The organism is Nocardioides sp. LHD-245 (assembly GCF_030929495.1).
Classification (GTDB): domain Bacteria; phylum Actinomycetota; class Actinomycetes; order Propionibacteriales; family Nocardioidaceae; genus Nocardioides.
Genome location: NZ_JAVFWN010000005.1, coordinates 1 through 115,343, shown reverse-complemented (window position 1 = coordinate 115,343; position 115,343 = coordinate 1). Strand labels below are relative to the sequence as shown.

The following is a 115,343-nucleotide window of genomic DNA, read 5'->3' as shown; positions in this document are numbered from 1 at the left end:
CCCCTCATCGCTTGACCTTGATCCGGACCTGGGCCGACGTGGAGGAGGCGGCCTCCGGCGAGCCGGCGTACCGGGCGGTGATCCGGTATCTGCCGGGCTTGAGCCTCTTCCCGATCCGCACCCTCGCCGCGCCGTCGACCACGGTGCCGACGCCGACCAGGCGGATCCTCTTCTGCTTCTTCTTCAGGCTCTTGCCCTTGCGCTGCGCCCAGATCGTCACGGTGCCGTCGGGGGTGGCGCCGGTGGCGGCGACCTGGACGGTCAGCTTGATCCGCCTCTTTCTGGCCTTCTTCGCGGACCACTTCTTCTTGGCGGTCACGAGGGTCGTCGAGGTGCGCCAGGTGTAGGCCCACACCTCCTCGCCGGTGCTCGGGTGGCGGACGTTGACGAAGGCGGTGCCGGTGCCGGTGTCGGCGGTCCAGACCATGGCGTCGGGATGGGTGATCGTCAGCAGGGAGGTGGTGCCGGCGGGGGTGCCGTCGCTGATCCACAGGCTCTCGCTCACCGGGTCGGGAACGAAGACCTTGAACAGCACCCGGTCGCCGGCCGCGCGGAGATTACTGGCGAATGCCTCCGCCCCTCCGACGGTCAGCCGCTTGACCAGCCGGGTGCCGGCGGCGGTGCCCGATGTCGTGAACAGGCCGGAGGTCGTGGCACTGTCGGCGGCCTCGAAGTAGAGGCGGCCGCCCACCCAGACCAGGTCGTGGGGCTGGCCGTTACCTGGCCCCGGGAGCAGGTCCTGGATCAGGTGGGTGCCGGCCTCGGTCCCGTCGGTGGTCCAGAGTTCGGTCCCGGTGTCGGGGTGCCTGGCGCTGAAGTAGACCCGTCCGCCGTGCACCGCCAGATCGCGCGGCTCGCCGCCGACGGCGCCACCGGGATAGATGTCCTTGACCTGGCTGGAGACCAGGCCGGTGCCGGGCCAGCGGTAGAGCTCGGGGTTGTCGCCGGCCGAGGCGGCGCGGAACAGGACGGCGTCGCCGAGGGCGACGAAGTCGCCGGCCGCCGAGTCGCCGGAGGGGTTGATGTCCCCGATCCGATGGGTGCCGGCCGGCGTGCCGTCACTGATCCAGGGCTCCCTGCCGCCGACGGCACTGAGCGCGGTGAACGCCACCCGGGATCCGACCGCGGTGACGTTGAGGGGGTTGGCGTGCGCGCCGGCGGGGTTGATCTCCTCGACCACCTGGGTGCCGGCCTCGGTGCCGTCGCTGATCCACAGCTCTCGGCCGCTCCCGGTGGTGTCGGCGTTGAAGAAGAGCCGGTCGCCGGCTGCCACGGGTTTGAAGATGCCGCTGCCGTCCGGTCCGGGCTCGAGGTCCTCGACCAACCGGGTGCCGGTGGCCGTGCCGTCGGTGACCCACAGTTCCGTGCCGGTCGCGGGCAGCTGGGCGGTGAAGAACACCCAGGACCCGACCCGGACGAGGTTGTTGGCGTTCGAGCTGGTGGCTCCGGGCACGATGTCGACGAGCAGCCGGGTCCCGGCCGTCGTACCGTCGCTGACCCAGGGCTCGATCCCGTAGCCGGGCGTGTGCTGTGCATAGACGAACAGGCCGCCCAGCACCACGCCCCGGTTGACGGTCGAGGATCCCGTCCCGGAAACGGTGTCGCGCACCAGCCACGGGCTCGGGCCGAACGGCTGCGGGTCCGCGGTCGCGGGTGGCGCGCTGAGGACGGAGGTGGCGGCGAACGCGAGCAGGAGCCCGAGGGTCGCGAAGTGCCGGGTACGCATGCTCGGACGCTAGGTCGCGGCGCGCGCCGAGGTCGCCGGCTCCGGACAACCTGGGACGAATGTGGGACGGACCCGGTTCAGCCGGTGAACCGGTGGGCCAGGCGCCCCAGCGCCTGCTCGATCCGCCGGTAGTACGACGAGCGCGACACCGGCAGGGCACGGATCGCGGACTGCGGGCTGCCGTCGGTGGCGAGGTAGGTGAGCTCGAGGGTCGAGCGCAGCAGCTGGTCCTCGGCGCCGTCCCCGAACTCGGCCGTGATGGCGGCGAGGATCTGGGACCGCAGACCCTCCACCCGATGACGGGCGGCCCCTCCGGGAGCCAGTGCGTTGTCGGCCAGGGCCACCGGGTCGTGGAAGTGGCGCAGGGCGTGCCGTAGAGCGGTCCGGACGTCGACGAGGGGAGGGACGGAGAGGTCCGGGAGACCGATGTCGCGGTACACGGTCCGCCAGGTGTCGCCGGCCATCCCGGCCTCTCCGTGGTCGGTGACGTAGCAACGCCGGATATGACGTCCGACGGTGACGGCCAACTCTGGTCGTTCGAGATAGCCCATCGCGGCGAGCCAGGAGCCGGCCGTCGGGGTGTCGGCGCTGTCGGAGGTGCAGGCGTAGGAGTAGCGGGGGTTGTGGTGCGCCATCCGCTGGATGCACCACGCGTAGCCGGCGGCGAGGATGGGCGAGATCTCGTCGGTCGCGGCGCCGACATCGGCCACGTCCCGGACGAGGAAGGCGTCCTCGTCCGGGTGGGCCGCACGCGCGACCCGGAACCACGGGCCCAGCACCGGATCCTCCTCGATCCAGGCGGGGTGGGTGAACAGGGTCGCGGCGATGCCCCAGCCGGCCAGTGCGCCCGTCTCGTCCCGGGTGACGACCACGTGGCCGGGCGCGTCGTGGAACCAGCGCCGCAGGAGCGCGAGGTAGGCGTCGTCGTACCCGGAGTGGGTGGCGACCTCGATGAAGTCGTCGGGACGACCGGTCGTCACCTGGTAGCGGCGTCCCATCTGGTGCGAGCCGAGGCCGTAGCGGAGCACGGGGTCACGGACCAGGCGGTTCATCTCCACGATCGACGCGGGCTCGCCGGCGACGGCTCGTCGTACGTGGTGGTCGGCCAGTCGCCGGCGGATCTCCGCGTCCTGGTCGGGGCCGGAGGCGGCGAGTCCGGACTGAACGACGTGACGCACGCTGTCGTGGATCCGCAGCCGGCTGCCGACCGGTGAGACGAACGAGAGCCCGCGGAGCCAGGCCTCGGCGTCCGCGGTGTCGATCCCGGGTGCGCCTGCGGCGAGGGTGCGGCCGTCGAACTCGCCCGCGATGGCAGCGACCGTGAGGGCGGTGAGGTGGTCGGCCGACAGCGATCCACCGACGACATGGGTCTGGAGGATGGTGGCGAGGTCCGGGTCGCCGGCCAGCGCCGCGCTCGACAGTCCGGTGGCGACCGCGTCGGCGGCGAGGGTGACGGCGAGGGGAAGTCCGGCGGACCACGCGACGAGGGCGGTGCGATCGGCCGGGTCGGTGACGCCCCGGGCGAGCGCCAGGGCCTCGGCCTCGTCGGCCGTGAACGGCAGCAGGGGCAGGCTCAGCGCCCGGGCGTCCCAGCCGGGGCGGTGCCAGGCCTGCTCGGGTGTCTCCCGCGAGGCGATCACCAGCCGGTTGCCCGGAGCCGTGCGCTGCCCGACCCGCAGGCGCAGCTGCAACCACAGCGCGACGAGCTCGTCACAGCCGTCGACCAGGAGCAGCTGGGCCGGGGTGCTCCCCGCCGCGACGCTGCCCAGGGCATCGAGCTCGACGATGCCGCCGGCGAGCTCCGCACCCATCCAGCGGTGGACCTCGTAGCCCGCCTCCGCTCCCAGGACGGCGATCTCGTCGAGCAGGGCGGACTTGCCGATGCCACCCGGACCATGGACCAGCAAGGTGGTGTGCGCCGAGTCGCTCGCCAGAAACCGGCGGCAGCGCCCGGTCTCGGCACGCCGCCCGACGAAGCCGCGGTGCGGGGGAGTGCTCCGCATGAGGCGATCCTAGTGTCCGGAGGAGGTGCCCTCCGGCCGTGGCTCAGCGCCGGGTGACCACCACCGCCTTCGAGACGTCCGGCGCCACGGAGGCGCGCTTCGAGCCGACGAACCGCACCTCGACCCGGTGCGCGCCCACGGCGAGCTTGCCGCCGCGGATCGTCATCCGGTAGCTGCCGTCGCGAGCCACCTTCACGCTCTTCACCACCCGACCGTCGACCAGCAGCTGCACGCGCCGCCCGGCCGGCGAGGGCCCGTTCTTGAGCGCGTGCACCGTGCCGCGGACCACCAGGTGCTGTGCCCTGCGGACCCGGGTGCGATCGGCCTTGATCGTGGTGCGCACCCCGTGACGTCGTGCGACGAGCACGGTCTCGGGCGACGTGGCGGCCGCGTGGACCGAGCCGGTGGGCTGGAAGCGGACCGCGAGCCGGTGCCTGCCCAGGGCCAGGCCCTTGAGCTTGACCCGGGCGACGCCCTGGCTGTCCAGGACCAGCGGGGTGCCCGCGGGGCGTCCGTCCAGGTAGAGCTGCACCTGGCCCTGCGGCGTGCCGGCCCCGGCCGCGGTCACGGCGGACATCAGCCGCACCGCGCCGTGCCGCCAGGTCACCCGGGCGCTGGCCTCCAGGCCGACCTGGGTGCCGATCGCGTCGACGTACTGGGTCACGGGGGCGCTGGTGGACGGGTCGAAGACGGTGTCACCGGCATAGCTGACGGTCAGCTCGCGAGCCCCGGCCGCCGTCGGCGCGGGGATCGTCACCTGAGCCGTGCCGTCGGCGTCGAGGGTGACGGGTGGGCCCACCGTGCGTCCGTCGGCCCGTAGCTGCACCACGCCTCCGGGCACCACGTCGGCCCCGCTGTCGGAGCGCACGCGGATCGTGCCCGTGGTGTCCTGCCCGACCCGGCCGGCAGGGCTGGCGAGGGTGAGGGACGTGCGGCTGGCGGTTCCGGTGATGGTGGTGCGCGCGACCGCGCTGCGGGCACCGCTGACGGTGCCGTCGCCCTCGTAGACCGCCTCGAGCGCGTGGGAGCCGCGCGCCAGCCGCAACCGGGTGCGGGCCGTGCCGTCGGCGCCGAGGGTGACCGGATCCCCCACCACGATGCCGTTGTCCTGCAGGACCACCTGTCCGGTGGGCTCCGTCGGGGAGCCCGGGGCGGCGGCACTGACGTCGACGATCGTGTCGGTGCCGGCGTCGGTGTCCGGGTTGAGCAGGCTCAGCTCGAGATGCGTGTCGCCGATGGCGCTGCGCGTCTCGCTGACCGCCGAGGTCGACACCGAGCGGTGCTCGAGGGAGTCGAACCGGTACTGCGTGGCGACGTCGGTGACGCCGACGTAGAGGTGGTAGGGACCGACCCGGTCGAGGATCTCCGGATCCGTGACGTCGTCCTCGGTGACGGTGTACGTCGGCTGGCGGGCGTGGTCGATCGCCTCCGGCGGCTCGGAGCCGCGCTGCCGGTACCACTGGTAGCGCAGCGTCACGGACTCGTCGTCACCCTCGGGGCGCAGCCACCAGGCGGTGTCGGTGACCGCCTGGAGCACGTCGTCGACCGCCGGTGCCGTTCCCGGTGCCGTGGTGTTCTCGATCTGCGGACGCCGCGTGGGATCCAGGACGCTGGGCGGGCCGGCCGAGCAGGCCTTCCAGTCCCAGGTGTTGTAGACCGAGAGCACCGTGTCGGGCTGGTTCGCGGCCGGGTCGCTCGAGTACGGCACCGTCAGCGTCGAGAACGCGTCGGTCTCCCACGGGTTGAAGGCCCCGGCGCCGCTGTGGAACCTCCAGGCCGCCTGCAGCTGCAGTGCCTGGGAGGCGACCGTCGCCCTGGCGTAACGGTGCGGCGGCACCGTCCAGGTCACGTCCTGGCTGACGCTGTGGCTGCTCGACCAGGTCTTGCCCCACGCCTGCGAGGTCGTCACCTTCACCTCGCCCTTGGTGATGAAGGCGTCGTACGCCGCGGTCACCTCCACGCCCAGCGAGTGGGTGTAGGACGTGCCGAACGAGTTCGTGCCGCTGCTGCCCAAGGTGGTGGTCATCGGGCTGTCGCCGCCGTTGTAGACGACCCGGGCCGCGCCGTCGTCACCGCCGGTCGGCGTGCCGCCGTCCGGCGGGTCCTCGCCGTCGCCGTCGCCGTCGTCCTCCCCGGCACCGGTCTCGGACGGTCCGGGGGCGCAGCCGTTGGTGATGGTGGTCGGCGTCACCTGCTCGTTCAGCGCGAGCTGGTCGATCCGGCTCCAGTCGGAGACCGTGTGGCCGGCCTCGTCGTGCAACTGTCCGGCGCAGGTGGCGCGGGTGGTGTCCGCGGCGCACTCCGCCAGGGCGTGCTGGAGGGCGGACGCGAGGAGGATGGCGGTGACCGGTGCCTGATCGGCCGGGATGCGGTGCATGGGCGGCATCCCGTTCGACTCGTCGTAGAGGTTCCAGTGGGCGTTGACCTCGTCGAGCTGCCCGTTGTCCCCGGTGTTCGCGCCGCCGGTCGGTGGGTGGCCGCAGGTGAAGAGGCGGCCGCTGTACGGGTTGGCGCCCAGCTTGTAGAGCCCGCCCGAGCCTTCCGCGCCCCAGCACATGTCGGCGACGTCGCCCTCGCCGGCGCTGCGGAGGTAGAACTTGGTGCTCGTGCGCTGCGTGCTCTCCCAGGTGGTGTCGTTGCTCCGCCACCAGGGGTTCCACGCCCCGGGCCGGGTGTCCAGGACGCCACCGTCGCCGACCGGCTCGACGTACCAGCGCTGGTTCGGGGTGTCGCCGCAGTTCTCGAGCTCCGCGCCCGGCCCGTTGAGGCTGGCGTCGCCGATGTACGCCTTGGCCTCCATGCACTGCGGTGTGCTGCCCTCCTGGCCGGCCGTGCTGTGCTGACGGATCCGGAAGGTGCCCTCCCAGGACCGTCCGCCCGTGTCCGTGGGCTTCGCCGTGACGCGGAGCAGGTCCCAGGACGCGCTGTCCTCGCTGGGCCGGTTGTCCTCGCCCGTGTCGGTGTAGCCGGAGCGGAAGTACAGGCACTCCCAGTCCTCGACGCAGTTCTCCGTCGCGCCGTCGTCCGCCTGCGCGGGCGCGGCGAGGGCGACGAGGGTGACGGGGAGGACGGGGACGAGCAGCGCGAGGGCGGACAGGGCGGCAGGCAGCCGGCGCGGCCAGGACAGGGACAGCCGAGACATGCGTGACTCCGATCGGGAGGCTGGAGGCAGGAGGGAGCAGGGGCGGGCCGGCGAGATGTGCTCGAACCGATCCGTCGCGGAGAGATCTGTGGCAGGTTAAGACCAGATGACTGGCGCCGACCGGTCATGGCAGACACCCGCCACACCCCGAGGCGCTCCGGACGAGCTCGGTGAGGACCGATGGGATCGATGGGTACGCCGCAGCCGCTGGACCACGCTCTCGCCCTGCTCCTCCGCAGCCGCCCGGTGACCACCAAGGACGCGGCCGAGTCGTTGGGCCTGTCGCTCGACGAGACCCGGGAGTGCCTCGCCCGGCTGGTCGACGCGCAGCACCTGGTCTGGGAGGACGACGTGCTCGGCTACCAGTCCCCGGAGCGGCGGGCGATCTCGGCAGTCGGTGACCACCTCGCCTCCGTGCGCGACGGACTGCGCGACGTGGAGGCCGTGCTCGCGGGACTGCCGCGCCTCGTGGAGAGCTGGAGCGCCGGCGCCTCGGGCAGCGAGGACCACGTCATCGAGATCCTGCGCGGGCCCGTGCCGATCGGCGAGGTGTGGACCCGGCAGCTGACCTGGCGGCCGCCCACCCGGGTCAGCATGTTCATGCCGGAGGTGCTCGGCGCCGCCGACGTGGGCCAGGACATCGACGCCGCGGCGGAGTACCTGCGCGAGACCGGGCTCGACCTGCGCGCCGTGGTCGGGTCCGCCGCCGCCGACGGCGCCGACCCGGCCGAGCTGTACGCCGGCGTGGCGCCCGGCACCCAGCTCCGGGTGCACCCGCTGGTGCCGAGCTGGATGATGGTCACCGACGAGACCCTGGTCGTCCCCGCGCAGTGGGGTCGCGCCGACCTCGTCGACCTGGTGATGATCGCCTACCCGCCGCTGAGCCGGGCGATGACCGACTTCTTCGACCTGATCTGGGAGCAGGCGGTGCCGGTGGCGGGCTGGGGCTGGCCGTCCGGCCGGCCCGAGTGGGACCCACTGCTGCGGCTGCTCCAGCGCGGGATCACCGTGGAGGCGGCCGGCCGGGCGCTCGGGCTGTCGCCACGGACCGCGCAGCGCCGGATCCGGAGCGCGATGAGGCACTACGGCGTGGAGAGCCAGTTCGCGCTCGGTGCGGCCTGGATGCGCCACACCGCTGTCGACTGATCGACCTGATCAGTCCACCGGCGTCGCGATGTGCACGAGCGCGTCGCCCGGGTCAGCCCTGATCACGATGCCCGACCTGCCGTCCGGCCGGCCCGAGGGGGACCTGTTGCTGCGGATGCTCCAGTGCGGCAGCGCCGGGATCGGTCAGAGACGTCGACACACCACATCGACCGAGGAGGACCATCATGATCCGAGCCATCGCCCTCGCCGTTCGGGGCTACACCTGTCGCGCGTGCGGCGCCGAGGTGATGTACCACGAGAAGTACCGCAAGTGCCCCGTGTGCGGCATCAAGTGGGGCTGATCCCGGACCCGGCAGGAGCAGCCGTCATCGCTCCTGCCGGAAGGATCGGTTCGACAGCGGTGCCCCTCGATGGATGAGAGGATCTGCCGCGTGGACATGCCGCTGCCCTTCAAGGTCGCGCTCAGCGGAGGGCCGTACGCGTTCGTGTCGTACGCCCATGGCGACGCAGTGCGGGTCTACCCGCTCCTCGCCCAGCTCCACCGGGAGGGCTACGAGCTCTGGTACGACGAGGGCATCGAGCCGACCGAGGCCTGGGCCGAGTCCATCCCGCGGCGGATCGACGGATCCAACCTCTTCATCGTCTTCGGCTCGACCGTCGCCTACAGCCGCCGAGGCGTGCGGATGGAGGTCGACTGGGCGTTCAAGCACGGCGCCGAGATCCTGGTCATGCAGCTCGACGACGAGATCGCCCTGGGACTCGACTTCCTGAGCGGCGACGAGCAGAAGATCCTGATGCCCCTGAGGGCGCGGGAGGACGTGTTCGTCGAGCTGAGGGATGCGCTGGCGCGCCACGGCATCACCCCCACTCCCGGCCGGACGACCGCTCCTGCCGACCTACCGCCCGCCGCGAGGCCGAGGACGGGCATGCCACGGCGGCAGCGGCCGCGGCCCCACCAGTCGGTGACCGACACCTTCGCCGACCGGGTCCCCGAGAGCGAGGCGCTGCGGACGTCCGTCGAGCACCAGCTCGCCCGCCTGCGGGGCGCGGTCGAGATCGCCGACGGCGTCTTCCCGAACGTGCTGGTGTTCTACGGCCAGGGCGGTCGCGGCAAGACCGGGATGTCGAAGCGGATGGAGCAGTGGGTCACCGGGCGGCTGCCCGAGACCTGCGAGTGGGGCGGATGGCCGCACCCCGGCGTCGTGCCGGTGCGCTGGGACTTCCACGACTCCGAGGGCGTGTTCCCCGTCCGCGACCTGCTGCTCTCGCTACGCCGGTCGCTCACGTCGGTCGGGCACCGCTGGCTCGCGCTCGATCTCGCCCTCGCGGCGTACTTCGAGGCCGTCCGGGGGAGCGACGGCGACCTCGGCCTGTCCGGCGTGGTGGCCGACGACATGCTGCTGTCGCTCCAGACCGTCGCCGGCCAACTCGGCATGGGCATCCCGAGCACACTGAGCGCCACCAGCGTCCGCCGCGTCGTCAACGAGATCGACGTGGCCGGCCGGTCGCTGCCGATGTTCGAGGAGTACGACGGCCTCGGCGAGCTGTTCGACGCGATCGGCCACATCCCGCAGGGATCGCAGGCGCCGGACGTCGTCGCGGACCTGCTCTACCTCCTCACCCAGGAGATCTTCTACCTCCCGGCCTCCCGCCGGCCGGCGCTGGTCGTCTTCGTCGACCCCTTCGAGAAGATCGAGCGGCACGGCAACCACGCGCTGGAGGCGACGATCGCGTCCTTCGTCGCCCAGCTGCCGTACGCGCTGTTCGTCGTCACCGGTCGCAACCGGCTCAGCTGGGCCGACGCCCGTCGCACCGAGCTCGGCCACGCGGGAGCGGCCTCCTGGCCGGGGCTGGCGGAGGGCGCGACCGAGGATCCCCGCCAGCACCTGCTCGGCAAGCTCAGCGACGAGGACGTCCGGCGGATCTACGACCAGTCCCGGTCCGGCGCCGGATGGGACCTCCCCGACGACGTCGTCTCCGAGCTCGTCGCGCGCGCGGACGGTCTGCCGCTCCACATCGACGCGGTGCTCGCGCTGCTGCACAACCTGGAACGAGCCGTACCCGCGCGGACCTACACCGTCGCCGACCTGGGCGGTGAGCTGCCGCAGGTCGTCGTCCAGCTCCTGGAGGTGCTGTCCCCGGAGGAGGCCGACGCGTTCCGTGCGGCCTGCGTCCTCCCCTCCTTCGACCTCGACCTGGTGACGGCGGTCGCCGGGGTCAGCGGTGGCGCGGCCGAGCGCGCCATCCGGTACGCCCTCGTCGAGGAGAACGACGAGGGCTCGATCTATCCCTTCCGGGTCCACGACGAGATCCGGCGACTCGTCCAGCTCGACCGCAAGTCCGTCGGCTACTGGTCCGACAACGACTGGCGTGAGGCCGCCGAGCGCGGCATGGCCGAGGCGGTGCGCCGGGTCGAGGACGGGCACGAGCAGGGATCCGACGCCGCGCAGATCGAGGGGACCGCGCTCGCGCTGCGGCTCGGCTACGAGTGGGACATCTACACGCCCGGGCTGGCCAAGATCGTGAACGACGGCCCGTCCATCGCGGCGCTGGCCCGGCTCGTTCCGTCGCCCGGCCCGGAGGCCGCGACCGACATCGCGGCCCTCCTCGCGTTCGTGCACGCGTGCGCCCTGCCCTTCTCCGATGCTCCCGACGCGCTGGTGGCCATCCGGCCCGCCCACCCGGAGATCGGCGCCCACGTCGACCTGTTCACCGTCTACCGGCTGCGCAGCCTGTCGCGGTTCGACGAGGCCCACAGGCTGATGACCGCGACCGTCGAGAGATACCCGGACTTCGCGGCGAAGCACCACCACCAGTACGCCGTCACCCTCCGATCGTCCCGACGCTTCCACGAGGCCCTCGCCTATGAGGCCGAGCACCGGCCCGACATCCTCGACCGTTTCCGGACTGTCATCGACCGGCTCCACGGCCTCACCCCGGGCAACGAAGCCGACCTCGCGTACGTCGCCCGGCAGTCCTCGCGACGGTTCCGGCTGGAACTGATGGTCACCAACCTGAGGGACCGGGCGCGGGTCGAAGGTGTGGAGCGGGACGAGGTCGTCGAGCTCCTCCAGCGCGCCGTCGACACCGGTCATCGCACGGCTCACCTCGACTGCCTGACGGTGCTCGGGTATCTGGCCCTCAAGCGTGACGACGAGTTCGGCGCCCTCCTCGGTCGCGTCCGCACCCTCATGGCGAGTTACGGCAGTACCGGTCCGGCCGTCGCCCACCTGCTGGCGCTGCGGGGTCTCTACACCCAGGACCCGGACGACGCCCGTCGCGCCTTCGACGCCGTCGCGAAGAAGAAGCGGGGCTCGGCCTGGATCCCGACGGAGATGTGGCTGGAGGAGATCGGCAGTCCGCTGCCGCCGGTCGACACCCAGTGGCTGATCGCGCCGGACCAGGTCCGCGCCAACTGGCGTGCCGTCGCCGACGGCATCATCGCCCGAGCGCCCGAGTAGCGCTCGCCGCGTCCGACAGCGGTGGCCCGTCCTCCGGACCGGACGCGGTGAGGTGGAACGGATCGCCGTTGGGATGGATCCAGGGGCGGTCACGGGACGGGATGAGGTCGTGGACCAGCGAGAGCGGCCACACCGCGGCCCTTCCGTCCGCGATCGCCTCCCTCACCGGCGCGATGTTGGCGAGAGGCTGCTTGGCCGCCATCAGGACCGCGTAGTCCTCCGGCTTGCCGCGCAGATGCCGGACCAGTGCGAGGTAGCCGGAGAGGTAGGAGACGTCCTTGAGGTGGGCCCCGGGCGCCCGCAGGTCGGCGAAGCCTCTCTTCGCGCGCAGCGCGATGTCGACGGCGAGGGGCGGGCTCGTGTGCGCGAGCAGCGTCTCGACGACCTCCGCGAACGGACCGTCCATCGCCGTACGGGCGGCGAGCACCCGGAGGGCGTAGGTGCGCAGGCTGGTCAGGTCGAGGACGCCGAGCCGCGCCTCGTTGAGGACGGCCAGGCCCTCCTCCGTGGGCTCGGCGACGCCCAGCGGCGTGGCGAGCAGGAGCAGTGGCTGCGCGCAGGAGTTCTCGAACCGGAGCACGTGGGTACCCACCTCGTGGGCGAGCAGGCGCTCGAGCTCCGAGGTGGTGAAGATCGCGCTCGCGGAGAACCGGATCCGCCGCCGTGGCGAGTTCACGGCGACGCGAGCGTGCATGCTGTCCGACTCCACGACCGACCAGGCGGCCAACCCGACCCCGTCCAGGACGCCGCGGAACCGCCGGACGGCCTCGCCTGCGGGGACCACCTCCTCGTCGCGGATCTCCACCGGGATCGCGAGCACCGCGTCGGCGACGCGGAGGAGTTCGCCGCCGGGGTCTGCGAACCGGTTCCGGGTGTCCTCGGCGATGACCTCGGGATCGTGGGAACGGACGGCTCTCGCCGCGCCGATGGTCGTGGCGACGTGGTCGGCGACCAGCCGGCCCCAGGGACCGCCGACCTCGCTCGCCATCGTGGAGGCGCGGGCCCCCACGGCTGCGGCCGCCGCCGGGTCTCCGGCCTCGGGGTAGATCAGGTCAGGGGTCACGATCCGCCCCGCGCGTAGCGCCGTGAGGACCTCCGCGCGCGCCTCGGGGAGATTCCTCGGCGTCGCGTGGTGGGTGACGGCCGACGCGGAGCCGAGCTCACGGAGGACTCCCGCGACCTCGTTCAGGCGCTGGACCTCGTCCTCGGGCGACCCGACGTCCCCTCCCATGGGCACCTCCTGTCTCTGGGCCCGGATCTCCGGTCGCGGCCACGTCCTGTTCGGTCGCTGTCCCTGACCGATCCCGGGAGGGCCTCCGTGACGGGAGGCAGGCCGGGCCCGCTGCTCCCCTGGCCGGCGTGCGGTGCCGCCGGTCAGGTGCCGTCGTCCGCGTGCCGCTCGATGAATCGGGTGAGCCGCTTCTTCCAGTCTTGCTCGTCGGTGCCGACCCGGGCCCGCTCGGCCAGTCGGAGCGCCGCGGGGACCAGCCCGAGGTCTCCGATGCGCCCCTCGTGCAGCTCCAGCTGGTCGATGAGGCGCCGGCGGAGTCCGCTGTCGGTCAGATTGAGCTCGGTGAGCGCTGCCAGGGCGGTCGCCAGGTCCATGTCGAAGAGGGTGGGCAGGAGGCGCCGCGCCACGCCCACGTCGTCGCTCGTGTTGGCGATCTCGACGACGGCCTCGAGGAAGTCACGGCGCGGGGGACGCTCGATGTAGAGATCGGCGAGGCGGGCGAACGCGAGTCGCTGGACACCCTGCTCGGGGGACCCGAGGAGGGCGAGGGCGACGTCCTCGGTCGCCGACCGGCGCAGCGCCAGGGCGACGATCGCCTGTTTGCGCGGTCCCTTCTCCTCCGTCTCGTCGAGGGCGAGCTCGGTCGCCCATTCCAGATGGTGGGCCGGGAGCGACTCCGGAGCGTGGAACAGGGTGCGGAGGAACCGGCGGCGGTTCTGAGTCTCGAGCAGCTGGAGCGCCAGCGTGAAGGTGTTCGCGAGCTGCCGACGGAGCACCTCGCCGAACCCGTTCGCCGGGAACGGGACGATCGTGACCTGATGGTCGCGCTCGACTGTGGCGAGGGTCTCCAGCAGCTGCTGGTCGCCGGGACCCGCGGCGCCCTCCCCGTCACTCCGCACCGCCTGGGAGAGCTCCAGGTAGCGGTGGTACGTCGAGTCGAGGCAGAGCATCACGAACGGCTTGCCGCTGGTGACCACCTCGCGGAACTCGGTCGTCCAGGTGATCGAGCCGAGCGCCCGCACGATGACGAAGACGCACAGCTCCGAGCTCTGCACCGAGGCCCGGGAGTTCTCCGCCCAGGTCGCTGTCGCGGTGTTGACGTAGAGGATGTCGCCCGAGAGGTAGTGCAGCGGTGTGCCGCCGAACTCGGACACGACCCGCACGAACTCGTCGCGCACCTCAGCGGTGTCGCCCGCCCCGCACAGCAGGATGTCGAGCATCGGGTCCCCCCATCAGCCGGATCCGTGGATCGGCGCCCATTCTTGCAGCCGCCGGGTGCGGCGGCCCTGGCTTTCCCCATCGGCCCCCGGGGACGGCCGCGCCGAACCGGGATCGGTTCACCGGTCGGTCGGACACCCGGTCCGGCGGACCGAGAGGAGCCTGCTGTGCGCCCGTTCCCGATCATCCCGATCATCCCGTCCCTCCTGGCCCGGGTCGCCGCATGGCTCCGTCCCGCGGCGACCCACCGCGAGTCGCGGCCGACGCCTCGCGCCCCAGCACCTGTCGTCGTACCTGCTCCACGCAGCCGTCCCGCACCTCGATCGCTGGCCGTCATCCGGTCGGCTCGCCTGAGGACGACCGACGGCGACCGGCTCTTCACGGTGCTGGCGACCTGCCGTGCGGGCCGCCGCCGGTTCGTGCTGACGAGCAGCGGCGACTGCTCTCAGAGCTCCCGGGCGGCGCTCGGCCTCGACGCCTTCGAGCGGCTGCTCGCCGACGCCGAGCGGTACGACGAGCGGGTGGTCCTCCTCGTTCGTGATGCCCGGCTGCTGGCCGCGCTCCGCGAGTCTGCCGCGGCCTTCCCGCGGATCGACCTCGTGGCGAGCCCGGGCGTCGACCCCCTGGGGCGCCTCGACGCGGCGGCCCGTGAACGGCTGCACGCACAGGCGGCGCCGGCCGCGGCCGCTCCCGTCTCGACGCGGCCCGTATCCCCGTTGCGGGTGGGCACCGATGCCTCGAAGTCGCGGCGCCGAGGGGTCGGCCTGGGGGTCGCGACCGAGCGCGGCGAGGTCACGGCGCGCTTCGTCGGGCAGACCACCGACATCCTCCACGGCGAGCTGCAGGCGATCGGGCTCGCGCTCGACAGCTACCCGGGGCGGCCGTTGCTGATCGAGTCGGACTCACTGAACGCCGTGCGCTATCTGACGGAGCGCTCTCGGCCCTCAAACCCGTCCACGCCGCGGCCGTCGCCACGATCCTGGCGCGCCTGCGGGCGACGTCGTCGCGGGTCGTGTGGGTCCGCGGGCACAACGGCCATGTCCTCAACGAGGCCGCCGACCGCGCCTCCCGGGCCGCGCGGCGCCAGCACGAGTTCGGCCTCGGGCCCGACTGGCTGGACAGGCTGATCGCCGGCATCGCGGCGGACTGCTTCGCGGCAGCCGCGTGACCGGCCCGCCCCAGCAGGAGGAGATCGGCGGTCGGTGCGTGCCATGGACCGGACCCGCGGTGGCGGGTACGACGAGGCAGGATGGCCCGCATGACTGACGCACCCGCCGAGCTGGTCCACCTCGACGTCGCCGACGGCATCGCGACGATCACCCTCGACTCGCCCCGCAACCGCAACGCGCTCTCGCGCCAGCTGGTCACCGAGCTGGTCGGCCACCTCGCGACGGCGGACGCGGCGGACGACGTGCGGGTCGTGGTGCTGAGGTCGTCGGGCCGGGTGTTCTGCTCCGGTGCCGACCTCTCGGAGGCCTCGACGGTCCCGATGCAGGAGGGCGCGCGGGCCATCGTGGCTCTCCAGCGCCAGATCGTCGCGCTCACCAAGCCGGTGGTGACGGTCGTCGAGGGAGCCGCCCGCGCGGGTGGCATCGGCATCGTGGCCGCCTCCGATGTGGTCGTGGTCGCCGCCGACGCGACCTTCGCGCTCACCGAGGTCAAGCTCGGGCTGACCCCCGCGGTCATCTCGTTGACGGTGTTCCCGCGGCTCACCCCGCGCGGCCTCGCCTGGACCGCGCTCGGCGGCGAGGTGTTCACCGGCGCCGAGGCCGCCGACTTCGGCCTGGCCACCTTCGCCGTCCCCGCGGACGAGCTGCAGACGAAGGTCGACGACGTCGTCGGCAAGCTCGCCACCGGCGCCGCCCAGGGCCTGCGCGAGACCAAGGGCCTCCTCGCCGCCGACCTGCTCGCCCGGATCGACGCTCAGGGCGAGGAGCTGGTCGAGCTCAGCGCCCGGCTGTTCGGCTCCGACGAGGCCCGTGAGGCGATGACCGCCTTCCTCACCCGCACGAAGGGCTGACCTGGCGGCTCACCTACCGATTTCGTCGTCCGGACGGCGGGTTCGCGACAGTTCCGGTAGTTGCGCGGAACCGGGGTGGAGCAGGGGCCGTCCCACGGTCGAGAGGTTTGCGTCGGACCCATCCGGAGCATGAGCCTCGGGGGAGGTAGGGACATGGTCGAGAAGAAGATCGCCGGGCTGGCACTCGCCGGCCTCGCCGCGGCAGCCCTGGTGCTGCCCTCAGGACCGGCCGCGCGGGCCGCCGACGCCGGGGAGGGCGCCGCCGACGAGGCCTGCCTCCTGCGCGCCACGACAGGAGAGCTGCACTGCTACCCCAGCGCCGACGCGCTGCTCGAGGCGGTGACCGGCGTCCCCACCGACGGGCTGACGACCGCCGACCTCAGCGAGCGGTCGACGCTCAGGTCGATCGAGACGGGCCTGGTCCGACAGGATCGCGCCGCGGCCTCGCGCGCCGCGCGGGCCGCCCGGACCGGCCTCGACGAGCCGGTTGCCGCGGCCCCCGCCCCGGCGCCGCTCGCGTCGGTCGTGACCGCGATCTTCTACGACGGCACCTACGGCACCGGTGCCGCGTTGGTGATGGAGGCGGCGAGCGGGTGCGACGACGACCTGGACGTCGAGTGGGCCTGGCCGACGCTGACCTCCAGCTGGCGCAACCGGATCCGCTCGGGCACCGGCTACGCCCGTTGCGACTTCAAGGTCTGGAACAACGCGTCCTACGGCGGCGCGTCGTACGGCTATGTCGCGAGCTCCGGCCACTTCGGTGCCCTCGACGCGGCGGCCAACTCGGTGAAGATGCGCTGAGCCGCTGAGCTGCTGCGCCGGCGGGCGGCGCGCGACGGCGCCCACCTGGGAGACACACCTAGCCCGACCCGGCCGTGCCCCCGGGGTGCACATCGATGGTGCGCAGCGCGACGAAGCCCAGCGGCGCCGGGGCGCTCGGGTCGCCACAGTCCGGCAGCGCGGTGTCCGCCGGCAGATCGAGGGTCGTGGCGTCGCCGGTGGAGAAGGTCACCCGGACCCGAGGCGGGCCGTCCCCGCACCAGGTGGCCCAGGTGAGCTCGAGGAGCGCGTCCTGGCCGGGGTGCAGCCGGACCCGCGGCGTGCCGGGGGCGAGCGTGGTGGTCAGGGCCTCGACGCCGGCGCCGATGTCGATCCGGGTGCCCGGGCCGATCGGGCACCGGGCGTCGCCGCCGGTGCCGCCGCCGAGCGTCAGGACCAGGGTGGGCCCGGCCTCGCCGAGGCCGGTGCTGACGCCCGCGGAGCGCAGCGTCACGCCCGCGCAGCTCGGAGTCGGCGCGGCCGGCTGGGGCGTCGAGTCGCCGCCGCGCAGCATCGTGCCCACGACGCCCGCGCCGGCGACGACGCAGACGGCGGCGGCGACGCCGGCCACCCGGCGCTGCCGGTGACGGCGCTGGGCGCCGGCGACCCGGGCGGCCAGGTCGGGGACGTGGGGGACGGGGATGTCGCCCTCCCGGACGAACGCGCGCAGCTGCTTCTCGAGGTCACTCATGGGCCGACCTCCCCCCGGTCCGGCCGGCGGCGTCGCTGTCGTCGGGGATCACCGGATCGCCGTCGTCGACCCCCATCAGCCGCCGCAATGTCGTCATGCCGCGGCTGGCCTGGCTCTTGACCGTGCCGGGCCGGCAGGCGAGGACCTCGGCGATCTCCTTCTCGGAGCAGTCCTCGTAGTAGCGCAGCACGAGGACTGCGCGCTGCCGGGGCGGCAGCTGCTGCAGCGCCGCCCAGAGGTCGGAGGTCCAGGCCGGCTCCGCATCGCTGGTGGCACGGTCCTCGGGCTCGGCGAGCAGGACGTCGCGCCGGTCGCGCTTGCTGCGGCTCCACCACAGCCGGGTCATCGTGCGCCGTGCGTACGCGTCCTGGTGCTCGACGTCGCGGACATGGCGCCACCGCCGGCCGAGGCGCAGGAACGTCTCCTGGGCGAGGTCGGCGGCCGTGTGCGGGTCGCCTCCGGTCAGCAACATGCCGTAGCGCAGGAGGCCGTTCTGCTTCGCCGCGACGAAATCGGCGAAATCGGCATCCACGCGCCGCTCACCTCCTCACGCGACTCCCGAGACGTCGTATCCATGACTACCCAAGGCGGTTCGTACCCCCGAGGGTTGCATCACCGTCGTGATTCGTGGGTCACAGGGTCGCGACGAGGCGGGCCGCGTCGGCGGTGGCGCCCCGGATCAGGCCCAGGCCACCGGCGTCCCCGACGACGTGTACGTCGACGCCGGGCAGCGCCGCGACCAGGCGGTCGCGCACCGCGGAGTCGGCGACCACCTCGCCCGCGAGCACGACGGCGTCCGCCGGCAGGATCCGTAGCCGGCCGTGGGCGGGCACCCAGTGCACTCCCGTCTCGGTGATCGCGGTGACCGTGGCCCCGACGTGCACGGTGACGCCGAGGCGGTCGAGACGGTCCATGTGCTCGCCGCGGCGCTTGGCTCCGAATTCCGGCGCGATCTCGGCGCCGGAGTGCAGCAGCGCGACCAGCGCCCCGGAGGCGGCGAGCATCTCGCACCACTCGACGGCGGCCAGCCGCGCACCGACCACGACGACCCGGCGCCCCGGGGGCGGCCGGTCGGGGTCGATGCCGGCGACGACGTGCGGCAGCGCCGCGCCGGGCAGCTCCGGGACCTCGAGCCGCCCGCCGGTGGCGACCACCACCAGCTCCGGGGAGAGCGCCCGGACCTGCTCCGGGTCGGCCGCGGTGCCCGGCCGGACGTCGACTCCCGCGTCCTGCACCCGGGCCAGCAGCCAGTCGAGATAGCTCCGGTTCTCGGGGTGGACCGCGCAGGCGGCGCCGAGCGCGCCGCCGAGCCGGGGTGAGCGCTCCAGGAGGACCACGTCGAGGCCGGCCTCGGCGGCCCGCCAGGCGGTCTCCAGCCCCGCCGGCCCGCCGCCGGCGACGACCATCCGTCGGGGTGCCGCCGGCGCGGACCGCGCCAGCGCGAGCTCGTGGCCGGTGAGCGGGTTCACGGCACACTCGGTGGCCAGCCTCTCCTCGAGGGTGTCGATGCAGTTCTCGCACGAGATGCACCGGCGTACCAGCGCCGGTCCGCCGAGCGCGCCGGCGAGCTTGCGGGGCAGGTCCGGGTCGGCGAGCAGCGGCCGGCCGAGCGCGACGAAGTCCGCCCGACCGTCGGCGAGGACCTGCTCGGCCAGCGCCGGGTCGTGCAGCCGCCCGACCGCGATGACCGGGACGTCGACCACCTCGCGCACCGCCGCAGCGCCGCCGACGTTGAGCCCGTCGCCGTCATCGGCGGCGTTGACCATGCCGGTGACCAGCCGGTCGATCACCCCGCCGCTGACGTGGAAGGCGGCGACGCCGGCCTCGACGAGCAGCGGCGCCATGGTGGCGGTGTCGTGCACCGGGCGTCCGGCGGCGACCCGCTCGTAGCCCGAGATCCGCAGCGTGACCGGGAAGTCCGCGCCCACCTCGGCGCGGATCGCGGCGAGTGCCTCGAGCACCACCCGGATCCGCCCCTCGACGGACGTGCCGCGGTACCGGTCGCCACGCCGGTTGCGCTGCGGTGCGAGGAAGGAGCCGAGGAACATGTAGCCGTGCGCGGCGTGCAGCTCGATCCCGTCGTACCCCGCCTCCCGGACCCGCGCCGCCGCGGCCCGGAACTGGTCGATGATCGACGCGATCTGCTCCTTCGTGGCCTGCGCGGAGGGCCGTCCGGTGAGGTACGACGGGATCACGGACGGCCCGAGCGAGGTGACGCCGAACAGTTCCGGGCCGAGTCCGTCCGGGCCCGCGTGGACGAGCTGCGGCTGGATCCGGGCGCCGTGTGCGTGCACCGCCTCGACCAGGCGTCGGTGCGCCGGGATCGTGGCGTCCACGCCGATCTGCAGGCCGCCCGGAGTCTCCGGGTGTCGCGGGTCGATGCCGGTCGCGCCGACGGTGACGAGTCCGACGCCTCCGGCCGCGCGGGTCGCGAAGTGCGCCACGGTGCGGTCGGAGGGATGGCCGTCGGGGGTGCCGTACATCGTCTCCATCGGGGACATGACGATCCGGTTGCGCAGGTCCATCGAGCCAATCCGCCCCGGGGCCAGCAGATGCGGAAACATGGAACATGTTCTACCCGGGATCGGGGGTCCGCGTCAGTAGGTCGCGCTGCCCCGGGGGGTGCCGTCGGCGGTGAGCGCGACCGTGCCGGTCGGAGGTGGACCGACGGTGACCGGGGTCATGGTGACCGCGAGGTCGGGGGGCGCGGCGCCGGCGTAGGCGAACCGGCAGTCCATCGTGAACCCGGCCGGGAGCATGAAGCCGCTGCCCGCCCCGATCTGCGGGTCGCCGGGATTGGGGCCCCAGCAGGTCCAGCCGGCGCCGCTCACCCCGCCCGCCGGGACGTAGGTGTCGGAGTCCACGGTCACGGCCGCGGTCAGCGGGTAGCTCCCGGGACCGGTGGCGCTCACCGGCGCGGTCAGCCGCCAGTCGCCGCCGCCGAGGTCGGCGACGGAGAGCGCGCCGAGTGCGGGGCAGGCGTAGTAGGCGCCGAGGTCCCCGCTGAAGCGCTGCTGGGCGTCGGCGGCGAGGACGTAGCCGCTGCGCGGCTTCCCGGTCACCTCCCAGGCGCCCTGCCTCCCGTCGCCCTGGGTGAGGACGTACTCGACGCCCGGGGTCGGCGGCATCGCGAGCGAGCCGAAGCTGCCACAGCCGCTGATCGCGGTGGCGCTCGGCGCCGTCGGGCGTACGGCGACGGGCGGTGCCGCGCGGGTCGCGCCGAGCTTCCCGGGGCCGGTCGCCGCGGTGCCCGGCCGCGGACCGGGAGCGGCCGTCGCCGTGGCGCCGGTCGTTTGACCGGTGGGCTCCAGCGGATCGACCGCCGGCGTCGTGCCGTCGCTCGCTCCATCGGTGGCGGGGTCCGTGGCGGTGGGGTCCGGGCTCGCGCCGGTGCTCGACGGCAGGTCCGGCCGGCCGGTGGCCGCATCCGTCGCCGGGTGGTCGGCGGCCGGGCCGTCGGCGTCGTCAGCGCCCGCGACGACCCACCAGGTCACGGCGACCAGGACCAGCACGAGTGCCGCCGCGGCCAGGGCGACGAGGGTGATGCCACCCGCACCGGCACCGGCACCGGTCATCGTCGCGCCGCGACCGGTGAGCAGCCGCAGCACCCGCGCGGGACCGGACGGTGGGCGCGGGCCCGTCGCGCCGCGGCCCGCCCCGCCGCCGGCCGCCGCGGCCCGGGCAGCGGCGGCTCCTGCCGCACCCGCACCGGCGGCGGACGCCGTCGTGCCGCCCGACTCACCGGATCCGCCGGGGCCGCTTCCTCCGGCGGCGCCGACCAGGTCGAGCAGGCCGGCCCCGGCCCCACCCACCAGCAGGACGGGCAGGACCATCCCGGCGAGCTTCCGGTTCACATGCTGCAGGTCGGCGGCAGCCGCCGAGCAGGCGGCACAGGTCGTCAGATGGGCCTCGAGCCGGGCTCCGGCCCGCGGGCTGAGGCTGCCTCGGACATGGCTGCCGAGCCGCTGACGGACCCACGCACACGGCTTGGTGCCGGCGGCCGTCGGCAGGTGGTGCTCAAGGTAGGCGACCTTGAGTCCCTCGCGGGCGCGGTAGGCCAGCGACGACACCGCGGCCGGCGACATGCTGAGCATGGCCGCGACCTCGGGTACCTGGTGGCCCTCGACCTCGAGGTGCCACAGCACCCGCTGCCAGCGGTCGGGCAGGCTCCCGAGTGCCGCGACGGCAACGCCTTCGTCGAGCTCCTGGACCTGCTCCTCCACCGACTCCGTGGGGCTCTCCAGGAGCCACGGCTCGTCGGAGACCGGCGCCTCGCGGCCGGCGCGACGCATCAGGTCGCGGTGCCGGTTGCGGATCGTCGCGAACAGGTAGCCGCGGAAGTTGGTCACCGGTCCCTCGCCCGCGCGGATCCGCGCGAGCACCCGCGCGAACGCGTCGGCCACCAGGTCCTCGGCGGCCGACGGGCCCGCGAGGATCACGGCCAGCCGGCGCGCGGAGGCCACGTTGTCGGCGTACAACGCCTCCAGCGCGGCGGCATCGCCGGCGTGGGCGCGGCGCAGCAGGGCGTTCTCGTCGGGCAGGTCGGTCGGCATCTTCCGGCAGTCGATCTGTTGGTGAAGGGGTGCTAGGAGGCTACCGCTGGACGGCGCCCGGAGGAGACGGGACGCCGATGTGCGAAATCTCCTGAGAAACCGCGTCATGAGCGCGACCGGCCGTGCGTCTTGCTTCCCCGACTGCCGCGGCGAACCGGGGGGAACGCGCGCACCGCACCGACGACAGGGCACACCGATGGCGCATTCCCCCGGCGCGACCAGCACCCCCTCCCGTCCGTTCGCGACCCTTCGGCGCGAGCGTCTCCTCGAGCTCCTGGACCGCGCTGCGCCGGTGACGGTCCTGCAGGCGCCGTCCGGCTTCGGCAAGTCCACGGTGGTGCGGCAGTGGCTGCGCTCCGGCACCGCGCCCGCGTTCCGGTGGGTGTCGGTCGGCGCCGTCACCGGGGACCCCGCCGCCCTGCGGGCACTGCCCGACGCGCCGGTGGTGGTCCTCGACGGGTACGAGCGCCTCGGCGCGGCCACCGAGGCCGTCGACGCGCTGGTCCGCGAGCACGTCCTCACCCGGCCCGGGGCCCGGGTGATCGTCACGACCCGGGCCACGACCGGACTCCTCCGGGCGGGCGAGCCGCCCGGCGCGGCGACGGTGATCGACGCGGGCGACCTCGCGTTCACCGCGGAGGAGACCGTGCGCTTCCTCACCCAGGACGGCTCTGACGCCCTCCGGGTCGCCGCTGTCGACGTGCACGCCGACACCGACGGATTCCCCCTGGCCGTGCGTGCGGCCAGCCTGGCCCCGGCGCTCGCGACGCGGCGTGGCCAACAGGCCCGGGGCATCGGCGGCTGGTGGACGATCGTCGCCCAGGACCTGGCCGCCCAGCTCGACGGACCCGCGGCCTGGCGCTTCGTGCAGGACACCTGCGCGGCGCCGTACCTCGACGCCGGGCTCGCGGGCACGCTGAGCGGCCGGTCGCCGGCAGAGGTGGCGGACCTGTTCACCGGGCTCGCCGCCGACGGCAACGGACGTTGGGAGAACGATGCCGCGGGGCGCCGGGTCTTCCGGATCGTCGACTCGCTGCGCGCCGCCGCCCGCGGCGCGCTGCTCGCGACCGACACCGACCGGCACCGCTGGGGCACCGGCGTCACCGCGACCTGGCTGCACGGCCGCGGCGACCACCTGACGGGCCTCGCGCTGGCGGTGGCCGCCGGCCGGCACGAGCTCGCGGGACGGATCGTGTGCGCCGCGCTCTCGGCGGTCCCCGAGACGGAGGTGACCCGGCGCCTCGACGACCAGCTGAGCCGGATCCCGCGGGCCGCGGTCGTCCAGAACCCGCGGCTCGCGCTCGCCCGCGGGCTGGTGCTGAGCGGCAACCCGACGACCCGGCAGGCCGCGCAGGAGTACTTCGCACGGGTCGTCGACCACCCCGCGGAGCCGCCGGGCGGGCCGGACCCGGGGCCGCGGGCGAAGGGACGGGAGAGCCCGTTCTTCCACCAGGTCGCCCGGTCGGTCGCCCTGCGCCACCTCGGCCGGTACGTCGACGCCGGGGCCGCCGCCCGCGCCGCACTCGAGATTCTCGATGCGCCCGACGCCGGCGTGGCGCTCGCCGCGGCGCACGCCGAGCCCCTCGCCGACGTGCGGGCGGGTGCGTGGCGCCATCTGGCCTTCTCGCTCCTCCAGGTCGGCGATCTGGACCGGGCCCACCTCCTCGCCGGGCGGGCCCTGGCGCTCGCGCGGCAACCGTGGTCGCACGCCGACACGACGGCGTACGCCGTCGGCCTCGCGGCGATCGACGGCCGGTCGCGGACCGCGGCCCGCCTGCTGGGGCCGGGGATCGAGCAGGGAGCGGCGGCCACGCACGGCCTGGCGGCGGTCGGTCGGGGCCTGCTGCGGCTGGACCGCTTCGAGTTCGCGGACGCGCTGGCCGAGCATGACGGGGCGTCGTACGACGGCATCGGGGAGCTGTGGCCCTTCCTGGCCTGGACCCGGTTGCAGGCCCTGCACGGCCTCGGGGACGTCGGAGCCGAGCTGGAGCGGATCTCCGCGGCGCTCCGCTCCCGCCCGGCGCCGCCCGGTGTCGGCGAGAACCTCGGGACGGCCGCGCTGCACGGCCTCGTGGCCGCCGTGCTCATCGCGCAGGGCCGGGCCCGCGATGCCGAGCCGCTGCTGCACGGGACGACCCGCTGGACCGCCCAGCTGGCGCCGGCCCGACTGCTCGCCCGGCTCGCCGCCGGCGATCCGGCGGGTGCACTCGACCTGGTGCCCCGCCTCCAGGTCCAGGCGGGACACACCGTCCGGTCCCGCGCCGCCGTCGCCACCCTCGGCGCCGCGGCGGCGCTGCGCGCGGGCTGCCGGGACGCGGCCGGGGCGCTGCTCGACCAGGCCGCGGCCCGGTACGCCGAGCACGGGGCCCGGGCGCACCTGCTGCACGTGCCGGCCGACGACCTCGCGGCGCTGCGGGAGCACGCGCTGCGTCACGACGACGCCGCCGCGGCGTACCTCGACGCCGACGTCGTCGCCGCGGTCCGCGGTCGCGCGGGCGCCCTCGACCCCGGCTCCGACGCGGCGCCGCTCACCGGCCAGGAGATCGCGGTCCTGCGCGCCTCCCTCGACCATCCGCGGCGCAGCCAGGTCGCGGCGGCGCTGCACCTGTCGCCGGAGACGGTGAAGTCCCACATGCGCAGCATCTACCGCAAGTGGGGCGTGAACTCGCGGGAGGCGGCCATCGAGCGCGGGATCCAGCTCTGCGTCCTCGGCGGACCCACGCCCTAGGGCCTAGAACATGTTCTAGTTCGTCGCCTAGGGTGCAGTCGTGGACTTCGCGATGGTGACCGCCTACCACCCGACCGACCAGCTCGTCGCCCTGGCGCGCGGCGCGGAGCAGGCAGGGTTCGCGGCGCTCAGCCTCGCCGACCACGTCGTCGACCTGGAGTCCATCGCGACGCCGTACCCCTACACCCGCGACGGCGGGCGGCGCTGGAAGCCCGAGGTCGACTGGCCGGACCCGTGGGTCACCATCGGCGCGCTCTCGCAGGTGACCACCGAGCTGCGGTTCTTCACCTCGATCTACGTCGCCGCGATGCGCAACCCGTTCGTGGTCGCGAAGGCGATCGGCACGGCGGCAGCGCTGTCCGGTGGCCGGGTCGCGCTCGGCGTGGGCGTCGGCTGGTGCCGTGAGGAGTTCGAGCTCCTCGAGGAGGACTTCGCCACGCGCGGCCGGCGCACCGACGAGGGGCTGGACCTGATGCGCGAGCTGTGGCGACCCGGCTGGACCGAGTTCGCGGGCGAGTTCTACAGCTGCGAGCGGCTGGTCATGCTGCCCGAGCCGCCCGGACCGATCCCGGTGTGGGTCGGCGGGCTGTCGGACGTGGCGTTCCGACGGGCCGCCCGCAACGACGGTTGGATCGGCGACATGGCGAGCGTCGACGAGGCGATCGCGATCGTCGAGCGGCTGCGCGGCCTGCGGCGGGAGGCAGGCCGCGATCCCGACGAGCCGTTCGCCGTCGTACCGGCGCTGACGGACGCGGTCGTGCCCGAGGACTTCGCCCGTGCCTCGCGCGGCGGCGTGACGATGTGCATGACGATGCCGTGGATGTACTACTACCCGCAGGACGCGCCGCTGGAGCAGAAGCTCGACGGCATCGCCCGGTTCGGCGCCGACATCATCGCGCCGACCCGGGCCCTGCTCGGCTGAGCGTGGATCCGGGCTGAGAGGCGGCTCAGCCCTCGAGGTACGCCGTCAGCATCGTCACGATCGCGCGGTGGGCGCGATCGAGGTCGATGTCCGCCCCGAGCAGCCGCTCGTTGCGCATGCTGCGCAGCATCGCGGGCAGCACCTCGGACATCGCGACGGAGCGCTCCTCGTCGAGCTCCGCGCCGTCGATGCCCTCGAAGAAGCGGACGAACGCGCGTGCCGTCATCTCGTCGAGCGTGCGGATCGAGGCCGCCGTGCGGGGATGGGTCTCCTCCAGCACGTCCAGCGGCCGGGGCAGCGCCCAGCGCATGGTCTCGATGGTGACCGCCTGCGGCGAGTCGAGCAGCGCGCGGTAGAGGTCGGCGACCTCGGCCACCCGCCCCGCGACCGTCGTACTCGTCGGCTCGGCCCACAGGCCCGGCGCGGCGACGACGACCTGGTCGACGACGGTCGACCAGAACCCGTCGGAGTCGCCGAAGAGGTTCTGCACCGAGCCCCAGCTGAGCCCGGCCTCCTTCGCGACCATGTTGATCGACACCGTCTCGGGACGACCGGTGCCGAGCATCTCGATCGCGGTGGACAGGAGTCTCTCGCGCGCGGCGACGCCGCGGCGATTCGGCTTGCGGGGCGGGGTCGCCCTGGGTGTCATGTTCATCGTGCTACCCCCCTTGGACACGCGATGCGTCAGACCATCTCGACAACAGTAGTGCCTTTGGTGGGCGTTCGCCGTCCCCTCCGGCCAAGAGATCCCGCCAGTAGGTGGCGCCTGCTGCGCGCCGCGATACGCGCGCGCTGGCGGCGTTGGCGTCGCTCGATGGGCGGACAAGCACGACTTCGCTCCGCCGTCGTGCCATCACCCGCGTCTCACGGCGCTCGCGACGCCGCCCCCTACTGGCGGAATATCTACGGACTGTCGGCGCCTGTAGAGTTGGTGGCTTGCCGCCATCGGCGCGGCGATCGAGAACGAGTGCGGACGGCAGGGGTCACGAGCGGTGGCAGACGAGCTGGTGGAGCGCGAGGTCACGGCAGAGCAGAGGTTCGTCGACCGGGTCTATCAGCAGCTGGAGCAGGCCGGGAAGGCCGCCCAGCAGCTGGCGAGGGAAGGCCACTCCCGGGCGCACCTCGGTCACGAGGGCGGCCTCGTTGAGCGCGACGCGATGGTGTTCCAGGCGGCCAAGCGGATCGCGCAGCTCGACGCCGCCCACGAGGGCCTGGTGTTCGGCCGACTCGACCTCGATGCCGCGATCGACGCCGCCCCGCGGTACGTCGGACGGCTCGGCCTGCGCGACGACGCCCACGAGTCGCTGCTGATCGACTGGCGCGCGCCGGCCGCCGCGGTGTTCTACCAGGCCACGGCGGCCGACCCGCACGGCGTACTCCGCCGCCGGGTGCTGCGCAGCGCCGGCCGCAGTGTGGTCGGCGTCGAGGACGAGCTGCTCGACGCGGCGGGCCTGGACGCGGCCGAGGCCGCGGGTCGCTCGCTGCCGATCGTCGGTGAGGGCGCGCTGATGGCCCAGCTCTCCCGGGCCCGGGACCGGTCGATGCACTCCATCGTCGCGACCATCCAGGCCGAACAGGACAAGGCGATCCGGGCACCCTCCCGGGGTGTCGTCACCATCTCCGGCGGCCCCGGCACGGGCAAGACGGTCGTCGCGCTGCACCGGGCGGCCTATCTCCTCTACACCGACCGCCAGCGCTACGAGCGCGGCGGCGTCCTCGTCGTCGGCCCGTCCGGCGTGTTCATGCGCTACATCGAGCGGGTGCTGCCGTCGCTCGGCGAGACCGCGGTCGCGCTGCGCAGCCTCGGCGAGGTCGTCGACGAGGTCCGTGCCACCCGGCACGACGAGCCGGCCGTCGCCGACATCAAGGGCTCGGCTCGGATGGCCGAGCTGATGCGGCGCACGGCGCGCCAGCAGGCGCCCGGCAGCCCGCGCGAGTACCGCGTCTTCTGGCGCGACGACCGGCTGGTCCTCGACCGCGGCAAGCTCGGTCAGATCCGCCGGCAGCTGATGTCGCAGGGCCTGCGCAACAAGCAGCTCCCGCGGGTCTCCCACGCCCTCCTCGACGCGCTGTGGCGCCAGGTCCGCGGCGAGCGCGGCCGCGAGCAGGGGCGCGAGAGGTTCAACGACGAGATCCTGTCGCGCGACGACTTCCTCGACTTCGCGCTGTCCTGGTGGCCGCCGCTCGACGCCGCCACCGTGCTGTGCTGGCTGCGGGAGCCGGAGTTCCTGGCGCGGGTCGGCGAAGGACTGCTGACCGGCGAGGAGCAGCGGCTGCTGGCCAAGACCTGGGCGCACCTCGACCCCACCCGGGCGATCAGCCCGCAGATCGCCATCGAGGACGTGCCGCTGCTCGACGAGCTCCGCTACGCCCTCGGCGACCTCCCTCAGAAGGCCGACGACGAGCGGGACGACCCGATGGCGCTGATCGAGGGCGCGGTCGACATCCAGGAGCTGATCACCGCCGCGGACCGCGAGTTCGCGCCGTCCGGCCGGCCCTGGCGTCCGCCGGTCTCCAGCATCGAGGACGACGGCTACGCCCACGTCCTCATCGACGAGGCGCAGGACCTCACGCCCATGCAGTGGCGGATGGTCGGCCGCCGCGGTCGCACCGCCTCCTGGACCATCGTCGGCGATCCCGCCCAGTCGTCGTGGCCGGTGCCGGCCGAGTCCGACGCCGCGCGGGCCGCCGCCCTCGAGCGCAAGCAGGTGCACTCCTTCCACCTGTCGACCAACTACCGCAACTCCGCCGAGATCTACGCCCACGCCGCCGCCTACGCCGCGCGGGTGGGTCTCGACGCCGACCTGCCCGACGCCGTCCGCCGCACCGGCGAGGAGCCGGTCGTCGTCGACCTCCCGGCGGGCGCGGGCGCCGCCGAGCTCGAGGCCGCGACCCGGGCCGCCGTCCTCGAGGTCGCGGGCCGCGTCTCCGGGACGGTGGGCATCGTCGTACCCGTCGCGCGGCGCTCGGAGGTGAACGCGTGGCTCGCCTCCTGGCCCGAGCTCGCGGACGACGCCGCCGGTGCGCGGGCCGCGATCGACTCGTCTGTCACGCCGTCGGGCGAGGACCGGATCGTGGTGCTGACCGGCCTCGACACCAAGGGCCTGGAGTTCGACGGCATCGTGGTCGTCCGGCCGCAGGAGATCGAGGACGAGTCCGCCACCGGCCGGGCCACGCTCTACGTCGTCCTCACCCGGGCCACGCAGCTGCTCACCACCGTCGGCTGACGCCCCGGGCCGCGACGGCTCAGCGACAGCGATCCGATCACGTGGGTTGATCGGATCGCTGTCGACCACGCATTGTGCACGCTGCCAACGCCTCCGGCCGAAGTTGTGCGCCTCGCCCGAGAGCGTGAACCGCCCGCGCTGCCACCGTGGAGGCCTACCCGGCGACCGCCGTCGCCACGTCCGAGGAGGCATCCGATGGCCACGTACGCAACCCGAGGGGCAGACGGCACGACTGTCCGGTGGCGGGACACGAAGCGCTACCTGTGGGTTCTCGGACTCGTCGTCCCGTTGACGCCGATCGTCGGGATCGCGCTGTTCGAGGCGACCGGCAGCGCGCTCTTCTTCTGGCTGACACCGGTCGTGTTCTTCGGGCTCATCCCGCTCATCGACCTCGTCGCCGGGTACGACGACACCAACCCGCCGGACGACGTCATCGACGCGCTGGAGAACGACAGGTACTACCGCTGGGTGACCTATCTCTACCTGCCGGTCCAGTACGGCGGCTTCGTGGCGGCGATCTGGTACCTCGCCACCACTGACATGGCCGTGCTGGCCAAGGTCGGGCTCGCGGTCTCGGTGGGTGTCGTCGGCGGCGTCGCGATCAACACCGCGCACGAGCTGGGGCACAAGCGCGAGTCGGTCGAGCGCTGGGCGTCCAAGATCGCGCTGGCGCAGACCTTCTACGGCCACTTCTACATCGAGCACAACCGCGGTCACCACGTCCGCGTCGCGACCCCCGAGGACCCGGCCAGCGCGCGGATGGGCGAGAGCGTCTACCGCTTCTGGCCGCGGACCGTGGCCGGCTCGCTCAAGAGCTCGTGGGAGCTCGAGGCCAAGCGCTACCAGCGCAAGGGCACGCACCCGTTCCACCTCGGCAACGACGTGCTCAACGCCTGGCTGATGACCGTCGCGCTGTGGGGTGGGCTGATGCTCTGGCTCGGCCTTGCCTACGACGTCAACCCGCTGAGCCTGCTGCCGTACCTCCTCCTCCAGGCGGTCGTCGGCTTCTCCCTGCTCGAGGTCGTCAACTACATGGAGCACTACGGCATGGTGCGCCAGAAGGTCGGCACCCCCGGCAAGATGCGCTACGAGCGGGTCACGCCGGCGCACTCGTGGAACTCCAACAACATCGCCACCAACGTGCTGCTCTACCACCTGCAGCGACACAGCGACCACCACGCAAACCCGACCCGCCGCTACCAGACGCTGCGCGACTTCGAGGACGCTCCGGTGCTGCCGACCGGCTACACCGGCATGATCGTGGTCGCCATGTTCCCGCCGGCCTTCCGGGCGGTCATGGACAAGCGCGTGGTCGCCCACTACGACGGCGATCTGCGGCTCGCCAACCTGCACCCCGCCAAGCGGGAGAAGCTGCTGAGGAGGTACCCGGTGCCTGCCGAGCTCCTCGCCGCCGAGGCCGCGGTGGAGGCCGCGGTCGAGGCCGACACCAGCGCCCACGAGCTCACGGGTGAGGTGCTCGCCGCCCAGTGCCCCGGCTGCCAGTACACCTACGAGGTCGCCGAGGGCAACGAGCTCGAGGGATTCGCCGCCGGTACGGCGTGGCAGGACATCCCCGACGACTGGTGCTGTCCCGACTGCGGCGTACGGGAGAAGGTCGACTTCAAGGCCGTCGAGCCTCGCCGCCACATCAGTCAGGTCGGAGCGTGAGTGCGATGCACATCGTGGCCGACCTCAGGAAGTGTGCGGGCCTCGGGATGTGCGAGTCGATGGCCAACGACTACTTCGAGGTGGACGAGGACGAGGAGCTGGTCAGCGTCCTCGTCGAGAACCCGCCGGAGGCCGACCGGGCCCACGTGTACGCCGCCGTCCAGGCCTGTCCCGTGCTCGCCCTGACGCTCGAGGGCTGAGCGACCCGGACCACGGGCGCAACGTCATTCGTTCTGTGGGCTCCAACCCACGGGACGAATGACGCTACGCCGATCACCGGCTTTCACGGCCGGTGGAACAGGTCGTGGTGGCGCAGCGCGACGGCCAGCTGCGGGCTGATCCGGGCGATGGGGTGGCCGAGCATCTCCTCGGCCTGGCCGAGCCGGTAGCGGATCGTGTTGCGGTGGACGACGAGCGCGCGGGCGGCCTCCTCGGCACTCCCACCGCTGTCGAGGTACGCCGTGAGGGTCTCCCGGATCCGCTGGGTGCTCTCGTCCTCGCCGACGAGCGGGCCGAGCTGGCGGGCGACGAAGCGGTCGACCTCGGCGGAGCAGCCGAGCAGGACGGGCAGCTCGACGTCGGTGTAGAGCGCGAGCCAGGCCGAGGTGTCGGGGGTGGCGACCCGGAGCGCGCCCTGGGCCTCGCGGTGCGAGGCGACGAAGCCGGCGATGCCGGGGGTGGCCGAGCCGACGCCGACGACCACGCTCTCGTGGGCGAGCGAGCCGGGGGTGTCGGCGAGGGCGGCGAGGGCGGACAGGTCCGGGGCGTCGCGGGTGCCGAGCCACATCCACAGCTGGCGGCCGCCGGGCTTGACCACGAGCGGGCTGGCCGCGCCGATCCGGCGGGCGAGCTCGGTGGCGAGCTGCTCGAGGGTGCCGGCGCGCTCGGCGTCCGCGACGGAGAGGACGACGGCCGTGTGGTGCACCGAGATCGGGTAGCCACCCAGCGCGGACGACGCCTCGCGCGCCTCGCTCAGCTCGCCGGCCAGGATCGAGCGGGCCGCCTCGTAGCGCTGGGCCGCCGCACCGGCCAGGACCCGCGAGCGCGCCGCCTGGTAGGTGGCGACCGACTCGGTGATCGACTGGTCGAGCCAGACCCCGGCCCGGTTCCAGAAGTACATGAGCAGGTCGGCCCGGTCGAAGTCGGCTGGCGGCAGCGCCTTGATCAGCTCGCTGACGTAGTCCCACACCTCCTGCTGGGCGACCCGGTAGAACCGGATGAGCATCTCGAGCGGCAGCTGCCGGTCGGCCAGCTCGACCGAGAGCCGGCGCGCGGCGTCGACGAGGTGGAAGTGCTGCTCGGGCTGCGCGAAGTCGCCGAGAAACGCGATCCAGTGCTCGCGAACGGTGATCCGGACCTGCTCGGGCAGTCCCTCGACCGCGCCGACCTCGGGGATCTCGGTGAAGATCGCGTTGGTCACCCGGTCGACCCAGACCTCGACCTCGTCGGGCTGGGCCTGCTCGGCGACATAGGCCAGGAGCCAGGGCGCCAGGTTCGACGGGATCGACGCGCTGCTCACGTCCCCACCCTAAGGGCGCGTCTCCTCACCCTAGAGCTCCGGCTCGTAGGTGGCGGTCTTTGTGCACAGGGACAAAGCCGTCGTTCTTCTTTGGACCGCCACCACGAGAGCGTGACCGCCGTCACCGAGTGAGATGGCGATCAACAGACGGGCCCGGCACAGGGGCTCCGTCGTCTCTCATCGGGGGCTGTCGTCGTGCGCACTGAGGACTTCGAGTACGACGTCGTGGTCGTCGGCTCCGGCTTCGGCGGCTCGGTCGCCGCCCTGCGCCTCGCGGAGAAGGGCTACCGGGTCTGCGTGCTGGAGGCCGGCCGGCGCTTCGAGGACCATGAGTTCGCGAAGACCTCCTGGGACGTGCGGAGATTCCTGTTCGCCCCGCGCCTGGGCTGCTTCGGCATCCAGCGGATCCGGCTGCTGCGCGACGTCGTCGTGCTCGCCGGTGCGGGCGTCGGCGGCGGCTCGCTCGTCTATGCCAACACGCTCTACCAGCCCAAGTCCGACGCCTTCTACAACGACTCGCAGTGGGCGCACATCACGGACTGGAAGGCCGAGCTGGCGCCGTACTACGACCAGGCCAGCCGGATGCTCGGCGTGGTCCAGAACCCGACCGTCACCCCCAGCGACGTTGTGATGAAGCAGGTCGCCGACGAGATGGGCGTGGGCCACACCTACCGCCCCACGCCGGTCGGCGTCTGCTTCGGACCCGGCGACACCAAGCGGGCGGGCGAGGCCGTCCCGGACCCGTACTTCGGCGGGGCCGGCCCCGAGCGCCGCGGCTGCCTGGAGTGCGGCGAGTGCATGACCGGGTGCCGGCACAACGCGAAGAACACGCTGCTCAAGAACTACCTCTACCTGGCCGAGAAGCTCGGCGCCGAGGTCCGCGAGCGGACGACGGTCGCCGCGATCAGGCCCCGCCCCGGCGGCGGGTACGACGTCGTGACCCACCGCTCCGGCGGCTCCGCACGGCGTACGACGAGCATCTCGGCCGCCCAGGTCGTCGTCGCGGCCGGCACGTGGGGGACCCAGGAGCTGCTGCACGGGATGCGCCGCTCCGGTGACCTGCCGCGGCTCTCGGAGCGGCTCGGCTACCTGACCCGGACCAACTCCGAGGCGCTGTGCGCGTCGAGCACCAGGCTGCGCAGCAAGGACCAGCACGACTTCCACCACGGCGTCGCGATCACGTCCTCGATCCACCCCGACGACGTCACCCACGTCGAGCCGGTCCGCTACGGCAAGGGCTCGGGCCTGATGGGCCTGCTGCTCACGCTGATGACCGACGGCGGCGGCCGGGTGCCGCGCTGGCTGCGGTGGCTGGGCCAGGCCGTGCGCCACCCCGGCCTGCTGCTCTCGACGTACGCCGGCCTCGGCAGCTGGCCCGAGCGCACGATCATCGCGCTGGTCATGCAGACCAGCGACAACTCGATCACGGTGTTCCCCAAGAAGCGGGGGCGCACGGGCAAGGTGCGGCTGACCTCGAAGCAGGGCCACGGCGAGCCGAACCCCACGTGGGTGCCGGTCGGCAACGAGGTGGTGCGCCGGATCAGCGACAAGATCGACGGCGGCTCCTACAGCAGCGCCGGCGAGATCTTCAACATCCCCATGACCGCGCACTTCCTGGGCGGCTGCCCCATCGGCGACTCCGCCGAGAACGGCGTGATCGACGCCTACCACCGGGTCTACGGCCACCCCGGCCTGCACGTCGTCGACGGCGCCGCGATCTCGGCGAACCTCGGCGTCAACCCCAGCCTCACCATCACCGCGCAGGCCGAGCGCGCGGTGGCGCTGTGGCCCAACCAGGGCGAGGCCGACCAGCGGCCCGCGCTGGGAGCCGGCTACGAGCGGCTCTCCCCGATCGCGCCGGTGCGGCCGGCTGTGCCCCCGACCGCACCGGCTGCGCTGCGTCTCCCCTTGTACGTCGTGAAGAGTGGCCAGAGCGAGAAGACCGAGGCGACCGCGTGACCCCGGCCCCCGCGGGCCTGACCGAGGAGTCGCGCCAGGTCGCCCGGGACGCGCTCCGGGCGACCTTCCTGATGAAGACACTCGGCACGTTCGGCGACTTCTACGGCTTCGTCGGCAAGGTCTTCGCGCAGCTGTTCACCCGGCGCTTCCAGTTCCGGGAGTTCGTCTCCCAGGCGTGGTTCATCACGACCGTCTCGTTCGGCCCGGCGCTGCTGGTGTCGATCCCGTTCTGCGTCGTCATCATCTTCCAGGTCAACCAGCTGCTCATCCAGATCGGCGCGGTCGACCTGGCCGGTGCGGGCGCGGCGGTCGCGGTGGTCCGCGAGATCGGCCCGATCGTGAGCGTGCTCGTCGTCGCGGGCGCCGGTGCGACGGCGATCTGCGCCGACCTCGGCTCGCGCAAGATCCGCGAGGAGATCGACGCGATGGTCACCTTGGGCATCGACCCGATCGAGCGGCTCGTCGTACCGCGGGTGATCGCGTCGACGCTCGTCGGTGTCGCGCTCAACGGCATGGTGACCGTGGTCGGCCTGGTCGGCGGGTACTTCTTCTCCGTCGTCCTCCAGGGCGCGACGCCGGGTCTCTACCTCTCCGACCTGACGCTGCTGGTCGGCTTGCCGGACTTCCTCGCCTCCGAGGCCAAGGCCGCCGTCTTCGGCCTGCTCGCCGGCCTCACCGCCTGCTACCTCGGCCTCAACGCCAAGGGCGGCCCGAAGGGTGTCGGCGAGGCCGTGAACCAGACCGTGGTCTTCGCCTTCATGCTGCTCTTCGCCGCCAACAGCGTGATCAGCGCCCTGTTCCTGCAGATCAAGCTCGGAGCCTGAGTGCCCATGTCCCAGCTCTCCCGCCACCTGGCGAAGCCCACGACGTCGCTGCGCAACCTGGGCGACCAGCTGAGCTTCCACGGCAATGCGTACGCCCACATGCCGCGCGCGCTCAAGCACTACCCGAAGGAGGTCGTCCGGCTGCTGGCCGAGGTGTCCCTCGGCTCCGGTGCGCTCGCGCTGATCGGTGGCACGGTCCTCGTCATCGGCTTCCTGACCGCGGCGGCCGGCATCGAGGTCGGACTGCAGGCCTACACGTCGTTCGACAACATCGGTGTCTCCACGCTGTCCGGCTTCTTCTCCGCCTACTTCAACACCCGCGAGGTCGCGCCGATCATCGCCGGCATCGCGCTGACCGCGACCGTCGGTGCCGGCTTCACCGCGCAGATCGGTGCGATGCGGGTCAGCGAGGAGATCGACGCCCTCGAGGTGATGGCGGTACCGCCGGTGCCGTACCTCGTGACCACCCGGATCGTCGCCGGGTTGATCGCCGTCGTCCCGCTCTTCGCGATCGCCCTGATGATGTGCTGGCTCGCGACCTACCTGGTCGTCACCGTCGGGTACGACCAGGCGCCGGGCACCTACCAGCACTACTTCGACACCTTCCTCATCTCCAGCGACCTGTTCCTGGCGATGGTCAAGGTGGCCCTGATGGCGCTCGTCATCGTCTCGATCTGCTGCTACCACGGCTTCCGTGCGTCGGGCGGGCCCGCGGGCGTGGGCAAGGCGGTCGGCAAGGCGGTGCGCTCCGCGCTGATCTGCACGATGTTCATCGATCTGATCTTCGCGATCGCCATCTGGGGCGGTCCGTCGGTCCACATCGCGGGGTGAAGCGGATGAGCGCGCAGTCCGCCCACCGGATCGACCGCCAGGTCGTCTACGGCTTCCTCTTCGTCGCCCTGGTCGCGGCGCTGGTCGCGGGCACCGTCGCCAAGTACCGCGGCGTCTTCGACGACAACGTGCTGGTCACCGTCGAGGCCGACCGGGCCGGGCTCACCCTCGCGTCGGGAGCGCCGGTCAAGCTCCGTGGCGTCGAGATCGGCCGGGTCGGCGACGTCGAGTCCGACGGCGACAAGGTCCGCATCGAGCTCAAGATCGATGCCGACAAGATCGACCGGGTCTCCGCGGACGTCACCGCGCAGGTCGTGCCGCCGACGGCGTTCGGTGCGAAGTACGTCCAGCTCACGCCGCCGGCCGACGGCACGAGCGGCGACGGCGCCAAGATCCGCGCCGGTGCGGTGATCCCGGCCGACCGGGTGACCGTCGAGGTCGACGAGGCGTTCGAGAACCTCACCAAGGTGCTGGACGTCGCCCGCCCGGCCGAGGTCAACTCCGCGCTCACCGCGGTGGCCGGCGCGGTCGAGCAGCGCGGTGAGCTGATCGGCGCGCTCATCACCCAGACCGATGCCTATCTGCGCTCGGTCAACCCCTCCCTGCGCACGCTCGCCGCCGACCTGCGGGTCGCCGACGACGTCGCCGACGTCTATGCCGTCGCCCGGCCGGACCTGGTCGACGCGCTCACCCAGACCGGCGAGGTCTCCCAGACGCTGGTCAAGCAGCAGGCCTCCCTGCGCGCGCTGGAGCGCAGCCTCACCGGCTTCAGCGACAGCGCCGGCACGCTGCTGCGTGACTCCGAGCAGGGCCTGGTCACCTCGCTGCGGCTGCTCCAGCCGGTCTCCGCCGTGGCCGAGCGCTACTCGCCCGAGCTGCCCTGCCTGCTGATGGGCCTGGCGTCGGCGAACAAGCTCGCCGAGGCCGCCGTCGGCGGCACCCACCCGGGCGTCACGACGTACACGCAGGTCGTGCCGGGCCGCGATCCCTACACGTACGAGGAGAACCTGCCGGAGCTCGGCGCCGACAACGGCCCCGCCTGCTACGGGCTGCCCTACGTCACCCCCGAGGAGGCCACGGTGCCGCCGCCGTCGTTCCGCACCGGCGCCAACCCGTACGTCGGCCCGCAGCCCACGCCGAGCGAGGCCGTGGTCGACACGCTGCTCGGCCTGCTCAGGGGAGGGACGAACCTGCCGTGACGAACCGTGCCCACCGGCTCAGCCCGGAGAAGCGCCGTCAGCGCTCCGACCTGATCAAGTTCACCTCGTTCCTCGTCGTCGCCGCCGTCTTCACGGTGTGGGTCGCCGCGGTCACCGGCGAGTACCGCCCCGGCGGCCGCGACGACTACCGCGCGGTCTTCGACGACGTGTCCGGCCTCGCGGTCGGCGACGAGGTCCGCGTGGCCGGCGTCGATGTCGGCAAGGTGACCGGCATCGACGTCCAGCCCGACAACACGGTGCTCGTCACCTTCGACGTCCGGGAGGGTCAGCGGCTGACCAAGGGGACCCGCGCGACGATCCAGTACCGCAACCTGATCGGCGACCGCGTCGTCCAGCTCACCCCCGGTGACAGCACGGGCGACGCGGCCCAGCCGCTCACGGCCGGCGGCACGCTGCCCGCCGCCCAGACCGCCTCGGCGCTCGACCTCGACACGCTGCTCAACGGCTTCAAGCCGCTTTTCGCGGGGCTGAGCCCGACGCAGGTCAACGAGCTGTCGGGCCAGCTGGTCCAGGTGCTCCAGGGCCAGCAGGCCGCGGTCGCGACCCTCGTCCAGCACGTCGCCTCGTTCACCACGACCATCGGCGGCCGCGAGGAGGTGATCGGTCAGGTGATCCGCAACCTCAACAGCGTCCTCGGCACGGTCGACGACCGCAGCGACACCGTCGGGCTGATGCTCGACCGTCTCGACACGCTGCTCAAGGGCCTCGACAAGCAGGACGCCCAGGTGCTCGACGCGGCGAGCCGGATCGACCGGTTCGCGAGCGACGCCGCCTCGCTCGCCAGCCGGGCGCGCGGCGACCTGCGCACCGATCTGCAGGGCCTGGCCATCTCGGCGCGCGGCATCAACCGCAGGGCCGACACCCTCGAGGCCGTGCTGCAGAACCTGCCCAGCCACTACCGCGCGATCCAGAACACCGCGTCGTACGGCAACTTCTTCAACTTCTTCCTCTGCGGCGTGCGGATCGAGACCGGCCTGGGCAAGGCCCAGGTCACCACCCCGTGGATCTACTCCGACGCTCCGAGGTGCACGTCATGACGCGGGTCATCAGCCCCGACCGGCTCGCCGTGCGTGGCCTCGTCGGGACCGTCGTCCTGGTGCTGGTCGTGCTCGCCGCGCTCAACATCAACCGGCTGCCGCTCATCGGCAACAGCGACGTCCTGCACGTGCAGTTCGCCGAGGCCGGCGGGCTCAAGGGCGGTGACGCCGTGATGATCTCGGGTGCCCAGGTGGGCCGGGTCCGTGCGGTGCAGCTCGACGGCCAGCACGTGGTGGCCGACATCGTGCTCACCGACGGGGACGTCGTGCTCGGCAAGGGCACCGAGGCGCGGATCATCACGATCACGCTGCTCGGCCGGGCCGCCGTCGAGCTGGAGCCGCGCGGGGGCGGTGAGCTGCGCGCCGGGGACTCGATCCCGCTGGAGCGGACGTCGTCGCCGTACAACCTGACGAGCACGCTCAACGAGCTCACCGAGACCACGGCCGACATCGACAAGGCGCAGCTCGCGGCCGCGCTCGACCAGGCGTCGACGACGCTCAACGCGTCGAGCCCCGACCTCGGGCCCGCGCTCGACGGCATCACCGCGCTGTCGCGGGCGGTCTCGTCCAACGACGACGAGCTGCGCTCGCTCGTCGCACACGCCGACAACGTCACCGGCGTGCTGGCCAGCCGGGACCAGCAGATCGCCTCGCTGCTCGGCTCGGGCCGCTCGCTGCTGAGCGAGCTCGACGCGCGGCAGGAGGTCGTGGTCAGCCTGCTCAAGAGCGCCCGGTCGCTGTCGACCGAGCTGCGCGCCCTGCTCGAGGACACCGACGACGTGCTCGGCCCGGCACTCGACGAGCTCGACGGCGTGGTCGACGTGCTCAACCGCAACAAGAAGGACCTGCAGGACACCATCTACGGCCTGCGGGGCTATGCCACCGCCTTCGGTGAGGCGATCTCGAGCGGTCCGTGGTTCGACGCCTACATCCAGAACCTCACCGCGCCCGGCACCCTCGCCCCCATCCTCTCGGGAGTGATTCCGTGACCGTCAAGAAGATCCTCGTCGCGGTCGTGGCCGCCGCCCTCGTGGCCGGCGGGTTCGTCTGGCAGCGCGACAGCGGCAGCACGACGGTGCACGCGTACTTCGCCAGCGCCGAGGGGCTCAACGCCGGCGACGACGTCAAGGTGCTCGGCGTCAAGGTCGGCACGATCGACAAGATCGAGAACGAGCCGAAGGGCGTCCTGGTGACCCTGAAGGTCGACGCCGGGCAGCCGATCCCGGCCGACGCGCACGCCGCGATCGTCTCGCCGAGCCTGGTCAGCGGCCGGTTCGTCCAGCTCGAGCCCGTGTACGACGGCGGCGAGCGGATGGCCGACGGCGCGACCATCGCGCTGGAGAAGACCGCGGTGCCGGTCACCTTCGATGACGTCAAGCAGCAGCTCACCGACCTCGCCACCACGCTCGGCCCCGACGCAGGCAAGAAGGCCGGCCCGCTCGCCATCGCCATCACCGCGCTCGAGAAGAGCCTGAAGGACGGCAACTCCACCCAGCTGCGGACCTCGATCGCCGAGCTGCGCGGCGCCGCGACGGCGCTCTCGGACGGCCGCTCCGACCTGTTCTCGACGATCGAGAACCTCGACACGTTCACCCGCAACCTCGCGCTCAACGACGCCGCGGTGCGGGGCTTCACGACCGAGCTGGACGACGTGAGCGCCGTGCTCGCGACGAACCGGACCCACCTCAGCGGCGCGCTGGAGGACCTGGCCACGGTGCTCGCGGCGACCGACGCCTACCTCGCCGAGCACCGCAAGCGGCTGCGCACCACGACCACGGACGTCAACCTGCTGGCCGCCGCGCTGGCCGACCGCTCTGACGAGCTGGCCGGCGTCCTCCACGTCGCGCCGCACGCGCTCATCGACCTGAGCAACACCATCCAGGGCCAGGCGATCACCGGGCGCGCGACGCTATCGGCGCTCGACAACGTGCCGCAGCTGCTGTGCGGTGCCGTCCTCGGGGTCGGCGGTACGGCGGAGCAGTGCGCCAAGGTGCTGCAACCGCTCGCCGACCTGCTCGGCCTCGACCTGACCGGAGGCCGGCGATGACCCGGACCCGCACCTGGCTGCGCCGGCTGGTGCCCGCGCTGGCCGCCACCGCTCTGCTGACCACCGGCTGCGACATCCAGCCCAATGACAACACGCTGCCCGGCCAGGTGGCGGTCGGGGAGGACGGCTACACGGTCGAGGTCCACTTCGACCAGATCGAGAACCTGGTCCCGAACTCGACGGTGCAGAAGGACAACGTCGTGGTCGGCACCGTCGGTGAGATCGCCACCGACGGCTGGGAGGCCGTGGTCACGCTGCACCTGCTGGACGACGTCGCGCTCCCGGCCGACGCGGTGTTCTCGATCGGGCAGAAGACCCTCCTCGGCGCGCAGTACGTCGAGGTGTCGGCGCCGCCGACGTCCGCGGGCGGCCGCCTGGCCGACGGGGCCGTCGTACCGGTGGCGCAGACGGGGACCTATCCCGCGACCGAGCAGGTCCTCGGCGCGGTCGCGCTGCTGCTCAACAACGGCGGTCTCTCGCAGATCAGCACGATCACCGGCGAGCTCTCGACCGCGCTGCGCAACCGGGTGCCCGACACCCGCGGGCTGATCCGCCACGCCAACGACCTGCTCGCCGTCCTCGATGCCAACCGCACCGAGATCGTCACCGCGCTGGACTCGCTGCAGAGCCTCAGCGCCGGGCTGCGCGAGGACCAGCACCGGATCGCCACCGCCATCGACCGGATCACCCCCGGCCTGCAGGTGCTGGAGCGCGAGCGCAACCGTCTAGTCAAGGCGGTCACCACGACCGGGCGGGCCGGCGTCCGCGCGGTGCGGGTCATCCGGGCGAGCGAGGAGGCGCTGCTCGCCAACCTCGACTCGCTCGGCCCGATCCTCGCCCAGCTCGGCGAGGCCAGCGAGTCGCTGCCCGACGCGCTCAAGATCGGCCTGACGATCCCGTTCCCGGCGATGACCACCCGCAACGCGCTCAAGGGCGACTACGCGAACCTGTTCGCCACGCTCGACCTGCGCGGCCAGAGCCTGCTCGGCAGCTGGCTGGGGCTGATCGGCACCCCGCCGGCGCTCCAGGCCGGCGACCCCGTCGAGGGCCCGCTGACGCCGCCGCTGCCGGGCACGACCGAGGAGCCGGCACCGCCCGCGCCGACCGACGTCCCGGCGCCGGACCCGGTGCCGACCCCCACCCCCACGCCCACCCCGACCGAGGAGCCGAAGAGCTGCGGTCTGCTGGGCAAGATCCTGGGAGCCTGCTGATGCTGCTCACCCCGCTGATCAAGCGCCAGCTCCGCATCTTCGCGGTGCTCGCGGCGGTGGCGCTCGGGCTGGCGTTCTTCCAGTACGCACGGGTGCCGGCGATGCTCGGCATCGGCGTGTACGACGTCCGGGTGGACTTCGCCGACGCGAGCGGGCTCTACCCGAAGGCGGCCGTGACCTACCGCGGCGTCGAGGTCGGCGAGGTGTCGCGCCTGGAGGTCACCGCGCACGGCGCGATCGCCACACTGCGTCTGGAGAACGATGCGAAGGTACCCGCGGGCGCGTCCGCCGAGCTGCACAGCACCTCGGCCATCGGCGAGCAGTACGTCGACCTGGTCGACCCGCGCGGCGGCGTACCCGAGGACGGCGACGTGCTCGCCGAGGGCGCGAAGATCCCGCGTGAGCGTGCCGTCGAGATGCCCCAGATCACGCCGGTCCTCGACTCGGTCAACCGGCTGCTGGAGTCGGTCCCGAAGGAGGCGACGAAGCGGGTCCTCGATCAGGTCGACGAGGGCCTCGGCGGCACCGGGCCGGAGCTCAACGAGCTGGTCGACGCCTCGGGCGAGCTGCTCACCGAGGCCCAGTCGCAGATCGAGGCGACCACGTCGTTGATCTCCGCCCTGCAGCCGGTGCTGGAGACCCAGCGCGACCTCGGCCCGGCGACCACGGACTACGCCACCCAGCTCGACCAGGTGACCGGCGTCCTCGCCGCCGACAACAGCGCCGCCCTGCGGGGGCTGCTGAAGACCGGACCGGACGGGCTGGACGCGGCCACCGCCACGATCGGCGACCTGCAGCCGGTGCTGCCGATGATGCTCGCCAACCTGACCACGAACGCGCAGGTGCTCAACACCTACCTGCCGCAGGTGCGCCAGACGCTCGTCGTATATCCGTCGGTGGTCGCGCGCCTGCAGTCGACGGTCAACCCCCGCGCCGCCGAGGGCGACGTCAAGCTCGACCTGCGGGCGGCGCTCAACGACCCGCCGAGCTGCCGCAGCGGCTACCTGGACGCTCGGGAGCGGCGCAACCCGCGCGCCACCGAGGTGCGCGACGTCGACACGCTCGCCCACTGCGAGCTCCCACCCGATCATCCGACCGCCGTCCGCGGCGCCCGCAACCTGCCCTGCCCGCAGGGCACGGACCGCGGCCCGACACCGGAGGCATGCGGACTCCGCTTCCGCGACGGCGTCTGGCCCGAGAGCGGCGGCACGGTCGCCTACGACCTCGCGGTCGGCCGGGCGGGCGACCGGGCGCCTGCGCCGGGCACGAGCACGAGGACGACCGACGAAACCGAGGGAGACGACCTGTGGAAGATCCTGGTGCTGGCACCCCTGGGGCTGCGATGAGCGCGCCGGCCACCCGCCGGTACGCCGTGGGCGCGGCCGCCCTGCTCGCCGTGGCGCTGCTCGTCTTCGCCGGCCAGCGGGCGCTGGCCTGGCAGGACGAGCGCGACCGGGTGGCCGACACGGAAGCGGCCGCCGCCGCGGCGGCGGCCGAGGTGGAAGGGCTCATCGACATCAGCGGCTCGACGTCCGACGCCGCCCTGGAGAAGCTCCTCGCCGGAGCGACCGCCGACTTCCGCACGGAGCTCGAGGGGCAGGCCGAGCGGCTCACCCAGGCGTTGGCCGACAACGAGGTGAAGGCGAGCGGCGAGGCGGTCTCGACCGGCGTCGTCAGCCTCGACGGAGACCGCGCGACCGTCATCGTCGCCGCGGCCGGGACGGTGCAGAACAAGCAGACCAAGACCGCCGAGCCACGCAACTACCGGCTCAGCGTCGACCTGCAGAAGCACGACGGGGCCTGGCTGGTCGCGGGTCTGGAGTTCGTCTCGTGAGCGCGCTGAAGCAGCGCGCGGTCCTCGTCGCGGGTGTCGTCCTTGCACTCGCTCTGGTCGCGGCCGTCGTCGCCGGGATCGGCGCGCACCGGGCGACGGCGACCGCCGACGCCCGCGCCGACGCCCTGGCCGCCGCCACGAAGCGCGTGCCCGAGCTGCTCAGCTACGACGCCGCCACACTGGACGACGACCTGGCCCGGGCCCGGGCCCAGACCACCGGCTCGTTCGCCGACGACTACGGCACGATCCTCGACGAGGTCGTCAAGCCCAATGCCGCGCAGCGCACGATCAGCACCACCGCCACGGTCAGCGCGGCCGGTGTCGTCTCCGGTGACCCCGACCGGGTCGTCGTCCTGCTCTTCCTGACCCAGACCACGACGACCGGCACGAAGGACTCGTCGGTCGCGGGCAGCCGGGTCGAGGTGACCATGGCCCCGGCGGGCGACGACTGGAAGATCGTCGGCCTGAAGCCGCTGTGATGCTCGTGTCCTTCGACCGTGACCTGCGCCGCTGGGTCGCCGACTTCGTCGGCGCCGAGTCGGAGGGCGCCGCCGTGGACGCGTGGGTCACCCACGTGCTCGGCCGGATCGTCGACCAGGTGGCCGAGGTCCGCGAGGACGCCGCGCTCCAGGGCGTCGTCCGCGACGCGTGCGATGCGCACTGGCGCTCGTTCCTGGCCAACCTCGGCCAGCCCGAGCAGACCTTCCACCTCGTCCACGAGGCCCGCGACGTCCCGCACGTCGTGGCCCAGCACGGCTACCCGATGCCGGTGATCTTCCAGATCTACACCGCCGGCGAGCAGGCGGTCTGGGAGTTCATCACCGCCGCGGTCAAGGAGGCGACCGCCTCCGGGGTCGCCGAGGCCGCGGCGCTCGTGCACTTCTGGACCCGGTCGAGCATGTGGTTCGATCGCTCCGTCGAGCAGTCGGTGACGCTCTACCAGGAGGAGGTCGAGCGGATCCGGCAAGGAGACGCGGCCCGCCGGCTCGAGGTCGTGCGTGCCGTCCTGGCCGGTACGGCGGTCGACCCCCGCGAGATCTCGGCGGGGCTCGGTGGGCACCCGGTGTCGGCGTACCAGACGGCGGTGCTGCTGCACACCGACGACGACACCCGGATCGCCGACCTGCCGCAGGCGGCGCAGTCGCTGACCGCCGCGCTCGGCCTGCGCCAGCCGCTCGTCGTCCACCCCGGAGGACGGGACCTGTGGGCCTGGATCACCTCGTCGGAGGCACCCGACCTCACCCGACTCGTCGATTGCGCGGATTGGCTGAGCGGTCGCCGGATCCTCGCCGCGATCGGCGCTCCGGCGCCCGGCGTCGACGGCTTCTGCTCCTCGCACGGCGAGGCGCTGGCCACCCAGCGGCTCGTGTTGGCCGCCGAGCGCCCGGCACCGCTGACCTTCTTCACCGACGTCGAGCTGATGACGTTGATCGGCGACGGCGAGGCGATGCGCCGCTACGTGCACCGCACGCTCGGCCGGCTCGCCGCGCCCGACGAGCAGGCCGAGCGGCTGCGGGCGACCCTGCGCGCGCTGCTCTCGACCGGCAGCGTCGACGCGGCGGCGCGCCACCTGCTCGTGCACAAGAACACCGTGCGCTACCGGGTCGAGCGGGCCGAGGAGCTGATGGGCCGCCGGCTGGGGGAGTACGCCACCGCCGTCGACGTCGCGCTGCGCTGCCACGCGGCGTTCATGACCGTCCCGGTCGCCCGCGGTTCAGCAGACCCAGCAGCGACCTGATCGCCCGGGTGCGGGTGGCCCGGTAGGGATAGGTGTGCACGTCGCGGCGCAGGTGCAGGCGCGAGACCAGCAGCGACTGCTGGCGGCAGTACTTCGTGATGCCGTCCTTGCCGTGGCGCCGCCCGATGCCCGACGCCGGCTTGGCGCCGCCCATCGGCAGCTCCAGCGCGGTGTAGTTGACCACCGCGTCGTTGACGGTGACCGCGCCCGCCTCCAGGCGGCGCGCGACGTCCTCGGCGCGGGCGAGGTCGCGGCCGAAGACCGAGGCGCACAGCCCGTACGCCGAGTCGTTCGCCAGCCGCACGGCCTCGTCGGCGTCGCGCACCGCCATGATCGGCAGCGTCGGGCCGAACGTCTCCTCGCGCATGATCGCCATCGAGTGGTCGACGTCGACCAGCACGGTCGGCGGGTACCAGTGGCCCTCGCGCTCCGGTCGTACGCCGCCGGTCAGCGCCCGCGCACCCGCCGCGAGCGCCTCGCTGACGTGCCGGTCGACGATGTCGACCTGTGGGGGGAAGCTCAGTGAGCCGACGTCGACGCTGCCGGGCCCGGCCGGCACGCCCTGGCGCAGGGCAGCGACCTTGGCGGTCACCAGCGCGACGAACGCGGTGTAGACCGACTCCTCGACGTAGCAGCGCTCGATCGAGATGCAGGTCTGGCCGCAGTTGAACATCGCGTAGTAGGCCGCGTGCGTGGCCGCGCGCTCCAGGTCGGCGTCGGCCAGCACGATCATCGGGTCCTTGCCGCCGAGCTCGAGCGAGGCCGGGATCAGCCGCTCGGCGGCCCGTGCCGCCACCCGCCGCCCGGTCGCCGTGGATCCGGTGAACATCACCATGTCGACCTCGTCGACCAGCGCCGCGCCGGTCGCGCCTCGGCCGGTCACGACGCCGAAGACGCCGTCCGGCAGGCCGCACGCGGCCAGGCCCTCGGCGAGCAGCAGCGAGGTGAGGGGCGTCACCTCGGACGGCTTGAGCAGCACCGCGTTGCCCGCCGCCAGTGCGGGGATGCAGTCGCCGAAGGAGTTGGTCAGCGGGTAGTTCCACGGCCCGATCACGCCGACCAGGCCCAGCGGCTGGTAGCGCTGGACCAGCCGCTTGCCCGCCACCAGCGGCTGGCTGGAGCGGATCCTCGTCTCGGCCAGGTAGCGCGGCGCCTGCTTCGCCCAGAAGCCGAACGCCGCCGCGCCGTAGTTGACCTCCGCCAGGAGCGCGTCCTCGTAGGCCTTGCCGGTCTCGGCGCAGATCGTCGCGACGACCTCGTCGGTGTGGTCGACGATCCAGCGCTGCATCCGGTGCAGCACGGCCGCGCGGCCGTCGTACCCGAGGGCGTGCCAGGAGGGCTGCGCGGCGCGGGCCCGGCGGGCCGCGGCGGCGACGTCGTCGGCGCTCAGGTCGGGGACGGTGCCGATGACCTGTCCGGTGGCGGGGTTCTCGACCGCGATCGTCATGGGGGCAAGTCTCGGGACCACGGATCCCCGCAGGTACGGGCCTGCGGACAAATGCGACGCTCATTTTGGGACGGCGGTCCAAGGCGGGCGGAGGGGTCCGGCTCCTACCTTGGCCTGCCATGGAGACCTCCACCGCGCCGCATGACACGGCGCCGCGCGCCCAGCTCAAGCAGCCCGTCAGCGGCCTGCCGGACCCCGGCGAGCGGGTCCCGGCGATGGCCTGGCCGACCATCGCGCTGTACGTCGGCACGCTGGCGCTCTTCGCCGTCGAGATGGCGGGCGTGCTGGTGTGGGACCTCTCGCCGTGGCTCACGGTGCCGATGGGCGCCGCCGTCACGTTCCTGATGTTCAGCGTGCTGCACGAGTCGACGCACCACGCGATCAGCACCAGCACCCGCGCCAACAACGCGCTCGGGCACCTGTCGGTGCTGCTCGTGGTGCCGTGGGCGACGTACCCCCTGGTGAAGTTCATCCACATCGAGCACCACCGCAACACCAACGAGCCCAAGTCGATCGACCCCGACGCCTGGTGCGAGGAGGGGCCCGCCTGGCAGCTGCCGCTGCGCTGGGCGACCATCGACATCTGGTACGTCGTGTTCTACCTGCGCCGGCTGCCGGACCGCCCGCGCGGCGAGGTCGTCGCGACGTTCGCGCTCTTCACCGCGGTGATCGGCGGCTTCGCCGCGATCGCCGCCGCCGGCTTCGGCAGCGAGCTGTTCTGGGGCTTCCTGCTGCCACAGCGCTTCGGGATGCTCATCCTGGCCTGGTGGTTCGACTACCTCCCGCACCACGGGCTGAGCGTGACCCAGCGCGAGGACAAGTACCGCGCGACCCGGGTCCGGGTCGGCGGCGAGGGCCTGCTGACGCCGTTGTTCGTCTACCAGAACTACCACCTGGTCCACCACCTGCACCCGAGCATCCCGTTCTACCGCTACCTCCGGGCGTGGAAGCGCAACGAGGAGGCCTACCTCGACCGCAACGCCGCGATCTCCACGTGGTTCGGCCGGTCGCTGACCACGAGCGAGTACCGCACCTGGCGCCGGCTCACCGACGAGATCGCCACCGTCCCGGTCACCGGCTCCGGCCTGCGTCCGGTCTTCCACCCGCTCCGGGTCCGCGCGGTCGAGGCGGTCAGCGCCGACGCCGTCGCGATCACCTTCGACGTGCCGGCCGACCTGGCGGCCTCCTACCGCTACGTCCAGGGCCAGCACCTCACCCTGCGTGCGGTGCTCGACGGCGAGGAGGTGCGGCGCAGCTACTCCCTCATCGCACCGGTCGCCTCCGACGGACCCGACACGCTGCGGGTCGCGGTCAAGCAGGTGCCCGGGGGCCGCTTCTCGACGTACGTCAACGAGCGCCTGGTGCCGGGCGAGTTGCTCGACGTGATGACGCCCGCGGGCGCCTTCCACGTCGGCCTCGACCCGGCCGCCGCCCGGCACCATGTCGGTGTCGTCGCCGGCTCCGGGATCACGCCGCTCATGTCGACGATCGCGACCACCCTCGACGCCGAGCCGGGCAGCCGGTTCACCCTCGTCTATGGCAACCGGACCCCGGAGACCACGATGTTCGCCGCCGAGCTGGCCGCCTGGCAGGAGCGGTACGGCGCGCGCCTGGTCGTGCACCACGTGCACTCGCGCTCGGGGTCGCCCGGCGCCCGGCCGGGCCGGATCACGCCGGCGCTGGTGACCGAGCTGGTGCCCGATGCGGCCGAGGTCGCCGCGTGGTTCCTGTGCGGGCCGCAGGAGCTGGTCGAGGACGTCCGCTCCGCGCTGGTGCGGGTCACCGAGCACGGCCGGGTGCTGACCGAGGTGTTCCATGTCGATCCGGGTGCGTCCGTCGCCGGCGGGCCCATCCTGGCCGAGGTCACCAGCCGGGTCACGGTCACACTCGACGGCGCCGAGACCATCTTCCCGCTGACCTCGACCGGCGACACGGTCCTCGACGCGGCCCTCCAGCGCGGGATCGATCCGCCGTACTCGTGCGCGGGCGGGGCGTGCGGCACCTGTCGGGCCAAGGTTCTCCTCGGGCGCGCGGTGATGGACCAGAACCACGTGCTCGACGAGGACGAGGTTGCCGAGGGCTACGTCCTGACCTGCCAGGCACACCCTGTCACCGAGGAGCTCCGCGTCGACTACGACGCGTGAGCACCGGGAGATCTAAGCAAAGATCTGTTTGCAAAGATCTCTTTGCAGAACTACGGTGGACCGCATGACCGACCAGCCCTCCTCCGTGGTGACCCCGAACCTCGCCGGCCTGCGGGCCCTCTCCCACCCGACCCGGCTGCGGATCCTCAGCCATCTGCGGATCGAGGGGCCGGCGACGGCCACCACGCTCGCGACCCAGTTCGGGCTCAACAGCGGCGCGACGTCGTACCACCTGCGCCAGCTCGCCGAGCACGGCTTCGTCGTGGAGGACGCGGGCCGCGGCAACGCCCGCGACCGGTGGTGGAAGGCGGCCCACCAGGAGACGCACAGCCGCGCGGCCGACGCCCGGACACAGGAGGAGCGCGACGTCGCCGACGCCTTCCTGCAGGCGGCGACGGTGATGTACGCGCAGAACCTGCAGGCCGCGATGGAGGAGCGGCCGCTGCTGCCGGCGCAGTGGCGCGCCGCCTCGACGGTGAGCGACTGGGTGCACACCATCCCCGCGGCGAAGGCGGCCGACCTGACGGCGCGGATCAAGGAGCTGATCGCCTCGTGCGAGGACGAGCCGGGCGCCGCCGATGCGGTGCCGTTCGCCGTCCAGATCCAGGCGTTCCCGGTCCCCGGGCACGTCCCACCCGAGCGGGGCGAGTGAGGTGCGGGCGGGCTCGGGCGCCCTCGCCGGATTCCTCGCCGCCGACGCGGTCTCGCTCGCCGGCACCCGGCTCTCGCAGATCGCCGTCCCCTGGCTGGTCCTGACCACCACCGGCTCGGCCACCCGGACCGGCCTGGTCGCCTTCGCCGGGCTGCTGCCGCTCGTGCTGGCCCAGGCCCTCAGCGGTCCGTGGATCGACCGTGCCGGCGCACGTCGGGTGGCGATCGGCTTCGACCTCGCCTCCGGAGTCGCCGTCGCGCTGATCCCGATCGCGTACGCCGCCGGCTGGCTGCACTTCCCTGTGCTGCTGGCGCTCGTGGCCGTGACCGGCGTGCTGCGCGGACCGTCGGAGGCGGCGCGGCACGCGATGGTGCCGGCGCTGGTGCGCCACGTCGGACTGCCGACCGAGCGGGTGACCGGCCTGGTCGGCACGACCGACCGCCTCTCCGCCCTGGTCGGTGCGGCGGTCGGCGGTGGCCTGGTCGCGTTGCTCGGCCCGGCGACCGCGCTGCTGGTCGACGCCGGGTCGTTCCTGGCCTGCGCGGTGGTCCTGGCGGCGTCCACGCGACGGGTCGCCGCCGCCCGGCTGGTGCCGGCGCCGTCCCGGTCCCGGCCGACGACCACGGCGTACCTCGCCGAGCTCCGGGAGGGCTGGCTCGCCCTACGCCACGACCCGGTGCTGCTCGGGATGATGGTGATGGTGGCGGTCACCAACCTGCTCGACCAGGGCTACTCGGCGGTGATGCTGCCGGTCTGGGCGGAGACATCGGGCGGTGGTCCGGCGGCGATCGGCCTCCTCGGCGCCTGCATGGGCGGGGCGGCGCTCGTCGGATCGGTGCTGGCCACGTGGCGCGCCGAGCGACTGCCCCGGTTCCGGACCTATGTCGTCGGCTACCTCCTCGCCGGCGCGCCGCGTTGGGTCGTGCTCGCCGTCGGCGCGCCGCTGTGGCTGGTGGCCCTGGTCCATGTGGTCGCCGGTTTCGGTGCCGGCTTCATCAACCCGGTGCTCGGGGCGGTGCAGTTCGAGCGGATCCCGGAGGAGCTGATGGGCCGGGTCAGCTCGCTGTCCCTGGCCGCGTCGTGGTCGTTGATGCCGCTGGGCGGGCTGCTCGCCGGCCTCGCGGTCGGCGGCACCGGGCTGGCGGCCGGCCTGCTGCTGTTCGGCGCGGCCTACCTGGTCACCACGATGGCGCCGGTCCTGTCGCCGTCGTGGCGCGACATCGACCGCCGGCCGTCCACCGCTCAGCTCGGCAGCGCCGCCGACGCGAACGCCTCGACCGCGGCCAGGTCGTAGCTGCCCGCGTCGGTGCCGAGTCCCTGCGCGACCTGGGCAGCGGTGGCGCAGCCGAGGGCGGCGGCGTCGACCGGAGACCGGCCCAGCGCCAGCCCGCGCAGGTAGCCGGCGGAGAACGCGTCGCCGCACCCGGTCGTGTCGACGACCTCGACGGCGTACGCCGGCACCTCGGCCACGCCGTCCTCGGTCGCGACGAGGGCGCCCTTCGCGCCCTGGGTCACCGCGACGCAGCCGGCCCCGGCGGCGACCAGGGCCAGCGCGCCCTCGGCGAGGGTGGCGGCACCCGTGAAGCCGAGGACCTGCTCGTCGTTGGGCAGCAGGTGGTCGGTGTGGGGGAGCGCGGCGGCGATCCAGGCCAGCAGGTCGGGATCGCCCGGCGCCAGGATGTCCACGGAGGTGGTGATGCCGGCCGCCCGCGCCCGGGCGAGCAGCTCGGCCGCGGCGTCGCCGCCGAGGAACTCCGGCCCGCCGAGGTGGAGATGGGTCACGCCGTCGAGAACGCCGGCCGGCAGGTCGTCGAGGGTGAACGCGCCGTTGGCGCCGATGCAGTGCCAGGCCGGACGGTCGCCGTTCGGTCGCACGGGCAGCACCGAGGCCGATGTCTGCGCGGCCTCCTTGCGCACCAGGCCGCTCACGTCGACGCCTTCGCGGGAGAGCAGGGCGAGCAGGGTGTCGCCGACCGGGTCGGCACCGACCGCGCCGTAGGACCGCACCGCCGCGCCGAGCCGGCTCAGGACGACGGCGGCGCCGCCGGCCGTGCCGGCCGGTGACATCCGGATCGTCTCGACCAGCTGGCCGTCCGAGCCGGACGGGATCGACTCGATGCCGAGCACGTGGGTGTCGAGGACGTGGACGCCCACGGCGGCGACGGTCATGGTCATCGGATCTCCTTGCGGGTGCCGTAGCCGCGCTCCAGGGCGGCCCGGACGACGTCGCCCTGCTGCTCCTTGGTGAGCGCGCGTGGCGTGCCGAGGGCGCTGGCGCGGTGGTGGAGCCGGCAGAGCCACTCGAGCAACAGCGCGTTCTCGACGGCGGCGTCGAGCGTGCCGCCGAGCGTGACCGAGCCGTGGTTGGCGAGCAGCGCGGCGCCGCGCCCCTCCAGCGCGGCACGCACGTGGGCCGCGAGCTCCGGGGTCCCGAAGGTCGCGTACGGCGCCACGCGGATCTCGCCGCCGAGGGCGAGCTGCTGGTAGTGGAGCACGGGCAGCGCGTCGAGCACGCAGGCGAGGGCCGTGGCGAAGGGTGCGTGCGTGTGCACGACCGCGGCGGCGGGGGAGTCGGCGTAGACGCCGAGGTGGAGCGAGAGCTCGCTGGTCGGCTCTAGTGTCCCCGCGATCACCTCGCCGTCGAGGGACACGACGGTGACGTCGTCGGCCGTGCAGGCGCCGAGCGCGACCCCGGTCGCGGTGATCGCGACCCGGTCGGCCACTCGGGCCGACACGTTGCCCGCGGTGCCGACGAGCAGGCCGGCATCGGCCAGGCGGCGCGCGGCGGCGGCGACCCCGCCGCGCAGGTCGACGGCGGGGGTCTCGCTCACCGGCCGCTCGTGACGCGCTCGAGGTAGCCGGAGACGAGGGCGATGGCCTGGCTGATCAGGAACTCGTCGCCGCGCGGGTCATGCTCGAAGGCGAGCTGGAAGGCGCTGTCGCCGACCTCGACGGCGAGCTCGGCGATGGCGGTCATCTCGTCGTCGTCGTACCGGTCGGTGCCGAGCAGTCCGGCGCCGAGACCGAAGGCGAGCAGGTTGGCGGCGATCCGGCGGTTGTGGTGGCGCCCGTAGTCGTAGATCGCGACGTTGGCCCGGCCGCGCATCCAGATCTGCATGAACGCGGGACGGCGGTGGTAGACGGTGACGAAGGCGCGCATCGCGGTCTCGACCATGCTCGCGATGGTCAGCTCGGCGGGGTTGGCCGGGTCGGCGAGCAGGGCGAGATCGGTCGCGACGCGGTCGTCCATCTCGGCCATGTCGCGCTCGCAGAGCGCGAGCAGGACGGCCTCCTTGTCGGCGAAGTACTGGTAGAGGGAGGCTACGGGCAGCTCGGCGGCCTCGGCGATCGAGCGTGTCGTCAGGCCGTCGACGCCGTTGGACACGACGAGGCGCGCAGCGGCGTCGAGGATCCGCTCCACCCGCTCCCGGGACCGGGCCTGGGCGGGGAGCCGGCGGCGACTGGGCCGGGCGGGGGCGGCCGGAACGCTGGCGGCCGGAACGCTGGCGGAGGACATGGCCGCAGTGTAGCCTCCGAACCCGAACCTGACACACATTCACCTTCGGAGGCGACGTGGACACCATCGACCTGGGCCGCCGTGGACTGCTCGCCGGCGGCGCCGCCGCCTTCGGCGTCCTCGCCCTCGACGCCCTGGAGGCGGAAGTCGTCGCCGGCACCCGGAAGGGCCGGCTCCCGCGCCGGGTGGACGTCGTGGTCGTCGGCGCCGGGCTGGCCGGACTCGTCGCGGCGCGCGAGGTCGCCCGCGCCGGCCGCTCCGTGCTCGTCGTCGAGGCCCGCGACCGGGTCGGTGGCCGGGTGCTCAACCACGAGCTCCCCACGGGCGGCACCGTGGAGGCCGGCGGTGCCTTCGTCGGTCCGACGCAGGGCCACATCAAGAGCCTCGCGAGCCGGCTCGGCGTCGCGACCTTCGACGAGTACGTCACCGGCAAGAACGTCTACCTCTCCTCCCTGCTGGGCCGGATGGAGTTCAAGGGCACGGTCCCGCCGGACCCGACGATCCTGCTCGACGCCGCCCTCGCACTCAAGCGACTCAACGGCTTCGCCCGGCAGCTCCCGGTCGACGCCCCGTGGGACCACCCGCGGGCGGCCGAATGGGACGCCATCAGCCTCGGCGACTGGCTGCGCCGCAACACCCTCAACAGCAGGGGGATCGAGAAGCTGATCCAGTCCTGGACCCAGCCCGGCTTCGGCTCGGACCCCGACCAGGTCTCGCTGCTGTTCGTGCTCCACTACATCGCCTGCTCGGGTGACGAGACCACGCCCGGCACCTTCGAGCGCAACTCCGACACGATCGGCGGTGCGCAGGAGAGCCGGTTCGTCGGCGGCTCACAACGGATTCCGCTGGAGCTCGCGAAGCGCCTGGGCAAGCGGGTCGCGCTCGGCGCACCGGTGACGCGGATCGTCCAGCTGGAGCGCGGAGTCCGGGTGCACACCGGCCGCGGCAAGGTGCGGGCGCGCCGGGTCATCGTCGCCACGCCGCCCCCGCAGGTCCTCGGGATCGGCTTCGCCCCCGCCCTCCCCGCCGGTCGCCAGGCGCTGCTGGAACAGGTCCAGATGGGCAAGCTGATGAAGTGTGACGCCGTCTACGAACGGCCGTTCTGGCGCGACCAGGGCCTGACCGGCTTCGGCATCGCCGAGACCGGCGCGGTCCGGGTCGCCTTCGACAACCATGTGTCGGACACCGGGCACGGCATCCTGCTCGCCTTCGTGGGCGGCTCCGCGTGGCACCAGTACGGCAACCTCTCCCTCGCCGAGCGCCGCGCCGCCGTCCTCGACGGCTTCGCCAGGATGTTCGGCGAGCAGGCGCGCCACCCCATCGACTACACCGAGCACGACTGGACCCGGGAGCGGTGGACCGGCGGCGGCCCCACCGCGATCTACCCGCCCGGCGTGCTGTCCGTCCACGGCCGGCACATCCGGACGCCGCACGGCCGGGTGCACTGGGCCGGGACCGAGACCTCGACGTACTGGACCGGCTACATGGACGGCGCCGTCCGCTCCGGCGAGCGCGCGGCCGGCGAGGTGCTGGCCGCGCTGTAACACGCCGTCCACGGCGCGACACGCCGCACGACACGCCGAGGGCGTGCCGACAACCGCCGACCAGACGGGTGGACAGCGTGTTACAGCACCGCCGGCTCCCGCGCCGCCACCGGCGCCGTACGACGGGTTAGTTGCCGCGCCGAGGGAGCCGCGAGCGCGACCAGCGAGCTGAGCCCGATCACCACGGCGATCACGACGAGCCAGGCCCGGGTGCCGACCAGCGCCGCCACCGGTCCGGTGAGGGCGTAGCCGATCGGGCGGCACACGAAGGAGCCGACGAGGTCGAAGGAGTAGACCCGCGCCAGCATGTCCTCGGCGATGTTCTCCTGGATCGCCAGGTCCCAGTTGACGCTGAACAGCTGCAGCCCCACGCCGTGCACGAACGCTCCGGCCAGCACCAGGGTCAGGTCGTCGGCGAGTGCCATCGCCAGCGGGAACGCCGCGGTCAGTGACAGCAGCACCAGGCCCCAGCGCAACAGGTGGTGCGGTCGCCAGCGCAGCGCGACCAGGCCGCCGGCGACGAAGCCGGCCATCAGCGCGGACAGGGCCCAGCCCCACGCCTGCTCGCCCCAGGCGTCGCCGACCACGATCGGCCCCAGCACGCCCTGCGCACCGCCGTAGAACAGGTGGTAGAGCAGGGCCTGGCCGATCAGCAGCCACAGCCAGCTGTGTCGGAACACCTCGCGCGCACCGTCCGCGAGCTCGGCCAGCACTCGTTCGCGAGCACCGGTCGTCGTACCGGCCGCCCGGATCATCGCGAACAGCACCGCCGCCACGGCGTACGTCGCCGCGTCGACGGCGATCGCCCAGCCGGGGCCGGCGACGGCGACGATCACCCCGGCCAGGGCGAAGCCCACGGCGAACGCGGTCTGGCTGGCGAGGCTGCGCAGCACGACGGCGCGCGGCAGCTGCTCGTCGGTGACCGTCGAGCGGGTCATCGCGTTGGACGCCGGCTGGGCGACGGCGCCGAGACAGCCGTTGACCACCCCCATCGTGGTGAGGAACCAGATCGAGCCGTGGCCGGCGATCAGCACCACGGCCACGGCGGCCTGGCTGACGGCGGTCGCCGCGGCCGAGCCCTGCATCAGCAGGGGGCGGGGCAGCCGGTCGCCGAGCACGCCGCCGTACAGGATGGTGACGACCTCCGCTGCCGAGAAGGCCGCCACGACGAGGCCGAGCTGGGTGGCCGAGCCGCCGAGGTCCAGGACGGCGAACGCCAGCGCCACCGGGGTCATCGCCGAGCCCAGGCCGCTCACCGCGACTCCGCCGGCGAGCAGGCGGAAGTCGCGCGAGCGCAGCGGTGACGAGGGGGCCATGGGCGAGAGATTACTTCGCTGACTAAGTATTCGGCAACGAAGTATCTGTTTCGGGACGGCCCGACCCGGGGCAGGATCGGCCCATGATCGAATCAGGTGTCCCGTACGCACCGCCCCCGCCGCCGAACGCGCCCACCCCGTTCGCGGCGCCCCGGCGGCCGGTCGGCTCCGCGATGGTGCTGCGCCACCTCGCCAGCGTCGTCATCGCGCTGGTCCTGACGCCGGTGGGCGTCCTCGTGTTCGACTACGGCGCCGGGAAGTACGCCCAGGAACGGGTCGCCAGGTTCGACAACTCGGGGACGGCCGGCGAGCTGGTGCTGATGGTCGTGGGTGCGCTGATCCTGATGTCGGTCGCCGCCTCCGCCCGGATCTCGGGGCTGGGCCCGGTCCTGGCCGGCGTCCTGTGGGGCCTGGTCCCGTTCCTCTGGTTCCTGGTCGACCTGAGGAGCTTCTTCGACCTCTCCCAGGACCTCCCCTCCACGTACTACTGGTTCACCGTCCCGACGTACCTCTTCCCGCTCGTCGCGGCGATGCTCGTCGGCAGCGGGCTCGCCGGCCGCTGGCGGGGGCGGCGTCCGGACGATGGCCGCTAAGGTGGGCGCTCGACCTTCTCGAGGAGCTGACATGGTTACCCCGCACCTGCCCGCGCGGCGTCGTCGGGCATCGGCCGCCGCCTTCGTCGCCGCCCTGGCGGCCGCTCTGTCCGGGCTGATCGTCGCCGGTCCCTCGGTGTCCCCGGCCCAGGCGGCGGCGCCGGTCGCCTCCGGCAAGTACGCCGGCACGATCGTCGAGGACGGCGCGCCCAGCACGGAGGAATGGGTGCGTTTCCGGGTCAAGAAGGGCAAGCGGGTCGTCGGCTTCAAGACGCGGGTGTGGCTGCAGTGCTACGCCTACCCCAACACCTACTCCCAGCTGCCCGCCGTGGTGGAGATGCCGAAGGCGTCGATCGCCCGGCGTCGGGTCGACCACACCTGGACCCAGCAGTTCACCGTCGACGGCGAGGTCGAGACACTCGAGGGCCGGGTCCAGCTCCGCTTCACGAAGGGCGGCAAGGTGACCGGCCAGCTCTCCGTCGACGTCGCCAACTGCGCGACCCGTCTCGGCGAGGCGCCGTACTGGGTCCCCCTCAGCGCCCGCCGGCGCTGAGACGGCCGCGACGCCCGGGCGGCGCAGTAGCGTTCGGCCATGGCCGAGGACTGGACGGACCGCCACGTCGCGCGGTGGAAGGACCACTGGCTCGACCTCGCGTTCGACGAGGACGTCGAGGGCGTGTTCGTCCGGATCAACCGGATCGACCGCTACCTGCGCGGCGCCAAGCAGCGGGCCGTGGCTGAGGTCGGGCTGACCGATTTCGAGTACGACACCCTGCATGTGCTGATGATCCGGGACACCCCCGGCTCGGCCTCCCCGACGGAGCTCGCCGCCGAGCTCGGGGTGTCCGGCGCCGGGATGACCGGGCGGCTGGACGGCCTCGAGAAGGCCGGCTGGATCCGCCGGATCCCCTCGGTCGACGACCGGCGCCGCGTGATCGTCGAGGTCACCAAGTCTGGCCTGGGCGTCTGGCGGCGGGCGATGGGCATCCGGGGCGAGGCCGAGAACGACCTCGCGGACGCCCTCACCCGGCGGGAGCTGGCGACGCTGGACCGGCTCCTCAAGAAGGTGACCGTGCGCTCGGAGGAGCGGGAGGCCTGACCTGCCGGCGTCCGGCCCGGGACCCGGCTACGGCGCCTGCCCGAGGGTGAGGACCGCGAGCAGCCGGCGGTCGAGGTGCAGGGACGGGGTGAGCCCGAGCGCGCCGAACGCCTCGGCGCACAGCGTGGCGACGCTCTCGGGGCGCAGCACCAGCTGAGCCGCGATGGCCTTGTCGGACCGGCCCAGCGCGACGAGCTCGAGCACCTGGCGCTGCCGGTGGCTGAGGCGGTCGAGCCGGTCGGCGGCGACGGCGGTGAGCTCGATGGTCGTCGCCTCTCTCGGGTGCCTGGACATCGCGGCTAGTCCAGGACCGAGCCGCGGTGGAGCCCCTGGTACCGACGGGGCCGCCGGCGGCGGGGCCTGGCGACCTGCGGCAGGAGGGTGGCCGGGCGCGGTTCCGCCAGGCTGAGGAGGACGGGCGCGACCGGGTCGCCGGCGTCGTACCGGCGCAGGATCTCGCGGACCGCGATCTCGGTCCGGCGCATCCGGACGTCGACCTCGCGGTTCTCGTCGATCTCCGACTCGGGCGGCACGGGCGACCGGTCCTGCCAGTGGGAGCGGAGCGCCGCGACCAGCCCGACCGGCCCGTCGAAGTGCGCGCGCCACTCCTCCCGCCACGGCAGTGCGCCGCTCATGTCGACGGCGGCGACCGCCTCGACCACCCGGATGATGCGGAGGCGTTCGTGGATGTTCCAGGTCATGGGGATCCTTCCGAGGAGTCGGGTGGGACGTCGGGAGCGGACAGGGGACGGAGGCGCCGGGAGGTGCCGCTGATACATCCGAAGTCGACGTATCAGCGGTACTGGCTCGCGGGTCCGATGTGCGGGACGATGCATCCGCAAGCTCTCGCGCGACCGCGAAGGGGGACGGGTGTGGACGTGGACTCACCGCTGCCAGCTCTCGTCTCTGCGGCACGGGAAGGAGACCAGCATGCGTGGGACGCGATCGTGGACCGGTTCCTGCCGCTGGTGGACGCGATCATCCGCGGCCACCGACTCAACGAGGCCGACGGCGACGACGTCAGCCAGACCGTCTGGCTGCGCCTCGTCGAGCACCTCGGCGACCTGCGTGAGCCGGCGGCGCTGCCCGGCTGGCTCCGCACGACGACCCGCAACGAGTGCCTGCGGCTGCTGGCCGCCCGTGGCCGGATCCGGCCGGTCGATCCCCAGGACGCGACCGGTCTCGACGCCGTCGTCGACGACAGCGCCGGCACCGACCTGCTCGCGGCCGAGAGCCGTCAACTGCTCCGCGAGGCGCTCGCCGAGCTGCCCGAGGCACGCCGCGCCCTGCTCCTGCTGCTGCTCGCCGACCCGCCCGTCGGCTACGAGGAGATCAGCCGGCGCCTCGGCATCCCGATCGGCAGCATCGGCCCTACCCGCGCCCGGGCCCTCGACCAGCTGCGTCGTGTCCCTGCCCTGCGCCGGCTGGTGGAGGTGACCCCGTGACCGACCCCATGAGCGACGACGAGCTGATGGCCCTGGTCGGTGAGGCCGTGGCGGAGGAGGCCGTCGTCAGCGATCGCCGTCGTACGGCGGCCCGCGCCGCCTTCGCCTGGCGCTCGGTCGACGCCGAGCTGGCCGAGCTGCTGCACGACTCGGCGCTCGCCGCCGGCGCCGCGGTGCGCTCGGACGGCGACGAGTCACGGACCCTCTCCTTCGGCCACAGCGGGCTGACCCTCGAGATCGAGGTCGACGGTGAGGTGCTCCTCGGCCAGGTGATCGGCGCCGGTGGTGCTTCGGCCGCGACCGAGCCGGCCTCGGTGCTGTTGGAGCGGCCCGACGCCGACGCGCAGTCGGCCGTCGCCGATGCGTCCGGGTTCTTCCGGCTCGAGGGCGTGCGGCCGGGCACGGTGCGCTTCGTCGTCGAGCAGGGCGGGTGGTCCCTCACCACGCCCTGGGTCGCACTCTGACGAGCGCGGCAGGAGCGCGGCGTTCTCGGCTGGATCCAGGCTCAGTTCCGTCGGTGGAAGCGGATGTCGCCGTCGGGTAGTCGTTGGTGGGTGTAGCGGTGGTCGTGGATGCGTTGATGGTGGTGGCCGCACAGGGTCACGGCGAGGTCCAGATCGGTCGTCCCGCCGCTCGACCAGGGGTCCAGGTGGTGCAGGTGGCACCAGCGGGCGGGGATCGTGCATCCCTCGGCACGGCAGTGGTGGTCGCGGAGCCGGATCGCCGTGCGCTGGGCGGGCTGGAACAGTCGGGCTGACCGACCGAGGTCGAGCACGCGCCCGCGGCCGTCGAGGACCACCGGGATGATCCTGGCCTGGCAGGCCAGTCGCCGCGCCTCGGTCGCGGAGATCGTCTCCTCTCCCTCGCCCGTGAGCAGGCCCGCGGTGGCCAGGTCGGCGCGGAGCTGGTCGAGGCTGATGGTCACCGTGACTGCGGTCGCGTCGCCGCCGTGCTCGGGCAGGTGGTCGGGGTCGAGGAGTTCGAGCAGGTCCATGAACGCCCAGGCCCGGCGGCGGTGGAACGGTGAGCGCGCCACGTCCGGGTTCGCGTCCTCGGCCGGCCCGGCTCCGGGGTCGGCCTCTGGGTCGGTGGCGTCAGTGTCGGTGTCGTCGTTGTCAGATGTGTGGCGGGCGGGGTTGGTGTGGGCGTCGAGGTAGCCCTTGAGTCGCTCGATCGCACTGGTCGGCAGTACTCCCGACATCCGGGAGCGTCCGTCGCCGAGGTTGCGGAACGTCAGCGTGGCCCGGTCGCGTGCTGCGGCTTCCTCGGCCTCCAGCCGTTTGGCCTCTTCCTTTTCGGCGATCTGTGGTGCGAGCACGTCGAGGATCCGTCGTCCGAGCCGCCGCAGGTCCGCTGGACCGAACTCGCCGGCGTAGTCGACCAGCCGTGCCTCGGCATCGGCACGCAGGTCGGGGCCCAGCTGCTCGGGCAGGTCATCGACCGCTGCTGCGATCACCCGGGCCTGTGCGGCGTTCACCGCACCGGTCCGCATCGCGGCAGCGACCAGCGGCCGCGTCTGCAACGCGTCTGCCAGATGCAGGTCGGCTCGAGCCGCGGCCGGGTCGAGCTGGGCTGCGTGGGCCAGCCACGCCCCGGCGTCGCGGGCGCCATGGGCCTGCGCGACGTCACTCGCGTCGGCCAGGGTGCGCAGCCGCAGCTCGTCGACCTGCGCCGCCAGCCTGGCCGACTCCAGTAGCAGCTGCTCCTTCTCCGTGACCGAGAGGTACAACGGCTGCAGGTCGGCCACCTGGTCGAGCAACGCACGCGCGTGGGCCACCGCAGCCAGCAGCGGCTGCTGAACGAGTGGTGCGACGGTCATCGTGCGGCCTTTCCGAGAGCGCGACGTACGTCGATCCTACCAGATTCATCGAACAGACGTTCGATTCGATGGGCTCCCTGTGGACAGTTGTCAGCACGGGCGCCGAGCCCGCAGATGAGAGCTGCCCTAAGGGTTCTTCCCTGGGGCGTGCCGGGCAGTGCCAGGTCGGTCCGGCGGCGTGGCAGCCCGCGCCGCCCGCTCGATCCGCGCGGCCACAGGCCGCCGGTCGGGCTCAGGTCAGCGGGCCGACGATCCTGATCGAGCCGCCCCGCGGGTCGGTCGTGGCGGTCGCGCCGGCGAGGACGTCGGTCCACGCCTCCCGCGCCGACTGACCGGTCTCGCGCATCCGCGCGGCGATGAGGCCGGTGACGATCGGCGTGGAGAACGACGTACCGCTCCACTGGGCGAGGCCGTCGAAGGTGCGGACCTCGCCGACGTTCGGCGGCTCGTAGCAGGTGTAGGTGCCCTTCGGGAACGCGTTGACCAGGTCGCGCCCGCGGGCGTAGACGTCGACCCATCGCCCGACGTTGGAGAAGTCGGAGACGCAGGCGTCGGGGTCGACCGACCCGACTGAGACCACCCAGGGGAAGGCGGCCGGCCAGAACGGCTTGTCGCTGGCGTCGTTGCCCGCCGCGGCGACGATCAGGACGTCCTTGCGTTCGGCGAGCTGGTGGGACGCGCCCAGCATCGCGAATCCGAGCAGGGCGAAGTCGCCGCGCGTGTGGGTGCCGGCGGAGATGCTGATGACCTGGGGGCGGTCGTCGTCCTCGATCGCGTCCTGCAGCTGCTGCACGATGTCGGACTCGTAGACCGCGCCCCCGTGCACCAGCACCCCCTCGACCTCGACGCGGGTGTCCGGCGCCACGCAGCTGATCACGCCGGCGACGAAGGTGCCGTGGCCGGCGTACGGGTGGATGGCGTCGGGGTCGACCGTCTCGACGTCGCTCGGGTCGGCCAGCACATCGCCGGTCTGCAGCCAGGGCGACGCGATGCTGCCGACGGCGTCGGTCCACAGGCCGGTGTCGACAACGGCGACCCGCACCCGCTCTCGGTCCGCCAGCTTGCCGGGTGCGGTCCGGGCCGCAGGCCAGGGCTTGGTGTGGCGGTGGGGCATCTCCGGCTCGGTGGCGGGGCACATGAAGCCCTTGCCGGTCACGTAGACGATGTGGTCGGGCGTGACGACGCCCGGACCGAGCTCGCGGTCGATCTCGTCGAGGGTCGCGAGGACATCGTCCCTGCCGTCGGTGCGGGAGGGCAGCGTGACGAGGACCAGGCCGCGGATCGGCTCGGCGGCTCGGTCGGTCCCGCCTCGGAACTGCTTGTCGCGCTGCTCGAAGAAGCGCACGAGTCGCTCATGGTCGTCGCCGTCGCGGACCAGTGCGTGCCGAGGGCGGTAGAGATAGCTGACGTCGGCGTCGTCGCGGGGCGGCCGGGACCCCTTCTCCGGCCCGGCGGCGACACCGTCGCCCTCGAACGCCCGACGGATCACGCCGACCTGGGCGCGCAGCCGCGCGGCGTCGACGGCGCCGGGACGGGGCTCCGGCGCCGGCCGGGCCGGCCACGGGAGCCTGCGCCGGATCTGCGCGAGAAGATCGCGCAAGGAGAAGGGTGGGCGAACTGGCTCGGTCATGGCCACTCCTGGGTCCCGGAGAAGGCGGCGGGCCCGCTTCCGCCGGCGGCGCTAACGTAGTCCCGCTCCCAGACACCCGTAAAGAGCACAGTCGCTGTCCGAAAGCCGGGTCGCCGATGGAGGAACTGCTCGCACTGGCCCTCGAGCGTCCCGAGGAGGCCGTCCGACGGGCGGAGCGCGTGCTGGCCGAGGACAGCGATCCACTGGCGCGGTCCTACGCCCACCAGTGCCTCGGCATCGTGTTGCGGGACCGGGGACGCGCGGACGAGGCGCTGGCTCAGCTGCGGCAGGGTCTCCGTGCGGCGCGGCATTCGGCGATCGCCGGCCGGGAGAGCGACGTGCGCGCGACGTACGGCGCGACGCTGGTGTTCGCCGGCCGGACCCGCCCGGGCCTCGCCCAGCTCGACCGCGCTCTGGCGGCGGCTGAGGGGACGGTGCGGGCCAAGATCCTCATGCGGAAGGCCGGGGTGCTGGCGATCCTCGGTCGACACGGGGAGGCGCGACCGGTGCTGCGCGGCGCCGTCGCCGAGATGGCGGGTGCCGGCGACGCCGTCTGGGAGGGGCGGACCCGGATCTGGCTCGGGCACATCGAGCTCACCCTGGGACACGTCGAGGACGCCGAGCGCGAGGTGGTCGCCGCCGAGCGTCTGCTCGCGCGCGCGGGAGCGACCGTCGAGCGGCTCACCGCGGTGACGAGCCTGGCCGACATCGCCGTCGCACGGGGCGACCTGGCCGGCGGGCTGCGGTCGTACGCCGCCGCGGTGGCCGGTTTCGAGGCGGCCCGGCGACCGTGGTTCGAGGTCATCGAGCTGTACGTCGGCGCGTACCTCGCCGCGGGCCTGGCCGGGGAGGCGGTCAGACTTCTCGACGGATACCGGGAGGCGGCACGGCTGATCCCGCACGAGGTCCCCGCGTTCGACCTGCTGCGTGCCACCGCTCTCCTCGCCACCGGCGAGCCCGAGGGCCTGACGGCGGCGCTCCGGTCGGCCACCGAGGCTCGGACGGCGTTCCGGCAGCAGGGCCGTCGGTGGCACGAGGCCCGTGCCCGCCTGGTCGCACTGCGGGTGCGGACGGCACTCGGCGACGGTCAGGGCCTCGGCCGCGAGGCGCGGTCGGTCGCGGCAACGCTCGACCGCGAGCGTGCCGACGAGGCCCCGGTCGCGCTGACGCTCGCCGGCCGGCTCGGCCGTGGCGAGGAGCGGATCCCGTTGTGGGAGCGGGCGGCGTCGTACCGGACCCATCCCAACGCGCTGGTCCGCGCGGGCGCCTGGCACGCCCGGGCGCTGGCGCGCGAGGAGACGCACGACCGCGGCGGCGTCCTCCGCGCGGCCGCCGCCGGGCTGGATGCGATCGACGAGCACCGGCTCCTGATCGGCTCGTCCGAGCTGCGGGCGCTGGCGACGACCCACGGTCGCGAGCTGACCTCCCTCGCCCTGCGCCATGCCGCCTCCGACGCGCGGACCCTGCTGCGCTGGAGCGAGCGGACCCGGGCCACGGCGTTGGCGCAGCCGCCCGCGACGTCGGACGCCGCGACGATCCCCGCGTCCCTGGCGGCACTGCGCGACAACGGGCGGCGGCTGGCGGAGGCGCGGCAGGAGGGGGCGCCCACGGAGGATCTCGAACGAGAGCGACGCCGGCTGGAGCGGGCCGTGCGGGCCGAGAGCCACACGCTGTCGGCGACGACGGCCGCGCAGCAGCGACCGGCCGGGGTCGAGGAGATCGTCGCCGCGACCGGCGACACCTGCCTCGTCGAACTGGTCGACGTCGACGGTGTGCTGCACGTGGTCGTCGCCCACGCCGGCACGGTACGGCGCCGGGTGGCCGGGTCCACGAGCGAGATCGCCGCCCTGCTCGGTCCGGCGGGGATGCTGCTGCGCCGCGCGGCTCGCGGGCGGCCTGCTGACACCGCGGGCCTCGGGCGGGCGCTCCAGGACGCGGTGCTGGGCGAGGCGGTCCGGCTGCTGCCGGACGCCCCGGTTGTCCTCGCCCCGACGGCCCGTCTGCACGGGCTGGCCTGGTCGCTGCTACCCGCGCTGCACGACCGGGCGTTCGCGGTCGTCCCGTCGGCGGGGCAGTGGCTGCGCGCCCGCGCCCGGTCCGCTCCCGAGCCGGGCAGCGCCGTCCTGGTCTCCGGCCCGGCGCTCGCGAGCGGCGGCGCGGAGGTTCCCGTCCTCGCCCGCCGTCATCCCGACGCGGTGCTCCTCGACGGATCGAGGGCCACCCTCGACGCGGTGCTCGCCCACCTCGACGGGGCCGGGCTGGTCCATCTGGCCGCGCACGGACGGTTCCGGGCCGACAGCCCGCTGTTCTCGGCCCTCGACCTCGCTGACGGGCCGCTGACCGTGCACGACCTGGAGCGGGTCCGGCGGGCGCCGTACCGGGTGGTGCTGTCGGCGTGCGAGTCCGGCGTGCTGGCCCCGGTGGGAGCCGAGGAGCTGCTCGGCCTCGCGGCGGCGCTGTTCTCCCTGGGGACCGCCGGGCTCGTCTGCAGCGTCGGCGAGGTCAACGACGCCGCGACCGCCGCGCTGATGGTCGACCTGCACGCCGCGCTGGCCGCCGGCAGCGACCCGGCCACGGCGTTGCTCGACGTCCGGCGCCGGGTGGGTGACGACGCCGTCGCCGCCGGCACGGCGGCGGCCTTCCTCGCCCTGGGGGTGTGACCCCGGCCCGGCCGGCCTCGTTGGGGGAACATGCCGCGGCGCATCGTCACGAAGTACGACGAGCTGGTGCTGCCGTCCACGGAAGGTGCGGTGCTCGCTGGTGCCGCCGTTCGGCGGTGAGCTGATCCCCGGGTTTCCCTGAGCCGGCTCCGATCCTGGTCTGAGACTGCATCTCTTCGGAGGTCGGTGCCCGCATAGGCTTCGGTCATGCCTGAACAGCCCAGAGCCGGCCTCACTGCCCGGGAAGCCATCGCGGCCGTCCAGGGGCACGAGGCCTGGGCGATCATCCGGCGCTCCACCCGCGCGGGCGACCGCGACACGGTCGGTGTGCTCGGCGGCACCCGCAGCGTCGTCGCGTCGATCATGGACATCCCGCTCGAGACGGGCGTGCCCGAGCCGGGGCACATCTGCGACCGGCTGGTCGCCGTCCCCTTCCGTCAGGTGAGTGAGCGCGGCTTCGAGGCCCACGACGACGGCACGCCGCTGGTGGTCGTGGACGTGCAGGCCGAGCACGAGTTCTCCGTCGCCGACGTGGTCGACGCGATCGACCCGGTGCCGGTCGAGTTCACCGATCGCGGCGGCTTCGAGACCGGCGACGACGAGTACGCCAAGATCGTCGCCTCGATCATCGACGAGGAGATCGGGCAGGGCGAGGGCGCGAACCTCGTCATCGGGCGCAACTACCGGGCCGTCGTCGCCGACTTCGACGCCTCGGTCGCGCTCACCGTCTTCCGCCGGCTGCTGGAGCGGGAGCGGGGCGCGTACTGGACCTTCGTCTTCTTCACCGGCGACCGCTTCCTCGTCGGCGCCTCGCCCGAGCGGCACGTGTCGGTGCACGGTGGCGACGTCCGGATGAACCCGATCTCCGGCACCTTCCACCTGCGCCCGCCGGCCGGCGAGACCCGCAGCACCGAGGAGCGGATGCGCGCCTTCCTCAAGGACGAGAAGGAGATCTACGAGCTCTTCATGGTCGTCGACGAGGAGCTCAAGATGATGTGCGACATCTGCACGGAGGGCGGCCAGGTGCTCGGCCCCTTCCTCAAGCCGATGACCCACCTCATCCACACCGAGTACCTCCTCGCCGGCCGCACCAACCGCGACGTCCGCGAGGTCCTGCGCGACACGATGTACGCCGCCACGGTGACCGGGTCGCCGGTCGAGAACGCCTGCCGGCTGATCAGGCAGTACGAGGCCGAGGGGCGTGGCTACTACGCCTCCGCGCTCGCGCTCTTCGGCCGCGACGACACGGGCGAGCCGGTCCTCGACAGCCCGATCGTGCTGCGCACCGCCGACGTCTCCCTGGACGGCTCGCTCAAGGTGACGGCCGGAGCCACGCTGGTGCGCGACTCCGACCCGGCGTACGAGGTCGCGGAGACGCACGCCAAGGCCGGCGGCATCCTCTCCGCCTTCGGGCTGGTCCCGCCGGCCCCCGTGCCCACCACGGACATCGCCACCCTCGTCGCCGACGAGGAGGTGCTGATCGCCCTCAACGCCCGCAACAGCCGGCTCTCCGGCTTCTGGCTCGCCGACCAGGCCGGCTCGCCGACCGACCCGCGCCTCGCGGGGAAGTCCGCGGTCATCCTCGACGGCGAGGACGACTTCGTGAACATGCTGCGCCACATGCTCGCCCGGATGGGCATGACCAGCACCGTGGTGCGGCACGAGGAGTACGCCGACGGCGTACTCGACGGCTACGACCTGGTCATCGTCGGACCCGGTCCCGGCGACCCGCGCGACGACGCCGACCCCAAGATGGCGCAGCTGCGGGCGGCGGTCGCCTGGCTGCTCGCCCACGAGAAGCCGTTCGTCGCCGTCTGCCTCGGCCACCAGGCACTGTGCCACCAGCTCGGCATCCCGCTGGCCTACAAGGACATCGTCTTCCAGGGCACCCAGGCCACCGTGCTGCTCGACGGGCGCCCGCAGCGGGTCGGCTTCTACAACACCTTCGTGGGCCGGGTCTCCGACGACCTCGCGCTCCCCGACGGCGTGCGGGTGGACGCCGATGCCGACACCGGCGACGTCGACGCGCTGACCGGACCGCACTATCGAGGCGTGCAGTTCCACGCCGAGTCGATCCTGACCGAGCGCGGCTTCGACATCGTCCACGACCTGGTCGCCGGCGTCCTGCTCTGACCGATCGCTCCGGACGCTGTCCACAGGCCGCGGATCGGCGGTGACGCCGAGGCCGGGACGGCGTCAGGCTGGTGGCATGGCGACACGGACCCTCCAGGAGCCGGGCCGCGGTATGATCCCGGTATGACCACCAAGATCGCCGTCAGCCTGCCCGACGACCTGGTCGAGCAGGCACGTGCGGCGGTCGCCGAGGGGCGGGCGGCCTCCGTGTCGGCCTACGTCGCCGAGGCGCTCCGGGAGAAGGGCGAGCGGGAGCCGCTCGGAGACTTCTTCGAGGAGTTCGACAAGGAGTTCGGGGCGCCGACGGCCGAGGAGAGGGCGCGGGTCGACGACATCCTGCGGAGGCTCGGATGGAAGACGGACTGACGTTGGACGCCGGCGCGTTGATCGCGGTGGAGCGAGGTGACCGGGTGATCGCCGAGACGATCCGCCAGGCTCTGCTGGCCGATCGGCCGGTCCACGTGGTTCCCGGCGCGCTCGCTCAGGCGTGGCGCGACGGACAACGGCAGGTCCGGCTGGCTCGGTTGCTGAAGCAGGAGGGTGTTGTCGTGGTCGGTTTCGCCGAGTCGACCGCCAGGCTGGTGGGGGAGCTCGCGGGTGTCACGGGTCATGCCGACGTCACGGACGTCCACGTCGCCCTGCACGCGCGCCAACACCGTCATGCCGTGGTGACGTCCGACCCCGACGACATCCGGGCGGTCGACCCGTCCCTGCCCGTCATCGAGGTCTGAGTGTCCTTCGAGCTGACGGCGGGCGCTCCGCGCGACTACCTCGGCGCGGATGAGGTGGTGCAGTCGACGGCGCCGGAGGTGATGGCGCTGGCGGACCGGCTGGGCGCCGGCAGTGGGGACGCACGGGCGTTCGCCCGTGCGGCCTTCGCCTGGGTGCGCGACGAGATCGCCCACGCCGGCGACGCGGGTGATCCGCGGTTCGCGGTGTCGGCGACCGAGGTGCTCGCCGACGGCGTCGGCTGGTGCTACGCCAAGGCGCACCTGCTCGCCGCGGTGCTGCGCGCGGGCGGCGTACCGACGGGGCTCTGCTACCAGCGGCTGGTCGACGACGGGACCGCCGGTGGGTACATCGTGCACGGGCTGGTCGCCGTCCACCTCGACGACGGCTGGCACCGCCAGGACCCGCGTGGCAACAAGCCGGGGGTCGCGGCGGAGTTCTCCCTCGGTGAGGAGCGCCTGGCCTGGCCGGTCGACCGGGCGCTGGGAGAGGTCGACCACCGGGAGGTGCACATCGCCCCCGCGCCCGGTGTGATCGCCGCGCTGCGGCGCGGCGAGCTGGCGACCGAGCTGTGAGTCCTGCCTCGCCGGCTCGCCGGCTCGCCGGGAGCCGAGTAGCATCGAATCGGGCATCAGTTTATGCGGAGGCAGATGATGAGAACCACAGTGACGGTCGACGACGACCTCATGGAGAGAGCCGCTGAACTGAGCGGGATCGAGGAGCGCTCGTCGCTTGTGCGCGCCGGACTGGAGACGCTGGTGCGGGTCGAGGCCGGACGTCGGCTCGCGGCTCTCGGGGGGTCGGACCCGGATGCCACGGCGGCGCCACGGCGCCGTTCTGCCCGTCGAGCGTCGTGATCCTGGTCGACACCTCGGTCTGGATCGACCACCTCCATCGTGGTGAGCCGCACCTGGTGCGTGAGCTGGGCCTCGACGAGGTGGGTGGGCATCCCGCGGTGGTCGAGGAGTTGGCACTCGGGAACATGCGCAACCGCGCGGAGGTGCTTCGACTGCTGGGCGAGCTGCGGCAGTTCCCGGTCCTGCGGCACAGCGAACTGGTGACCCTCGTTGACGGGCGCCGGCTCTGGGGCCGTGGCCTCAGCCCCGCAGACGCGCACCTCCTCGGCGCGTGCCTGCTCCTTCCCGGCGCCCGCCTATGGACGCGCGACAAGCGGTTGCGCGCGGCCGCGGCCGACAACGGTGTGGCGGTGGTGGCGTGGCGATGAGCCCCCCCGACGTCGTGGTCGTCGACCACCGCGACTCCTACACCTGGAACCTGGTCCACCTCGTCGCCGGCGTGACCGGGGTGCTGCCGACCGTGGTCCAGTGGGACGACGCCGTCGACCTGTCCGGGTTCTCGCACATCGTGCTCTCGCCGGGGCCGGGCCATCCCGGCGAGTACGCCTGGGACATCGACGGCGACCGGCCGGTGCTCGGCGTCTGTCTCGGCCTGCAGGGGATCGTGCTCGCCCACGGTGGCGAGGTCGGACGGGTCGCGCCCGCCCACGGCGTGGTGGAGTCGGTGACCCACGACGGCCGGGGTGTGTTCGCCGGGGTGCCGTCGCCGCTCGCCGCGGTGCGTTACCACTCGCTCGCGGCGACCCGGCTGCCCGACGACCTCGAGGCGACGGCCTGGGCCGCCGACGGCACGGTCATGGGCGTGCGGCACCGGGGCCTGCCGATCGAGGGCGTGCAGTTCCACCCCGAGTCCGTCCTCTCGGCGTACGGCGCGAGGCTGGTCGCGAACTTCCTCGCCGTGGGACGCTGACCGGATGGTCACCCAGGGCGACCCCGCCGAGGCGTTCGCGCGGATCCAGGCCCGACACCCGCGCTGCGTGTGGCTCGACGGCGGCGGTGCCCGCGACTGGTCCCGGCGCCGCTCGATCCTCGGCTGGCTCGACGACGACGACGTCTCGCTCACCTACGACGCCGCGCGCCGGGAGGTCACCCGGCACGCCGGCGGCCGCTCGGTCGTGGTCGGCGACGACCCGTTCGCCGTCCTCGAGGCGGAGCTGGCGGCCGGGCGGTCCACCGACCAGTGGTTCGGCTACTTCGGGTACGCCGCGCGGCCCGACCTGCCCGCCGACCCGGACCCGGACCTGCCGGATGCCGTGTGGCTGCGGCCCTCGCACCTGCGCGAGTACGACCATCCCGTCACCGCGCCGGCGACCAGCCTGGGGGTGACCGTCGGCCTGCCCGCACCCGTGCCGGCGTCGTACGCCGCCGCGTTCACCACGGTCCAGGACCACCTGCACGCCGGCGACTCCTACGAGGTCAACCTGACCCACCGGCTCCGCGCGTCGAGCCCGCTGACCCCCGCGGCGGCGTACCTCCGGCTCCGCGCGCTCAACCCCGCGCCGTACGCCGGCTTCCTCCAGCACGACGTGGAGGAATCTCGGGCCTGGCTGCTGAGCTCCTCGCCCGAGCGGTACGCCCTGGTGACCGCCGACCGCACCCTCGAGACCAAGCCGATCAAGGGCACCACCCAGCGGGGGGCCACCCCCGCCGACGACGCGGAGGCACGGGACCGGCTGGCGAGCGACCCGAAGTACCGCTCCGAGAACCTGATGATCGTCGACCTGCTCCGCAACGACCTCGCCACCGTCTGCGAGGTCGGCAGCGTGGAGGTGCCGGTGCTGATGGAGGTCGAGTCGTACGCGTCCGTGCACCAGCTGGTGTCCACGGTCCGCGGCCGGCTGCGCGACGAGATCACGACGGTCGGTGCCCTCCGCGCCCTGTTCCCCGCCGGCTCGATGACCGGCGCCCCCAAGCTGCGCACGATGGAGATCATCGACGAGGTCGAGGCGACTCCGCGCGGGGCCTACGCCGGCGCGTTCGGCTGGGTGGCGGGCGACGGCCGGGCCGACCTCGGCGTGATCATCCGCACGCTGCTGACCGCCGGCGGCTGCGACGAGTACGTGCTGGGGACGGGCGGCGGCATCACCGTGGCGAGCGACGTCGCCGAGGAGTGGGCCGAGACGGAGTGGAAGGCCGCCCGGCTGCTGCAGGCGATCAACCCCTGACGCACGCCGGCGACCGTTCTCGCGGCGGCCGTTCCTCCCTCCTGTCTCCTCGGTATCGAGACTGACTTGCATCTTGTACTCCAAGTACATTGCTGGACCAATGAGACCTTTGAAGGATTCCATTCGTCTGAACGCCCCGATGTCAGGAGTCCCGATGAAGCCAAGCCGAACGATCGCCCGACTCGGGGTGGCGGTCTCGACGATCACGCTCCTCGCCGCGTGCGCGGCGAACCCGGACGACAAGCCGAGGAACGCCGGCAGCTCGCTCACTGTCAATGTCCTGGGCGCGCCGACCACGGTCGACCCAGCCATGGCGTGCGGCGCGGCCGACATGCATCTCATGGAGAGTCTCTACGCCCGCCTGGTGGAGTACGGAACGTCGGACGGGCCCAGCAGCGGGACGTCGACGTTCGACCCCGCCAGCATGCGCCCGGGGCTCGCGGAGTCCTGGGAAGTGAGCCCGGACGGGCGGACCTACACCTTCACCATCCGAGAAGGGGTGTCGTTCCCCTCCGGCGAACCCGTCGACGCCGAGGCGGTGCGCTACTCGCTCCAACGCACCATCGACATGGCGCAATGCGGCTTCAGCTATCTCAGCGACGGCTTCGACGAGCCGCCGCTGATCTCCTCGGTCGAGGCTGAGGGGGACGACACGGTCGTCATTGAGCTGTCGGTGGCGGACGTGAATCTCCCCCAGGTCCTTGCTCAGCCGGCGGCCTCGATCGTGGATCCGGTGCTGATCGAGGAGCATGGCGGTGTCGTCGCGGGTGAGGGGAACGCCTACTTCGCCAGCCACTCCGCCGGCGCGACCGGTCCCTTCGTCCTTGCCGAGTACGAGGCCGGGGTACGGGCGGTGCTCCGGCGCAACCCGGACTTCTGGGGTGAGCCGACGGCTTCCGACGAGGTGGTGGTCGCCTTCGTCTCGGACCCGTCGACCATGCTGCTCCAGGCCAAGAGCGGCCAGGCTGATGTAACCGTCGGGCTTGCTGCGAGCCTGGCTGAGAAGCTCGACGACGATGACTGCTGCTCGGTCGTCGCCTTCGACAGCGGCCAGTCTCTCGACATCGCCCTGAACTGGTCGGTCGCGCCTTTCGACAACCAGAAGTTCCGCGAAGCCCTCACCTACGCGCTGCCGTACGACGATCTCCACTCCACACTGGGGAGAGGTTTCGGGACCCGGTTCTACGGTCCGATCGCGCCCGGCCTGCCGCAGTACGACGCGGACCTGGAACGGCCGCGTGAGCAGGACCTCGATCGGGCGAGCAAGCTGATCGACGAGTCTGGGCTCGCCCGCCCGATCTCCTTCGAGTTGACGGTGCCCGCAGACAACAGCGAGTTGAAGGAGTTCGGCACGGCCGTCCAGGCAGCGCTTGCTGAGGCCGATGTACAGGTCAGCATCCGAGAGCTCGCACCGGCTCAGCGCTCCGATGCCCTCAACGAGCGTGACTTCGCCGCGCTCGCACTCGTCGACGGCCCCGGTATCGTCGATGCGGGCTACTACCTGTCCTACGACATGAACTGCGCGTCGCCGTACAACATCTCCGCGATGTGCATCCCGGCCGCAGACCAGGCGTGGACGGAGGCACGTGTCACAACGGACGACGACGAGCGTCGGCGGCTTTACGACACCGTGATCAAGGAGTGGGTCGGGGCGAGCCCCAAGTTGAAGTTCTGGTCCATGCCGGGCCTCATGGCGATCGGCGAGGAGGTCGAGCACGTGACCTACGGGGTCCACCTGAACTTCTCGACATGGCGATAGTCGGTTCCGGCGCAGAGCGGCGGCCGCCGGCCCGGAAGGTCCCCCGCCGCAGCCGGGGGGCCTTCCCCCTGCCGGTCCTCACGGCTCTGCTCGTCCTTGCCGCGGTGCTGGTCGGGAGCGCGCTGTTCCCGCTGCTGCATCCGGGTATGGCCAATCAGAACGATCTCGGCGGGGCACTGCAACCGCCGTCCCCTGAACATTGGATGGGCACCGACCAGCTCGGCCGCGATGTGCTGGCCCGGTTCCTCGCGGGTGCCTGGGTCTCGATGCTCGTCGGTGCGATGGTCGTGGTGGTGGGCTCGGTGCTCGGTGGCCTTGTCGGCCTGATCGCAGGGGTGACCGGTGGCCTCGTCGACATCCTCTTGATGCGGCTCAACGACGCTCTCCTGGCCTTCCCGTCGCTGATGCTCGCGATGGCGGTGACGATCGTCCGCGGGCCCGGACTCACATCGGCGACGATCGGAGTGACGCTCGCCGGCATTCCCTGGTTCGCGCGGGTGGCGCGCAGTGAGGCGATGCGCCTCTGCGCGCTTCCGCTGATGGAGTCGTGTCGCGCCATGGGAATGACCAGAACGAGGATGGTGACCCGCCACGTGCTGCCGCACATGTTCTCGGGAGTCCTGATCCAGGCGACTTCCACCTACGGGACGGCCATTCTCGCGGTGGCCGGACTGGGCTTCCTCGGGCTCGGCGCCCAACCGCCCACCGCCGAATGGGGTGCCATGATCACGTCCGGGCTGGAGCCGGCTCTCGCAGGCGAGTGGTGGGTCGCGCTCTTTCCCGGCCTCGGGATCCTCCTCGCTGTGACTGCTCTCAATGTGATCGCGGATTGGGTTCGTGACGTGCTGGACCCGCGTGGTCTCGTGGGTGGAGGCGCCAGATGATTCGCTTCACCGTCCAGCGGATGCTCGGTGCCGCGCTCACGATCGTGGCTGCGACCTTCGTCGCCTTCGCCCTGCTGAGGCTGACCCCCGGTGATCCGGCAAGGATGATCCTGGGCCGGTTCGCACCCGAGGAAGCGGTCGACGCGCAGCGCACGCGCATGCGACTGGATGACAGCATCGCTGAGCAGTACTGGGCGTACGTGGCCGACTTCTTCCGTGGGGACTGGGGATTCTCCTACTCGAAGGGCCAGCCGGTGCGCGAGGCGTTCTCTGCTCGCCTGCCCGCCACGATCGAGCTCGGGCTGCTCGCTATGGCGGTCGCTGTCATCGCGGCTGTCGTCGGCGCCGTCATTGCGGTGCGCTTCCAGGGGAGATGGCCTGATCTGCTCGTGCGGATCTCCTCCTATCTCGGGATTGGCACAGCGCCGTTCTGGCTCGGAATCGTGCTCCTCGTCGTGCTGAGCGACCGGCTCGGGCTGCTGCCAGGCCCCGAGGGCCGGCTCACGCCGTGGCTGGATCCACCACCTCGGGTGACGGGCAGCTACCTCATCGACTCGGTGTTGGCGGGAGACTTCGTCGCGTTCGGGGACGCGCTCACCCATCTGATCCTACCGACACTCACGTTGGCGTTGGGTCTGTACGCCTTCCTCGTCCGAATCTTCCGCGCCCAGCTCCTGGAGGTGGTTCGCGAGCCGTACGTCTTGGTGGCAAGAAGCAAGGGCGCCACCCGCGGGCGTGCGCTGCGACGTGACGCCTTGCCCAATTCGATGCTGGGAGCAGTGACCCTGGTGGGCACCGTCGTGGGCGAGGTGCTGATCTTCACCGTCCTGGCCGAGAAGGTCTTTGCCTGGCCCGGGGTCGGGCTGCTGGTGACCGAGGCCATCGTCAACCAGGACTTCGCGATCGTCCAGACCTTCATCCTGTTCAGTGTGGTGTCGACGGTCGCCATCTCGCTGGTGGTCGATCTCCTGTACGGCATGCTGGACCCACGGGTGCGGGCGGCGTCCTGGAAACGTCGAGCCCGGCCGGGCTCGACGACAATGTCGGCCGCGATAGAGGAGTCGGTTCGATGAGCTGCGCGCAGATGGTGCTCGAGGTCGTCGGCCTACGTGCCGAGTTCGCCGGGGCAGGAGCGGCGACGACGGTGGTCAACGACGTCGACCTGGTGCTGCACCAGGCGGAGCGGCTCGGCATCGTCGGGGAGTCGGGTTCCGGGAAGACCGCGCTGGCACTCTCCATCCTCGGTCTCCTCGATCCGCCGGGCCGGGTCACGGGCGGAAGGGTCGAACTGGGCGACGTCGCGCTCAGCGAGCTCGACGACCGCAGCCTCGCGCGGGTCCGCGGCAGCCGGATCAGCTACATCCACCAGGATCCGCTCACGGCGCTCAACCCGGTCCGGAAGGTCGGCCGTCAGATTCGTGATGTACTCGACCGCCACACCGGACTGACCCGCGAGGAGAAGCGCCGGCGGATCAGGGACCTGCTTCTCGAACTCGGATTCTCGGACCCGGTGGGTATCGAGTCCCGGTACCCTCACGAACTCTCGGGCGGCATGCGCCAGCGCATCGCCATCGCGATGGCCGTCGTCGCGCGTCCGGATGTGATCGTGGCCGACGAGCCGACGACGGCGCTCGACGTCCGCACCCAGGCCGAGGTCTTGGCCATGCTCGACAGGGTGGCTGAGCACCATCGGACCGCCACCGTGCTCATCTCCCACAACATCGACGTGGTGGGCTCGTTCTGCGACACGATCGCCGTCATGTACGCCGGTCGCATCGTGGAGTCGGGTCCGGCCGCCGAGGTGATCAGCGCACCCCGGCATCCCTACACCCGCGCACTTCTCGATGCCGTGCCCAGCCTGACGACCGACCGCTCCCAACCGCTGCGAGAGATCGGATCGGCACTACGCTCCGAGGACCGTACTGCCGCCGGGTGCACCTTCCGAGCGCGATGTCCGGTCGGGCGTGACCGCCCCGACTGCCGGGAGCACCGGCCACATCTCGACGGAGGTTCGCACGCATGGGCCTGTCACCACCCGCTGAGCATCCTGGCCGAGCGGACGGCGCGGTGAACGGCGCCGAGCCCGAGGGGGCGATGGTCGCCGTCCGTGATCTCACCAAGCGGTTCTCCGCGGGGCGGCGAGACGGCGTCCTGGCCGTCGACTCGGTGTCGTTCGAGGTGGCGGCCGGGGCCTCTCTCGGCGTGGTCGGCGAGTCGGGGAGTGGCAAGTCCACACTGGCGCGCTGCCTGCTGCATCTCATCGAGCCGACCAGCGGCGAGGCCATCATCGATGGCGTCGCCCTGCGCGGGCTCGCTCCACGACACCTCCGCCGACAGCGCCGCCAGCTGCAACTCGTCCCGCAGGACTCCCACGCCGCCCTCGATCCGCGGATGAGCGTGCGGCAGATCGTCGAGGAGCCGCTCGTCGTGCACGGGGAGCGGAATGCGTCGGTCCGGCTCGCGGCCGTCGAGGAGATGCTCGATCTCGTCGGCCTGGAGGACTCGCTCGTCGCACGCCGCCCGGCCGCGCTCTCGGGGGGGCAACGCCAACGCGTGTCGATCGCTCGTTCGTTGATCCTCAAGCCCCGACTGGTCGTCCTGGATGAGCCCGTCTCGGCCCTCGATGTCTGCGTCCAGGCCCAGATCGTCAACCTGCTGAAGTCGCTGCAACGGACGCTGGGGACGACCTACGTCGTCATCCTGCACGACCTGGCCCTGGCCCGCTATCTGTGCGACGACGTGGCCGTGATGCACCGTGGCCGCATCGTGGAGCACCGTCCCGCAGCCTCGATCATCGAAGACGCCTGCCACCCCTACACGCGCTCTCTCATCGACGCCATCCCGTAGCCGGACGGAGGGGAGGCGATCACGGGGCGCTCAGACGACGCACCCGGCACGCCAGCTCGAGGGCGAACCGGCGCTCGGGATCGGTCAGGTCATCGCCGAGCGCCTCGGTGATCCGGCGCATCCGGTAGACCACCGCGTTGCGGTGGAGGTGGAGCTCCTCAGCCGTGCGCTTCAAGGAGCGGTGGCACTTGAGATAGACCGCCAACGTCTCGATGGACGTACGTGCTCGGTCCCCGCCGAGCGCATCCAGGGGCGCGAGGAGCTCGTTGACGAGGAGGCCGGAGGTCGTGGACGTGGCGACGTCCAGCAGCACCCGGGCCAGACCGTCCGCGTCGGTCATCACGATCCCGCCGACCGCGCTCGGCCCACGCGTGGCCAGGGTGGCTCGCGCCTCGGCGGTCGATCGCCGAAGCCCCTCCACGCCGGCCCGGCACAGGCCGATGGCGCCGCGGGCGTGCTTTCCGCGGTCGGCCATGCTGTGCAGGCAGTCGGTCAGCTCCGCCGCGCGCTGGCCCGGGTTCGGGCTCGAGGAGGGAAGCCGCTGCGAATGCACGAGGATGACGGATCGTCCCGCGACACAGGAGCTCCAGCCGTCCGTGTTCGCGTCCAGCCACAAGGTCATCTCGCGATGGAGCTGGTCGAGGGCGACGTAGGAGGCCAGCGGGTCGTCGTCGGCGAAGCTGCCGTCGACGACAGCGCCGGTGTGCCAGGCCTGGAGGTCCAGGCCGACCGCGGCGGCCAGGTCGAGTGCGGTCTGCGGTGGGTCCGACTCTGTCGTGACCAGTTCGTGGAGTACGGCGGCGCGCGAGCGCACCGGCGAGGGCAGCTCGCTGAACGTCGCCGCGATGACCCTGAGCAGCGCGGTGGCCGACAGCACACAAGCCCGGTCACGGACCCCGCTCGCGAGCCGGCCGCCGCCGGCCAGCTCGACGTCTCCGCCCGGGCCGAGCTCCAACCGTCGATCCGAGAGCGTGGAGAGTCGAGATAGCACGGTACGCGCATCGATCTGCGGCGCCTCTACCAGCTCCTCCAGGACGTCGGTGAACTCGTCGAGCCAGGACCCATCCGCTTCGCCGTCCACGACGTGCACCAGTCGCAACATCAAGGTGCTGAAATCCGTGTCGGTGGAGTAGCCCAGCACGCAGACCCGGAACCGTTCGGCGATGACGGAGGCGGTCGGCGTCAGACCGGAGCCGTCGTCGGCGATCACGATGCCCGCGACGCCGAGGGTGGAGCACTGACGCAGGAACAGGTCGAGCTGGTAGTCACCCGCGCGGGTCAGCCGGCCCGAGGCGGCGGGAGGAACCATGACGAGCGCTCCGCCGAGGTCGCCCGTGAGCGCCCCGGTGTCCTCGGCGAGGCGAACACCCAGCACGGATCCGCTCGGCGTGGTGCCGGCCAGGACGGCCAGCCCCAGGCGGTCGCCGGCGACGAGTAGATCGCGAAGGAGAATCACCGGCGGATCGTATCGCGAGTACTGTCGGGGGAGCAGAATCTATGCTCATGGTCCATAGTGCGCCTGCGTCAGGGCGACGAACATGGCCGTCATGCAGTTGACCGAGGCCGACCTCACCGCGCTCGCCTTCGGCTGTGGACTGCTGGGCGCCGGCGGCGGGGGCGAAACCAGGACCGCGACACTCATGGCACGCGAGAGCGTCCGGACCCGGGGGCCGGTGGAGGTGGTGCGGCACACGGACCTCGCCGAGGACGACCTGGTGCTGCCGTGCGGACTCCTCGGCGCACCGACCGTGTCTGCCGAGAAGATCCTCTCGGGCGACGAGGCGGCCGGCCTGGTCGCGACGACCGAGGAGCGGCTGGGGCGCCGGGTCACCGCGCTGATGTGTCTGGAGGTGGCGGGTTCGAACGGTCTGATCCCTCTGGTGTGGGCGCAGCGTCTGGGTTTGAAGGTCGTCGATGCCGATGGCATCGGCCGGGCCTTCCCGATGCTCACCCAGGTGGCGATGTCCGTCACCGACCAGAAGGTGGCGCCGGTGGTCATCACCGATGAGCGGGGTATCACCGTGACGTTGGAAGGGGCGGTCACCTCGGTCTGGGCGGAGCGCTTGTGCCGTACCGTCGCGACCGTCTTCGGGGGACGTGCGGCGGTGAGCCTGTTCCCGATGCACGCGGGTGACCTCCCTACCGCGAGCATCCTCGGCTCGATCTCGCATGCGTTGGACCTGGGACGCGCCGTCCTCGGTGCCCGGGATCGTGACGGGGCCGTCCGCCGGATCCCCGGTGCCGAGGTCGTCCTGGCAGGCATGGTCCGTGATGTCCAGCGCACCACTGCGAACGGCTTCGTCCGCGGTCATGCACTGATCCAGGGTGTCGACGACGATACCGGGCGGCTGGTCCGGGTCGAGTTCAGGAACGAGAACCTGGTCGCCCTGGAGGACGGTGCGGTCGTGGCTGCGACACCGACCATCATCAGCGTCCTCGACTCTGTCGAGATGTCGGCGATCGCCACCGAGGACCTCGTGTTCGGGCAAATGGTGACGGTGGTGACCTTGGCGGCAGCGCCCTTCTGGTACACCGAGGCCGGTCTGGAAGCAGCGGGACCCCATGCCTTCGGCTACCGCCTCGGTCCGGAGGCGCACTCGTGAGCCGCGCGGACTTCCGGCTCGGCATCGACGTCGGCGGCACGAACACCGATGCGGTTCTTCTGGACGACGACCTCTCCGTCCGCACCAAGTGCAAGTCGCCGACGACTGCGGACGTCGTCTCGGGAATCATCTCCGCCATCTCGCTCGCCCTCGACACTGCTGGCCTCGATCCGGCTCGCGTCGGGCACGTCATGGTCAGCACGACACTGGCGACCAATGCGCTCCTCCAGCGGCGGAACCTCCTGCGGGTGGCCCAGTTGCGCATCGGAGCCCCGGCTACCACCGCCCTCCGCCTCCTCTGCGACTGGCCGGAGGACCTCCGCGCCTCCACGGTCGGCGCTGCACTGATCGCGCCGGGCGGGTTCGAGACAGACGGAACAGAGATCGGCGTCTTCGACGACGACCTGATCCGTCGATTCGCGGAGGACGCAGCCGCGACGTGTGACGCCTTCGCCGTGACCGGTGTGTTCTCGCCGCACTTCCCCGACCAGGAGCTGCGGGCCCGGGAAATCATCCGCGAGGTCGCGGGAGAGATCCCGATCTCGCTCAGCCATGAGATCGGTTCCCTGGGACTCGTCGACCGGGAGAGCGCGGCGGCGCTCAATGCCGCTCTCGCCGGGGTCGCTGCGGAGCTCGTCCGCTCGGTCGAGGCCGCCTTGCGTGCCTCCGGGGTCGCCTGCGACACCTATGTGGTCCAGAACGACGGCACGCTGATGTCCGGGGACGTCGCGACCCGTTACCCCGTCCTCTCGATCGGCAGCGGCCCGGCCAGCAGCATCGTCGGGGCGCAGCACCTGGCCGGAATCGACGAGGCGATCGTCGTGGACGTCGGCGGCACCTCGACAGACATCGGTGTACTCGTCGGCGGACGGCCCCGCTCATCGGTCGCGGGGGCCAGCGTCGGCGGCGTCCGCGCCAACTTCCGCATGCCCGATGTGATCTCCATCGGACTCGGCGGAGGGTCGGTGATCCATGGACGAGGGGCAGGCACGCGCGTCGGGCCGCACAGTGTGGGCGCCGCCTTGAAGGACCGCGCGGTGGTGTTCGGTGGAGACACGCTCACGATGACCGATGCCGCGGTCTGGGCTCGACGTATGAGGCTCGGCCACGCGGCCGGACTGGCCTCCCACCAGCGCGAACTGCGCTGGGCGATGGCGGAGGCGACGCGGCTGCTGCGCACCGCCGTGGGTCGTTTCCACATCGCGGGCGAGCAGACATCCGTCGCTGTCGTCGTGGGCGGAGCGAGCGAGCTCTTCGATGAGAAGGACTTCGATCTGGAGCTCCTGAGACCGGAGCACTTCGAGTCGGCGAACGCCGTCGGCGCTGCCGTCGCCCGGGTGAGTCGTGAAGTGGATCTCGTCACCCACGCCAGCGGCCCGGAGCGCGAACGCGCCGTCGCGGACGCTCACCGTGCCGCCATCGACTATGCCCTGGCCGCCGGAGCCGACCCGCGGGAGACCTCCGTCATCGCGGTCGAGGAGACGCCCTTGGCCTACGCCGCCGATGGTGCGGTACGGCTTCGGGTGCGTGCCGCTGGTCCGATCGCGAGGGCGTCGAGCCGATGAGGACACTTCCGGAGTCGGTGGAGGACATCCAGCCGCGCGCCGACCGGCTGCTCACCGCGGAGCAGGCGCTAGGTGAGGCCCGCCGTATCGCCCGGCGCGACACGGCGGTCCTCGAGATCGCAGGGCACAGCCGGCTCGGAGCACCCATTCCCGTGCTCGTCCTCGGCAGTGCGGGCACACTCGCCCGGGCCGCGGAGGTCCGCGAGGCGGCGCGCGAGCTCTCGCTCGGGACGGGAGGTCGTGCCCGCTGGCCCGCGGGTCTCCCCGCGCCGATCCTGTTCCTGGCGAGCAACTACGGCAACGAGGCGGCCCAGGTCGAGGCACTCCTCCAGCTCGCTGACCTGCTGAGCCGTGACCTCGAGGGCCCACGTTCTCCCTACGGCGGCGCGCTCGTCCTCATCGTTCCCCTCCTGAACCCCGACGGCCGTGAGTGTGCACTGCGGACCTGGACCGACTTCCCGCAGGCCCCGGCGGTCGGCGCTTACGGGAATGCGTACGGCATCCAGGTGGCACGCGAGTTCCTGTACCTTCTCGAGCCGGAGACCGTGGCGCTGAACCAGATCGTCACCCGTTGGCATCCGGTCCTGGCCTGGGAGGTGCACGAGGACGCCGTCAGCCTCGGCCGAGCCCATCCGGAGCCCTGTCTCGCCCCGCCGACCGGGCCGTGCCCTCCAGATCCCGTCGAGTCCGCGAGGTGGCGTGAGACGGCCCGCTACGGCGAGGCCATCGCTGAGGCCTGGCGACGCGACGGCCTGCCGCACCTGTATCGCGCGGACGGCCGGCATGGGTGGCCGAGGCTGCTCGACACCCGTTTCGAGCACCTCGCCCAACATCCCGAGACGCGCTTCACCCGCGCGATGTCCCTGCGCGGGGTGACGTCCTTCATCACGGAGAGCACCCGACTCCCTGGCGCCGTGCGCTGGGAGGAGCGGCTGCGGCACAAGGTGGCGGCGGGCCTGGCCGTCGCCCGCCTCGCCGCGACGGACGCCGAGCGACTCCTGGCGGGCGTGGCTGAGGTGACCCGATCCGGGATGGAGGAGACGGGCTTCTATCTGCTGCCCGTCGAGCGAGGGCCCGCCCAGCACGGTCTCGACCTCGCGCTGGATCTGCTGGCCGCCCACGAGATCGCGCACGCCGTCGTGCGGTGTGGGGACGAGACAGCCGTGCTCGTGCCCCGCGGCCAGGCGCGCGCGACGACGGTCTCGGTGCTCCTCGACCTGCGTGCCTCGCAGCACCAGAGCCTGGTCGCGAATCTTGGCCTGAGGGTCATACCGTCCGAGAGTCTCTCGCACGAGGACAGATGCGCATGGGAGACGGCGCCATTGACAGTACTGCCCTCGCCCAGCGGAGAACCACCGGCGGGACGGTCTGCGCCCGCAACGGGCGTGGTGGCGGTCTATGGGGGCCAGGGGGTCAAGGACTTCGCCGCCGAGGGCATCCTCGGTGGCGTTCGCCGTGCGCTGGACGCCGCCGATGTCGCCCATGTCGTCATCGACGCGTCGATGATCCGAGATCGTGGCGCGCTGGTCGGGGTCGACGTACTGCTGGTGCCCAACGGTGACGCGGACGCGATCCTGCACGGCAGCGGCGCTGCGAGCGTGTGGCACCGGTCCCCGTGGATGGTCGAGGAGGCGCCCGACGGGCTCGGGGCCGCCGGTGCCGCGGTTGTCCGGGACTTCGTCCGCGGCGGGGGCCTGTACGTCGGAGTCGATGCGGGAGGCGCCCGGCTGGCGACGTCCCTGGGCATCACCTCGTGTCGGGTCTCGCGCGAGAACCTCGGCACGGGGCTCGTGCGGTTCTCTGTCGACGACCCGGACGACCCCGTCTTCGCGGGCGTTCGAGGCTCGTGGGACGTCCACGGCGCGTGGCGGGAGGGAGAGCTGCTGGCCCATGTGGACTGCGAGCCCGGGCTCGAGGAGTACGGTGCCCTGCTTCTGGAGCGCGGGGCCGACGTGACTGCCCTCGCGACGCTGATCCGGCCCGAGCCCGTACCCGGGGTCAGGCATCTGGTGACCGAGGATCTCCCGTTGGACGCAGCCGCTCGCGCGGTCATGACGCGCGAGCGGTACGGCGCCGGCGAGGTGCTCCTGATGACCATCGATCCGACCTATCGCAGCCTCAGCGTGCCGGCGGCGACGATATTGCTCAACGGTCTCGGCGGCCGCCGATGGACGTGAGTCGCGCCGAGCTCGCCGCCGTGGCGAGACGCTGTTTCGACAGTGCTCCCGCGCTGGCCTCGCAGGGTCACCTGGACCTCGGCGGCTCGCTCCTGTGGTACGGCGTCGTCGGGCATCGCGACGACCGGCCCCCCATCGTCTGCGTGCACGGCGGACCGGGCGGCGTATCGCACGAGGTCCTGTGGCCGCTGGCGGCCCTGGCGCTGACGGGCCGGCGCGTCGTCTTCTTCGATCAGCTCGGCTGCGGCAGGTCGACCCGCGAGGTGGATGTCGACGCGCTCGGCATCCACTCCTACGTCGCCCAGGTCCGTGCCGTCATCGACGGCCTCGGGCTGGGGCGGTGCCACGTCCTCGGCCACAGCTTCGGAGGCATGGTGACGCAGGAGATCGCGCTGTCCGATCCGGGTCGTCTGCGCAGTGTCGTGCTCGCGGACACGTCCTCCGACCTGGACCGCTATCTCGCCGAGGGCGAGGCGATCCGTCAACGCCTGCCGCCCGACATCCGGGAATTGCTGGAGACCGGCGACCAGCGACTCCCAGGCCATGCGGACGCCTATCGGACCTATCTCGAACAGTTCAGCTGCCGGCTCCGACCGGTGCCGCTGGCCCTGCGACGGGCGCGGGACGGTGGCAACGACAGCGTGACCGAAGCGATGTGGGGTCCCGGTGGGCAGACCTTCGCCGTGACGGGCCGGCTCGGTGGATGGACCTGCCTGGAACGTCTGCCCCAACTGTCCGTCCCCGCCCTGGTCATCACGGGGGAGCACGACATCGCCTCGCCCGCCCTCGTCGCGCTCAGCGCCAGGGCGATCCCGTCCGCTGCCCTCCATGTCGTGGCAGGCGGATCCCATACGCCGTTCTTCGACGACCCGGGTGACTTCTTGGAGGTCGTGGCTGCGTTCCTGTCTCGTCACGACGGAGATGGTGGCACCGACTAGCGGGGTGGATCAGCTCCCGGTCGCGCTCGGGTCGGCGCCCGCGCCGGTCTCGGCCGCGCGCTCGGACAACAGGCCGAGCGCAGCCGTGACGCCGCGCACGATCCGCTTCTCGTCGTATGGCGCGGGATCCACGACGTCGACCTGCTGGATCAGGTCGCCGTTCTGCACGAAGCCCGTGACGTAGAGCTGGTCCTCGGCGGCGTTGACCACGACCCGGGCGTCGTCGGCCCCGTCGACGGTCGGCGTGCGGACGTCGGCGTCGGCCTGCTGTCCCATCGTCTTCCACGCCTCCTCGAGGGTGCCGGGGAAGAGCAGGTAGTTGGCCGTCACGACGGCGTCGCCGCTGCCCTCGGCCGGGGCGAAGCGGCACTCCGGCTTGGTGGGCGTGCCGGCGTGCTCGGTGGTCTCGCTGCCGAACTCGGCCTTGACGAAGGCGGCGTCGAGCGCGTCGCACGGGTTCCACAGCGCCGGTGTCTCCGTCGGGAGCTCGGGCTTGGCGCCGACCTCCTCGCCCCCGCACGCGGCCAGGAGCACCACCAGGGGCAGCAGGATCACCGCGGCACCGGGCACCTCACGGCGCCGGGACCGCCACCTCCCGCGTGGGGAACGGACACGTCGTGGGTCAGGCAAGGGGGTTCTCCCGTCCGGGCAGTTTGAGTACGAGGCGCGCGCCGCCACTGGCATTGGCCGTGGCCTGGACCGAGCCGGAATGACGTTGGGCGACCTGGCGCACGATCGCCAGCCCCAGGCCCGAGCCGGGCATCGTCCGGGCGTCGGGCGAGCGCCAGAACCGGTCGAAGATCTGGGCCCGATCGGCCTCCGCGATCCCCGGGCCCTGGTCGTCGACGGTCAGCACCCCGTCGCTGAGCCGGACGGTCACCTGGCCTCCCTCGGGGCTCCACTTGGCGGCGTTGTCCAGCAGGTTGGTCACCGCGCGCTCCAGCTCGGCGTCCTCGCCGATCACCCACCACGGCCGCGTGAACACCTCGAACTCGAGGCTGGGCGCGCGGCGGCGTACCCGCTGCACGGCGTGGTCCACCACGTCGGCGAGGTCGACCGGCTCCACCTGCACGGGCATCGGCTCGTCGCGGGCGAGCTCGGTGAGGTCGCCGATCAGGGTGGTCAGCTCCTCGATCTGCGCGCGGACGTCGTCGAGCAGCTCGTCGCGCGCGTCGGGTGGCAGCGCGCCGAAGCCGTCGGGGCCGCGGGCGGTCATGGTGAGCAGGTCGATATTGGTGCGCAGCGCGGTCAGCGGTGTGCGCAGCTCGTGGCTCGCGTCGGCGATCAGCTGCCGCTGCCGGATCCGGCTCGCGTCCAGCGCCACCAGCAGGTGGTTGAACGCCGTCGCCAGTCGCGCCATCTCGTCGTCGCCCTCGACCGGCAGCGGGGTGAAGTCCTCGGTGCGCGCGATCTCCTCGACCGACCCGCTCAGCCGGCGTACCGGGCGCAGGCCGTTGCTCGCGACCGCCCACCCGGCGAGGCCGGCGACGATGACGCCGAAGACGCCGAAGGCCACGGTCACCCAGCCGAGCCGGCGCAGGGTGCGGTCCTGGTCCTCCAGCGGCTGGGCGATGACCAGGGCGACGCCGCTCTGCTGGGTGGGCACGGCGACGATCCGGTAGCGCTCGCCTGCCAGCACGATGGTGCGCAGGCTGCGGTCCTGCTTACCCTGTGCGACGTCGAGCTCGGGCCGGCCCAGCTTCAGCGTCGGGCCGCGGTCGAGGATCCGCAGGGTGCCGTTGTTGAAGTCGAGGATCGCGATCCGTACATCGCCCGCGCCCAGCGCCCAGGACGGGATGCCCTGCGAGCCCGCCTGCAGCAGGCTGTCGGAGTCGGCCGCTCTCTCGGCCCGGTCGACGAGTGCGTTGTCGAGGGTGTCCTGCATCTGCACGCGCGCGGTGATGTAGGCCCCCACCGCCACCAGCGCCACCGACATGCCGACGGCGATCGTGGTCAGCCAGATCACCCGGCTGGCCAGGGAGCGGCGGTAGTGCCAGCGCCCGTCAGGGCCCTGCCCGACCCCGAGACCCTGGCCGACCCCCAGCCCCCAGGGAACGGTCACGAGCGGCTCATGACTCTGTCGCGCGCAGGACGTACCCGATGCCGCGGACGGTGTGGATCAGGCGCTGCTCGCCCTCGGCCTCGGTCTTGCGGCGCAGGTAGCCGACGTACACCTCGAGCGAGTTGGCCGTCGTGGGGAAGTCGTAGCCCCACACCTCCTCGAGGATGAAGCTGCGGTCGAGCACCCGGCGCGGACGGCGCAGGAACATCTCCAGCAGGGTGAACTCGGTGCGGGTCAGCTCGATCGAGCGGCTGCCTCGGCGCACCTCGCGGGTGGCGACGTTCATGGTGAGGTCGGCGAACGAGAGGACCTCCTCCTCGGCGCCGTCCTCGATCGGCGCGACCCGGCGCAGCAGCGCCCGCAGCCGCGCGAGCAGCTCCTCCAGCGCGAACGGCTTGGTCAGGTAGTCGTCCGCCCCGGCGTCCAGCCCCTCCACCCGGTCGCCCACGGCGTCGCGCGCGGTCAGCACGAGGATGGGTACGTCGTTCCCGGCGGCCCGCAGCGCCCGGGTCGCCTCGAGCCCGTCGAGCTTGGGCATCATCACGTCCATCACGACGACGTCGGGCGCGACCGCGCCGATCCCGGCGAGCGCCTCCGCGCCGTCGCCGGCCAGGTGCACGTCGTACCCGTTGAAGGCGAGCGAGCGCCTCAGCGACTCCCGCACGGCGCGGTCGTCGTCGACGACGAGGATGCGGTGCGGAGTGGCGGTACGGGCAGACACGCCCCCATCATGGCCGATCGGCCTGAGTGGTGGCTGAGAGGCGGTCGAGGGCGGGGAGGACGTGCTCGGCCAGGAGCGGCGCGAGATCGGCGGGCAGGGGCCGAGCGCCCGCGGGCAGCCAGCGCAGCTCGGCGATCTCCGCCGCCGGGACGACCGCGACCTGGGCCGGGTGCTCGAAGACGGTGGCCGCGACCTCGAACCCGGCCTCGTTGGCCGCCGCCGCGCGGAAGGTGCCGACCAGACGCAGGCCGGCCGGGTCGAGCACGGCGCCCAGCTCCTCGTGGCACTCGCGCACGGCGGTCTGCGCCGCGCTCTCGCCCGGCTCCGGCTTGCCGCCGGGCAGCATGAAGCGGTGGGTGCCGCGCTTGCGGACCGTGAGCACCGCGCCGGCCGGGTCGCGGAGGACGACGGCGCTGACCGTGATGAGCTGGGTGTCGAGCTGGGTGTCGAGTTGGGTGTCGAGCTGGGGATCCGGCACGGCGCCAGGCTACGGGGCGAGGCGGGTGCCGCCGGCTACAGGTAGCGCTGCGCGACCCGGGCCGCGCGGGCGCCGTACTGGCCGCCGAAGAGGCAGGCGTGGACGAGCAGCGGGAACAGCTGGTGGTAGCCCAGCCGCTCCTCCCAGCCATCGGCCAGTGGCGTCGCCTCGTGGTACGCCGCCATCACCTGCGGCAGCTGCGGGAGGCCGAACAGCGCCAGCATGGCGAGATCCACCTCGCGGTGCCCGCCGTACGCCGCCGGGTCGATGACGACCACACGGTCGCCGGCGGCCCACAGCACGTTGCCGTTCCACAGGTCGCCGTGCAGGCGGGCGGGCGGCTCGATCGGCACGATCGACGGACCGCGCGCGGCCGCGGTCTCGATCGTGGCGGCGTCCTCGGCGCTGATGATGTCCTTGTCGCGCAGCACCTTGAGGTAGGGCGCGATCCGGCGCTCGGCGTGGAACTCGGCCCAGCTCGGCAGCGGCCGGTTGGGCAGGGGCAGCCGCCCGATGTACCCCTCCACACGGGGGGCTCCGCCCCCCGTGGACCCCCCGGACCCCTCCACGTCCAGCCCGAAGCAGGGCGCGCCGTACGCGTGCGTCGCGGCCAGGGCGCGACCGAAGGCCCCCGCGGCCTCGGCGCTGGGCCGGGCGGTCTCGACCCAGTCGAGGATCAGGCAGTCGGTGTCGACGGCGAGCACCTCGGCCGCGGCCACGCCACCGCTGGGCGTCGCCTCGGCCAGCCAGCGCAGACCGGCGGCCTCATGCGCGAAGAACCGCGGCGGCGCCGTGCTGAGTGTCTTCAGGAACGCCGTGCGCCCGCTGGAGAGGCGCAGCTTGACCGCGGTCGCGATGTCGCCGCCCGCCACCGGGGCGGTGGCGACCACGGCGGAGCCGAGCAGCTGCTCGGCTCGTCCCGCGACGACCGGCTGCCGCGCCATCGCTTCCCCCCTCGTGCCCTGCTCGGCCTCAGGCCTGGCCCTTGAGGGCACGCGGGATCTCGCGCCCCTGCCCGATGGCGCGTTCGGGAGCCTTGACCTTCTTGAAGCTGCGGATCGCGAGGAACACCAGCAGCGCGGCGAGCAGGACGTAGAAGCCGAACACGATGAGGAAGGCCCAGTGCAGGTCGAGCCCCGAGCCGTTCCAGTGGATGAAGTACGCGATCGCCACCGAGAGCATGATGACGGCCAGCACGAGGAGGAACAGGGCCGCCGCGATCAGGCCGGCACCGACGCCTCCCGCGGTGACGCTGACCTTCAGCTCGGACTTCGCGAGCTGGATCTCCTTGCGCATGATCGTGGAGAAGTCGGTCTGGGCGTCCTTGATGAGACGCCCGATGGTCGGCTCTTCCCCAGTGTGGGTCCGCGGTTCGGTGGCCATGCGGCCGACCTTACCGATATCGGTAGGATCGGTGCAGGTGAGCCGGGAAGTCTGGTCGGCGGTGATCTCGCCATGCCCGCCTGACGTCAGGAGCCCGCCCCATGTCCGACCCCAGCCACGCACCCGACGACCTGTGGCGCCGCGGTCCCGTCTGGACGGCGAGCGAGCGCCCGTTGGCGCGGTACGTCGGCCGCCCGCTGCGCGAGTTCCTGCACGTCGAGGCCGCCGGATCGATGCTGCTGCTCGCGGCCACCGTGATCGCGCTGCTCTGGGTCAACCTGCCCTTCGACGGCTGGGCCACGGCGTACGACCACTTCTGGCACACTCCCATCGCCCTGGAGGTGGGGGACTGGCGGATCGAGGAGTCGCTCCAGCACTGGGTCAACGACGGGCTGATGACGATCTTCTTCTTCGTGGTCGGCCTCGAGATCAAGTACGAGCTGGTGCACGGCGACCTCCGCGACCCGCGCACCGCCGCGCTGCCGATCGTCGCGGCCGTCGGCGGCATGGTCGTGCCGGCACTGGTCTATGTCGCGATCGTCGGTGGCGGTGAGGGCTCGGGCGGCTGGGGGATCCCGATGGCGACCGACATCGCCTTCGCCGTCGGCGTGCTCGGCCTGCTCGGCTCGCGGATCCCGTCCGCGGCGCGGCTGTTCCTGCTGACGCTCGCGATCGTCGACGACATCGGCGCGATCCTGGTGATCGCGGTCTTCTACACCGCCGACCTGTCCCTCGGCTGGCTCGCTCTCGCCCTCGTGCTGTTGGCGGCCATGGCCGCGCTCCGGGCCGCGCGGGTGTGGTCGATCCCGGTGTACGCCGTCCTGGGAGTGGCGGTGTGGTTCGCGCTGCTGCAGTCCGGGGTGCACGCCACCCTCGCCGGTGTCGCGATCGGCCTGATGACGCCCGCGGTCGCGCTGCTGCGTCCCGAGGTCGCGACCGACTACGCCGTCGAGGGGCTGCGGGACAACGACCTCGACGCCGAGGAGCTGCACCGGCTGCGCTTCCTCATCGGTGAGTCGGTCCCCGTCGTCGAACGCCTGCAGACGCGGTTGCACCCGCTGTCGGCGTACGTCGTGCTGCCGGTGTTCGCCCTCGCCAACGCCGGGGTCGCCCTGGGCGACGGCGTCCTCGGCGAGGCGCTGCGCTCGCCCGTCGCGCTCGGCATCGCCGCCGGTCTGGTCCTCGGCAAGCCGCTCGGCATCACGCTGGCCTGCTTCCTGGCGGTCCGGCTCGGCGTCGGCCGGATGCCCGAGGGTACGTCCTGGCCGCAGGTCGTCGGCGTCGGCGCGGTCGCCGGCATCGGCTTCACCGTCTCGCTGTTCATCGCCGGCCTGTCGTTCCCGGGCTCCGACCTGCTCACCGCCGAGGCGAAGGTCGGCATCCTGGTCGCGTCGGTGGTCGCCGCCGGGGTCGGCGTACTGCTTCTGCTGTTGTCCGGCCGCGACCGCGCGCGGAGTGGCACCATCTGAGGCGTGGAAGGCCGCGCACTCGACCGTCAGCCGTACCAGGGATGGGCGTTCATGGTCCCGTTCCTCGGGGCGGTCGCCGCCGCGCAGCTCGGTGACGCGGCCGGCGCCGGGCGGGCGCCGTACCTCGTCCTGGCCGAGCACCACGTGCGTCGCCAGGACCGCCGCGCCGAGGACGTCAGTCCCGAGGAAGCACCTGGACCGAGCCGAGGATCCGCTCCACGCTGACCCGGATCGCCACCCGCTCGGGGTTCGGGGTCGGTGGGCGGTAGCGGGCGGCGTACAGCGCGCAGGCACGGGCCACGGACTCCGCGTCCTCGCAGACCTCGCCGGTCCCGACCAGCGACGCCCAGCGACCCCGGTCGACCTGGGTGACGGTGAGGCGCGGGTCGCGCGCGAGGTTGCGCACCTTCTGCGAGCCCCGGCGGGTGATGATCCAGGCGCAGTGCTGGTCGAGGTCCAGGGTCGCGCCGACGGGGACGGCGTGGGGGGCGCCGTGCCGGTCCAGGGTGCTCAGCGTGCAGAGGTGGTACTCGGTCCAGAACGCGGTGAGCTCCGCGGGCAGGGTGGTCCAGTCGACGGTCTCCAGTGCGGGCACGGCCCACAACGTACGCCGACCCGTCTCAGACTGAATCTCCGGGCGCGCTGACCCGGCGCAGATTGAACCCGGAGACGCGCCGACCCGGCGCAGATTGAATGTCAGACAGTTCAATCTGCGCCGGGTCAGTGTGATCTGAAGTTCAATCTGAGCCGGGTCGGATCAGTCCTCGGTCGAGGTGGCCTGGCCGGCGGAGATCAGGTCCATGATCGAGGCGTCGGCGAGGGTCTGGGTGTCCCCGACGGCGCGGCCCTCGGCGACGTCGCGCAGCAGGCGGCGCATGATCTTGCCGGAGCGGGTCTTGGGGAGCTCGGGGACGATCATGATCTGCCGGGGCTTGGCGATCGGGCCGATCTCCTTGCGGACGTGGTCGGAGAGCTCCTTGACGATGTCCGGCCCGCCGTCGCCCGCCTCGTTGCGGAGGATGACGTAGGCGACCACGGCCTGGCCGGTGTTGGGGTCGGAGGCGCCGACGACGGCGGACTCGGCGACCTTGGGGTGCGAGACGAGCGCGGACTCGATCTCGGTGGTGGAGAGCCGGTGGCCGGAGACGTTCATGACGTCGTCGACCCGGCCGAGCACCCAGATGTCGCCGTCGTCGTCCTTCTTGGCGCCGTCACCGGCGAAGTAGTAGCCCTGCTTCTTGAACCGGGACCAGTACGTGTCGACGTACCTGTCGTCGTCGCCCCAGATGGTGCGCAGCATGGACGGCCAGGGGGAGGTGACGACGAGGTAGCCGCCCGACCCGTTGGGGACCGGGTTGCCCTCGTCGTCGACGACGTCGGCCTCGATACCGGGGATCGCGGTCATCGCGGAGCCCGGCTTGCCGGCGGTCACGCCGGGCAGCGGGGAGATCATCACGGCGCCGGTCTCGGTCTGCCACCAGGTGTCGACGACCGGGGTGCGGTCCCCGCCGATGACGTGGCGGTACCAGACGTAGGCCTCCGGGTTGATCGGCTCGCCGACCGAGCCGAGGATCCGCAGCGACGACATGTCGAACCGGTCGGGGATCTCGTGGCCCTGCTTCATGAACGACCGGATCGCGGTGGGCGCGGTGTAGAAGAGCGTGACCTGGTAGTCCTGGATGATCTTCCACCAGCGGCCCGGCTCCGGGGCGTCGGGCGTGCCCTCGTAGAGGACCTGGGTGACGCCGTTGGCGAGCGGGCCGTAGACGATGTACGAGTGGCCGGTGACCCAGCCGATGTCGGCGGTGCACCAGTAGACGTCGGTGTCCGGCTTGAGGTCGAACACCGCGTTGTGGGTGTACGCCGCTCCGGTCAGGTAGCCGCCGGTGGTGTGCAGGATGCCCTTGGGCTTGCCCGTCGTGCCGGAGGTGTACATCACGTACAGCGGGTGCTCGGCGTCGAACGCCTCGGGCGTGTGCTCGGTCGAGGCACCGCCGACGGCGTCGTGCCACCACACGTCGACCGCGTCGTCCCACCCGTCCTCGCCGTCCACGGACAGGTCCTGGCCGGTACGACGGACGACGAGCACCTTCTCGATCTTGTCGGTCTTGGTGCGGGCCTCGTCGACGGCCGGCTTGAGCGCGGAGGCGGTGCCGCGGCGGTAGCCGCCGTCGGCGGTGACGACGACCTTGGCCTGGCAGTCGTCGATCCGCGAGGCGAGCGCGTCGGCGGAGAAGCCGCCGAACACCACGGTGTGCGGGGCGCCGATCCGGGCGCAGGCCAGCATCGTGACGATCGCCTCGGGGATCATCGGGAGGTAGATCGCGACCCGGTCGCCCGCGCCGACGCCGAGCGCGGTGAGCGCGTTGGCCGCCTGGGAGACCTCGTCCTTGAGCTGGGCGTAGGTGATGTCCCGGGTGTCGCCCTCGGGCTCGCCGACCCAGTGGATGGCGACCTTGTCGCCCCGGCCGGCCTCGACGTGCCGGTCGACGCAGTTGTACGCCGCGTTGAGCCTGCCGCCGACGTACCACTTCGCGAACGGGGCGTTGTCCCAGTCGAGGACCCGGTCCCATCGCGTGTCCCACGTCAACCGCTCGGCCTGCTCGGCCCAGAAGCCCTCGCGGTCGGCGCGCGCCGCGTCGTACGCATCGGCCTTCACGTTGGCGGCCGCCGCCAGCTCGGCGGGCGGCTCGAAGCGACGGTCCTCCTTCAGCAGGTTGGCCAGGGTCTGGTCCGTCGAGGAAGGGGCGGTCTGGTCGCTCACGGTGGTCTCCTGATCGGTTCGGGTGCCTCAGGTCACATTAGGACCCACGGGAAGTGTGGTCACCAGGGGTTGCGCCGGGGTTGCCTGTGGAGAAGCCCGCCACTTGTAACTACGTGTTATTGCTACTACCCGGGTGCTGTTGCACCGGTTTTCGTGCAGTAACACGTAGTTACAAGGGCGGGCCTGTGGCTCAGTGCTGGACGGCCTGCTCCGCGCCGGCTCCGGTGAGCGCACGGACCTCGAGCTCGGTGAACCGGTCCTCGGCCGCGGGCTCGTGCGAGGTGATGGTGCCGAGCCAGCCGAAGAAGAAGCCGAGCGGGATCGAGATGATGCCCGGGTTGCTCAGCGGGAACCAGGACCAGTCCGCGCCGGTGACCAGGGCGGTCTCGGAGCCCGACACGACGGGCGAGAAGAACACCAGGCCGACCGACGACAGCAGGCCCCCGTAGATGCCCCAGGTGGCGCCGCGGGTGTTGAAGCGCTTCCAGAACATGTTGTAGACGATCGCTGGCAGGTTGGCCGAGGCCGCCACCGCGAACGCGAGCGCCACGAGGAAGGCGATGTTCAGCTTCTGCGCGGGGATCGCCAGCGCGATCGAGATGACGCCGATGGCTGCCGCGGCGATCCGGGTCACCTTGATCTCGTCGTGCTCGCTCGCCTTCCCGCCCTTCACGACGCTGTTGTAGATGTCGTGCGCCACGGACGTCGACGAGGTGAGCGTCAGGCCCGCCACCACCGCGAGGATCGTCGCGAAGGCGACCGCGGCGATGAAGGCCAGCAGGATCGCACCCCCGGTGGATCCGGCGCCGCCGCCGACCTCCTCGGCGAGGAGCGGTGAGGCCAGGTTGCCGCCGGACGCGGCCACGTCGGCCGCCTTGTCACCCTTGAGCATCGCCGCCGCGCCGAAGCCGAGCACCAGCGTGAACAGGTAGAACACGCCGATCAGGCCGATCGCCCAGAGCACCGACTTGCGGGCGTCGCGGGCGGTCGGGACGGTGTAGAAGCGGATCAGGATGTGCGGCAGGCCGGCGGTGCCGAGCACCAGCGCCAGACCCAGGCTGAGGAAGTCGATCTTGCTGGTGGTGTCGATGCCGTACTTCAGCCCCGGCTCGAGGAACGCCTGGCCCTTGCCGGTGTTGGACGCGGCGGTGCCGAGCAGCTCGGACAGGTTGAAGTGGAAGTGCGCGAGCACCAGGACGACGATCAGCGCCGAGCCGACCATCAGCAGGATCGCCTTGACGATCTGCACCCAGGTGGTGCCCTTCATGCCGCCGATGGTGACGTAGAAGATCATCAGGGCGCCGACGCCGACGATGGTGAGGTTCTTCAGCGCCTGGCTGTCCGCGCCGAGCAGGAGCGCGACGAGCGCACCCGCGCCGACCATCTGGGCCAGCAGGTAGAAGATCGACACCACGACGGTCGACGTGGCCGCGGCCATCCGGACCGGGCGCTGTCGCATCCGGTACGCCAACTGGTCGGCCATCGTGTAGCGGCCGGAGTTGCGCAGCATCTCGGCCACGAGGAGCAGGGCGACGAGCCAGGCGACGAGGAAGCCGATCGAGTAGAGGAAGCCGTCGTACCCGGACAGCGCGATCGCGCCGGAGATGCCGAGGAAGGACGCGGCCGACATGTAGTCACCGCCGATCGCGAAGCCGTTCTGGATGCCCGAGAAGCTGCGGCCGCCGGCGTAGAAGTCGGCTGCGCCGGACGTCTGGCGGCTCGCCCAGATCGTGATGCCGAGGGTCAGGGCGACGACGGCGAGGAACAGCAGGGTGGTGAGGAGCTGGTGGTCCATCAGTGGTCACCCCTTCCGCGGGAGGCCTGGCCCTCGAGGGCGATGAAGCGCTCGTCCAGCTCGCGGGCCAGCGGGTCGAGGCGGGAGGTCGAGTAACGGCTGTAGAGCCAGGCGATGAGGAAGGTCGTCACGAACTGCAGCAGCCCGAAGACCAGGGCCACGTTGATGTTGCCGACCACCTGCGTGCTCATGAACCCTCCGGCCCAGTTGGAGAGCACGACATAGAGCAGGTACCAGCTCAGGAAGGCGATCGTCGCCGGGAACACGAAGCCCCGGTAGCGGCGCTTGAGCTCGGCGAACTCCGGCATCGCCCGGAGCTCGTCGTACACGGGATCATGGCGCGCTGCGGCCTCATGAGGGTCATGGGGCGAGATGTCGGACGTCACGACGGGCCTCCTCGGATCGGTACGTGTGACCGGGGTCACGGACGTTCCGACGCTAGGAGCGGCGGCGCTCGCGCCGGGAGGGGTGCGGGCCGGCTGCGCGCCGAGTGGGGCCGGGTTGTCGACCAGCGGTCGGTACGACGCGACGAGCGGTCGGCCAGGCCACTTCCTGGCGGGCATTGACCGGGATCCGATCAAGCTGGTTCATCGGATCGCTGTCGATCACGTCGGAAGCGGGCGTGATGCGCCGCACCTGAGACAGGGGGTGCCACAGCCCGGTCCGATCTGCTTAGGTAAGGCTTACCTGATCTCGGACCGAAGTGAGCCTGTCGTGCCTCAGCTCCCCTTGCACCACGTGTTCCATCCTGCCCATGCCGACCACTACGCCGCCACTCTCGGCGAGGGTCTCGATCACCTGCTGCGCCAGCTCAAGGGGGTGAGCGGACCGGCGACCGGTGTGCCACCGCACCGGGCGGCCGCCCAGGTGGCGGAGGTCGATCTCGACCAGCCGTTGGCCGATGCCACCCAGGTCCTCGACGAGATGTCGCGGCTGTGGCTCGATGACGCGGTCTGGTTCCACGAGCCGTCGTACGCCGCCCACCTCAACTGCCCGGTCGTCGTACCGGCCCTGCTGGCCGAGCTGTTCGTGGCCTCGGTCAACAGCTCGCTGGACACCTTCGACCAAAGCGTCGGAGGGACGTTCATCGAGCGGCGCCTGATCGCGTGGACGGCGGAGCGGATCGGCTACGACGAGGGCGGTGACCCGGACGGGGTGTTCACCAGCGGCGGCAGCCAGTCCAACCTGCAGGCCCTGCTGCTCGCCCGCGGCCGGCACGAGCAGGTCCCCGCCGAGCGGCTGCGCATCCTCGCCTCGGCGGAGAGCCACTTCTCGGTGCAGAAGTCCGCGCGGCTGCTCGGCCTCGGCGACGAGTCGGTGGTCAGCGTGCCGACCGACGAGCGGCACCGGATGGACCCGGTCGCGCTGGAGCGCTCGCTCGCGGCCTGCGTCGATCTCGGCCTGCGGCCGATGGCGATCGTCGCGACGGCAGGGACCACGGACTTCGGTGCGATCGACCCGCTCGACGAGATCGCCGACCTCGCCGTCGCGTACGACGCCTGGCTCCACGTCGACGCGGCGTACGGCGGCGGGCTCCTCGTCTCCCCGACCCGCCGCGACCGGCTCCGGGGGATCGAGCGCGCGGACTCGGTGACCGTCGACTTCCACAAGACGTTCTTCCAGCCGGTGTCGTCGAGCGCGATCGTCGTGCGCGACCGTGCCACGCTGCGCCCGGCGACCTGGCACGCCGACTACCTCAACCCGCGCGAGGCCACCAACCCCAACCAGGTCGACAAGAGCCTGCAGACCACCCGCCGCTTCGACGCACTCAAGCTGTGGGTGACGCTGCGGACGATGGGACCCGACCTCGTCGGCCGGTACGTCGACGCGGTCATCGACCTCGCGACGGAGGTGTACGCCGCCCACCGGGACGAGGTCGACCTCGCCTTCGCCGCCGCACCCGAGCTGAGCACCCTCGTCTTCCGCTACGTCCCGCCCGGGCCCGCGCTCGACGAGAGGGCGAGCGCCGCCCTCGCCAACGCGATCCGGGAGGAGCTCTACGCGTCGGGCCGGGCGATGATCGCGGCGACCAAGGTCGACGGCGTGCAGCACCTCAAGCTCACCCTGCTCAACCCGATGGCGACGGTCGAGGACATCACGGGGGTCCTCGGCCTCGTCCGGGCCGCCGGCGCCCGGCTGGCGCCCGCGCACCAGCGGCAGACGCTGGAGGTCGCCCGGTGATCACCCACGACTTCGTCGGCATCGGCCTCGGTCCGTTCAACCTCGGCCTGGCCTGCCTGACCGACCCGCTGCGGGCGAGCGACGACCTCGACGGTGTCTTCCTGGAGGCCCGCGACGGCTTCGACTGGCACCCCGGGATGCTGCTCGACGACGCGAGCCTGCAGGTCCCGTTCCTCGCCGACCTCGTCACGATGGCCGACCCGACCTCGCGCTGGTCGTTCCTCAGCTACCTCAAGCAGACCGGCCACCTCTACCCGTTCTACATCCGCGAGAGCTTCTACCCGCTGCGCAAGGAGTACGACGACTACTGCCGCTGGGCCGCCGAGAGCCTGCCCTCCGTGCGCTTCGGGCAGCGGGTCACCGACGTGACGCACGACGGGACGGCGTACGTCGTGCGCAGCGCCGCCGGCGAGACCTGGCGGACCCGTCGGCTGGTCCTCGGCATCGGCACGTCCCCGCGCGTCCCGGACCCGCTCCGCCCGCTGGTCGACCACGGCATCGCGACGCACTCGGCTGACTACCTCTCCCGCAAGGCCGAGCTGCAGCAGCAGGAGCGGATCACCATCGTCGGCAGCGGCCAGAGCGCGGCCGAGATCTACCAGGACCTGCTGGCCGAGGCGCCGGACCGCGGCTACGAGCTGGTGTGGCTGACCCGCAGCCCGCGGTTCTTCCCGATGGAGTACACCAAGCTCACGCTGGAGATGACCTCGCCGGAGTACGGCACCTACCACCGTGCGCTCCCCATCGACACCCGCGACCGGCTGGCCCGCGAGCAGCGTCACCTGTTCAAGGGGATCAGCGGCGACCTGGTCGACGCGATCTTCGACCTGCACTACCAGCAGCGGGTCACCGGCGTCGGCCCGCGCACGACGCTGCTCACCAACACCGAGGTCCGCGGCGCCCGCCCGGTCACGGGCGGCAGCGAGCTGGACCTGCTGCACGTCGAGACCGGTGAGTCGTTCGGCCTCGCCACCGGGGGCCTGGTGCTCGCCACCGGCTACGCGCCCACCCGGCCGGCGTTCCTCGACGGCGTCCGGGACCGGATCCGGTACGACGCCCGCGGTCGCTACGACGTCGCCGCCGACTACTCCGTCGACGTGCGCGGCGGCGAGATCTTCGTGCAGAACGCCGAGGAGCACACCCACTCCCTGCTGGCCCCCGACCTCGGCATGGGCCCGTACCGCAACTCGGTCATCGTCGCCGCGATGCTCGGCCGCGAGGTGTACCCCGTCGAGAAGCGGGTCGCCGTGCAGACGTTCGGCGTCCCCGACCACCTGAAGCAGGCGATCTGATGCGGACCGTCACCCTCGAGCCGGTCGACGTCGAGCGCGACCTCGATCTGCTCCACGCATGGGTCACCCACCCGCGCTCGGCGTACTGGATGATGCAGGACGCCAGTCGCGACGACGTCGGCCGGGAGTACGCCGGGATCCTCGCGAACCCGCACCATGACGCCTGGCTGGGCCGGGTCGACGGGCGACCGGTCTTCCTGGCCGAGACCTACGACCCGGCGCACTCCCCGCTGGCCGGCCTGCCGGAGGTGGGCGACGGCGACCTCGGCATGCACCTGCTCGTCGCGCCGCCCGCCGGCTCCCCGGTCCGCGGCCTCACCACGACCGTCTTCGACGCGGTCATGGCGCACTGCTTCGCCGATCCGGCCGTGCGCCGGGTGGTCGTCGATCCGGACGCCCGCAACGAGAGGATCCGTGCCAAGAACGTCGCCGCCGGCTTCGTCGAGGTCCGCGAGGTCGCGCTGCCCGGCAAGACCGCGGTGCTGTCGGTCTGCTCCCGAGACGACTGGAACGCGCCGGACCTGGTCCGCGCACCTACCGAATGCGCTGTCCGGACCGCCGAGACGCAGCAGTTCCGGTTGGTGCGTGACCACGCCGACCCCGCGGACCACCTCACCCCCGAGCTGATGGACCGCGCCCAGCGGCACCTGGTGGCCAAGGCGCTGGGTGAGTTCGCCCACGAGCGGCTCCTGGCCCCCACCCCGGTCCCCGGCGAGGAGCGGTGGCGGGTCGTGGCCGGCCCGTCGTCGTACACCTTCACGGCGACGCGGCACCTCCTCGACCACTGGGTCGTCGACCCCGTCTCGATCGAGCGCACCCGCGACGGTGGCACGACCGCCCCCGACGCCCAGGAGCTGATCGCGGAGCTGGCGCCCACGCTGGGCATCCCGGACCAGCTGCTGCCGACCTACCTCGAGGAGATCGCCGCCACGCTGGCGGCCGGTGCGTGGAAGCTGCGCCACCGCGCCGTCCCGGTGGCCGACCTGGTCGATGCGGGCTACCAGGAGATCGAGTCGGCGATGACGGAGGGACATCCCGCGTTCGTCGCCAACAACGGGCGGATCGGCTTCGGCCTCGACGACTATCGCGCCTACGCGCCCGAGACCGGCCGACCGGTCCGGCTGCACTGGCTCGCCGCGCGCCGCGCCCTCACGCACCTGTCGCTGGCCGCCGACGCCACCGAGGCGGAGCTGTACGACGGCGAGCTGGCGCCGGGCGTCCGGGACCGCTTCGCCGGCCGGCTGCGCGCCCTCGGTCTCGACCCGGCCGACTATCTGTTCGTCCCCGTGCACCCGTGGCAGTGGCAGCACAAGCTGGCGATCACCTTCGCGCCGGACGTCGCGCGCCGCGACCTCGTCCACCTCGGCGCCGGCGACGACGACCACCGCCCGCAGCAGTCGATCCGCACCTTCTTCAACGCCAGCAGGCCGGAGCGGCACTACGTGAAGACCGCGCTCGCCATCCAGAACATGGGCTTCGTGCGCGGGCTGTCGCCCGCCTACATGGTGGCGACCCCGGCGATCAACGACTGGGTGGCCTCGGTCGTCGAGGCCGACGACGAGCTGAGGGCGTGCGGGTTCGAGGTGCTCCGCGAGCGGGCGGCCATCGGCTACACGGGCGATGCCTTCCACCGCGTGGCCGGCCCGTCGCCGTACCGGAAGATGATCGCGGCGCTGTGGCGCGAGAGCCCGGTGCCCCGCACCCCCGCGGGCGAGCAGCTGACCACCATGGCCGCGCTGCTGCACCGCGACGCCGACGGCGACGCGCTCGTCACCGCGTGGATCAAGGCGTCGCCGGTCGACGCGGCGACCTGGGTGCGCGGCTACCTGCGGGCCTACCTCCGTCCGCTCGTGCACTGCCTGCACGCCTACGACCTCGCGTTCATGCCGCACGGCGAGAACCTGCTGCTACGGCTGCGCGACCACGTCCCGGTCGGCGCGTTCATGAAGGACATCGGCGAGGAGGTCGTCGTGATGGCCCCTCCCGGTGGGCTGAGTCTGCCGCTGCCGGCCGAGGTCGAGCGGATCCGTGGCAGCTTCCCCGACGACGTCAAGGCGCTCGCCGTCCACACCGACATCCTTGACGGCGTGCTGCGCTTCGTCGCGGCGATCCTGGACGACGACGGGATGCTGCCCGCCGCGGAGTTCTGGGCGATCGCGCGCGAGACCATCGAGCAGCACGCGGCCGACCATCCCGAGCTGGTCGAGGCCGCGCGGCGCTACGACCTGCTGCGACCGGAGTTCCGGCACAGCTGCCTCAACCGGCTGCAGCTCCGCAACACCCTGCAGATGGTCGACCTGACCGACCAGGCCGAGTCGCTCATCTTCGCCGGCACGTTGCGCAACCCGGTGGCGCCGTGACCATCACCCGCGACGAGCACGGAATCCCCCATGTGGTGGGCGATTCCGTGCTCGCGGTCGCGCGCACGCAGGGCCGCGCGACCGCACAGGACCGGGCCTGGCAGCTCGAGGTCGAGCGCCGCCGCGCCGAGGGGACCTGCGCCGAGGTCTTCGGCGCGACCGCCGTCGAGTGGGACGTCCTGGCGCGCCGCGCGCTGCTCGTCGACGTCGCCCGACGCGCGTACGCCGCCCTCTCGACCGAGAGTCGCGCCTTCATGGATGCCTACGTCGAGGGCGTCAACGAGGTCGTCGAACGCCGGTGGCAGCCCTGGACGCCGCTCGCCGTGTTCGCCGTGCAGCACCTGCTGTTCTCCGGCTTCCCCAGCCAGCTCTGGCGGCGCCACCTCGCGGCGACGACCGGCGACGAGTGGCTCCCGCTCTTCCGCACCGAGGGCCTGCCCGGGGGCAGCAACGCGCTCGTCGTCGACGGGTCCCTGACCGCCAGCGGGCTGCCGATCCTCGCCGGCGACCCGCACCGGGTGATCGAGGCGCCCGGCTGCTACGCCCAGGTGCGGCTGGTCTGCACCGACCCGCACGACCCCTTCGACGTCGCCGGCCTCACCTTCGTCGGCGTCCCTGGTGTCCAGCACTTCGGCCACGCCGGCGATGTCGCGTGGGGGATCACCAACGCGGTGGCCGACGACGAGGACGTGTACGCCGAGGAGCTGGTCCGTCATCGGGACGCGGTCATCGCTCGGGGCGCGTCGGGGTGGGAGCCGGTCGCCGGCCGGGTCGAGCAGGTGCGGGTCCGCACCGGCGCCGACAGCTATGACGTGCACGAGGTCGAGGTGCTCGTCACCGAGCGCGGGCCCGTGGTGGTCGGTGGACCGGACGAACCGGAGACGTTCAGCCTGCGCACGCCCGCCTACGTCCTGGGTGACCTCGGGCTCGACGCGATCCTCCCGCTGCTGCGCTCCCGCCGCGCCAGGGACGTGACCGCCGCCTTCGCCGGCTGGGTGGGCCCGGTCGACAACCTCGTGGTCGGCGACCGGTACGGCCGCACCGAGCACCGCGTGGTCGGGCGGATCCCCGAACGCGACGGCGATCGCCGGTGGACGGGCGGCTGGGTCGCGGACCTGCCGCGCCGGACCGGCCCGGTGCTCGTCACCGCCAACGACCGTGCCACGCCGGACTTCGAGCGGGTCGGCTCCGACTTCGCCCCGCCGCACCGGGCCCACCGGATCCGGGAGCTCCTCGACGACCGGGCGGCGGCCGGACCGCTGACGCCCGTCGCCGTCGGCGCCGTGCTCGGCGACGACCGGCAGACCGCCGGCGCCGCGCTGCTCGACATGATCGCGTCCCTTGTCGATCTCACCGACTTGTCCGCGGCGCTCGCGACCGGCTGCTCGCCTGGGACCGCCGGATGGCCGCCGGCAGCGTCGACGCCGCTCTCTTCGCGCAGGTCCGGGCCGCCGTCGTCGATGGCCTGTCCGACGCCCCCGCGCTGCGCGGCGTCGACGGCTCCCCGCACGGCGAGCTGTTCGCGCCGTGGTTCGACCTGCGCGGCCGGATCCGGCTGTGCCTGCCCGCGATCCTGGCCGCCGGCAAGCCGTTCGGCGTCGATGTGCTGCAGCTCGTGGCGGCCGCGCTGGAGCAGGTGGCGACACGGCCCGCGCCCGCCGCGTGGGGGACCGGTCACGTCGCCGTACCCCTCACGCCGCATCAGCAGCTCGGCCTCGATGCCCCGGACGGCTCCGCGCCTCCGTACCTCGCGCTGTCCGGCGACGACGACTGCGTCCTCGCCACCCGCGCCCTCGGCGGCACCGGTGCCTGTCTGCACGGGCCGGTCGCCCGCTGGGTCTGGGACCTGGCCGGCGACAGCCGCTGGGTCGTGCCCCTCGGCGCGAGCGGCGACCCGGCCTCGCCGCACCACCACGACCAGCAGGCGGTCTGGGCGGCCGGGGGCACGATCCCGATCACCCGACCCGTCACCGAGGAGTCCGCATGACCGTCGCGATCCGCCCTGTCGTCCCCGAGCGGGACGCCGCCCTGCTGCACACCTGGGTCAGCACCCCGCGGGCGGAGTTCTGGGGGATGGCCGACCACTCGGTGGCGGACGTCGCGCTGGTCTACACCTATATCGTCGAGCAGGCCCATCTGGCGGCGTACCTCATCGAGGTCGACGAGGCCCCCGTCGGCCTGCTGCAGACCTACGACCCGGAGGTCGACGAGATCGGCCGGTGGTACGACCGCCTCCCGGGCGACGTCGGGATCCATCTCCTCCTCGCCGACGACCGGCGCCGCGCCGGCCGGACCGCGGAGGTCATCGCTGCGGGGCTCGACTTCGTGGCCCACCTGCCCGGCTGCCGGCGCCTGGTCTTCGAGCCGGACGCGCGCAACACCGCCTCAGTCGCCATGATGGAGCGGGTCGGCTGCGAGCGCGGGCCGCTCGTCGACCTCCGCACGAGCATCGCCGAGAAGCCGGCGCAGTTCTTCTTCCTCGACCGGGAGCGCGCGCTGGAGATCGCGCGGGCCCCGTCCTGGCATTGACCTCAGGCCCGGATCCGTGGACAGCCGGGCTCAGGCCCGGATGTCGTACGACTTGATCTTGCGGTAGAGGCTGGAACGCGCCATGCCCAGATGCGCCGCCGCGGCGACCCGGTTGCCCTGGTGCTCGCGCAGGGCGACGACGATCGCATCCCGCTCCGCCGTCTCCAGGGGGGTGAGCCGGTGGCGGGTGGCTGTCTGGCAGTACGCCGGCAGGTCGTCCGTCTGGATCTCGCCGACCGGTCGCCGCCGCAGCGCCTGCTCGAGTGCCTCGGCGAGCTGCGCGACGTTGCGGGGCCAGGAGTAGCGGGCGACGAGGCGCTGCGCCTCGGGGCTGAGCCGGACCCGGCGGTGGGGGGCGAGCGCACGCAGGAGCGAGTCGATGATCCCGGCGAGGTCCTCGGTTCGGCAGCGCAGCGGCGGAACCATCACGGAGACCTCGAAGTGCGCGAGGAGAGGATGGAACGGCAGGTCGGAGTCGAGCGCGGAGTCGGACAGCGTGGCGACGCACCACGCGTCACTTCTGGTCTCGCGCAGACGCGCGAGGAAGGAGTCGATCTGCTCCGCGGCCGCCGTCGACGCCGCGTCGAGGTTGCGCACGATGTGGAGAGTGGGGAGGTCGTCGGCGGCGAGCAGCGCCTCGAGGTCGGCAGGATCGCCCCCGACGGTCACCTCGGCGGCGTCGATGGCGACGCTCCGTGCGCCGGGGAACGTGCGGTGGAAGAGCTCGCCGACCAGGGTGAACTTGCCCGTGCCGGTCTCGCCCACCACGACGGTGGGTTGCCGCTCGGCCAAGGCGGTGCGGAGGTCCTCGCAGGCACGCAGCCACGCGGGCGAGCGTCCGGGGCTGATCTCGTCGTACGGCTTGCCGAGGTCGCCGGCGATGCGTGAGGTGGAGCTGGTCGCGATCGCGACCTGGGGAAGGACGTGCTCGATGAAGTCCTCGCCGGACCTCGGCTTGGGCTCGGCGACCGTCTCGGCGATCACGACGAGGCCGGCGACCTCGGAGCCGGCCAGGATCCGGGTGCCGCGGACGTGCACCATGCGGCCGGTCGACAGCTCGAGGGTGTCGCTGGCCCGGTCGCGGTGCCCCATCATGAACGTCGCGTGGTCACGCAGGATGCGCTGCTCCGAGGCGTCGAACTGTGCCTCGGCCGCGGGGTTCGCCATGAACACCGAGTCGCCGAAGGCGAAGACGGCCTGGCGGGTGGCCTTGGCCTGGACCTGCAGGTAGGTGTCGAAGATCGCCTGCTGGGACTGGCTTCGGTCGAGCAGCAGGTTGCGGCCGATGTCCTGCGCCGCGCTCTTGGCCAGCGTGTGCATCAGCGGGCTCCAGCTCTGGCTCAGGGTGGAGATGTCCAGCACCCCCTCGACCCGACGGGTCACCGGGTCGATGATCGGCGCACCCGTGCAGGCGAACGCGTGCAGGTTCTCCGCGAAGTGCTCCGGCCCGACGATGCTCACAGGCTGGCCCGACTCGAGGACCGTGCCGACGCCGTTGGTCCCCATCGTGGACTCGGAGTAGCTGAACCCCGGCGCGAAGTCGACGCGGTCCAGCAGCCGGCCGACGGCACTCGACGTGTCGATCCGCTGGACCAGCCTCGCCCGGTAGTCGGTGACCGCGATCACGATCGGCACGTCCGCCGTGTCGATCCCGAGCTGGCGCAGCACCGGCCGGGCGCACCGGACGAGAAGCGACCCGGTGTCGATCTCCTCGGTGAAGTCGCTGTGGGGCTGAGCGCTGTCGACCCCGGCCTGCTGGCTGCGCTCCCACGAGGCCGCCAGCAGTCCGGGGATACCAGCGGCACCGGGCAGCCCGCTGTCGAGGAAGTCGGCGCGCGCGGCAGCGACCCGAAGCATCCGGTGTGCAGAGTCCGGCACGTTCCACTCCCGACGCGGTCGACAACCCAACACAGCCATCGTGACCGTGACGGGCGCCACAGCCAAGCCCCCTCCCGTGTTCGATCTTGGGACACCGGTCGAGGTTGGGACGGCGCCCACAGTGGTCGTCGTCACACCGTCACCGAACGAGCCGCCGCCAACCGGCTCACGACCGAAGGAGCCCGATGAGCACGCTCATCAACATCGACAACGGGGGCACCCTGACCGACATCTGCGTCTGGGACGGGGCGGGATTCACCTTCACCAAGACCCTCACCACCCCTCACGACCTCTCCGAGTGCCTGTTCGCCGGCATCGAGAAGGTGTCCGCGTCGCTCTACGGCGAGGCCGACACCGAGCGACTGCTCCACGCCACCCAGCACATCCGGTACTCGACCACCCAGGGGACCAACGCGCTGGTGGAGCGGCGTGGGCCGATGATCGGGATCCTCACCACGCTCCCGGAGCTCGAGACAGCACTGCGCAAGACCGAGGCGGAGCAGGAGCTCTTCGACGATCTCGTCGGCGGCCGGATCCTCACCCTCGACCCCGGGGCACCCGCCGAGGAGTTCGAGTTCGACCTCGTGCAGCGGGTCAACCGGCTCACCACGCTCGGCGCCGCGCGAGTCGTGGTCGCGGGCAGCGACCCGGAGCAGGAGCAGCGGCTGCGGACCGTGCTGCTGCGGAAGTTCCCCCGCCACCTGCTCGGCTCGATCCCGCTGATCTACAGCTGGGACCTCGCCGGCGACCGGGAGGACGCCCGTCGGGTGTGGTCCTGCATCCTCAACTCGTTCCTCCACCCCACCATGGAGCGATTCCTCTACGGCGCGGAGCGGCGGCTCAAGGAGTACCGGGTCAGCAACCCGCTGCTGGTCTACCGCAACGACGGCGCCTCGTCGCGGGTCGCGAAGTCGGTGGCGCTGAAGACCTACTCCTCGGGGCCACGCGGTGGTCTCGAGGGCACCGCCGCCCTGGCCCGCGCCTACGGCCTCGCGCGCGTCGTGATGATGGACATCGGCGGCACCACCACGGATGTGGGGGTGGTCGAGGGCGAGCAGGTCGACGTCCAGGAACGCGGCGCCATCAAGGGCGTGCCCATCTCCTACCCGATGAGCAACGTGCAGTCCCGCGGCGTCGGGGGATCGTCCGTGATCGCGGTGGAGGACGGGCGGATCACCGTCGGCCCGCAGTCGGTGGGTGCCGCCCCCGGCCCCGCCTGCTTCGGGTTCGGTGGCAAGCAGGCGACGATCACCGACGTCAACCTCCTGCTCGGCGTCCTCGACGCCGACACCTACCTCGACGGCACCTTCCGGCTGGACGCCGCGCGCTCGCGGGCGGTGATCACCGAGACCGTCGCCGATCCTCTCGGGATCACCCTGGAGGAGGCGCTGATCCGGATGGAGCAGGCCTACTTCGAGGCTGTGTCGGCGGCCTTCGCCGACCAGGTCGACGGGCACACCACCCTGGCGGCCTTCGGTGGCGCCGGCCCCATGAGCGCGGCCGGCGCGGCGCGGCCGGCCGGTGTCCGCAAGGTGTTGGTCCCGCGCAGCGCCGCCGTGTTCTCGGCGCTGGGCATCTCCTTCTCCGACGTCGGCAAGACCTACGAGGTCGGTGTCAGCGAGCCGACCACGGAGAGCGTCACCGCGACGTACCGCGACCTGCTGGGGCGGGCCGAGCGGGACATGTTCCAGGAGGGATACGCGTTGTCGAGCTGCTCCGCCGACTGGGAGCTCCTCGTCGAGGACGTCGACGGCTCCCAGCTCCTGCGGGCGCCGTACCTGGAGGGCAGCCCGGCCGACCACCCGGGCCACTTCGCGTCGCTGCGGCTGACGGTGACGGCGCCGCTCTCGCAACCGGAGCTCCTGCCCGACGCGCCGGTCGACCCGGTCGCCGCGCCCGTCGCCGGGACCCGTGAGATCCGATCGGCGGCCGACCGCGTCGACACGGTCCCGGTCCACGTCCTGGACCAGCTCTCACCCGGTCACGCCGGCGCAGGCCCGGCGATCATCGAGGGCCCCTTCTTCACTGCGCGTGTCCTGCCCGGCTGGTCCTTCCGGGTCACCGCCGCGGGCGACCTGGTCCTCGACGACCTCAGCTGACTCCACCCCTCTCCCTGGAAAGGAGACTCCCATGCGAGTCCCCATGACCGAGTACCTCGTCATCGATCTCGACTCCGAACGCTGGGTGTGCCGCGTGTGTGCGCACGACCTGGGGTCGGCCCACGACAACTACAAGCCCGGGACGCTGGTGCACGACCGCGATCCGCGCGAGATCCACCAGCCGATCATCGACCCGGAGCGCTACGAGTACACCTTCAGCCCGGATCCCTCCTACTGCCGGATCCTCGAGTACTACTGCCCCGGCTGCGGCACCCAGATCGAGGTCGAGTACCTCCCGCCGGGCCATCCCCCGACGGTCGACCTCCTGATCGACGTCCCGGCGCTGCGCGCTCAGTGGGAGGAGCGGGGACTGGACGCCGAGGAGGTCCACAACTACGGGCCCGGAGAGGACGCCCGCACCCAGACCGCCGCGCTCAAGACCATCGGCCACGTGCGCTGAGGCGCCGGAGCAAAGGAACAGATCCGTCATGAAACGAATCTCCGTCGACATCGGTGGCACCTTCACCGACTGCTTCTTCGTGTGGGACGACCTGTACGTCGACGCCAAGGCGCTCACCACCCACCACAACCTCGCCCTCGGGTTCAACGAGGCACTCGACCTGGCCTGCTCCCGCGCCGGCCTCGACCGCGCGACGGTGCTGTCCGAGGTCGACTCGGTGCGCTACGCCACCACTCTCGGCACCAACGCGCTGATCGAGCGGAAGGGACCGAAGGTCGCCGCGATCGTCACGCACGGCTTCGAGGACACCATCCCGCTCTCCAGGGGCCGTGGGTACGGCGAGGGCCTGGACTACACGATGCAGCAGAACCTGCCGGCCGCCGAGCGGCCCGATCCCATCGTGCCGCGCTCGATGATCCGCTCGGTCAAGGAGCGGATGAACTCGGCCGGCAAGGTGGTCGCCCCGCTCGACGCCGAGGACGTCCGCAAGATGGTGCGCGAGCTGGTGAACGCGGGGGCCGAAGCCATCGTCGTCTCCCTGGTCAACGCCACGGAGAACCCGGCCCACGAGCTCGCCGTCCAGGAGATCATCCTCGACGAGTTCCCGCCCCACGAGCTCGGCGCCATCCCGGTGCTGCTAGGCCACCAGGTCTCCGGACGCAAGGGCGAGTACGTGCGCGCCACCTCGACCATCATCGACGGCTTCCTGCACGAGATCATGTTCCACGCGCTCAGCCAACTGTCGAACAACCTCCGCGACTCCGGATACGACAAGCCGATGCTCGTCATCCACAACTCCGGTGGCATGGCGCAGATGAACTCGACGGACGCGCTGCAGACGATCCACTCGGGACCGATCGCAGGTGTGAGTGCCGCCGAGCACCTGTCCACGGAGACCGGCCTGGGTCACGTCATCTCCACCGACATGGGCGGGACCTCCTTCGACATCGGCCTGGTGCCCGAAGGGGGTGTGAAGCACTACGACTTCCTGCCCACCATCGACCGTTGGCTGGTCTCGGTGCCGATGGTGCACCTCGACACCCTCGGTGCCGGCGGCGGTTCGATCGCGTCGTACGACCGGATCCACAACTCGATCAAGATCGGCCCTGAGTCGGCCGGCTCCAACCCCGGCCCGGCGTGCTACGACCGTGGCGGCCTGCGCCCGACGGTCACCGACGCCGACCTGCTGCTCGGCTACTTGGACCCGGACAACTACGCCAACGGCTACATCAAGCTCAACCCGAGGCGCTCGCGCTTCGCGATCGAGGAGGCGCTGGCCGACCACCTCGACATGGAGGTCCTCGACATCGCCCGGGTGATCAAGGACGGCGTCGACGAGCAGATGGCGATCGGCATCGGCAAGGAGCTCCGGGTCCGCGGCTACCTGCCCGAGGACTTCACGATGCTCGCCTACGGCGGCAACGGTCCGCTCCACGCGTGCGGCATCGCCCGGCACGCTGGCATCAAGCGGGTCCTGGCCCCACCGTTCTCGTCGGTCTTCTCGGCCTGCGGCGCCGGCAACATGAAGCAGCTCCACTTCCACGAACGCGGCGTGCACGTGACGATGTACAACGCGACCACCCGGGCCCTCTACGACCGCTACGAGGACTTCAACGCCGTCGTGGCCGAGCTGGAGGCGCGCGGACGAGAGGACCTGGTCCGGCAGGGCTTCGACGCCGCCGACGTCCGGCACCGCCTCGAGGTCGACATGCGCTACGGCAACCAGCTGCTCACGCAGGCCGTGGCGCTGGAGGATCTCAGCCGGATCGACGGCGTCGGCGACGTGCTCGAGATCATCAAGACCTTCGGCGACGTCTACAGCCACCGTTTCGGCGCGGCCTCGGCCGCACCCGAGGCAGGCATCCGCTGCAGCACGGTGCGGGTCGCGTCGTACGTCGACGGGGACGTCGTGAACTTCGAGCCGCTGGACTCGGGCGGCGAGCGCACCGAGCCGACGCCCGTCGCGCGCCGCGATGTCCACTTCATCGGCCACGAGGACGCGCTGGACACGCCGGTCTACGACCAGGACGCGCTGACCCATGAGCGGGTGATCCACGGCCCGGCGATCGTGACCACCGAGAACACGACGTTCCTGGTCGAGCCCGGCTGGCGGCTGGAGCCGACCCGTCAGGGCGCCGTGTGGTTCCTCCAGGACTGACCCGCTCACCCCGCCACCCAACGCAAGGAAGACTGACATGACCGCAGTGCACGAGAACCCCAGCCGGGTGCTCACTCCGCAGGAGCAGGAGTGGGTCGACAAGTTCATGGACGAGACGACACTGTTCCTCGGTCCGGACCCGGAGATCATGCGCGACCACGGCATCGCGCCGAGGTCGGACCACGAGGAGCTCGCCATCGCCGCCGGCGTCGACCGGCTCGAGGTGGAGCGGATCCGCAAGCGGATCGCCGGTGCCCTCGACGAGGGCTACGAGATGTGCGAGGCCCAGGGAGCGGCGCCGGGCGCCAAGTGGGGCGACCTGACCACGGCCATCTACACGGCCTCGGGCGACGTGTCCTACCTGTCCTGCCACGGCGTGATCGCATTCAGCGCGATCCTGCACCACCCGATCCGGTACATCATGAAGTACTGGAAGGACGAGCCGACCGTCGGCATCAACCCCGGCGACGGCTTCATCCACAACGACGCGCGCTTCGGGAACGTCCACAACACCGACCAGTCGATGATCATGCCGGTGATGCGGGACGGCGCGATCATCGCCTGGGTGGCCGCCACCATCCACGAGGGCGAGAACGGCGCCTGTGAGCCGGGCGGCATGCCGTCGGGCTCCGAGACGCCCTTCGACGACGGCCTGCGGATGAGCCCGTTCAAGATCGTCGAGAGCGGCGAGCTGCGCCGGGACCTGCTCACCTTCCTCCAGCACTCGGTGCGCGACCCCAAGCTGCAGCTCGCCGACCTGAAGGTGAAGATCACCGCGGTCCGCAAGATCATGGAACGGGTCGACGCGGTGATCGACGAGGTCGGCGTCGACACCTTCGTCGCCGCGCTGCGCACCACCGTCGAGGACGTCGAGGTCGAGGTCCGGCGCCGGATCAGCGAGCTGCCGGACGGCACCTACCGCTTCGACCAGTTCATGGACTCGACGCTGAAGGAGAACATCCTCATCAAGTTCGCCTGCAAGATCACGATCAAGGGTGACCAGATGACCGCGGACCTGCGCGGCACCGGTCCGGAGATCCTCAACCGGGCGATCAACTCGCCGCTGTGCTCGGTGAAGTCCATGTTCATGCAGGCGATCCTCGCCTTCTGGTGGCCCGACCTGCCCCGATGCACGTCGGCGATGAGCTGCATCGAGATCATCTCCGACGAGGGGACCTGGGCCGACGCGTCGTACGACGCCCCGATGGGCCAGTCGCTCCAGGCGTCGTTCCGGGGCTTCTCGGCATTCCAGGCGCTCTACAGCCGGATGTCCTTCTCCACCCCGCACAAGTACAGCAACGTGGTGGCCAACTGGTTCAACCAGATCAACACCTTCCTGTGGGGCGGCGTCACCCAGCACGGCGACATGGTCGGCAACCTGTGTGCGGACCTCAACGGGATGCCCGGTGGCGCCAAGCCCTTCCGGGACGGCGAGGACTCCGTCTCGCCTCTCTTCTGCGCAATGGCCGACACCGCCGAGCAGGAGGTCATGGAGGAGGAGGTGCCGTTCATGCAGCTGGTCTCCAAGCGCCTGGTGCGCGACAACATGGGCTTCGGGAAGTTCAACGGCGGCATGGGCTACGAGATGATCGTCGCCGCCGAGGGCACGCCGCAGTGGGGCTTCATGACCGTGACGTCAGGGGCCAAGTTCTCCTCCGTCTACGGCATGTACGGCGGCTACGGCTGTGGCACCTACCCGTTGGCGATGGTCAAGGGCACCAACGTCTACGAGCACATCCGTCGCGACCCGTCGAAGTTCGACCTGTCCATCGAGAAGGTCATGAACGAGCAGCCCTTCGAGGACGGGCGGTACTCGACGTACCACATGGGCCTGCAGTTCGACATCGCCAAGGACGGCGAGCTGTACATGATCAGCCAGGGAGCAGGCGGCGGGTACGGCGACCCGCTCGAGCGGCTGCCCGAGTCGGTCGTCCGGGACGCCGAGCTGGGCCGGATCACGCAGAAGGTCGCCGAGGAGATCTTCGGGGTCCGCTACGACCCGACGAACTTCCGGCTCGACGTCGAGGGCACCGAGGCCGCCCGGCAGGCGGCCCGCGAGGCGCGGCTGCGGCGCGGCAGGCCGTTCGCGGAGTTCTGTGAGGAGTTCGTGACCCCGGAGCCGCCGGAGAGCCTGCACTACTACGGCTCGTGGGGCTCGGACACCGACGACATCACGGCCACCGTGTTCACGATCGACGGCCCCGAGCGGGTCAGCGCACCGCTGGCCGAGCTGCCCATCGTGATGATCCCCGACCGGCGCGAGGTGCGCATCGCCGAGCTGGAAGCGCGGGTCCTCGAGCTCGAGGCCACCAGCGGCGTCGAGGTCAAGCGCCTGGCCTGACTCCTGGCCTCCCCTCCTGCCGGCGGTGGGTGACCGGGCGGTCCACCCCGGTCACCCACCGCCTCACCCGATCCCACGACTCCCCGCCGGTGCGGCGGGCGGAAGGAACCCACGATGTCCTCCCTGTTGAGCCTCGTCAGCGCTGTCCCGAGCGGACGTCCGCGACCGGTGCTGCTCGACCACCGCGACTACGCCACGGCCGTCATCCGTCAGGGCGCGCCTGTCCCGTGGACCGACCTCGCCGCGCTGACGGGCCATGTCCAGCAGGTGCACGCCCTGCTCGACCCCGACGCGACGTGGCTCGACGGCGGCGCTCTGTACGCCGCGCACCTCGCCGCCCACCCCGGGCTCGTCGAGCAGATGGGTGCCCGGTCCCGGACCGGCTACCCGCTGCGCGTGCTGCTGGCGGACGAGGATGGGGCCGAGCGGATGGTCCGCACGGCCCGGACCCTGGCCGAGGCGTGCCGCCGGCCACTGGTCGTGTCGGTACCCTCGCCCGCCGTGTGGCTGGGGCGTGCCCACGCGCTGACCGGTCACCGTCTCGAGAGCGTCGGCGAGATCGCCGCCGACACCGCGTCGATGTACCTCGCTGAGTGGCTGGGCAGACTCGGCGGCCTCCCGGTCGCGCTGGTCGTGCTCGACGCCCGGACCTCACCCGGCGACCCCGTCATCGAGGTGCCGGAGCGGCTGGAGGCACTCTCGGCGCTCACCAACGTCGCTGCGCACTTCGATTGGAGCGTCGCCGTCCGGCACGACGCCGGGCTGGAGATCGAGGGGGTCGCGGTGGGCGTCGTACCGGACGGCTTCTGGGCCGGAGGCGCGGACCTGCCCGACGGCGACGCGCTGCTGGCCACCATCCCCGCCTCGGCGACCCCCGAGCGGGTGCTCGACCAGCTCGCGGTCCTCTGCTGAGGCCCTCACCGACACCGCGGCGACCAGCCCGCGGCGACGACCACACCACACCATCAACAGATCGCGAAGGAAGACCGATGAGAGCACTTGTCTACGGCGGCCCGGGACTCAGGGAGTGGACCGAGGTCCCGGACCCGCAGATCCTCCACCCGACCGACGTCATCGTCCGCGTCGAGACCACGACCATCTGCGGGTCCGACCTGCACATCCTCAAGGGGGACGTGCCGTCGGTGGAGCCGGGCCGTGTGCTCGGCCACGAGGGCGTCGGCACCGTCATCGAGGCCGGCTCCGGGGTCAGCTCCGTGGCGGCCGGTGACCGGGTGATCATCTCCTGCATGACGGCCTGCGGCTCGTGCAGCTACTGCCGCACCGGGATGTACGCCCACTGCCTCGCCGACGAGGGTGTCCCGGGGCTGGGCTGGGCACTGGGCCACGTGATCGACGGCACCCAGGCCGAGCTGGTGCGGGTTCCGTTCGCCGACTTCTCGCTCCACAAGATCCCTGAGGGAGTCTCGGACGAGGCGGCCGTGATGTTGTCGGACATCCTGCCGACCGGCTTCGAGATCGGTGTTCGCTACGGGCGCGTCAAGCCCGGCGACGTCGTCGCCGTGGTCGGTGCCGGCCCGGTCGGCCTGGCGGCGATGATGACCGCCGGCCTCCAGGGCGCGGCGCGGGTGGTGGCGGTCGACCTCGACGCCAACCGCCGCGCGCAGGCGCTCGGCTTCGGCGCGACCGACGCGGTGGATGCCGGGGCGTCCGACTGGGAGGCACAGGTGCGGTCGATGACCGACGGCCTCGGGGTCGACGTCGCGATCGAGGCGGTCGGCATCCCGGCCACCTTCACCGCCTGCACGAAGATCGTGCGTGCCGGCGGCACGATCGCGAATGTGGGGGTCCACGGAGCGCCCGTCGAGCTGGCGCTGCAGGACCTGTGGATCCATGACATCGCGATCACCACGGGCCTGGTCAGCACGTCGACGACGCCGATGCTCTTGAACCTCGTGGCACGTCGGGTGCTCGACGTCGAGAAGTTCGCCACCCACAGGTTCGCGTTCGACGAGTTCATGGACGCGTACGACACCTTCGGCCGGGCCGCCGACACGCAGGCCCTGAAGGTCATCGTCGCCCGTTGAGGGAGGCGGCCGGCCGCCCGCGGTCTGGGACCGGACCGCACCGCGGGAGGCCCGGCTCGTCGTAGGACCGGGCCGGTCCCGGTCCCCACCGAGTCGCCGGCGGGCCTCGAGAGTGATCCCGTGAGGCGCGTGAGCCCGTGAGACGGAGTTGACGAGACGAGATCTCGGGGCGCCTCGCGTCGTTACCGCGGCAGCACAGGCTGAGGCACGACAACCGGATCTCTGCCTGCCAGGAGCCTGCGATGACCCTGACCAGCCCCGGTGGCGACCTCGCCACCCGCGCACCCGAACCGTCCCGCCGCCGCGGCCGGTGGATCGAGGACTGGCGCCCGGAGGACCCGGACTTCTGGGAGACCACCGGCGCCCCGATCGCCCGCCGCAACCTGGTCTGGTCGATCTTCGCCGAGCACCTCGGCTTCTCCGTGTGGCTGATCTGGAGCGTCAGCTCGGCCTTCCTGGTGGCGCAGGGCTTCGCGTTCTCGCCCCAGCAGCTCTTCCTCCTGATCGCGATCCCCAACCTGGTGGGCGCCCTGATCCGTGTCCCCTACACCCTGGCGGTGGGGCGCTTCGGCGGTCGCAACTGGACCATGGTCAGCGCCGGGTTGCTGCTCGTGCCGACGCTCGGCTTCGCGTACGCCGTCACCCAGCCGGGCACGCCGTACGCCGTGTTCTGCGTGATCGCCGCGACGGCGGGCTTCGGCGGCGGCAACTTCGCCAGCTCGATGGCGAACATCAACTTCTTCTATCCCGCCCGGCTCAAGGGCGCCGCGCTCGGACTCAACGCGGCCGGCGGCAACCTGGGTGTCGCGCTCATCCAGCTGTTCCTGCCGGTACTCGTCGGCGGGGCCGGTGTCTTCGGCCTCGTACAGGCCGGCGCGGACGGCATCCACCTCGAGCGTGCCGCCTGGGTGTACGCCGGACTGGCGGTGGTCGCCGTCCTGGCCGCCTGCTTCCGGATGGACAACCTGGCCAACGCCCGCACCGACACCCGCCAGCAGCTGAGCATCCTCAAGCACCGGCACACCTGGGTGATGGCCTTCCTCTACATCGGCACCTTCGGCTCCTTCATCGGCTACTCCGCCGCGCTGCCGCTGCTGATCAAGCTCAACTTCTGGCACCAGACCGGTCCGGGCTCGGGGTCCGGCATCGAGTTCGCCTACTACGCCTTCCTCGGCGCGCTCGTCGGGTCGGTCACCCGCCCGCTCGGCGGCCACCTCGCCGACCGGTACGGCGGAGCGCGGGTCACGCTGCTCGCCTTCGGCGGGCTGGTACTCGGCACGCTCGGGATCCTCGGCACGCTCGCGATGCTGACCCCGATCCCGGCTGCCGGCGGCGCCGCGCAGAGCGCCGCCGTCGACACCAACACGGAGGTCTTCCCGCTCTTCCTCGGCGTCTTCCTGCTGGTGTTCGCCTGCACGGGCATCGGCAACGGGTCGACGTACAAGATGATCCCGGCCATCCACCGCGCCGACGCCATCCAGGCGACCGTCGAGGACAGCCCCGAGCGCGAGCTCGCGCTGCTCGACGGCACGCGCCGGTCGTCGGCCGCGGTCGGCATCATCGGCGCCGTCGGTGCGCTCGGCGGCTTCCTCATCCCGATCACGTTCAACAGCCCGTGGGTCAGCGAGCCGCTGGCCGCCACCCGCAGCGCGTTCGCGGTCTTCACCGCGTTCTACGTCGTCTGCCTCGCTGTCACGTGGACCGTCTACTGCCGCCGCGGGCAGCGCTACGCCGACGCCGGGGTCTGACGCGGGGGTGTGCTGTTCAACTACCGAAATTGTCGCCGGAACGCCCGGCAAGGTCAAGCGGTCTAAGCAACTCCTAGGCTGCTGCCGGTTTGGTCAGCAGCCGGTCCAGCGCTTGGGCTGGGGTCTGCATGTCAAGAGTAGGGCGTGGCCGGGCGTTGAGGCTGGCCGCGATTCGACGCAGGTCCGCGGCGGTGAACCGCGACAGGTCGGTGCCCTTCGTCAACCAGTGCCGCAACAACCGGTTGGTGTTCTCGTTCGTGCCGCGCTGCCACGGCGAGCGGGGGTCACAGAAGTAGACCGGCATCGACAGGCCGGTCTGGA

Annotated in this window: 96 protein-coding genes and 2 pseudogenes (1 of these 98 running past the window's edge); 64 read left to right on the top strand and 34 right to left on the bottom strand. The window is 72.2% G+C overall.

The window, feature by feature from the left end; all coding sequences use genetic code 11:
• The 4 genes from RB608_RS09550 to RB608_RS09535 all read right to left on the bottom strand — a co-directional run.
• Positions 1-8, bottom strand: the 5' end (the start) of a protein-coding gene (locus RB608_RS09550) for an ELWxxDGT repeat protein (RefSeq protein WP_308087599.1). 1,726 nt of this gene lie to the left of the window's left edge; 8 of the gene's 1,734 nt are visible here — the first part of the coding sequence; it begins with the start codon at positions 6-8; its stop codon lies off the left edge, out of view.
• Complete coding sequence (locus RB608_RS09545; protein WP_308087598.1) at positions 5-1,726, bottom strand: Ig-like domain repeat protein; 1,722 nt, start codon at positions 1,724-1,726, stop codon at positions 5-7. Before RB608_RS09545 ends, RB608_RS09550 begins: the two co-directional genes overlap by 4 nt.
• A 77-nt stretch (positions 1,727-1,803) precedes the next feature.
• Positions 1,804-3,729, bottom strand: coding sequence for a hypothetical protein (locus tag RB608_RS09540; RefSeq protein ID WP_308087597.1), 1,926 nt, complete (start codon positions 3,727-3,729; stop codon positions 1,804-1,806).
• A 43-nt stretch (positions 3,730-3,772) separates the two neighbouring features.
• Positions 3,773-6,871 carry an Ig-like domain repeat protein gene (locus tag RB608_RS09535; RefSeq protein ID WP_308087596.1) on the bottom strand — a complete coding sequence of 1,033 codons (3,099 nt, stop codon included), beginning with the start codon at positions 6,869-6,871 and terminating at the stop codon, positions 3,773-3,775.
• Between the two features lie 189 nt (positions 6,872-7,060).
• Here RB608_RS09535 and RB608_RS09530 point away from each other — a divergent pair, with 189 nt between their 5' ends.
• Entirely contained in the window at positions 7,061-8,017 is a 957-nt protein-coding gene (locus tag RB608_RS09530) for an AsnC family protein (RefSeq protein ID WP_308087594.1), read from the top strand.
• 398 nt (positions 8,018-8,415) lie between these two features.
• Complete coding sequence (locus RB608_RS09525; RefSeq protein WP_308087850.1) at positions 8,416-11,439, top strand: TIR domain-containing protein; 3,024 nt, start codon at positions 8,416-8,418, stop codon at positions 11,437-11,439.
• Here RB608_RS09525 and RB608_RS09520 read toward each other — a convergent pair.
• Positions 11,417-12,670 carry a tyrosine/phenylalanine carboxypeptidase domain-containing protein gene (locus RB608_RS09520; protein WP_308087592.1) on the bottom strand — a complete coding sequence of 418 codons (1,254 nt, stop codon included), beginning with the start codon at positions 12,668-12,670 and terminating at the stop codon, positions 11,417-11,419. The genes RB608_RS09525 and RB608_RS09520 overlap by 23 nt on opposite strands.
• Before the next feature lie 143 nt (positions 12,671-12,813).
• A complete protein-coding gene (locus RB608_RS09515) occupies positions 12,814-13,890 on the bottom strand; it encodes a hypothetical protein (protein ID WP_308087591.1) in 1,077 nt (358 codons plus the stop codon).
• A gap of 165 nt (positions 13,891-14,055) precedes the next feature.
• Between RB608_RS09515 and RB608_RS09510 the strand changes: the two genes are divergently transcribed.
• The 3 genes from RB608_RS09510 to RB608_RS09500 all read left to right on the top strand — a co-directional run bounded on the left by RB608_RS09510 (position 14,056) and on the right by RB608_RS09500 (position 16,709).
• The gene (locus RB608_RS09510) at positions 14,056-15,015 is read left to right on the top strand and encodes a hypothetical protein (protein ID WP_308087590.1); all 960 of its coding nucleotides are present in this window, start codon (positions 14,056-14,058) and stop codon (positions 15,013-15,015) included.
• Positions 15,016-15,146: 131 nt separating this feature from the next.
• The gene (locus RB608_RS09505) at positions 15,147-15,908 is read left to right on the top strand and encodes an enoyl-CoA hydratase-related protein (protein WP_308087589.1); all 762 of its coding nucleotides are present in this window, start codon (positions 15,147-15,149) and stop codon (positions 15,906-15,908) included.
• 153 nt (positions 15,909-16,061) lie between these two features.
• A complete protein-coding gene (locus RB608_RS09500; protein WP_308087588.1) occupies positions 16,062-16,709 on the top strand; it encodes a hypothetical protein in 648 nt (215 codons plus the stop codon).
• Positions 16,710-16,767: 58 nt separating this feature from the next.
• Here the strand turns inward: RB608_RS09500 and RB608_RS09495 are convergent, their stop codons facing one another.
• The 4 genes from RB608_RS09495 to RB608_RS09480 all read right to left on the bottom strand — a co-directional run bounded on the left by RB608_RS09495 (position 16,768) and on the right by RB608_RS09480 (position 21,971).
• Entirely contained in the window at positions 16,768-17,418 is a 651-nt protein-coding gene (locus RB608_RS09495; RefSeq protein ID WP_308087586.1) for a hypothetical protein, read from the bottom strand.
• A complete protein-coding gene (locus RB608_RS09490) occupies positions 17,411-17,950 on the bottom strand; it encodes a SigE family RNA polymerase sigma factor (protein WP_308087585.1) in 540 nt (179 codons plus the stop codon). The genes RB608_RS09495 and RB608_RS09490 overlap by 8 nt, the downstream gene beginning before the upstream one ends.
• A 100-nt stretch (positions 17,951-18,050) precedes the next feature.
• On the bottom strand, positions 18,051-19,982 hold the full coding sequence (locus tag RB608_RS09485; protein WP_308087584.1) for an FAD-dependent oxidoreductase: 1,932 nt from the start codon (positions 19,980-19,982) through the stop codon (positions 18,051-18,053).
• A 33-nt stretch (positions 19,983-20,015) separates the two neighbouring features.
• Positions 20,016-21,971 carry an RNA polymerase sigma factor gene (locus tag RB608_RS09480; RefSeq protein WP_308087583.1) on the bottom strand — a complete coding sequence of 652 codons (1,956 nt, stop codon included), beginning with the start codon at positions 21,969-21,971 and terminating at the stop codon, positions 20,016-20,018.
• Between the two features lie 196 nt (positions 21,972-22,167).
• On the opposite strand from RB608_RS09480, the gene RB608_RS09475 reads away from it, so the two are divergent.
• Both RB608_RS09475 and RB608_RS09470 read left to right on the top strand, forming a co-directional pair.
• A complete protein-coding gene (locus RB608_RS09475) occupies positions 22,168-24,699 on the top strand; it encodes a LuxR C-terminal-related transcriptional regulator (protein ID WP_308087582.1) in 2,532 nt (843 codons plus the stop codon).
• 40 nt (positions 24,700-24,739) lie between these two features.
• Positions 24,740-25,621, top strand: a complete 882-nt coding sequence (locus RB608_RS09470) for a TIGR03619 family F420-dependent LLM class oxidoreductase (protein WP_308087581.1) — start codon at positions 24,740-24,742, stop codon at positions 25,619-25,621.
• A 25-nt stretch (positions 25,622-25,646) separates the two neighbouring features.
• On the opposite strand, the gene RB608_RS09465 is transcribed toward RB608_RS09470, so the two are convergent.
• Positions 25,647-26,276: a TetR/AcrR family transcriptional regulator gene (locus RB608_RS09465; RefSeq protein WP_308087580.1), complete on the bottom strand. Its 630-nt coding sequence runs from the start codon at positions 26,274-26,276 to the stop codon at positions 25,647-25,649.
• A 337-nt stretch (positions 26,277-26,613) separates the two neighbouring features.
• Here RB608_RS09465 and RB608_RS09460 point away from each other — a divergent pair, with 337 nt between their 5' ends.
• The 3 genes from RB608_RS09460 (at position 26,614) to RB608_RS09450 (ending at position 30,716) form a co-directional block, all read left to right on the top strand.
• Entirely contained in the window at positions 26,614-28,848 is a 2,235-nt protein-coding gene (locus tag RB608_RS09460; RefSeq protein WP_308087578.1) for a UvrD-helicase domain-containing protein, read from the top strand.
• A gap of 195 nt (positions 28,849-29,043) precedes the next feature.
• Positions 29,044-30,516 carry a fatty acid desaturase gene (locus RB608_RS09455; RefSeq protein WP_308087577.1) on the top strand — a complete coding sequence of 491 codons (1,473 nt, stop codon included), beginning with the start codon at positions 29,044-29,046 and terminating at the stop codon, positions 30,514-30,516.
• 5 nt (positions 30,517-30,521) lie between these two features.
• Entirely contained in the window at positions 30,522-30,716 is a 195-nt protein-coding gene (locus RB608_RS09450) for a ferredoxin (protein WP_308087849.1), read from the top strand.
• Between the two features lie 83 nt (positions 30,717-30,799).
• Here the strand turns inward: RB608_RS09450 and RB608_RS09445 are convergent, their stop codons facing one another.
• Positions 30,800-32,035 (bottom strand): helix-turn-helix domain-containing protein, encoded by a 1,236-nt coding sequence (locus RB608_RS09445; protein WP_308087576.1) that lies wholly within the window; start codon positions 32,033-32,035, stop codon positions 30,800-30,802.
• A gap of 195 nt (positions 32,036-32,230) precedes the next feature.
• Here RB608_RS09445 and RB608_RS09440 point away from each other — a divergent pair, with 195 nt between their 5' ends.
• The 12 genes from RB608_RS09440 to RB608_RS09385 all read left to right on the top strand — a co-directional run bounded on the left by RB608_RS09440 (position 32,231) and on the right by RB608_RS09385 (position 44,736).
• Positions 32,231-33,994: a GMC family oxidoreductase gene (locus RB608_RS09440; protein ID WP_308087575.1), complete on the top strand. Its 1,764-nt coding sequence runs from the start codon at positions 32,231-32,233 to the stop codon at positions 33,992-33,994.
• A gap of 71 nt (positions 33,995-34,065) precedes the next feature.
• Positions 34,066-34,818 carry an MlaE family ABC transporter permease gene (locus RB608_RS09435; protein WP_392390985.1) on the top strand — a complete coding sequence of 251 codons (753 nt, stop codon included), beginning with the start codon at positions 34,066-34,068 and terminating at the stop codon, positions 34,816-34,818.
• A gap of 6 nt (positions 34,819-34,824) precedes the next feature.
• Positions 34,825-35,649, top strand: a complete 825-nt coding sequence (locus RB608_RS09430) for an ABC transporter permease (protein WP_308087573.1) — start codon at positions 34,825-34,827, stop codon at positions 35,647-35,649.
• A 5-nt stretch (positions 35,650-35,654) separates the two neighbouring features.
• Complete coding sequence (locus tag RB608_RS09425; RefSeq protein ID WP_308087572.1) at positions 35,655-36,848, top strand: MCE family protein; 1,194 nt, start codon at positions 35,655-35,657, stop codon at positions 36,846-36,848.
• Entirely contained in the window at positions 36,845-37,906 is a 1,062-nt protein-coding gene (locus RB608_RS09420) for an MlaD family protein (protein WP_308087571.1), read from the top strand. The genes RB608_RS09425 and RB608_RS09420 overlap by 4 nt, the downstream gene beginning before the upstream one ends.
• On the top strand, positions 37,903-38,895 hold the full coding sequence (locus RB608_RS09415) for an MCE family protein (RefSeq protein WP_308087570.1): 993 nt from the start codon (positions 37,903-37,905) through the stop codon (positions 38,893-38,895). The genes RB608_RS09420 and RB608_RS09415 overlap by 4 nt, the downstream gene beginning before the upstream one ends.
• Positions 38,892-39,953 (top strand): MCE family protein, encoded by a 1,062-nt coding sequence (locus RB608_RS09410; protein ID WP_308087568.1) that lies wholly within the window; start codon positions 38,892-38,894, stop codon positions 39,951-39,953. The genes RB608_RS09415 and RB608_RS09410 overlap by 4 nt, the downstream gene beginning before the upstream one ends.
• Positions 39,950-41,164 carry an MCE family protein gene (locus RB608_RS09405; RefSeq protein WP_308087567.1) on the top strand — a complete coding sequence of 405 codons (1,215 nt, stop codon included), beginning with the start codon at positions 39,950-39,952 and terminating at the stop codon, positions 41,162-41,164. Before RB608_RS09410 ends, RB608_RS09405 begins: the two co-directional genes overlap by 4 nt.
• The gene (locus tag RB608_RS09400; protein WP_308087566.1) at positions 41,164-42,510 is read left to right on the top strand and encodes an MlaD family protein; all 1,347 of its coding nucleotides are present in this window, start codon (positions 41,164-41,166) and stop codon (positions 42,508-42,510) included. Before RB608_RS09405 ends, RB608_RS09400 begins: the two co-directional genes overlap by 1 nt.
• Positions 42,507-42,998: a hypothetical protein gene (locus RB608_RS09395; RefSeq protein ID WP_308087565.1), complete on the top strand. Its 492-nt coding sequence runs from the start codon at positions 42,507-42,509 to the stop codon at positions 42,996-42,998. The genes RB608_RS09400 and RB608_RS09395 overlap by 4 nt, the downstream gene beginning before the upstream one ends.
• On the top strand, positions 42,995-43,477 hold the full coding sequence (locus RB608_RS09390) for a hypothetical protein (RefSeq protein ID WP_308087564.1): 483 nt from the start codon (positions 42,995-42,997) through the stop codon (positions 43,475-43,477). Before RB608_RS09395 ends, RB608_RS09390 begins: the two co-directional genes overlap by 4 nt.
• Entirely contained in the window at positions 43,477-44,736 is a 1,260-nt protein-coding gene (locus tag RB608_RS09385) for a helix-turn-helix domain-containing protein (RefSeq protein WP_308087563.1), read from the top strand. The genes RB608_RS09390 and RB608_RS09385 overlap by 1 nt, the downstream gene beginning before the upstream one ends.
• Here the strand turns inward: RB608_RS09385 and RB608_RS09380 are convergent.
• Positions 44,687-46,183, bottom strand: coding sequence for an aldehyde dehydrogenase family protein (locus tag RB608_RS09380; protein WP_308087562.1), 1,497 nt, complete (start codon positions 46,181-46,183; stop codon positions 44,687-44,689). The genes RB608_RS09385 and RB608_RS09380 overlap by 50 nt on opposite strands.
• A gap of 119 nt (positions 46,184-46,302) precedes the next feature.
• Here RB608_RS09380 and RB608_RS09375 point away from each other — a divergent pair, with 119 nt between their 5' ends.
• The 3 genes from RB608_RS09375 (at position 46,303) to RB608_RS09365 (ending at position 50,273) form a co-directional block, all read left to right on the top strand.
• On the top strand, positions 46,303-48,327 hold the full coding sequence (locus tag RB608_RS09375; RefSeq protein ID WP_308087560.1) for a fatty acid desaturase: 2,025 nt from the start codon (positions 46,303-46,305) through the stop codon (positions 48,325-48,327).
• Between the two features lie 64 nt (positions 48,328-48,391).
• Complete coding sequence (locus tag RB608_RS09370; protein ID WP_308087559.1) at positions 48,392-48,979, top strand: helix-turn-helix domain-containing protein; 588 nt, start codon at positions 48,392-48,394, stop codon at positions 48,977-48,979.
• Between the two features lies 1 nt (position 48,980).
• Positions 48,981-50,273 carry an MFS transporter gene (locus RB608_RS09365; protein ID WP_308087558.1) on the top strand — a complete coding sequence of 431 codons (1,293 nt, stop codon included), beginning with the start codon at positions 48,981-48,983 and terminating at the stop codon, positions 50,271-50,273.
• On the opposite strand, the gene RB608_RS09360 is transcribed toward RB608_RS09365, so the two are convergent.
• From RB608_RS09360 to RB608_RS09350, 3 genes are read right to left on the bottom strand one after another with little or no spacing between them, the layout of a single operon-like run.
• Positions 50,222-51,154 (bottom strand): PfkB family carbohydrate kinase, encoded by a 933-nt coding sequence (locus RB608_RS09360; RefSeq protein ID WP_308087557.1) that lies wholly within the window; start codon positions 51,152-51,154, stop codon positions 50,222-50,224. The two genes, RB608_RS09365 and RB608_RS09360, sit on opposite strands and share 52 nt — an antisense overlap.
• A complete protein-coding gene (locus tag RB608_RS09355; RefSeq protein ID WP_308087555.1) occupies positions 51,151-51,810 on the bottom strand; it encodes a class II aldolase/adducin family protein in 660 nt (219 codons plus the stop codon). Before RB608_RS09355 ends, RB608_RS09360 begins: the two co-directional genes overlap by 4 nt.
• Positions 51,807-52,496, bottom strand: coding sequence for a TetR/AcrR family transcriptional regulator (locus RB608_RS09350; RefSeq protein ID WP_308087554.1), 690 nt, complete (start codon positions 52,494-52,496; stop codon positions 51,807-51,809). The genes RB608_RS09355 and RB608_RS09350 overlap by 4 nt, the downstream gene beginning before the upstream one ends.
• A gap of 56 nt (positions 52,497-52,552) precedes the next feature.
• Here RB608_RS09350 and RB608_RS09345 point away from each other — a divergent pair, with 56 nt between their 5' ends.
• Entirely contained in the window at positions 52,553-54,040 is a 1,488-nt protein-coding gene (locus tag RB608_RS09345; protein WP_308087552.1) for an FAD-dependent oxidoreductase, read from the top strand.
• An 80-nt stretch (positions 54,041-54,120) separates the two neighbouring features.
• Here RB608_RS09345 and RB608_RS09340 read toward each other — a convergent pair whose 3' ends face one another.
• Positions 54,121-55,356 carry an MFS transporter gene (locus RB608_RS09340; protein WP_308087551.1) on the bottom strand — a complete coding sequence of 412 codons (1,236 nt, stop codon included), beginning with the start codon at positions 55,354-55,356 and terminating at the stop codon, positions 54,121-54,123.
• A gap of 83 nt (positions 55,357-55,439) precedes the next feature.
• On the opposite strand from RB608_RS09340, the gene RB608_RS09335 reads away from it, so the two are divergent.
• The 3 genes from RB608_RS09335 to RB608_RS09325 are packed head-to-tail and all read left to right on the top strand — an operon-like array spanning position 55,440 to position 57,048.
• Positions 55,440-55,949 (top strand): hypothetical protein, encoded by a 510-nt coding sequence (locus tag RB608_RS09335; RefSeq protein WP_308087550.1) that lies wholly within the window; start codon positions 55,440-55,442, stop codon positions 55,947-55,949.
• A 31-nt stretch (positions 55,950-55,980) separates the two neighbouring features.
• On the top strand, positions 55,981-56,502 hold the full coding sequence (locus tag RB608_RS09330) for a hypothetical protein (protein WP_308087549.1): 522 nt from the start codon (positions 55,981-55,983) through the stop codon (positions 56,500-56,502).
• A 39-nt stretch (positions 56,503-56,541) separates the two neighbouring features.
• Positions 56,542-57,048 carry a MarR family transcriptional regulator gene (locus RB608_RS09325; protein WP_308087548.1) on the top strand — a complete coding sequence of 169 codons (507 nt, stop codon included), beginning with the start codon at positions 56,542-56,544 and terminating at the stop codon, positions 57,046-57,048.
• 27 nt (positions 57,049-57,075) lie between these two features.
• Here RB608_RS09325 and RB608_RS09320 read toward each other — a convergent pair whose 3' ends face one another.
• Both RB608_RS09320 and RB608_RS09315 read right to left on the bottom strand, forming a co-directional pair.
• On the bottom strand, positions 57,076-57,342 hold the full coding sequence (locus tag RB608_RS09320) for a LuxR C-terminal-related transcriptional regulator (protein ID WP_308087547.1): 267 nt from the start codon (positions 57,340-57,342) through the stop codon (positions 57,076-57,078).
• 5 nt (positions 57,343-57,347) lie between these two features.
• The gene (locus RB608_RS09315; RefSeq protein ID WP_308087546.1) at positions 57,348-57,749 is read right to left on the bottom strand and encodes a hypothetical protein; all 402 of its coding nucleotides are present in this window, start codon (positions 57,747-57,749) and stop codon (positions 57,348-57,350) included.
• A gap of 117 nt (positions 57,750-57,866) precedes the next feature.
• Here RB608_RS09315 and RB608_RS09310 point away from each other — a divergent pair, with 117 nt between their 5' ends.
• Positions 57,867-58,493 (top strand): sigma-70 family RNA polymerase sigma factor, encoded by a 627-nt coding sequence (locus RB608_RS09310; protein WP_308087848.1) that lies wholly within the window; start codon positions 57,867-57,869, stop codon positions 58,491-58,493.
• Positions 58,490-58,957 (top strand): hypothetical protein, encoded by a 468-nt coding sequence (locus RB608_RS09305; protein WP_308087545.1) that lies wholly within the window; start codon positions 58,490-58,492, stop codon positions 58,955-58,957. The genes RB608_RS09310 and RB608_RS09305 overlap by 4 nt, the downstream gene beginning before the upstream one ends.
• Before the next feature lie 41 nt (positions 58,958-58,998).
• Here the strand turns inward: RB608_RS09305 and RB608_RS09300 are convergent, their stop codons facing one another.
• Positions 58,999-60,312 carry a DUF222 domain-containing protein gene (locus tag RB608_RS09300; protein ID WP_308087544.1) on the bottom strand — a complete coding sequence of 438 codons (1,314 nt, stop codon included), beginning with the start codon at positions 60,310-60,312 and terminating at the stop codon, positions 58,999-59,001.
• A gap of 232 nt (positions 60,313-60,544) precedes the next feature.
• The gene (locus tag RB608_RS09295; RefSeq protein WP_308087542.1) at positions 60,545-61,942 is read right to left on the bottom strand and encodes a S8/S53 family peptidase; all 1,398 of its coding nucleotides are present in this window, start codon (positions 61,940-61,942) and stop codon (positions 60,545-60,547) included.
• 116 nt (positions 61,943-62,058) lie between these two features.
• Between RB608_RS09295 and RB608_RS09290 the strand changes: the two genes are divergently transcribed.
• From RB608_RS09290 to RB608_RS09225, 14 genes are all read left to right on the top strand, one after another.
• Positions 62,059-64,602: a CHAT domain-containing protein gene (locus RB608_RS09290; protein ID WP_308087540.1), complete on the top strand. Its 2,544-nt coding sequence runs from the start codon at positions 62,059-62,061 to the stop codon at positions 64,600-64,602.
• A gap of 207 nt (positions 64,603-64,809) precedes the next feature.
• Positions 64,810-66,735: an anthranilate synthase family protein gene (locus RB608_RS09285; RefSeq protein WP_308087539.1), complete on the top strand. Its 1,926-nt coding sequence runs from the start codon at positions 64,810-64,812 to the stop codon at positions 66,733-66,735.
• A 123-nt stretch (positions 66,736-66,858) separates the two neighbouring features.
• The gene (locus tag RB608_RS09280) at positions 66,859-67,101 is read left to right on the top strand and encodes a ribbon-helix-helix domain-containing protein (RefSeq protein WP_308087538.1); all 243 of its coding nucleotides are present in this window, start codon (positions 66,859-66,861) and stop codon (positions 67,099-67,101) included.
• The gene (locus RB608_RS09275) at positions 67,086-67,466 is read left to right on the top strand and encodes a hypothetical protein (protein ID WP_308087537.1); all 381 of its coding nucleotides are present in this window, start codon (positions 67,086-67,088) and stop codon (positions 67,464-67,466) included. The genes RB608_RS09280 and RB608_RS09275 overlap by 16 nt, the downstream gene beginning before the upstream one ends.
• On the top strand, positions 67,467-68,039 hold the full coding sequence (locus tag RB608_RS09270; RefSeq protein ID WP_308087536.1) for a transglutaminase family protein: 573 nt from the start codon (positions 67,467-67,469) through the stop codon (positions 68,037-68,039).
• 63 nt (positions 68,040-68,102) lie between these two features.
• Positions 68,103-68,321 carry a type II toxin-antitoxin system VapB family antitoxin gene (locus tag RB608_RS09265; RefSeq protein WP_308087535.1) on the top strand — a complete coding sequence of 73 codons (219 nt, stop codon included), beginning with the start codon at positions 68,103-68,105 and terminating at the stop codon, positions 68,319-68,321.
• Complete coding sequence (locus RB608_RS09260; RefSeq protein WP_308087534.1) at positions 68,318-68,689, top strand: type II toxin-antitoxin system VapC family toxin; 372 nt, start codon at positions 68,318-68,320, stop codon at positions 68,687-68,689. Before RB608_RS09265 ends, RB608_RS09260 begins: the two co-directional genes overlap by 4 nt.
• Positions 68,686-69,231, top strand: a complete 546-nt coding sequence (locus RB608_RS09255) for an aminodeoxychorismate/anthranilate synthase component II (protein WP_308087533.1) — start codon at positions 68,686-68,688, stop codon at positions 69,229-69,231. Before RB608_RS09260 ends, RB608_RS09255 begins: the two co-directional genes overlap by 4 nt.
• Positions 69,232-69,235: 4 nt before the next feature.
• Positions 69,236-70,486, top strand: coding sequence for an anthranilate synthase component I family protein (locus RB608_RS09250; RefSeq protein WP_308087532.1), 1,251 nt, complete (start codon positions 69,236-69,238; stop codon positions 70,484-70,486).
• A gap of 187 nt (positions 70,487-70,673) precedes the next feature.
• Positions 70,674-72,245 carry an ABC transporter substrate-binding protein gene (locus tag RB608_RS09245; protein WP_308087531.1) on the top strand — a complete coding sequence of 524 codons (1,572 nt, stop codon included), beginning with the start codon at positions 70,674-70,676 and terminating at the stop codon, positions 72,243-72,245.
• The gene (locus RB608_RS09240) at positions 72,236-73,129 is read left to right on the top strand and encodes an ABC transporter permease (protein WP_308087530.1); all 894 of its coding nucleotides are present in this window, start codon (positions 72,236-72,238) and stop codon (positions 73,127-73,129) included. The genes RB608_RS09245 and RB608_RS09240 overlap by 10 nt, the downstream gene beginning before the upstream one ends.
• Positions 73,126-74,202 (top strand): ABC transporter permease, encoded by a 1,077-nt coding sequence (locus RB608_RS09235; protein WP_308087529.1) that lies wholly within the window; start codon positions 73,126-73,128, stop codon positions 74,200-74,202. The genes RB608_RS09240 and RB608_RS09235 overlap by 4 nt, the downstream gene beginning before the upstream one ends.
• Positions 74,199-75,200 (top strand): ABC transporter ATP-binding protein, encoded by a 1,002-nt coding sequence (locus RB608_RS09230; RefSeq protein ID WP_308087528.1) that lies wholly within the window; start codon positions 74,199-74,201, stop codon positions 75,198-75,200. Before RB608_RS09235 ends, RB608_RS09230 begins: the two co-directional genes overlap by 4 nt.
• Entirely contained in the window at positions 75,197-75,976 is a 780-nt protein-coding gene (locus RB608_RS09225; RefSeq protein ID WP_308087527.1) for an ATP-binding cassette domain-containing protein, read from the top strand. Before RB608_RS09230 ends, RB608_RS09225 begins: the two co-directional genes overlap by 4 nt.
• 19 nt (positions 75,977-75,995) lie before the next feature.
• Here the strand turns inward: RB608_RS09225 and RB608_RS09220 are convergent, their stop codons facing one another.
• A complete protein-coding gene (locus tag RB608_RS09220) occupies positions 75,996-77,432 on the bottom strand; it encodes a helix-turn-helix domain-containing protein (RefSeq protein WP_308087526.1) in 1,437 nt (478 codons plus the stop codon).
• 91 nt (positions 77,433-77,523) lie between these two features.
• Here RB608_RS09220 and RB608_RS09215 point away from each other — a divergent pair, with 91 nt between their 5' ends.
• From RB608_RS09215 to RB608_RS09200, 4 genes are read left to right on the top strand one after another with little or no spacing between them, the layout of a single operon-like run.
• Entirely contained in the window at positions 77,524-78,579 is a 1,056-nt protein-coding gene (locus tag RB608_RS09215) for a DUF917 domain-containing protein (RefSeq protein WP_308087525.1), read from the top strand.
• Positions 78,576-80,144, top strand: coding sequence for a hydantoinase/oxoprolinase family protein (locus RB608_RS09210; protein ID WP_308087524.1), 1,569 nt, complete (start codon positions 78,576-78,578; stop codon positions 80,142-80,144). Before RB608_RS09215 ends, RB608_RS09210 begins: the two co-directional genes overlap by 4 nt.
• Positions 80,141-82,321, top strand: a complete 2,181-nt coding sequence (locus RB608_RS09205) for a hypothetical protein (protein WP_308087523.1) — start codon at positions 80,141-80,143, stop codon at positions 82,319-82,321. The genes RB608_RS09210 and RB608_RS09205 overlap by 4 nt, the downstream gene beginning before the upstream one ends.
• A complete protein-coding gene (locus RB608_RS09200; RefSeq protein WP_308087522.1) occupies positions 82,312-83,259 on the top strand; it encodes a proline iminopeptidase-family hydrolase in 948 nt (315 codons plus the stop codon). The genes RB608_RS09205 and RB608_RS09200 overlap by 10 nt, the downstream gene beginning before the upstream one ends.
• A 9-nt stretch (positions 83,260-83,268) precedes the next feature.
• Here the strand turns inward: RB608_RS09200 and RB608_RS09195 are convergent, their stop codons facing one another.
• The 6 genes from RB608_RS09195 to RB608_RS09170 form a co-directional block, all read right to left on the bottom strand.
• A complete protein-coding gene (locus RB608_RS09195) occupies positions 83,269-83,814 on the bottom strand; it encodes a hypothetical protein (RefSeq protein ID WP_308087521.1) in 546 nt (181 codons plus the stop codon).
• Between the two features lie 67 nt (positions 83,815-83,881).
• Positions 83,882-85,321 carry a HAMP domain-containing sensor histidine kinase gene (locus tag RB608_RS09190; protein WP_308087520.1) on the bottom strand — a complete coding sequence of 480 codons (1,440 nt, stop codon included), beginning with the start codon at positions 85,319-85,321 and terminating at the stop codon, positions 83,882-83,884.
• Positions 85,322-85,328: 7 nt separating this feature from the next.
• Positions 85,329-86,042, bottom strand: a complete 714-nt coding sequence (locus RB608_RS09185; protein ID WP_308087519.1) for a response regulator transcription factor — start codon at positions 86,040-86,042, stop codon at positions 85,329-85,331.
• Between the two features lie 7 nt (positions 86,043-86,049).
• Positions 86,050-86,520 (bottom strand): NUDIX domain-containing protein, encoded by a 471-nt coding sequence (locus RB608_RS09180; protein ID WP_308087518.1) that lies wholly within the window; start codon positions 86,518-86,520, stop codon positions 86,050-86,052.
• 35 nt (positions 86,521-86,555) lie between these two features.
• Positions 86,556-87,464 carry a fructosamine kinase family protein gene (locus RB608_RS09175; RefSeq protein ID WP_308087517.1) on the bottom strand — a complete coding sequence of 303 codons (909 nt, stop codon included), beginning with the start codon at positions 87,462-87,464 and terminating at the stop codon, positions 86,556-86,558.
• Positions 87,465-87,492: 28 nt separating this feature from the next.
• Positions 87,493-87,903 (bottom strand): phage holin family protein, encoded by a 411-nt coding sequence (locus RB608_RS09170; RefSeq protein ID WP_308087515.1) that lies wholly within the window; start codon positions 87,901-87,903, stop codon positions 87,493-87,495.
• Positions 87,904-88,004: 101 nt separating this feature from the next.
• Between RB608_RS09170 and nhaA the strand changes: the two genes are divergently transcribed.
• The gene (nhaA, locus tag RB608_RS09165; RefSeq protein WP_308087513.1) at positions 88,005-89,372 is read left to right on the top strand and encodes a Na+/H+ antiporter NhaA; all 1,368 of its coding nucleotides are present in this window, start codon (positions 88,005-88,007) and stop codon (positions 89,370-89,372) included.
• Positions 89,373-89,375: 3 nt separating this feature from the next.
• Positions 89,376-89,597: a hypothetical protein gene (locus tag RB608_RS09160; protein ID WP_308087512.1), complete on the top strand. Its 222-nt coding sequence runs from the start codon at positions 89,376-89,378 to the stop codon at positions 89,595-89,597.
• Here RB608_RS09160 and RB608_RS09155 read toward each other — a convergent pair.
• The 4 genes from RB608_RS09155 to RB608_RS09140 form a co-directional block, all read right to left on the bottom strand.
• Complete coding sequence (locus RB608_RS09155) at positions 89,548-89,967, bottom strand: PPOX class F420-dependent oxidoreductase (protein ID WP_308087511.1); 420 nt, start codon at positions 89,965-89,967, stop codon at positions 89,548-89,550. The two genes, RB608_RS09160 and RB608_RS09155, sit on opposite strands and share 50 nt — an antisense overlap.
• Positions 89,968-90,129: 162 nt before the next feature.
• The gene (acs, locus tag RB608_RS09150) at positions 90,130-92,136 is read right to left on the bottom strand and encodes an acetate--CoA ligase (protein ID WP_308087510.1); all 2,007 of its coding nucleotides are present in this window, start codon (positions 92,134-92,136) and stop codon (positions 90,130-90,132) included.
• A gap of 190 nt (positions 92,137-92,326) precedes the next feature.
• On the bottom strand, positions 92,327-93,931 hold the full coding sequence (locus tag RB608_RS09145; protein ID WP_308087509.1) for a cation acetate symporter: 1,605 nt from the start codon (positions 93,929-93,931) through the stop codon (positions 92,327-92,329).
• The gene (locus RB608_RS09140; RefSeq protein ID WP_308087508.1) at positions 93,931-94,317 is read right to left on the bottom strand and encodes a DUF485 domain-containing protein; all 387 of its coding nucleotides are present in this window, start codon (positions 94,315-94,317) and stop codon (positions 93,931-93,933) included. Before RB608_RS09140 ends, RB608_RS09145 begins: the two co-directional genes overlap by 1 nt.
• A gap of 328 nt (positions 94,318-94,645) precedes the next feature.
• Here RB608_RS09140 and RB608_RS09135 point away from each other — a divergent pair, with 328 nt between their 5' ends.
• The 6 genes and pseudogenes from RB608_RS09135 (at position 94,646) to RB608_RS09115 (ending at position 102,293) form a co-directional block, all read left to right on the top strand.
• Positions 94,646-96,112 (top strand): aspartate aminotransferase family protein, encoded by a 1,467-nt coding sequence (locus tag RB608_RS09135; RefSeq protein ID WP_308087507.1) that lies wholly within the window; start codon positions 94,646-94,648, stop codon positions 96,110-96,112.
• On the top strand, positions 96,109-97,404 hold the full coding sequence (locus RB608_RS09130; RefSeq protein ID WP_308087506.1) for a SidA/IucD/PvdA family monooxygenase: 1,296 nt from the start codon (positions 96,109-96,111) through the stop codon (positions 97,402-97,404). Before RB608_RS09135 ends, RB608_RS09130 begins: the two co-directional genes overlap by 4 nt.
• Positions 97,404-99,764 carry a GNAT family N-acetyltransferase gene (locus RB608_RS09125; protein WP_308087504.1) on the top strand — a complete coding sequence of 787 codons (2,361 nt, stop codon included), beginning with the start codon at positions 97,404-97,406 and terminating at the stop codon, positions 99,762-99,764. The genes RB608_RS09130 and RB608_RS09125 overlap by 1 nt, the downstream gene beginning before the upstream one ends.
• Positions 99,761-101,053, top strand: a pseudogene (locus tag RB608_RS28285) (penicillin acylase family protein); the annotation flags it as partial. The gene RB608_RS09125 and the pseudogene RB608_RS28285, both read left to right, overlap by 4 nt.
• Before the next feature lie 86 nt (positions 101,054-101,139).
• Positions 101,140-101,751, top strand: a pseudogene (locus RB608_RS09120) (penicillin acylase family protein); the annotation flags it as partial.
• Entirely contained in the window at positions 101,748-102,293 is a 546-nt protein-coding gene (locus RB608_RS09115; RefSeq protein ID WP_308087500.1) for a GNAT family N-acetyltransferase, read from the top strand. The pseudogene RB608_RS09120 and the gene RB608_RS09115, both read left to right, overlap by 4 nt.
• Positions 102,294-102,323: 30 nt before the next feature.
• Here the strand turns inward: RB608_RS09115 and RB608_RS09110 are convergent, their stop codons facing one another.
• Entirely contained in the window at positions 102,324-104,171 is a 1,848-nt protein-coding gene (locus tag RB608_RS09110) for a helix-turn-helix domain-containing protein (RefSeq protein ID WP_308087499.1), read from the bottom strand.
• A 185-nt stretch (positions 104,172-104,356) separates the two neighbouring features.
• Between RB608_RS09110 and RB608_RS09105 the strand changes: the two genes are divergently transcribed.
• From RB608_RS09105 to RB608_RS09075, 7 genes are all read left to right on the top strand, one after another.
• Positions 104,357-106,270 (top strand): hydantoinase/oxoprolinase family protein, encoded by a 1,914-nt coding sequence (locus tag RB608_RS09105; protein ID WP_308087498.1) that lies wholly within the window; start codon positions 104,357-104,359, stop codon positions 106,268-106,270.
• A 31-nt stretch (positions 106,271-106,301) separates the two neighbouring features.
• Positions 106,302-106,730 carry an acetone carboxylase subunit gamma gene (locus RB608_RS09100; RefSeq protein WP_308087496.1) on the top strand — a complete coding sequence of 143 codons (429 nt, stop codon included), beginning with the start codon at positions 106,302-106,304 and terminating at the stop codon, positions 106,728-106,730.
• A 28-nt stretch (positions 106,731-106,758) separates the two neighbouring features.
• Entirely contained in the window at positions 106,759-108,888 is a 2,130-nt protein-coding gene (locus RB608_RS09095; protein WP_308087495.1) for a hydantoinase/oxoprolinase family protein, read from the top strand.
• A gap of 37 nt (positions 108,889-108,925) precedes the next feature.
• Positions 108,926-111,229: a hydantoinase B/oxoprolinase family protein gene (locus tag RB608_RS09090; RefSeq protein WP_308087494.1), complete on the top strand. Its 2,304-nt coding sequence runs from the start codon at positions 108,926-108,928 to the stop codon at positions 111,227-111,229.
• 114 nt (positions 111,230-111,343) lie between these two features.
• The gene (locus tag RB608_RS09085) at positions 111,344-112,141 is read left to right on the top strand and encodes a hypothetical protein (RefSeq protein WP_308087493.1); all 798 of its coding nucleotides are present in this window, start codon (positions 111,344-111,346) and stop codon (positions 112,139-112,141) included.
• A gap of 77 nt (positions 112,142-112,218) precedes the next feature.
• On the top strand, positions 112,219-113,274 hold the full coding sequence (locus RB608_RS09080) for a zinc-dependent alcohol dehydrogenase family protein (RefSeq protein WP_308087492.1): 1,056 nt from the start codon (positions 112,219-112,221) through the stop codon (positions 113,272-113,274).
• A gap of 242 nt (positions 113,275-113,516) precedes the next feature.
• On the top strand, positions 113,517-115,022 hold the full coding sequence (locus RB608_RS09075; RefSeq protein WP_308087491.1) for an MFS transporter: 1,506 nt from the start codon (positions 113,517-113,519) through the stop codon (positions 115,020-115,022).
• Positions 115,023-115,095: 73 nt separating this feature from the next.
• On the opposite strand, the gene RB608_RS09070 is transcribed toward RB608_RS09075, so the two are convergent.
• Positions 115,096-115,343: IS30 family transposase (locus RB608_RS09070; RefSeq protein WP_308087490.1), on the bottom strand; the 248-nt coding region annotated here is incomplete at its 5' end.

Bases quoted from the DNA above. Each gene is read 5' to 3' on its own strand.
- RB608_RS09545 (WP_308087598.1), bottom strand. From the start codon at position 1,726: ATGCGTACCCGGCACTTCGCGACCCTCGGGCTCCTGCTCGCGTTCGCC.
- RB608_RS09540 (WP_308087597.1), bottom strand. From the start codon at position 3,729: ATGCGGAGCACTCCCCCGCACCGCGGCTTCGTCGGGCGGCGTGCCGAG.
- RB608_RS09535 (WP_308087596.1), bottom strand. From the start codon at position 6,871: ATGTCTCGGCTGTCCCTGTCCTGGCCGCGCCGGCTGCCTGCCGCCCTG.
- RB608_RS09530 (WP_308087594.1), top strand. From the start codon at position 7,061: ATGGGTACGCCGCAGCCGCTGGACCACGCTCTCGCCCTGCTCCTCCGC.
- RB608_RS09525 (WP_308087850.1), top strand. From the start codon at position 8,416: ATGCCGCTGCCCTTCAAGGTCGCGCTCAGCGGAGGGCCGTACGCGTTC.
- RB608_RS09520 (WP_308087592.1), bottom strand. From the start codon at position 12,670: ATGGGAGGGGACGTCGGGTCGCCCGAGGACGAGGTCCAGCGCCTGAAC.
- RB608_RS09515 (WP_308087591.1), bottom strand. From the start codon at position 13,890: ATGCTCGACATCCTGCTGTGCGGGGCGGGCGACACCGCTGAGGTGCGC.
- RB608_RS09505 (WP_308087589.1), top strand. From the start codon at position 15,147: ATGACTGACGCACCCGCCGAGCTGGTCCACCTCGACGTCGCCGACGGC.
- RB608_RS09500 (WP_308087588.1), top strand. From the start codon at position 16,062: ATGGTCGAGAAGAAGATCGCCGGGCTGGCACTCGCCGGCCTCGCCGCG.
- RB608_RS09495 (WP_308087586.1), bottom strand. From the start codon at position 17,418: ATGAGTGACCTCGAGAAGCAGCTGCGCGCGTTCGTCCGGGAGGGCGAC.
- RB608_RS09485 (WP_308087584.1), bottom strand. From the start codon at position 19,982: ATGTTTCCGCATCTGCTGGCCCCGGGGCGGATTGGCTCGATGGACCTG.
- RB608_RS09480 (WP_308087583.1), bottom strand. From the start codon at position 21,971: ATGCCGACCGACCTGCCCGACGAGAACGCCCTGCTGCGCCGCGCCCAC.
- RB608_RS09475 (WP_308087582.1), top strand. From the start codon at position 22,168: ATGGCGCATTCCCCCGGCGCGACCAGCACCCCCTCCCGTCCGTTCGCG.
- RB608_RS09465 (WP_308087580.1), bottom strand. From the start codon at position 26,276: ATGAACATGACACCCAGGGCGACCCCGCCCCGCAAGCCGAATCGCCGC.
- RB608_RS09455 (WP_308087577.1), top strand. From the start codon at position 29,044: ATGGCCACGTACGCAACCCGAGGGGCAGACGGCACGACTGTCCGGTGG.
- RB608_RS09450 (WP_308087849.1), top strand. From the start codon at position 30,522: ATGCACATCGTGGCCGACCTCAGGAAGTGTGCGGGCCTCGGGATGTGC.
- RB608_RS09435 (WP_392390985.1), top strand. From the start codon at position 34,066: ATGAAGACACTCGGCACGTTCGGCGACTTCTACGGCTTCGTCGGCAAG.
- RB608_RS09430 (WP_308087573.1), top strand. From the start codon at position 34,825: ATGTCCCAGCTCTCCCGCCACCTGGCGAAGCCCACGACGTCGCTGCGC.
- RB608_RS09425 (WP_308087572.1), top strand. From the start codon at position 35,655: ATGAGCGCGCAGTCCGCCCACCGGATCGACCGCCAGGTCGTCTACGGC.
- RB608_RS09415 (WP_308087570.1), top strand. From the start codon at position 37,903: ATGACGCGGGTCATCAGCCCCGACCGGCTCGCCGTGCGTGGCCTCGTC.
- RB608_RS09405 (WP_308087567.1), top strand. From the start codon at position 39,950: ATGACCCGGACCCGCACCTGGCTGCGCCGGCTGGTGCCCGCGCTGGCC.
- RB608_RS09400 (WP_308087566.1), top strand. From the start codon at position 41,164: ATGCTGCTCACCCCGCTGATCAAGCGCCAGCTCCGCATCTTCGCGGTG.
- RB608_RS09395 (WP_308087565.1), top strand. From the start codon at position 42,507: ATGAGCGCGCCGGCCACCCGCCGGTACGCCGTGGGCGCGGCCGCCCTG.
- RB608_RS09385 (WP_308087563.1), top strand. From the start codon at position 43,477: ATGCTCGTGTCCTTCGACCGTGACCTGCGCCGCTGGGTCGCCGACTTC.
- RB608_RS09380 (WP_308087562.1), bottom strand. From the start codon at position 46,183: ATGACGATCGCGGTCGAGAACCCCGCCACCGGACAGGTCATCGGCACC.
- RB608_RS09375 (WP_308087560.1), top strand. From the start codon at position 46,303: ATGGAGACCTCCACCGCGCCGCATGACACGGCGCCGCGCGCCCAGCTC.
- RB608_RS09370 (WP_308087559.1), top strand. From the start codon at position 48,392: ATGACCGACCAGCCCTCCTCCGTGGTGACCCCGAACCTCGCCGGCCTG.
- RB608_RS09360 (WP_308087557.1), bottom strand. From the start codon at position 51,154: ATGACCATGACCGTCGCCGCCGTGGGCGTCCACGTCCTCGACACCCAC.
- RB608_RS09350 (WP_308087554.1), bottom strand. From the start codon at position 52,496: ATGTCCTCCGCCAGCGTTCCGGCCGCCAGCGTTCCGGCCGCCCCCGCC.
- RB608_RS09340 (WP_308087551.1), bottom strand. From the start codon at position 55,356: ATGGCCCCCTCGTCACCGCTGCGCTCGCGCGACTTCCGCCTGCTCGCC.
- RB608_RS09335 (WP_308087550.1), top strand. From the start codon at position 55,440: ATGATCGAATCAGGTGTCCCGTACGCACCGCCCCCGCCGCCGAACGCG.
- RB608_RS09330 (WP_308087549.1), top strand. From the start codon at position 55,981: ATGGTTACCCCGCACCTGCCCGCGCGGCGTCGTCGGGCATCGGCCGCC.
- RB608_RS09325 (WP_308087548.1), top strand. From the start codon at position 56,542: ATGGCCGAGGACTGGACGGACCGCCACGTCGCGCGGTGGAAGGACCAC.
- RB608_RS09320 (WP_308087547.1), bottom strand. From the start codon at position 57,342: ATGTCCAGGCACCCGAGAGAGGCGACGACCATCGAGCTCACCGCCGTC.
- RB608_RS09315 (WP_308087546.1), bottom strand. From the start codon at position 57,749: ATGACCTGGAACATCCACGAACGCCTCCGCATCATCCGGGTGGTCGAG.
- RB608_RS09310 (WP_308087848.1), top strand. From the start codon at position 57,867: ATGTGCGGGACGATGCATCCGCAAGCTCTCGCGCGACCGCGAAGGGGG.
- RB608_RS09300 (WP_308087544.1), bottom strand. From the start codon at position 60,312: ATGACCGTCGCACCACTCGTTCAGCAGCCGCTGCTGGCTGCGGTGGCC.
- RB608_RS09295 (WP_308087542.1), bottom strand. From the start codon at position 61,942: ATGACCGAGCCAGTTCGCCCACCCTTCTCCTTGCGCGATCTTCTCGCG.
- RB608_RS09290 (WP_308087540.1), top strand. From the start codon at position 62,059: ATGGAGGAACTGCTCGCACTGGCCCTCGAGCGTCCCGAGGAGGCCGTC.
- RB608_RS09285 (WP_308087539.1), top strand. From the start codon at position 64,810: ATGCCTGAACAGCCCAGAGCCGGCCTCACTGCCCGGGAAGCCATCGCG.
- RB608_RS09280 (WP_308087538.1), top strand. From the start codon at position 66,859: ATGACCACCAAGATCGCCGTCAGCCTGCCCGACGACCTGGTCGAGCAG.
- RB608_RS09275 (WP_308087537.1), top strand. From the start codon at position 67,086: ATGGAAGACGGACTGACGTTGGACGCCGGCGCGTTGATCGCGGTGGAG.
- RB608_RS09265 (WP_308087535.1), top strand. From the start codon at position 68,103: ATGCGGAGGCAGATGATGAGAACCACAGTGACGGTCGACGACGACCTC.
- RB608_RS09255 (WP_308087533.1), top strand. From the start codon at position 68,686: ATGAGCCCCCCCGACGTCGTGGTCGTCGACCACCGCGACTCCTACACC.
- RB608_RS09250 (WP_308087532.1), top strand. From the start codon at position 69,236: ATGGTCACCCAGGGCGACCCCGCCGAGGCGTTCGCGCGGATCCAGGCC.
- RB608_RS09240 (WP_308087530.1), top strand. From the start codon at position 72,236: ATGGCGATAGTCGGTTCCGGCGCAGAGCGGCGGCCGCCGGCCCGGAAG.
- RB608_RS09235 (WP_308087529.1), top strand. From the start codon at position 73,126: ATGATTCGCTTCACCGTCCAGCGGATGCTCGGTGCCGCGCTCACGATC.
- RB608_RS09230 (WP_308087528.1), top strand. From the start codon at position 74,199: ATGAGCTGCGCGCAGATGGTGCTCGAGGTCGTCGGCCTACGTGCCGAG.
- RB608_RS09215 (WP_308087525.1), top strand. From the start codon at position 77,524: ATGCAGTTGACCGAGGCCGACCTCACCGCGCTCGCCTTCGGCTGTGGA.
- RB608_RS09205 (WP_308087523.1), top strand. From the start codon at position 80,141: ATGAGGACACTTCCGGAGTCGGTGGAGGACATCCAGCCGCGCGCCGAC.
- RB608_RS09200 (WP_308087522.1), top strand. From the start codon at position 82,312: ATGGACGTGAGTCGCGCCGAGCTCGCCGCCGTGGCGAGACGCTGTTTC.
- RB608_RS09175 (WP_308087517.1), bottom strand. From the start codon at position 87,464: ATGGCGCGGCAGCCGGTCGTCGCGGGACGAGCCGAGCAGCTGCTCGGC.
- RB608_RS09170 (WP_308087515.1), bottom strand. From the start codon at position 87,903: ATGGCCACCGAACCGCGGACCCACACTGGGGAAGAGCCGACCATCGGG.
- nhaA (WP_308087513.1), top strand. From the start codon at position 88,005: ATGTCCGACCCCAGCCACGCACCCGACGACCTGTGGCGCCGCGGTCCC.
- RB608_RS09145 (WP_308087509.1), bottom strand. From the start codon at position 93,931: ATGGACCACCAGCTCCTCACCACCCTGCTGTTCCTCGCCGTCGTCGCC.
- RB608_RS09125 (WP_308087504.1), top strand. From the start codon at position 97,404: ATGCGGACCGTCACCCTCGAGCCGGTCGACGTCGAGCGCGACCTCGAT.
- RB608_RS09115 (WP_308087500.1), top strand. From the start codon at position 101,748: ATGACCGTCGCGATCCGCCCTGTCGTCCCCGAGCGGGACGCCGCCCTG.
- RB608_RS09105 (WP_308087498.1), top strand. From the start codon at position 104,357: ATGAGCACGCTCATCAACATCGACAACGGGGGCACCCTGACCGACATC.
- RB608_RS09100 (WP_308087496.1), top strand. From the start codon at position 106,302: ATGCGAGTCCCCATGACCGAGTACCTCGTCATCGATCTCGACTCCGAA.
- RB608_RS09095 (WP_308087495.1), top strand. From the start codon at position 106,759: ATGAAACGAATCTCCGTCGACATCGGTGGCACCTTCACCGACTGCTTC.
- RB608_RS09090 (WP_308087494.1), top strand. From the start codon at position 108,926: ATGACCGCAGTGCACGAGAACCCCAGCCGGGTGCTCACTCCGCAGGAG.
- RB608_RS09085 (WP_308087493.1), top strand. From the start codon at position 111,344: ATGTCCTCCCTGTTGAGCCTCGTCAGCGCTGTCCCGAGCGGACGTCCG.
- RB608_RS09080 (WP_308087492.1), top strand. From the start codon at position 112,219: ATGAGAGCACTTGTCTACGGCGGCCCGGGACTCAGGGAGTGGACCGAG.
- RB608_RS09075 (WP_308087491.1), top strand. From the start codon at position 113,517: ATGACCCTGACCAGCCCCGGTGGCGACCTCGCCACCCGCGCACCCGAA.